General features: G+C 56.4%; 108 protein-coding genes and 1 pseudogene (1 of these 109 running past the window's edge). 61 read left to right on the top strand and 48 right to left on the bottom strand.

Going from position 1 to position 115,343, the window contains the following annotated elements; all coding sequences use genetic code 11:
• Positions 1-145, bottom strand: the start of a protein-coding gene (locus tag BLV41_RS19990) for a hypothetical protein (RefSeq protein ID WP_074713547.1). It extends 182 nt beyond the left edge of the window; only the first 145 of its 327 coding nucleotides appear in the window; its start codon is at positions 143-145; its stop codon lies beyond the left edge, outside the window.
• A 140-nt stretch (positions 146-285) separates the two neighbouring features.
• Here BLV41_RS19990 and BLV41_RS19985 point away from each other — a divergent pair, with 140 nt between their 5' ends.
• From BLV41_RS19985 to BLV41_RS19970, 4 genes are all read left to right on the top strand, one after another.
• A complete protein-coding gene (locus BLV41_RS19985; protein WP_074713546.1) occupies positions 286-1,401 on the top strand; it encodes a tyrosine-type recombinase/integrase in 1,116 nt (371 codons plus the stop codon).
• Positions 1,388-1,741, top strand: a complete 354-nt coding sequence (locus tag BLV41_RS19980; RefSeq protein ID WP_074713545.1) for a helix-turn-helix domain-containing protein — start codon at positions 1,388-1,390, stop codon at positions 1,739-1,741. Before BLV41_RS19985 ends, BLV41_RS19980 begins: the two co-directional genes overlap by 14 nt.
• Positions 1,742-2,226: 485 nt before the next feature.
• On the top strand, positions 2,227-3,168 hold the full coding sequence (locus tag BLV41_RS19975; RefSeq protein WP_139244510.1) for a hypothetical protein: 942 nt from the start codon (positions 2,227-2,229) through the stop codon (positions 3,166-3,168).
• A gap of 67 nt (positions 3,169-3,235) precedes the next feature.
• Positions 3,236-3,511 (top strand): SOS response-associated peptidase family protein, encoded by a 276-nt coding sequence (locus BLV41_RS19970; RefSeq protein WP_244517065.1) that lies wholly within the window; start codon positions 3,236-3,238, stop codon positions 3,509-3,511.
• Positions 3,512-3,563: 52 nt separating this feature from the next.
• Here BLV41_RS19970 and BLV41_RS19965 read toward each other — a convergent pair whose 3' ends face one another.
• Both BLV41_RS19965 and BLV41_RS19960 read right to left on the bottom strand, forming a co-directional pair.
• On the bottom strand, positions 3,564-4,829 hold the full coding sequence (locus BLV41_RS19965) for an MFS transporter (protein ID WP_074713851.1): 1,266 nt from the start codon (positions 4,827-4,829) through the stop codon (positions 3,564-3,566).
• A 2-nt stretch (positions 4,830-4,831) separates the two neighbouring features.
• Positions 4,832-5,437 carry a Chromate resistance protein ChrB gene (locus BLV41_RS19960; RefSeq protein ID WP_211481676.1) on the bottom strand — a complete coding sequence of 202 codons (606 nt, stop codon included), beginning with the start codon at positions 5,435-5,437 and terminating at the stop codon, positions 4,832-4,834.
• Between the two features lie 38 nt (positions 5,438-5,475).
• On the opposite strand from BLV41_RS19960, the gene BLV41_RS19955 reads away from it, so the two are divergent.
• From BLV41_RS19955 to BLV41_RS19905, 11 genes are all read left to right on the top strand, one after another.
• Positions 5,476-6,021: a DUF2127 domain-containing protein gene (locus BLV41_RS19955; protein ID WP_074713542.1), complete on the top strand. Its 546-nt coding sequence runs from the start codon at positions 5,476-5,478 to the stop codon at positions 6,019-6,021.
• The gene (locus tag BLV41_RS19950; protein WP_074713541.1) at positions 6,021-6,287 is read left to right on the top strand and encodes a hypothetical protein; all 267 of its coding nucleotides are present in this window, start codon (positions 6,021-6,023) and stop codon (positions 6,285-6,287) included. The genes BLV41_RS19955 and BLV41_RS19950 overlap by 1 nt, the downstream gene beginning before the upstream one ends.
• 105 nt (positions 6,288-6,392) lie before the next feature.
• Positions 6,393-6,755 carry an ArsR/SmtB family transcription factor gene (locus BLV41_RS19945; RefSeq protein ID WP_074713540.1) on the top strand — a complete coding sequence of 121 codons (363 nt, stop codon included), beginning with the start codon at positions 6,393-6,395 and terminating at the stop codon, positions 6,753-6,755.
• Entirely contained in the window at positions 6,752-7,834 is a 1,083-nt protein-coding gene (locus tag BLV41_RS19940) for a cation diffusion facilitator family transporter (protein ID WP_074713539.1), read from the top strand. The genes BLV41_RS19945 and BLV41_RS19940 overlap by 4 nt, the downstream gene beginning before the upstream one ends.
• Positions 7,824-8,312, top strand: coding sequence for a peptidase (locus tag BLV41_RS19935; protein ID WP_244517047.1), 489 nt, complete (start codon positions 7,824-7,826; stop codon positions 8,310-8,312). The genes BLV41_RS19940 and BLV41_RS19935 overlap by 11 nt, the downstream gene beginning before the upstream one ends.
• 223 nt (positions 8,313-8,535) lie before the next feature.
• Positions 8,536-8,850 (top strand): heavy-metal-associated domain-containing protein, encoded by a 315-nt coding sequence (locus BLV41_RS19930; protein WP_074713538.1) that lies wholly within the window; start codon positions 8,536-8,538, stop codon positions 8,848-8,850.
• 33 nt (positions 8,851-8,883) lie between these two features.
• Positions 8,884-11,004, top strand: coding sequence for a copper-translocating P-type ATPase (locus BLV41_RS19925; RefSeq protein WP_074713537.1), 2,121 nt, complete (start codon positions 8,884-8,886; stop codon positions 11,002-11,004).
• Between the two features lie 93 nt (positions 11,005-11,097).
• Positions 11,098-11,571, top strand: coding sequence for a DUF6153 family protein (locus tag BLV41_RS19920; RefSeq protein WP_139244508.1), 474 nt, complete (start codon positions 11,098-11,100; stop codon positions 11,569-11,571).
• A gap of 106 nt (positions 11,572-11,677) precedes the next feature.
• Complete coding sequence (locus BLV41_RS19915) at positions 11,678-12,280, top strand: DUF305 domain-containing protein (protein WP_074713535.1); 603 nt, start codon at positions 11,678-11,680, stop codon at positions 12,278-12,280.
• Between the two features lie 92 nt (positions 12,281-12,372).
• On the top strand, positions 12,373-13,251 hold the full coding sequence (locus BLV41_RS19910; RefSeq protein ID WP_083361017.1) for a F510_1955 family glycosylhydrolase: 879 nt from the start codon (positions 12,373-12,375) through the stop codon (positions 13,249-13,251).
• A 296-nt stretch (positions 13,252-13,547) separates the two neighbouring features.
• Positions 13,548-14,204 carry an SOS response-associated peptidase gene (locus tag BLV41_RS19905; protein WP_074713847.1) on the top strand — a complete coding sequence of 219 codons (657 nt, stop codon included), beginning with the start codon at positions 13,548-13,550 and terminating at the stop codon, positions 14,202-14,204.
• A gap of 27 nt (positions 14,205-14,231) precedes the next feature.
• On the opposite strand, the gene BLV41_RS19900 is transcribed toward BLV41_RS19905, so the two are convergent.
• Both BLV41_RS19900 and BLV41_RS19890 read right to left on the bottom strand, forming a co-directional pair.
• Positions 14,232-14,765, bottom strand: coding sequence for a hypothetical protein (locus BLV41_RS19900; RefSeq protein ID WP_074713534.1), 534 nt, complete (start codon positions 14,763-14,765; stop codon positions 14,232-14,234).
• A gap of 1,083 nt (positions 14,766-15,848) precedes the next feature.
• A pseudogene (locus BLV41_RS19890) lies at positions 15,849-16,007 on the bottom strand (DUF4113 domain-containing protein); the annotation flags it as partial.
• Between the two features lie 528 nt (positions 16,008-16,535).
• Here BLV41_RS19890 and BLV41_RS19885 point away from each other — a divergent pair.
• Entirely contained in the window at positions 16,536-16,820 is a 285-nt protein-coding gene (locus tag BLV41_RS19885) for a hypothetical protein (RefSeq protein ID WP_074713532.1), read from the top strand.
• A gap of 635 nt (positions 16,821-17,455) precedes the next feature.
• Positions 17,456-17,848, top strand: coding sequence for a DUF6355 family natural product biosynthesis protein (locus tag BLV41_RS23110; RefSeq protein ID WP_425284298.1), 393 nt, complete (start codon positions 17,456-17,458; stop codon positions 17,846-17,848).
• Positions 17,849-18,166: 318 nt separating this feature from the next.
• Here the strand turns inward: BLV41_RS23110 and BLV41_RS19875 are convergent, their stop codons facing one another.
• The 7 genes from BLV41_RS19875 to BLV41_RS19845 all read right to left on the bottom strand — a co-directional run bounded on the left by BLV41_RS19875 (position 18,167) and on the right by BLV41_RS19845 (position 27,167).
• On the bottom strand, positions 18,167-19,258 hold the full coding sequence (locus tag BLV41_RS19875; RefSeq protein ID WP_074713530.1) for an IS110 family RNA-guided transposase: 1,092 nt from the start codon (positions 19,256-19,258) through the stop codon (positions 18,167-18,169).
• A gap of 1,232 nt (positions 19,259-20,490) precedes the next feature.
• Complete coding sequence (locus BLV41_RS19870) at positions 20,491-21,762, bottom strand: Y-family DNA polymerase (protein ID WP_074713529.1); 1,272 nt, start codon at positions 21,760-21,762, stop codon at positions 20,491-20,493.
• Between the two features lie 18 nt (positions 21,763-21,780).
• Positions 21,781-22,170, bottom strand: coding sequence for a LexA family protein (locus tag BLV41_RS19865; protein WP_244517046.1), 390 nt, complete (start codon positions 22,168-22,170; stop codon positions 21,781-21,783).
• A gap of 187 nt (positions 22,171-22,357) precedes the next feature.
• On the bottom strand, positions 22,358-22,606 hold the full coding sequence (locus BLV41_RS19860) for a hypothetical protein (RefSeq protein ID WP_074713527.1): 249 nt from the start codon (positions 22,604-22,606) through the stop codon (positions 22,358-22,360).
• Between the two features lie 234 nt (positions 22,607-22,840).
• Positions 22,841-23,842, bottom strand: a complete 1,002-nt coding sequence (locus tag BLV41_RS19855) for a hypothetical protein (RefSeq protein WP_074713846.1) — start codon at positions 23,840-23,842, stop codon at positions 22,841-22,843.
• A 75-nt stretch (positions 23,843-23,917) separates the two neighbouring features.
• Positions 23,918-24,454, bottom strand: a complete 537-nt coding sequence (locus BLV41_RS19850; RefSeq protein ID WP_074713526.1) for a WxL domain-containing protein — start codon at positions 24,452-24,454, stop codon at positions 23,918-23,920.
• 1,468 nt (positions 24,455-25,922) lie between these two features.
• Complete coding sequence (locus BLV41_RS19845) at positions 25,923-27,167, bottom strand: hypothetical protein (RefSeq protein ID WP_139244506.1); 1,245 nt, start codon at positions 27,165-27,167, stop codon at positions 25,923-25,925.
• 895 nt (positions 27,168-28,062) lie between these two features.
• On the opposite strand from BLV41_RS19845, the gene BLV41_RS19840 reads away from it, so the two are divergent.
• Positions 28,063-29,310, top strand: a complete 1,248-nt coding sequence (locus BLV41_RS19840) for a hypothetical protein (RefSeq protein ID WP_139244505.1) — start codon at positions 28,063-28,065, stop codon at positions 29,308-29,310.
• Between the two features lie 828 nt (positions 29,311-30,138).
• Positions 30,139-31,427 (top strand): IS3 family transposase gene (locus BLV41_RS19830; RefSeq protein ID WP_139244504.1). Its coding sequence is split into 2 segments (ribosomal slippage): positions 30,139-30,412 and positions 30,412-31,427, totalling 1,290 coding nucleotides; the frame shifts between segments, so codons are not numbered across the junction.
• Positions 31,428-31,568: 141 nt separating this feature from the next.
• Here BLV41_RS19830 and BLV41_RS19825 read toward each other — a convergent pair.
• The 5 genes from BLV41_RS19825 to BLV41_RS19800 all read right to left on the bottom strand — a co-directional run bounded on the left by BLV41_RS19825 (position 31,569) and on the right by BLV41_RS19800 (position 40,113).
• Positions 31,569-32,432, bottom strand: coding sequence for a hypothetical protein (locus BLV41_RS19825; protein ID WP_074713521.1), 864 nt, complete (start codon positions 32,430-32,432; stop codon positions 31,569-31,571).
• A gap of 1,351 nt (positions 32,433-33,783) precedes the next feature.
• Positions 33,784-35,037 carry an SAM-dependent methyltransferase gene (locus tag BLV41_RS19815; RefSeq protein ID WP_139244503.1) on the bottom strand — a complete coding sequence of 418 codons (1,254 nt, stop codon included), beginning with the start codon at positions 35,035-35,037 and terminating at the stop codon, positions 33,784-33,786.
• A gap of 238 nt (positions 35,038-35,275) precedes the next feature.
• Positions 35,276-36,475, bottom strand: coding sequence for an IS110 family RNA-guided transposase (locus BLV41_RS19810; RefSeq protein WP_244517045.1), 1,200 nt, complete (start codon positions 36,473-36,475; stop codon positions 35,276-35,278).
• A 621-nt stretch (positions 36,476-37,096) separates the two neighbouring features.
• On the bottom strand, positions 37,097-37,987 hold the full coding sequence (locus tag BLV41_RS19805) for a hypothetical protein (RefSeq protein WP_074713517.1): 891 nt from the start codon (positions 37,985-37,987) through the stop codon (positions 37,097-37,099).
• Between the two features lie 101 nt (positions 37,988-38,088).
• Positions 38,089-40,113 (bottom strand): ATP-binding protein, encoded by a 2,025-nt coding sequence (locus BLV41_RS19800; protein WP_074713516.1) that lies wholly within the window; start codon positions 40,111-40,113, stop codon positions 38,089-38,091.
• A gap of 533 nt (positions 40,114-40,646) precedes the next feature.
• Here BLV41_RS19800 and BLV41_RS19795 point away from each other — a divergent pair.
• Together BLV41_RS19795 and BLV41_RS19790 are read left to right on the top strand one after the other, a co-directional pair.
• Entirely contained in the window at positions 40,647-41,279 is a 633-nt protein-coding gene (locus tag BLV41_RS19795) for a recombinase family protein (protein WP_074713515.1), read from the top strand.
• 392 nt (positions 41,280-41,671) lie between these two features.
• Entirely contained in the window at positions 41,672-42,298 is a 627-nt protein-coding gene (locus BLV41_RS19790; protein ID WP_074713514.1) for a hypothetical protein, read from the top strand.
• A 93-nt stretch (positions 42,299-42,391) separates the two neighbouring features.
• Here BLV41_RS19790 and BLV41_RS19785 read toward each other — a convergent pair whose 3' ends face one another.
• Positions 42,392-42,922, bottom strand: a complete 531-nt coding sequence (locus BLV41_RS19785) for an adenylyl-sulfate kinase (RefSeq protein ID WP_074713513.1) — start codon at positions 42,920-42,922, stop codon at positions 42,392-42,394.
• 112 nt (positions 42,923-43,034) lie between these two features.
• The gene (locus tag BLV41_RS22675) at positions 43,035-43,223 is read right to left on the bottom strand and encodes a hypothetical protein (RefSeq protein WP_244517044.1); all 189 of its coding nucleotides are present in this window, start codon (positions 43,221-43,223) and stop codon (positions 43,035-43,037) included.
• Between the two features lie 531 nt (positions 43,224-43,754).
• Here BLV41_RS22675 and BLV41_RS19775 point away from each other — a divergent pair.
• From BLV41_RS19775 to BLV41_RS19735, 9 genes are all read left to right on the top strand, one after another.
• Entirely contained in the window at positions 43,755-44,090 is a 336-nt protein-coding gene (locus tag BLV41_RS19775) for a PadR family transcriptional regulator (RefSeq protein ID WP_139244502.1), read from the top strand.
• Entirely contained in the window at positions 44,087-44,311 is a 225-nt protein-coding gene (locus BLV41_RS19770) for a hypothetical protein (protein WP_074713510.1), read from the top strand. Before BLV41_RS19775 ends, BLV41_RS19770 begins: the two co-directional genes overlap by 4 nt.
• A 2-nt stretch (positions 44,312-44,313) precedes the next feature.
• Entirely contained in the window at positions 44,314-44,709 is a 396-nt protein-coding gene (locus BLV41_RS19765; protein WP_074713509.1) for a hypothetical protein, read from the top strand.
• 615 nt (positions 44,710-45,324) lie between these two features.
• Positions 45,325-45,513, top strand: coding sequence for a hypothetical protein (locus BLV41_RS19760; RefSeq protein ID WP_074713508.1), 189 nt, complete (start codon positions 45,325-45,327; stop codon positions 45,511-45,513).
• A 645-nt stretch (positions 45,514-46,158) separates the two neighbouring features.
• Positions 46,159-46,578, top strand: a complete 420-nt coding sequence (locus BLV41_RS19755; protein WP_074713507.1) for a hypothetical protein — start codon at positions 46,159-46,161, stop codon at positions 46,576-46,578.
• A 77-nt stretch (positions 46,579-46,655) separates the two neighbouring features.
• Entirely contained in the window at positions 46,656-47,180 is a 525-nt protein-coding gene (locus BLV41_RS19750) for an AAA family ATPase (protein WP_074713506.1), read from the top strand.
• 249 nt (positions 47,181-47,429) lie between these two features.
• Entirely contained in the window at positions 47,430-47,765 is a 336-nt protein-coding gene (locus tag BLV41_RS19745) for a hypothetical protein (protein WP_074713505.1), read from the top strand.
• A gap of 157 nt (positions 47,766-47,922) precedes the next feature.
• Positions 47,923-48,129 (top strand): hypothetical protein, encoded by a 207-nt coding sequence (locus tag BLV41_RS19740; RefSeq protein ID WP_074713504.1) that lies wholly within the window; start codon positions 47,923-47,925, stop codon positions 48,127-48,129.
• A 443-nt stretch (positions 48,130-48,572) separates the two neighbouring features.
• Positions 48,573-49,271, top strand: a complete 699-nt coding sequence (locus tag BLV41_RS19735) for a TY-Chap domain-containing protein (protein ID WP_139244501.1) — start codon at positions 48,573-48,575, stop codon at positions 49,269-49,271.
• A gap of 64 nt (positions 49,272-49,335) precedes the next feature.
• Here BLV41_RS19735 and BLV41_RS19730 read toward each other — a convergent pair whose 3' ends face one another.
• From BLV41_RS19730 to BLV41_RS22670, 3 genes are all read right to left on the bottom strand, one after another.
• On the bottom strand, positions 49,336-49,569 hold the full coding sequence (locus tag BLV41_RS19730; RefSeq protein ID WP_139244500.1) for a hypothetical protein: 234 nt from the start codon (positions 49,567-49,569) through the stop codon (positions 49,336-49,338).
• A 287-nt stretch (positions 49,570-49,856) separates the two neighbouring features.
• Complete coding sequence (locus BLV41_RS21770) at positions 49,857-50,411, bottom strand: hypothetical protein (protein WP_139244499.1); 555 nt, start codon at positions 50,409-50,411, stop codon at positions 49,857-49,859.
• Positions 50,412-51,158: 747 nt separating this feature from the next.
• Complete coding sequence (locus BLV41_RS22670) at positions 51,159-51,341, bottom strand: hypothetical protein (protein WP_244517043.1); 183 nt, start codon at positions 51,339-51,341, stop codon at positions 51,159-51,161.
• A 95-nt stretch (positions 51,342-51,436) separates the two neighbouring features.
• Between BLV41_RS22670 and BLV41_RS22665 the strand changes: the two genes are divergently transcribed.
• Positions 51,437-52,006 carry an arginase family protein gene (locus BLV41_RS22665; RefSeq protein WP_244517042.1) on the top strand — a complete coding sequence of 190 codons (570 nt, stop codon included), beginning with the start codon at positions 51,437-51,439 and terminating at the stop codon, positions 52,004-52,006.
• 215 nt (positions 52,007-52,221) lie between these two features.
• On the opposite strand, the gene BLV41_RS21765 is transcribed toward BLV41_RS22665, so the two are convergent.
• Complete coding sequence (locus BLV41_RS21765; protein ID WP_139244499.1) at positions 52,222-52,776, bottom strand: hypothetical protein; 555 nt, start codon at positions 52,774-52,776, stop codon at positions 52,222-52,224.
• A gap of 979 nt (positions 52,777-53,755) precedes the next feature.
• Here BLV41_RS21765 and BLV41_RS19705 point away from each other — a divergent pair.
• From BLV41_RS19705 to BLV41_RS19695, 3 genes are all read left to right on the top strand, one after another.
• The gene (locus BLV41_RS19705; RefSeq protein WP_074713499.1) at positions 53,756-54,382 is read left to right on the top strand and encodes a hypothetical protein; all 627 of its coding nucleotides are present in this window, start codon (positions 53,756-53,758) and stop codon (positions 54,380-54,382) included.
• Positions 54,383-55,148: 766 nt separating this feature from the next.
• The gene (locus BLV41_RS19700) at positions 55,149-55,658 is read left to right on the top strand and encodes a hypothetical protein (protein WP_083361015.1); all 510 of its coding nucleotides are present in this window, start codon (positions 55,149-55,151) and stop codon (positions 55,656-55,658) included.
• Positions 55,659-56,017: 359 nt separating this feature from the next.
• Entirely contained in the window at positions 56,018-56,560 is a 543-nt protein-coding gene (locus BLV41_RS19695) for a Type 1 glutamine amidotransferase-like domain-containing protein (protein WP_170835539.1), read from the top strand.
• A 129-nt stretch (positions 56,561-56,689) separates the two neighbouring features.
• On the opposite strand, the gene BLV41_RS19690 is transcribed toward BLV41_RS19695, so the two are convergent.
• Positions 56,690-57,199, bottom strand: a complete 510-nt coding sequence (locus tag BLV41_RS19690) for a GtrA family protein (protein ID WP_074713497.1) — start codon at positions 57,197-57,199, stop codon at positions 56,690-56,692.
• Between the two features lie 298 nt (positions 57,200-57,497).
• On the opposite strand from BLV41_RS19690, the gene BLV41_RS21760 reads away from it, so the two are divergent.
• From BLV41_RS21760 to BLV41_RS19675, 3 genes are all read left to right on the top strand, one after another.
• Positions 57,498-57,971 (top strand): hypothetical protein, encoded by a 474-nt coding sequence (locus BLV41_RS21760; protein WP_074713496.1) that lies wholly within the window; start codon positions 57,498-57,500, stop codon positions 57,969-57,971.
• Between the two features lie 77 nt (positions 57,972-58,048).
• Positions 58,049-58,558 carry a GNAT family N-acetyltransferase gene (locus tag BLV41_RS19680; RefSeq protein WP_074713495.1) on the top strand — a complete coding sequence of 170 codons (510 nt, stop codon included), beginning with the start codon at positions 58,049-58,051 and terminating at the stop codon, positions 58,556-58,558.
• Positions 58,559-58,729: 171 nt separating this feature from the next.
• Entirely contained in the window at positions 58,730-59,152 is a 423-nt protein-coding gene (locus tag BLV41_RS19675; protein ID WP_074713494.1) for a group-specific protein, read from the top strand.
• Between the two features lie 107 nt (positions 59,153-59,259).
• Here BLV41_RS19675 and BLV41_RS23105 read toward each other — a convergent pair whose 3' ends face one another.
• Entirely contained in the window at positions 59,260-59,568 is a 309-nt protein-coding gene (locus BLV41_RS23105; protein WP_074713493.1) for a GNAT family N-acetyltransferase, read from the bottom strand.
• Between the two features lie 290 nt (positions 59,569-59,858).
• On the opposite strand from BLV41_RS23105, the gene BLV41_RS19665 reads away from it, so the two are divergent.
• Positions 59,859-60,167 (top strand): hypothetical protein, encoded by a 309-nt coding sequence (locus BLV41_RS19665; protein WP_074713492.1) that lies wholly within the window; start codon positions 59,859-59,861, stop codon positions 60,165-60,167.
• A 104-nt stretch (positions 60,168-60,271) separates the two neighbouring features.
• Entirely contained in the window at positions 60,272-60,778 is a 507-nt protein-coding gene (locus BLV41_RS19660; RefSeq protein ID WP_244517041.1) for a GNAT family N-acetyltransferase, read from the top strand.
• A gap of 55 nt (positions 60,779-60,833) precedes the next feature.
• Here BLV41_RS19660 and BLV41_RS19655 read toward each other — a convergent pair whose 3' ends face one another.
• Entirely contained in the window at positions 60,834-61,646 is an 813-nt protein-coding gene (locus BLV41_RS19655) for a MerR family transcriptional regulator (protein WP_074713491.1), read from the bottom strand.
• 213 nt (positions 61,647-61,859) lie between these two features.
• Between BLV41_RS19655 and BLV41_RS19650 the strand changes: the two genes are divergently transcribed.
• The 3 genes from BLV41_RS19650 to BLV41_RS19640 all read left to right on the top strand — a co-directional run bounded on the left by BLV41_RS19650 (position 61,860) and on the right by BLV41_RS19640 (position 64,688).
• Complete coding sequence (locus BLV41_RS19650; protein ID WP_139244497.1) at positions 61,860-62,795, top strand: phosphotransferase; 936 nt, start codon at positions 61,860-61,862, stop codon at positions 62,793-62,795.
• Positions 62,796-62,956: 161 nt separating this feature from the next.
• On the top strand, positions 62,957-63,328 hold the full coding sequence (locus BLV41_RS19645) for a DUF6984 family protein (RefSeq protein WP_074713490.1): 372 nt from the start codon (positions 62,957-62,959) through the stop codon (positions 63,326-63,328).
• A gap of 217 nt (positions 63,329-63,545) precedes the next feature.
• Positions 63,546-64,688, top strand: a complete 1,143-nt coding sequence (locus tag BLV41_RS19640; protein ID WP_425284302.1) for an IS30 family transposase — start codon at positions 63,546-63,548, stop codon at positions 64,686-64,688.
• A gap of 74 nt (positions 64,689-64,762) precedes the next feature.
• Here BLV41_RS19640 and BLV41_RS19635 read toward each other — a convergent pair whose 3' ends face one another.
• Positions 64,763-65,014 (bottom strand): hypothetical protein, encoded by a 252-nt coding sequence (locus BLV41_RS19635; RefSeq protein WP_083361012.1) that lies wholly within the window; start codon positions 65,012-65,014, stop codon positions 64,763-64,765.
• A gap of 429 nt (positions 65,015-65,443) precedes the next feature.
• On the opposite strand from BLV41_RS19635, the gene BLV41_RS19630 reads away from it, so the two are divergent.
• The 4 genes from BLV41_RS19630 (at position 65,444) to BLV41_RS19615 (ending at position 70,031) form a co-directional block, all read left to right on the top strand.
• Positions 65,444-66,691 carry a hypothetical protein gene (locus tag BLV41_RS19630; RefSeq protein WP_074713487.1) on the top strand — a complete coding sequence of 416 codons (1,248 nt, stop codon included), beginning with the start codon at positions 65,444-65,446 and terminating at the stop codon, positions 66,689-66,691.
• 186 nt (positions 66,692-66,877) lie between these two features.
• Positions 66,878-67,681: an SRPBCC family protein gene (locus BLV41_RS19625; protein ID WP_074713486.1), complete on the top strand. Its 804-nt coding sequence runs from the start codon at positions 66,878-66,880 to the stop codon at positions 67,679-67,681.
• A gap of 2 nt (positions 67,682-67,683) precedes the next feature.
• Positions 67,684-68,367, top strand: a complete 684-nt coding sequence (locus BLV41_RS19620) for a DUF4166 domain-containing protein (protein WP_074713485.1) — start codon at positions 67,684-67,686, stop codon at positions 68,365-68,367.
• Between the two features lie 683 nt (positions 68,368-69,050).
• Positions 69,051-70,031: a GNAT family N-acetyltransferase gene (locus tag BLV41_RS19615; RefSeq protein ID WP_074713484.1), complete on the top strand. Its 981-nt coding sequence runs from the start codon at positions 69,051-69,053 to the stop codon at positions 70,029-70,031.
• A gap of 200 nt (positions 70,032-70,231) precedes the next feature.
• Here the strand turns inward: BLV41_RS19615 and BLV41_RS19610 are convergent, their stop codons facing one another.
• From BLV41_RS19610 to pdhA, 3 genes are read right to left on the bottom strand one after another with little or no spacing between them, the layout of a single operon-like run.
• Positions 70,232-71,527 (bottom strand): dihydrolipoamide acetyltransferase family protein, encoded by a 1,296-nt coding sequence (locus BLV41_RS19610; RefSeq protein ID WP_083361011.1) that lies wholly within the window; start codon positions 71,525-71,527, stop codon positions 70,232-70,234.
• Positions 71,528-71,542: 15 nt separating this feature from the next.
• A complete protein-coding gene (locus BLV41_RS19605; protein WP_074713482.1) occupies positions 71,543-72,538 on the bottom strand; it encodes an alpha-ketoacid dehydrogenase subunit beta in 996 nt (331 codons plus the stop codon).
• Positions 72,535-73,635 (bottom strand): pyruvate dehydrogenase (acetyl-transferring) E1 component subunit alpha, encoded by a 1,101-nt coding sequence (gene pdhA, locus BLV41_RS19600; RefSeq protein ID WP_083361010.1) that lies wholly within the window; start codon positions 73,633-73,635, stop codon positions 72,535-72,537. The genes BLV41_RS19605 and pdhA overlap by 4 nt, the downstream gene beginning before the upstream one ends.
• Before the next feature lie 142 nt (positions 73,636-73,777).
• Here pdhA and BLV41_RS19595 point away from each other — a divergent pair, with 142 nt between their 5' ends.
• From BLV41_RS19595 to BLV41_RS19585, 3 genes are all read left to right on the top strand, one after another.
• On the top strand, positions 73,778-74,386 hold the full coding sequence (locus tag BLV41_RS19595) for a TetR/AcrR family transcriptional regulator (RefSeq protein WP_074713481.1): 609 nt from the start codon (positions 73,778-73,780) through the stop codon (positions 74,384-74,386).
• 121 nt (positions 74,387-74,507) lie between these two features.
• Positions 74,508-75,254, top strand: a complete 747-nt coding sequence (locus BLV41_RS19590; protein ID WP_074713480.1) for a formylglycine-generating enzyme family protein — start codon at positions 74,508-74,510, stop codon at positions 75,252-75,254.
• 97 nt (positions 75,255-75,351) lie between these two features.
• Positions 75,352-75,861 (top strand): GNAT family N-acetyltransferase, encoded by a 510-nt coding sequence (locus BLV41_RS19585; RefSeq protein ID WP_074713479.1) that lies wholly within the window; start codon positions 75,352-75,354, stop codon positions 75,859-75,861.
• A 169-nt stretch (positions 75,862-76,030) separates the two neighbouring features.
• Here BLV41_RS19585 and BLV41_RS19580 read toward each other — a convergent pair whose 3' ends face one another.
• Entirely contained in the window at positions 76,031-76,573 is a 543-nt protein-coding gene (locus BLV41_RS19580) for a GNAT family N-acetyltransferase (RefSeq protein WP_074713478.1), read from the bottom strand.
• Positions 76,574-76,830: 257 nt separating this feature from the next.
• Complete coding sequence (locus BLV41_RS19575; RefSeq protein WP_074713477.1) at positions 76,831-77,847, bottom strand: DMT family transporter; 1,017 nt, start codon at positions 77,845-77,847, stop codon at positions 76,831-76,833.
• 33 nt (positions 77,848-77,880) lie between these two features.
• Between BLV41_RS19575 and BLV41_RS19570 the strand changes: the two genes are divergently transcribed.
• The 4 genes from BLV41_RS19570 (at position 77,881) to BLV41_RS19555 (ending at position 80,994) form a co-directional block, all read left to right on the top strand.
• Complete coding sequence (locus BLV41_RS19570) at positions 77,881-78,498, top strand: TetR/AcrR family transcriptional regulator (protein WP_074713476.1); 618 nt, start codon at positions 77,881-77,883, stop codon at positions 78,496-78,498.
• A gap of 102 nt (positions 78,499-78,600) precedes the next feature.
• The gene (locus BLV41_RS19565; RefSeq protein ID WP_074713475.1) at positions 78,601-78,897 is read left to right on the top strand and encodes a helix-turn-helix transcriptional regulator; all 297 of its coding nucleotides are present in this window, start codon (positions 78,601-78,603) and stop codon (positions 78,895-78,897) included.
• A 199-nt stretch (positions 78,898-79,096) separates the two neighbouring features.
• Positions 79,097-80,314, top strand: a complete 1,218-nt coding sequence (locus BLV41_RS19560) for a low temperature requirement protein A (RefSeq protein ID WP_211481675.1) — start codon at positions 79,097-79,099, stop codon at positions 80,312-80,314.
• A gap of 431 nt (positions 80,315-80,745) precedes the next feature.
• On the top strand, positions 80,746-80,994 hold the full coding sequence (locus tag BLV41_RS19555; RefSeq protein WP_074713473.1) for a hypothetical protein: 249 nt from the start codon (positions 80,746-80,748) through the stop codon (positions 80,992-80,994).
• Positions 80,995-81,104: 110 nt separating this feature from the next.
• Here the strand turns inward: BLV41_RS19555 and BLV41_RS19550 are convergent, their stop codons facing one another.
• The 5 genes from BLV41_RS19550 to BLV41_RS19530 form a co-directional block, all read right to left on the bottom strand.
• On the bottom strand, positions 81,105-89,819 hold the full coding sequence (locus BLV41_RS19550) for a DEAD/DEAH box helicase family protein (RefSeq protein ID WP_139244496.1): 8,715 nt from the start codon (positions 89,817-89,819) through the stop codon (positions 81,105-81,107).
• 77 nt (positions 89,820-89,896) lie between these two features.
• Entirely contained in the window at positions 89,897-90,322 is a 426-nt protein-coding gene (locus BLV41_RS19545; protein WP_139244495.1) for a hypothetical protein, read from the bottom strand.
• Positions 90,323-90,516: 194 nt separating this feature from the next.
• Entirely contained in the window at positions 90,517-90,978 is a 462-nt protein-coding gene (locus BLV41_RS19540) for a single-stranded DNA-binding protein (RefSeq protein WP_074713470.1), read from the bottom strand.
• Positions 90,979-91,158: 180 nt separating this feature from the next.
• Positions 91,159-92,652, bottom strand: a complete 1,494-nt coding sequence (locus BLV41_RS19535) for a hypothetical protein (RefSeq protein WP_139244494.1) — start codon at positions 92,650-92,652, stop codon at positions 91,159-91,161.
• A 14-nt stretch (positions 92,653-92,666) separates the two neighbouring features.
• Complete coding sequence (locus BLV41_RS19530; protein ID WP_074713468.1) at positions 92,667-93,578, bottom strand: hypothetical protein; 912 nt, start codon at positions 93,576-93,578, stop codon at positions 92,667-92,669.
• 29 nt (positions 93,579-93,607) lie between these two features.
• On the opposite strand from BLV41_RS19530, the gene BLV41_RS22195 reads away from it, so the two are divergent.
• Positions 93,608-93,910 (top strand): hypothetical protein, encoded by a 303-nt coding sequence (locus BLV41_RS22195; RefSeq protein ID WP_170835538.1) that lies wholly within the window; start codon positions 93,608-93,610, stop codon positions 93,908-93,910.
• Between the two features lie 406 nt (positions 93,911-94,316).
• On the opposite strand, the gene BLV41_RS19520 is transcribed toward BLV41_RS22195, so the two are convergent.
• From BLV41_RS19520 to BLV41_RS21750, 10 genes are all read right to left on the bottom strand, one after another.
• On the bottom strand, positions 94,317-96,131 hold the full coding sequence (locus tag BLV41_RS19520; protein ID WP_074713466.1) for a type IV secretory system conjugative DNA transfer family protein: 1,815 nt from the start codon (positions 96,129-96,131) through the stop codon (positions 94,317-94,319).
• Between the two features lie 316 nt (positions 96,132-96,447).
• A complete protein-coding gene (locus BLV41_RS21755) occupies positions 96,448-97,323 on the bottom strand; it encodes a hypothetical protein (RefSeq protein ID WP_139244493.1) in 876 nt (291 codons plus the stop codon).
• A 620-nt stretch (positions 97,324-97,943) separates the two neighbouring features.
• A complete protein-coding gene (locus BLV41_RS19505; RefSeq protein WP_074713464.1) occupies positions 97,944-99,524 on the bottom strand; it encodes an SCO6880 family protein in 1,581 nt (526 codons plus the stop codon).
• Between the two features lie 2 nt (positions 99,525-99,526).
• On the bottom strand, positions 99,527-100,537 hold the full coding sequence (locus BLV41_RS19500; protein ID WP_139244492.1) for a hypothetical protein: 1,011 nt from the start codon (positions 100,535-100,537) through the stop codon (positions 99,527-99,529).
• A gap of 13 nt (positions 100,538-100,550) precedes the next feature.
• The gene (locus BLV41_RS19495; RefSeq protein ID WP_044571280.1) at positions 100,551-100,874 is read right to left on the bottom strand and encodes a hypothetical protein; all 324 of its coding nucleotides are present in this window, start codon (positions 100,872-100,874) and stop codon (positions 100,551-100,553) included.
• A 147-nt stretch (positions 100,875-101,021) separates the two neighbouring features.
• Positions 101,022-102,206 carry a CHAP domain-containing protein gene (locus tag BLV41_RS19490; RefSeq protein ID WP_074713462.1) on the bottom strand — a complete coding sequence of 395 codons (1,185 nt, stop codon included), beginning with the start codon at positions 102,204-102,206 and terminating at the stop codon, positions 101,022-101,024.
• Complete coding sequence (locus tag BLV41_RS19485; protein ID WP_074713461.1) at positions 102,203-103,234, bottom strand: hypothetical protein; 1,032 nt, start codon at positions 103,232-103,234, stop codon at positions 102,203-102,205. Before BLV41_RS19485 ends, BLV41_RS19490 begins: the two co-directional genes overlap by 4 nt.
• A 46-nt stretch (positions 103,235-103,280) precedes the next feature.
• Positions 103,281-104,144: a sigma factor gene (locus BLV41_RS19480; RefSeq protein ID WP_074713460.1), complete on the bottom strand. Its 864-nt coding sequence runs from the start codon at positions 104,142-104,144 to the stop codon at positions 103,281-103,283.
• A gap of 15 nt (positions 104,145-104,159) precedes the next feature.
• Positions 104,160-105,113, bottom strand: a complete 954-nt coding sequence (locus tag BLV41_RS19475) for a DUF2637 domain-containing protein (RefSeq protein ID WP_074713459.1) — start codon at positions 105,111-105,113, stop codon at positions 104,160-104,162.
• A 35-nt stretch (positions 105,114-105,148) separates the two neighbouring features.
• Positions 105,149-106,036 carry a helix-turn-helix domain-containing protein gene (locus tag BLV41_RS21750; RefSeq protein ID WP_139244490.1) on the bottom strand — a complete coding sequence of 296 codons (888 nt, stop codon included), beginning with the start codon at positions 106,034-106,036 and terminating at the stop codon, positions 105,149-105,151.
• A gap of 379 nt (positions 106,037-106,415) precedes the next feature.
• Between BLV41_RS21750 and BLV41_RS19465 the strand changes: the two genes are divergently transcribed.
• Complete coding sequence (locus BLV41_RS19465) at positions 106,416-106,739, top strand: helix-turn-helix transcriptional regulator (protein WP_139244489.1); 324 nt, start codon at positions 106,416-106,418, stop codon at positions 106,737-106,739.
• On the opposite strand, the gene BLV41_RS19460 is transcribed toward BLV41_RS19465, so the two are convergent.
• The gene (locus BLV41_RS19460) at positions 106,726-107,466 is read right to left on the bottom strand and encodes a hypothetical protein (protein WP_170835537.1); all 741 of its coding nucleotides are present in this window, start codon (positions 107,464-107,466) and stop codon (positions 106,726-106,728) included. The genes BLV41_RS19465 and BLV41_RS19460 overlap by 14 nt on opposite strands.
• Positions 107,467-108,177: 711 nt before the next feature.
• Between BLV41_RS19460 and BLV41_RS19455 the strand changes: the two genes are divergently transcribed.
• From BLV41_RS19455 to BLV41_RS19430, 6 genes are all read left to right on the top strand, one after another.
• The gene (locus tag BLV41_RS19455; protein ID WP_139244487.1) at positions 108,178-108,582 is read left to right on the top strand and encodes a hypothetical protein; all 405 of its coding nucleotides are present in this window, start codon (positions 108,178-108,180) and stop codon (positions 108,580-108,582) included.
• Positions 108,579-109,301, top strand: coding sequence for an MBL fold metallo-hydrolase (locus tag BLV41_RS23100; RefSeq protein ID WP_170835536.1), 723 nt, complete (start codon positions 108,579-108,581; stop codon positions 109,299-109,301). The genes BLV41_RS19455 and BLV41_RS23100 overlap by 4 nt, the downstream gene beginning before the upstream one ends.
• 213 nt (positions 109,302-109,514) lie before the next feature.
• Complete coding sequence (locus tag BLV41_RS21745; protein ID WP_139244486.1) at positions 109,515-109,742, top strand: hypothetical protein; 228 nt, start codon at positions 109,515-109,517, stop codon at positions 109,740-109,742.
• A gap of 189 nt (positions 109,743-109,931) precedes the next feature.
• Entirely contained in the window at positions 109,932-111,755 is a 1,824-nt protein-coding gene (locus BLV41_RS19440) for a LexA family transcriptional regulator (RefSeq protein ID WP_244517040.1), read from the top strand.
• A 69-nt stretch (positions 111,756-111,824) separates the two neighbouring features.
• The gene (locus tag BLV41_RS19435; RefSeq protein ID WP_074713454.1) at positions 111,825-112,682 is read left to right on the top strand and encodes a helicase associated domain-containing protein; all 858 of its coding nucleotides are present in this window, start codon (positions 111,825-111,827) and stop codon (positions 112,680-112,682) included.
• A gap of 2,371 nt (positions 112,683-115,053) precedes the next feature.
• The coding region (locus BLV41_RS19430) for a ParA family protein (RefSeq protein WP_170835535.1) at positions 115,054-115,343 on the top strand (290 nt) is incomplete at its 3' end.

Genomic DNA, 115,343 nt, shown 5'->3' with positions numbered 1-115,343 from the left:
AGGTTTCCGCCTCCTCGTCGGTGTTGATTTCCCGGATACTCAGGGTTACGGGGCCACTAACTTCTAGCTCCAGGGCCTGAGTAAACAACTCCTGAGCAGATACGGCGTGCGGGCACCCGGCAATAAGCCGTAATTCAAAGTTCATACCCCCATTCTCCTCCACCGAAGATGCTTCGGCTGAATGGAACTGACGCTATGGCTCATCTCCCCACCGGCAGAGACTGCCTCAGCACTTTGAGTGTGAAATAGTTGCATCAATGATGCATTTAATGCAACTATGAGCGCATGGTTGATGGCACTCGCCCGGCTAGTCCCCTATTGCATTTACTGGACAACGTTCACCCTCTTCACGAGGATGAGTTTGTCTTCGCCGCGATGCTCTCCGGTTGGCGCGACCAGCAAGTCAGCAGGGGGTTGGCAGCCAGTACCGTGACGTCGAGGATTCTATTCATTCGCCGTTTTGCAGACTACTGTGACAAATTGCCCTGGCAATGGATCCCCGGGGACGTAGAGGACTTCACCGTACACTGCAGTTCCGGGGAAGGAAGGCTGGCGAAATCGACAATTCGCGCCTACCAGGCAAGAATCCGGGTCTTCTGCGATTTCATCACCGACACCCGATATGACTGGATAGAACAGTGCCAGAAACGCTTCGGATATATCCCGCAACAGATCTGCCATGAATGGAACACTACGGCGCACATTGCCGATTACGAGGGCCGACCAGAACGACGAGCTCTCACGTACGACGAACTTGATGAATTCTTTGGCACTGCCGATGCACGCGTGGAGACCATCATCCAGTCAGGCAAGAAAGGAGCACTGGCTGCCCTAAGAGACACACCGATTTTCAAGACAGTTTACGCGTTTGGCCTCCGAAGAGCTGAAGCCGTAGGCCTCGATATTGCCGACCTTCGCCCGAACCCATCTGCATCCCGCTTCGGAAACTATGGATCCGTGGATGTTAGATGGGGCAAGGGGTCTAACGGCTCCGGACCACGCCGACGAACCATTCTGGCCCTGCCCGAGTTCGACTGGGCTATTGATGGATTGCGGCAGTGGGTCGAGCTGGGGAGAATGCGCGTGACCAATGAACGCCGCGGCGCACTGTGGCCCACCGAACGAGGAACCCGCGTCTCCCTCAGATACCTTGATGACCGGTTTGCCGAGATCCGTGACGGTGCCGGACTGCCCAAAGAACTCAGCTTGCACTCCCTGCGCCACAGCTATGTGACAAATTTGATCGAGTGGGGCTACTCGGAAAAATTCGTCCAAGACCAAGTCGGCCACCTATACGCCTCAACCACCGCGATCTACACTTCGGTGGGCAGCGACTATAAAAACCGGGTGATCGCCCGAGCCCTTTCCCGAGTGTATGGAGACCACAATGCGCACCTCTGACGATCAATCACCAATTGCCTGGCGCTTGCGTGAGCTCATGGCGGCAGCGGGCATGTTTCACACCACCGATCTCGTCGGCCCTCTTCAAGATGTCGGCATTCAGCTTTCACGGGAGCAAGTCTTTCGCCTCGTCACCAAAACCCCAGCACGTTTGAATGTCGAGGTCCTTGCCGGCCTCTGCCAGATCCTCAGCTGCACTCCCAACGACTTGATCCAGATCAATCCGGCAGCAGCCACTACGGACGCGCTCCGAACTGGAACGACGGACACCACCGCCCCGGAAAGTCGTTCAATCGGAGACCTCCGTCCCGTACCGGCTCGGATTCGCCGCCCTACATGAGCCCGGATGCCTTGGAGTGTCATCTCTGCAGCCGGGCCATCACCAGCGGGTACGAACTCTTGGGAGGCACAATCTGCAACCCTTGCTACTCGCGGATCCGGCGATCGGCGACGGCATGTCCCCGCTGCCAAGAAACCAAAGTTCTCGCATTCCATGACGATGCGGGTCTAGTGGTTTGCGCAGGATGCGCCGGAGAACCAGCCCGATTCGAGTGCAAGAACTGCGGAAGTGAAGTGCAGCTCACCGGATCACAATGCGGCCGATGCCGTATGAAAGATCGAGCCACAGCACTTCTTTCTCAGGACGATGGCACGATGCATCCCGGTTTCAACGGTCTCTATCAACACTTTCTTGCCACCCCGGATCCACGAACCGTGACCCGATGGATAAGACACTCGCCCATTAGGGAAACACTGCACGCCATGGCCCGAGGGCAACTGCCTATCAGCCATCTGAGTCTGGATCAACTCACCCAGACACATCGTGTGCGCTATCTCCGGCAGGTGCTCATCAGTGCAGGGACACTCCCAGCTCAGGACATGCATCTGCATGCCTACGAGGTCTACAGCTCCAAGTTCATCAGCGCGATCCCACCTCACCAAGCCTCAATTCTCACTAGGTACCAGCGCTGGTACGTCTTGAGAGTCATGCGTCGCGCTTCGGCCAAAGCGCCTACCAGCGTCAACACAGTCAATCGCCGGCGTGCTGAACTACGAGCGATCGCCGCCTTTCTCACCTGGCTGGACAACCAGGGCCATTGCCTAGAGACGGCAACCCAAGCTCACCTCGACCGATACTTGGCAATGACGGCTGGCACCGCAACAGCCCTCAGCACATTCATCAAGTGGGCCCATGAACAACACCTTGCCTCAGAGATTACTCTCCCCCGGAAACCCTCCATGCCCGGAACAGCCGCCGGCCATGAAGAGCTCTGGGACAAAGTTGAGCTTCTACTCCGCGACGAATCAATCTCACGCGACGTACGCATCATCGGGCTCTTCCTGCTTCTCTTCGGACAAAGAGTCGCCAATACAGTCCGCCTGAAACGCTCCGACGTTGCGGTAACGGGCACCAAAGTGTCAGTAATCTTTGGAGCAGACGCAATTGAGTTACCTCCAGCCCTGGCAAGCCTGGTTCTCGCTCAACTTCAGTCGCCGACGAACCGGTACATCTACCACCGGACAGAAATCAACTGGCTCTTCAACGGTTTTGTCCCCGGACAACACGTAACTCCCAACCACATATCAATGCGCCTCTTCGAGGCTGGCATCAAGGTAAGGCCATTTCGCCAGGCTGCAATGCTTCAACTTGCCGCGGCCGTGCCCGTCAGGGTCATCGCAGACACCCTCGGATTGAGTGTTTACACCGCATCCCAATGGGCTCAACGGTCTGGCCACATTTGGAACGACTACCCCGCTATTCGATAGAGCATTATTATCCTTACAGCAGGATGAATACCCGCATGCCCCCGACACAGTGGGCGATCTGGTGAGCATGTTCGACGTCATGGCGGCAGGTGACAACCTGCCGGAGCCGGCATGGAACATCAAGCCCACGAACCGCGTCCCGGTCGTGTTGGAGTCTGCCAAGGGTGAGGATGAGCCGGTGCGCCGGCTGGAAGCTGGCCGCTGGTCGTTGACGCCCTCCTACTCCAAAGAGTTGAAAACGAAGTTCGCCACTTTCAACGCCCGCTCGGAAACTGCGGCCGAGAAGGCCACTTTTCGAGGATCGGTTAGGAGCAAGCGGGCAATCCTGCCGGCTTATCTGTAGTTGAGGGCTGGCATTAGCTGTTCGTGCAGGCCAATCCTTTGATGACGCGTCTTTATGAGTTGGACTTTGGGGATGCGGGAGTCTCAGTTTCTCGATGTGACGAAAGAGCGTCGCTGGTGCGTGGCAGCAGCAGCGCTGAAAGGACTGATGTGACGGCTATGAGGAGCGCGAGGGTTCCGAGGCCGGCCGCGATGCTGACGGTTGTTGCGATGGCCCCGACAATGAGCGGCCCGGCCGCGTCGCCAACCTCTCTGCCGATTTCTGCCGATCCCATCGTTCTCCCCATTCGTTCTGGCGGGGTCGTTGAAGCGAGATGCGCGAATCCAAGGGGTGTGGAGATCCCGATGCCGCACCCGATGACTAGCGCGGCCAGGTAGAGAGTTAGGGGTTGCGGGACGACAGCAAGTAGGACGATACCTGCTGCGATGAGGGCCAGACCCAAGCTCATTCCGCCCCGTGCTGAGATGCATCCTTGGTCTCGCCAGCGACCTACTAGGGGTTGGGTGAGGGTGGAGGAGAGCGCTAGGACTGCGACCACGGCCATGCTTGCGACCAGGGGAAGGTGGAGCGTGGTGCCTAGAAGTGGCAGGAATCCGACGGCGACACCGAGGGCGCCGGTAGCGCCGGCCAACACCATGGTGGGAATAAGGAAGGAGCGTTGGGTGCTTTGGTGCACCAGGTCGCTGAAGGTGTAGCGGGGGCGCGGGAGGACCGGCAGTGCGGGCATGGAGATTCCGACCCAGAGGGCGGCCGCAGCAGAAATGATGGCCATGGCCAGGAAGAGGGCAGGGAACCCACCGACCCAGATCAAGCCGGCTCCCAATAGTGGGCCGAGAACGTAGCCCAGTCCCTTCCATGAGCCGTATTTGCCGAAGTACCTGCCTGCGGTGCCCGGTCCGGACAGCCTCGCCACGGCCGCGGAGGATGCGGGAGAAAAAGCTGAGGCTGCAGCTCCTTGGCCCAGTCGGGCTATGCCGATGATGAGCGGGGCGGTCCCGAGCGTGCCGATGAGGGAGGCGAGGGCGAATCCGACCAGGCCGGCAATGATGACGGGTTTCGCACCGATCCGGTCACTGAGGGACCCGAATACGGGTTTGAGGATGACTTCGGCCACATCGTAGAGCGCCAAGAGCACGCCAAAGGTGAGCAATCCGAGCCCGATATGGCCGCTTTCCGCGCCCAGGCCTGCCGCGATGCTGTGAGCACCGAACGCGGTGGTGAATCCCGCTGCATAGAGCGGAGCCAGCACCCGTGCAGAGGGTCCAGTCTGAGATGGGCTCGCCGAAGATTCGGCCGGGGTCTTGCGGCGGCCTGGCAGTCTCACGTATCCGGTCCGTCTAGGACTGGGGGTGTTGTGGCCGTGGCGCCACTGTCGGGCGCGTCCGTTCTTCCGTGGACGGCCTGGTAAACCCGTTCGGCATAGCCGTCCAAAATTGTTGCGCAGGCCCGCAGCCGCTTCTCGGCGGCCTTGGCCTCGGGTAGTTCCAGAACGTCGCGTTTCTTCAGGTCCCGGTACCAGCGCCGTAGCCGGTCCAGGCTTTGTTCCTCTTCCTCTAGCTCGGCGAACGTGAACTTCTGCTTCTGAATTTCCTTGGCAATCTCCACCTCGAACTTGCCGCAGTCCGCCGTGAACTCGGCCCATTCATCCACACGAACGGCCATGAATGCGTCCCGGATCATGGAGGCTGAGGTCTCGTCGCGTGGGGACGCGTCGATGATGACCAGGCTCCCGCCGCCGTTGCGACAGAGCTCCCCGGCCCGGTCCAAATCGGCTTGGAAGGCCGGTCCGGCGGGGAGTGCCCAGACGCCGGTCGAGACGGGGACAGCACCTGCCTTGCGCAGCTGGCGCCACACGGCCACCCGGTGGCGGGATGGTTCGGACGGAATTTGCGGAAGAATCAGCACCCATTCAATATTTTGTGTCACACTTGGAATTGTAACAGTTGTTACGTCACGGAGGAACGATGGTTAAGTCGGCTACCGGCAGCTCCTTGTTGGGCAAGACATTCAAGATCAGTCTGGTCCTCAAGGGCCTGGATGGAGTGCTGGAACTAGTCGGAGGAATCCTGCTCCTGCTGGTCTCACCCGCGCAGGTGGGCTCCTTGGTTCAGAATCTGACCCAGCATGAGCTTTCCGAAGATCCCCATGACCTCATCGCTACGACCCTGGTGCACCTGGCCGCGACGATGACCGTCTCAGCGACCCTGTTCGGTGCGATCTATTTGTTGTTGCACGGGCTCGTGAAGATCGTCCTGGTTTGGGCGGTACTGAAGGACAAACTCTGGGCCTATCCGTGGATGATTGCCTTCCTGGGTGTTTTTATCCTTTACCAAAGCTACGAGCTGGTGGTTTCCTTTACCTGGGGCATGGTCTTCCTGACTGCCTTTGACATCTTCATCGTTTGGCTCACGGCGCACGAATACATGGCCCACCGTTCAAAGATGAAAGGCGCCAACCTGCAGGAGCAACCAGCCCCTGAGGGTGTGGAACAGCCCCGGAAGGAAAGATAGTGGTTCAAGGAGTAGTGGCCGGCGGGTGGGATGATTGGTCGAACATCAAGGCGATGGGGCTTCCCGGGGTGGTTGCCGTCTCGGTAACCCTGGCAGTGTTCATCGCCGCGGTGATGATCGGCTTTACTCTCCTTACCCTGCGCCGCGCCCGACGCCGTGGCGCCCTACCGGCAAAGGTCTCACCGCTACGGAACCGAAGGACCGGGCCGCAAACACGCCGCCCACCGAAGGGTGATGGCGAAGAACCCGAGCAATCCCTTGGCTAGGCGCCGCTGAGGGTCCGCGACGAGTCCAGTCGGCAGATGGTCCCAAAAGCCTGACCGGTCATGGTCAATGCGACATAAGCAGCAGCTTAATGAGACTATGTGCGTATGAATGCAGATAAGAAGTCTTGCACATTGGATGTAGACAGCCAATACGTGGAACTGGCGGTGGAGATCTTTGCCATGCTGGCAGATGCCACCAGGGTGCGAATCATCCTAGCCCTGCGCGAGGGCGAGATGGCCGTGGGCGCGCTGGCCGAATTAGTAGAAAAATCCCCTGCCGCTGTTTCTCAGCACCTGGCCAAGATGCGTCTGGCCCGCATCGTCTCTACCCGCCAGGACGGGACCAAGGTCATGTACCGGCTGGCGAATGAACACGCCCGCCAACTGGTGGCAGACGCCATTTACCAGGCCGAGCACGCTCTCGGCGGGATGCCCGCGCACCACCGCGCAGACCAGACCGCGACATGAGCCTCACCGGACAGGCGGGCCACCGCCACCACGATGACGAGCACCCGCACGGTCACGCGCACGAAGACGGCCACACCCATGAGCATGAGCATGAGCATGAGGGACATTCCCACAAGCACCACACTGGGTTCAAGGGCTGGCTATTTGAATTATTTGTCCCGCACACCCACGACTCTGCAGACTCCATCGATGACGCCTTGGAATCCAGCGTCCAGGGCGTCCGCGCCCTGAAGATTAGCCTCTTCATCCTGCTGGGCACCACGGTCCTGCAGTTCCTGGTGGTGCTCATCAGCGGCTCGGTGGCCTTGCTGGCGGACACCATCCACAACTTCTCCGACGCCCTGACCGCGGTCCCGTTGTGGATTGCCTTCATCTTGGGCCGCCGCGCCGCCACCCGCCGCTACACCTACGGCTATGGACGCGCCGAAGACCTGGCAGGCCTGTTCATCGTCGCCGTCGTGGCACTTTCCGCCGTCGTTGCGGCTTGGCAGTCCATCGACCGACTCTTCCACCCACAGCCCCTGCACAACCTTTGGTGGGTACTTGCCGCCGGCGTGATCGGCTTTGCCGGCAACGAGGCCGTGGCCATCTACCGGATCAGGGTGGGCCGGCAGATCGGCTCCGCCGCACTCGTGGCCGACGGCGTTCATGCCCGGATTGACGGATTCACCTCACTGGCCGTCGTTCTCGGCGCTGGCGGGGTCATGCTCGGCTTCCCGCTAGCGGACCCGATTGTGGGGCTGCTGATCTCGGCCGCCATCATCGTCTTGCTGTGGGGCACGGTGAAGAGCATCGGCCGCCGACTGATGGACGGGATCGAACCCGACCTTGTCGCCCGTGCACAAACAGCCCTTGAAGAAACTCCCGGCATCCTGGCCGTGGAACGGCTACAACTGCGCTGGGTCGGCCACCGACTCCAGGGCGCGGCCACCGTCACAACCGTGGACGCACCACTGTCCACCGTGGATCAGACGCTGGAGGAGGCCAGACATCGACTGGGGCACGCCCTCCCCAAGCTGGATGACATGGTCATTCAAGTCTCCACCGCACGCGCAACGGAGACTGGACATGGTTCCTAAGCCGGTGCGCCGGGTAGAGTCCGCGCCAGCCGGGCAAGGCATGTTGGCCCGAATTCCCGGTCACGGCAGCTTCACCCTGACCGGAGAGGCCGTGGCCATGATCGGGATCTTTGGCGGGCTTCTGCACTGCTATCTGGGTCCCAGCGGCTGCCGCAAACAAGGACTGTACTTCTCCCGAACGGAACCAAAAAAGCCCCTGCGCTGCCTGCTCAGCGCACTGGGCGATGCCGGGAGCGAAGGGGCCGGTGGGCTGGAGGAGATTGTGGTCAGCGTCAGCCACGATCTGGCACCGAAACTCAACGGCGCCGTCCTGGACTTTGACACCTACAACAAGATGCAGCGCTTCGCCTGGCAAACGATGCCGGCCGTCAAGGGGCCGGCCTGCACGTGCCTGCGCTCCATCGGGCCAGCCGCGGGGAAGCACTCACCCTGCCTCGATGACCAGGGAATAGGACTCAGCGACTTCCCGGGCAAGTGAAATACTCCGGTATCAACGGCCCTGTACCGGCAAATTCACCTGAGAACATCCTTGCCGATGACGCGTGCATCACGAGAGTCAAAGCTTGACGGTAATACCCCATGGGGGTATGTTTGGGGTGTTGTCAGTGAAGTAGTTTGTCGCGGCCGTCGATTCTTCCAGCCGCCACTGCCGTTCAACCCCAACGCACACCATCCAACCCCTTTTCAAAGGAACTTCCCAAATGTGCGGAACTGAAACTCCAAAAGACCTCAAACTGACGCAGACAACCGAGAGCTCATGCAGCTGCTGCTCGACCGAGACAACAGAGGCCAAGGCAACCGGCGAGTCTGGAACCGCGTACTCCTTGGAAGGACTGACCTGCGGGCACTGCGTCCAAAGCGTCGAGATCGCCGTTGCGGCAATTGAGGGCGTGGAATCCGCCACCGTTGATCTTGTCGCAGGAGGCATCTCGACACTGATGGTCTCTGGACCTGTACTCCCTGAAGACATTCGCTCTGCCGTGGCCACTGCCGGCTATACCGTCACAAAGAGCTAGAAACCACTTCTATCAACCCGAACGGGGAGAGACATGGAAGAGAACCATAATGGGCACGACCACCAGGCACAGGCTGCCGACCCCGGTGAGACGTTGACTTCTGAGATGGATCACGCGGCCATGGGTCACGGCGGCATGGATCACGACGACCATGCCATCCACACCGCCGGCCAGCATGCCGGGCACAGCACCGCCATGTTTAAGAATCGATTCTGGCTGACCCTGGTACTTTCCATCCCGGTGGTGTTCTTCAGCCCCATGTTCGGGCACCTTCTCAGTTACACTCCTCCCGATTTCCCGGGGGCTGTCTGGATCCCACCGGTGTTGGGCACCTTCATTTTCTTCTACGGCGGCCAGCCATTCCTCAAGGGTGGCTGGCAAGAGATCAACTCCCGGCAACCGGGCATGATGCTGCTGATTTCCATGGCCATCACCGTCGCATTCATTGCCTCCTGGGTCACCAGCCTGGGTATCGGCGGCTTTGACCTGGATTTCTGGTGGGAGCTGGCCCTGCTGGTGGCCATCATGCTGCTGGGGCATTGGATTGAAATGCGGGCCCTGGGCTCGGCCCGCGGGGCCCTCGACGCCCTGGCCGCCCTGCTGCCGGATGAGGCCGAACGGGTCATCGAGGGCGGCACCGAGACCATCAGCGTCACCGAGCTACAAGCCGGCGACCTTGTCCTGGTCCGTTCCGGGGCTCGGATGCCAGCGGACGGCGTGATTACCGACGGATCCGCCGAGGTGGACGAATCAATGATCACCGGCGAATCCAAAACCGTTCCCCGCTCGGTCGGGGACCCCGTGGTGGCCGGAACCGTTGCCACCGACAACTCCCTGCGGATGAAAGTTACGGCAGTCGGTGACGATACCGCCTTGGCCGGGATCCAAAGGCTGGTTGCCGAGGCACAGGCCTCCACCTCCCGTGCCCAGGCCCTGGCCGACAGGGCAGCGGCGTTCCTGTTCTACTTTGCCGCCGGCGCCGGTGTCATCACGTTCATTGTCTGGTCCCTGCTGGGCAGTGTCCCGGACGCGGTGACCCGCACCGTGACGGTGTTGGTTATTGCTTGCCCGCACGCCTTGGGTTTGGCCATTCCACTGGTCATCGCCATCTCCACCGAACGGGCCGCGCGGGCCGGGGTGCTGATTAAGAACCGGATGGCTTTGGAGAGGATGCGCACCATCGACGTCGTCCTGTTCGACAAGACCGGAACCCTGACCAAGGGCGAACCCGCTGTCACAGGTGTCGTTGCGGTCGAAGGCGTCACAACAGAGGAGCTGTTGGCCCTCGCCGCCGCTGTTGAATCGGACAGCGAACACCCGGTCGCCAGGGCGATCATCGCTGCCGCCAAACAGACCGGCAATCCGGCTTTGACTGCCTCGAATTTTCAGTCCCTGACCGGACGCGGCGTCCAGGCCACCGTCAACGGAACCAACACTGCAGTAGGCGGACCAGCCCTACTCGCGGAGTTCGGAGCCTCTGAACCCGCGGACATCGCAGACACAACCGCAGAGTGGATGGACCGGGGTGCGTCGATCTTGCATGTGATCAGGGATGGAGCCGTCGTTGGTGCTGTCGCTTTGGAGGATGAAGTCCGCGAGGAATCCCGCCAAGCCATCCAGGCCCTGCAAAAACGTGGCATCAAGGTCGCCATGATTACCGGCGATGCCCACCAAGTTGCCGCTTCGGTGGCTTCCGAGCTTCACATCGACGAGGTTTTCGCCGAGGTCTTGCCCCAGGACAAGGACCTGAAGGTCGCCGAATTGCAGGCCCGCGGGTTGAAGGTGGCCATGGTCGGTGACGGTGTCAACGACGCCCCCGCCTTGGCCCGGGCCGAGGTTGGCATTGCCATCGGCGCAGGCACTGATGTCGCCATGGAATCGGCCGGAGTGGTGTTGGCCGGCAATGACCCACGGGCAGTGCTGTCCATGGTGGACCTTTCCCATGCCAGCTACCGCAAAATGTGGCAAAACCTGATCTGGGCCACCGGGTACAACATCATCTCCGTTCCCCTGGCCGCAGGTGTCTTGGCTTTTGCTGGCATCGTCCTCTCACCGGCCGCAGGTGCAGTTTTGATGTCGCTATCGACCATCGTGGTGGCACTGAACGCCCAACTGCTGCGCCGCCTCAAACTCAACCCCGCCGACGTCCGATAGGAACGCTCGAAGCTCTCGCCCAGTTTGGGTCGGTACAATTCACAACGACCAGCTAGATTCCAGGGGCACCACAGAAAGGATTTCACGATGCGCATGCCAAGTAGTACGCCCACGGTGGGATCCTTCCTGCGCTGGGGCGCGATGGTCGCTCTTGCCTTCGCTGTCATCGGGGGCATATTCGGCATGCATGTCATGGGCGGAGCAGACGTCACGTCCATGGCATCTCCCAGCATGATGAACGCCTCCACCGAAACAGTCAGTGTCAAGCCCATTCCTGTCTCGGAGCACCCAGTCTCCGAAGGCAACGCAATGCTTGACAGCGCCGCTCATGCACCCTCGATCGCACCGGCGGCCTGCGGCTGTTCCTCCACTGGATGTGAATCATCCATGGACAGGCACCAAAGCTGCATTCCAAGCCTCGCAACAGCAGTCGTGACCTTGCCCCTTCCGGATGCGTTCACGCTTCCTTCGAGCAAATCGGCGTTTCTGGTTGTTGCAGGACACAAGTCCTCGGGTCGTGTTCCTGACCCGCCGTCACTGAATCAACTCTCGATCAGCAGAACGTAAACCCATGAGTCGTCCCGTGTATCTCGCACGGGTCCTCATTAGCGCACCCTCAAAGTCAGGGCAACTGCAAAGTATTCGAGAAGTTCAAGTGAAGGACTGTTTTATTATGAAGAAATCATTGACCGTTTCAGCCACCATTGTTGCCGCCATGCTCGCGTTGGCAGGATGCTCCACCGAAACCGACGGCGGATCCATGCCAGGGATGAACCATAGTGGTCCGACGGCCTCCTCCATGGAAGCTACAGTCGCCGGTGGGGAGCATAATGCTGCGGACACGATGTTTGCCCAAATGATGATCCCCCACCATGTCCAGGCAGTGGAGATGAGCAACATTATGCTCGCCAAGACCGACCTCGACCCCGCGATCATGACGCTGGCCACAGACATCAAGGCCGCCCAAGACCCGGAAATCAAGAAGATGACCACCTGGCTCACCGGCTGGTCCGAACCAACCTCCATGGCCGGAAACCACTCCATGAACGGAATGATGACTGGCGATGATCTTGACAAGCTCAAGGCTGCCGAGGGCACCGAGGCCAGCAAGCTTTTTCTGACCCAGATGATTGCCCACCACGAGGGTGCCGTAGAGATGGCCAAAACCGAGGTCACCGACGGTCAAAATGCCGAGGCTGTGGCCTTGGCAGAGAGCATCGTTGCCTCCCAGGAATCCGAGATCAAGGACATGAAGGAACTGCTCGCTACCCTCTAACAGGCTGGCTCAATCCGTCCTCGGTGGTGGATCCAAAACTTCTTGGATCCACCACCGACTCTCCTTGCCAATCTTCTTCTTTGGAGTCCCTTTTGTATCCCTGTACTTCGTTTTTCCCTGCCCGCCGAGCTGTGGTTGCGGCCGCACTAACCCTTCCGCTCGTTCTGGCAGGTTGTTCAGTACCGACCCCCGTCATCAATTCCGCTCCGGCAGCCAACGCATTTGGACATGTTCATGGCATATCGGTTGACCCGGCATCCACAAGGATCCTACTGGCCACCCATGATGGCCTCTACGACGCCACTAAGAAAACCGCCGTCAGGGTCAGTGACACCATCGATTTGATGGGGTTCACCGTCACTGACGATCCAAAGATCTTCTACGCGTCAGGACACCCCGGAGCGGGATCTTCCTTGCCGAATCCGGTCGGTCTAATCCGCTCCACCGACGCCGGAAAAACCTGGCAGGAGCTCTCCCTCGGTGGAGAATCCGATTTCCATGCCCTCACTGCCAGCGGCGGTGGCCTAGTCGCATTCGATGGCCAGCTTCGTACCAGTCACGACGGGGTTACATGGGAAAACTCCACGACTACGTTTACCCCAGCTGTGTTGGCCGGCAGCCCTGCCAGCACCGTCGTCCTTGCCACGACTGAGAGCGGCGTGCAGCGCTCCACGAACGCCGGCAAGACCTGGCAGCTCGTTCCCAATTCCCCGATTATCCAGTTTGCCGCCTTTGCCACGTCCCTGGAGAAGGCCCCGACGGAGACTGTTGGGGTATCCCCGGATGGCAGCGTCCATGTTTCAACCGATGCCGGTCTGAGTTGGGCTATGGCCGGGAAGGTCGCAGGCCAGGTCGAAGCCATCGCCGCCTTGGAAGGAAGCCACGGAAAGCCGCGGATTTGGGTGGCCACCACCACCGGCATCTCGGTCTCCGATGACGGTGGGGAGACTTTCCACACCGCTGCTTCCTAGACCCATCAATCTGGCATCAGCGTGAGGCATGGGAACCTCCGGTCAGTGAAGCAATAGACAGCTCCATAAAGCCCGGCGGGCCTCCAATTGATCAAACCCCGATGTCACGAACCACATGGCCGAGTACACCTAACTGTTTGGCAGACCCATTCGGAGTGAGAATGTCCACCGCTGACACATAGGCTCAACGGTCCGGCTGGCCCGGAACAACTACCCAGATATTCGATAGAGCATTATTGCCCTTACTGCAGAACGAATACTTACATGACCCCGACACAGTGGGCGACCTGGTGAGCATGTTCGACGTCATGGCGGCAGGTGACAACCTGCCGGAACCGGCATGGAACATCAAACCCACGAACAGGGTCCCGGTGGTGTTGGAGTCGGCCAAGGGCGAGGATGAATCTGTGCGCCGGCTTGAGGCTGGCCGGTGGTCGCTCACCCCGTCGTACTCCAAGGAATTGAAAACGAAATTCGCCACCTTCAACGCCCGTTCCGAGACAGCGGCGGAGAAGGCCACGTTTCGCGGATCAGTCAAGAGAAAGCGGGCAATCCTGCCGGCCGACGCCTATTTTGAGTGGAAGACGGAAGGGAAGACGAAAACCCCGTATGCGATCCACTCCCCCAATGACGAGATCCTGGCCTTCGCTGGACTATATACCTGGTGGCCGGACAAGTCCCTGCCAGAGGACCATGAGGACTACTGGACATTGACGGCCACGATCCTGACCCGCGCAGCGGTCGGGGATGTAAGCCAGCTCCATGACCGCACACCGGTGACCTTGCCGCCGAGTTTTTGGGATGAATGGTTGGACGCTGACCAGGACGGCGACCAGACGTTGGTGGACGCTGCTGTTGCCGCGGCTACACCCGTCGCTGAGGCTTTGGAGTTCTACAAGGTTGGACCGCTCAAGGGTGACGGGCCCGAGCTGGTGGAACCACTCAACTCATGAAATCAGCGTCCGGGCACTGATGTGGTGCTATCGAAGGCGCTCGTCTGCACGCACAAACGGGAAGATTTTACCCACCAACAATTTCTTGGTTCTAAACCGCTGCTTTCCCGTGAGCTCGTCCTTGTTCCGCTTATTGAACATATTCACCATGAAGCTGTACCCACCGTCCTGGCTATAATCATCCGGTGTGAAGGCACCCCTTGCATTGAGGTCCGCAAGGAGGGTGCGGCTAAAGTACGCGGAGGTAAGTTCAGCTTCCCCTTCGTTGATGGCATTGCGAAGTTTATAGAGGTCACCCAGGAGGGCCGCGTCTAGTTTGAGGTCCTTGCGTTCGAATTTCTTGACACATTCATTGCCAATCGGGTGCAAGGTCCTTCCGTTGAGGACATTCCTGATAGTAAACATCTGGACCAAATGGGGATGTCCACAGACGCAAACGCCTTGCCCTCTCGGGTCCTCTTCAAGGTTGTAAATCGTCCATTCAAGAACGGCGTCGCTCCACGTCGAGGCCTCCGACGCGTCGATCACCGTTCGGATAAGTGTGTCAATGTAGTCAGGCATAGGTATCTCCTTTTTGGCTTGACTGTACACAGAGATTCCCGCTGGGTTGCAACACCCAAAGGTCAATAGCAAGAGCTCGCAGAAACGGTCAACTCATGGGCGTTGTACCCTCACGCTGATTAGGCGGTATACCTCGGGGATAATTGTGCTTATCTGTTGGAAGCCGACCGCGTAGTCCCGGAATTCCACATAGGTGATGGTGCAACCCCTACTAGGCACGCATGAAAACAGCGCCGGGCATGAGAAAGGCCCCACCAGCTTCATCTTGTTAAAGGGGTGAAGCACCTAAGGGGGCGCTCTGGTGGGGCCCTCTCGAAAAGTATATGAAGGAGCCACCCCGCGCGCTAGCCTTTTCTGCCTCGCTTTTGGGGAGTTAATTGGGCATGAAAAAGCCCTGGCGTGCGCCATAGCGGGGCACACGCCAGGGCTCCCAGAATTTATCTTACGACAGGGAGAATAAGTGAGTTAGCTCAGGTGCCGAGGTGATAGTGACGTTATCGGCGGCGCAGAACATTTGCCGAACTCCGCCCTCGGCGAGGTCGATCCAGACGGCGCTACCGTCCATTGCGACATCTGATACCCGCCCCTGCATGGTGTAGCCATTAGCAAGGGCAAGGGTCACACCTTCTCCCCTGGCTAGGCTGATCCATTGAGCACTATCTGTGGTCTCGATTGCCGGGCCGTCTTCCGGTGCGCCCCGCCGCCTTATCTTCCTCATAGGTCAAATCTACGATGAGCTCCCCGTAGGTGGCCGATATGAAAGACGTGAAATAGCCGACAACAGAGCAAACCATTGCAAGCAAGCGCCAATCCATCAACTCCCCATTTCTAAGGAACCAGGACACTCGCCCGGTTTGGATGCTCCTATAACTGTCAAGAGTTGACCGGGTCACGCCTTGGGGAACTTGTCCGATAGCCGGCTACTGTTCACGGCTGTTAAATGGCGAAGTGGCCAACCTCTTGGGGACGGTTGGCCACTCCAAAATAGAACACTACAGAGACACTCTGACCGTTTGCCTTGCACCACCTCGGAGACAGCGGGGGCCACTCCCTGCTGATACGGCTGCCATGATCCACTCACCCCTATGAGGCCTTAGCGATAGGCAGTTCATCCCAGTGAGCCATGTAGCGGGCGCTGAGCATGTCGCGTTTCATGGACCAGTCGAGGCCACCTTTGATGCCTGCTGACCCGAGTCCGATACTCCCCCGCCCATACTTCTTAGAAGCAGCCTCTAGGAGTTCGTCGGCATCGCCTTCCTCCCTTCACTCGAGACCCACCCCCGACCATGCTGGCGAAGCCCAAGAGGCGATCAACCACAGCACGAGTGTCAGTGCTAGACACATGGCAGGGCTGCCTGGACTTGCCCCTCTCCCTACAACTTGGAGAACATTGCCCTGCTCGGGTCACCTATCGAAATATTTGCTGCAATAACTCAAAGAATTACGCATCAAATGTAGCCGATTCACTGGAATCCCTCAGGAAATGTTAGTAAATACTACACCAGAGGGTCTCGTGGGGTTGTATGGTGATATTAGTGCAATAAATCCTAAGCATATTATCCAGATTCACGATATTCTTTAATGAGGATCGACCGATGCATTCTGTGCCGCCCATTCGACTGCCTCACCTCTCGTGCCGCTTAGTCTAGTGCGCAGCAAAAACCGAACAAGATGGCGTTCTTAAATTCAAGCACAAAAGTGACCGTTTCATTAAATTGTAATGTATACTTGGAGAAATTAAATCAATAAACAAACTCAAGGAACTGTGAATTGAAAATATTTATCATCCTGCTGTTGGCCGCGGCACTGCTAGTTGTTGCCGTTTTTCTTATATATCAGGGTGTCCGGCTTGTTAATCACGTAAGCAAAAGGGTTGATGATCTCGAGCAAGTCGAACACTCACCATGGTTAGCGAACTTCGAAGAATACTGTCGCCATGCTGAGGAAGAAGGGTATGACCAGATCAAAGATGGGCAGCTCAGAGACTTCTATATACGCGACATAGAGAGGAGCCGAGCAAAAAAAATTCGAGCCCAAAAGAATCTTGGAAAGTAGCTAGGTTTCCAGAATAGATGAACGCATTTGTACCGAAAATGGACCAGATAATTCTAGCTATTTAAACCCGAACGCTTCTTATGGGTGACATTCCAAGAAGATAGAAATTCGGTAATTTCCGCCATGGGCTGGACCGAAATTGTACGGCTTCACGCCATTAAGCAAGTGAATTGCTCTCAAGATGCAAGATCTAGTTCCGAGCAATCATCAAGGACAGAGAGTCAGGAAACTCGATGCCGGCCGTATCCACGCCTGCGCTGTAGGAAAGCAGCAAATGTCGGCAGACCAAAGATATTTAATTTCTGTAGGCTATTTTTTGAAATGAATTTTTTGCGCATGAAACGCATAGCCATGCAATTGAAAGAAAATAATAAACGAAATCTATTCTCTGAAAGGCTACTATCCGATCGGACAGTGGGCTTTCATCATTTAGTTGCCCAATTGGATAGGATATTGCTGTTCAGTTCCTTGATATGTCACGTAAATTTCCCAAAAATCACTTCTAGCCCCCTACTCGCAGCCCACATCCCTCGCAGTTCGAGACGAGATTTGGCAGGCTGATTGTTTGACAAGAATTTTATTTCACCATAGGCTGCAGTTGTTGTTGTTAGCAATCAAAATTTGGGGGACTAACCATGTCGTTAAAAAGAAAAAGCTTTTCAATTTTTGGAGCCATCTTCGCACTAGCTATTGGATCATTGAGCTTAGCCCAGCCGGTGGTGGCTTCCCCCTCGGATGTATCCGCCGTCACATCACCACAGATCGCCCAAGGGCCCACAACCCCCATGGCTTCCCCCGAACTGCAGGCCATGGCTGCAGGATGTGGCTTCAATTTCGCTGGGCAGACCTACAATCACTGCACATCTACCGGGGGCCGCGTCTGGTTGTCAATTGCCTGGAACGACAGTGTTACTTTAAATAGCTATGTTGGCGAGTACTGCGTCGGTCCCGGAACCACCACGATGATTAGCCTCATCGGGCCATTCAATTGGGTCTATGTTGCAAACTCCAAGGGAGCTGCTTGCTAGAATTGTCACTTAAAGCTGACAACCAAAGAAAAAATTTGGTTGTCAGCTTTATTTTCTCTCTTTTATGTTTACGGGCGTTCAACAAGCAGGTCTACAAAATTGTTTGCAGGCCCTTCAATTTCAGGGTGCATGCCCGGCTTAGTCCATAGTTCGTAACGCGGTGCATACCTGCAGGGGTTCCACTTCCAAAGAAGCGGAACGGCCCCGATGGGACACCTTTGCCCTATGAAATTCAGTGACAAATGTGAGTGGGGGCGATGATGCCCGCTGATGCATGGAGTCGGCACTCAACCACCACACGCTTGCCCCGCCATTGTCCTAAGCTGGCGAAGTGGCCCGAGCAGGTACGAGGGTAGGCAGTGAACCTGCCGTTTTGAGTGTTCGAAAGAGCTGGCGGGTTATGTAGCGTTTGAGGCTCCGGATGATCTCCTTCTTCGTTCGGCCTTGGCTTGTCCGTTTGGCGACGTAGACCTTGGTTGCTTGATCCCAGTGGATCCTGCTCAGAGCGATGGTGTACATCGCTTTATTGAGCTGGCGGTCTCCACCATGATTGAGCCGGTACCGGGTCGTACTGCCGGAGGATGCCGGAACCGGACAGGTTCCTGCCAGGGCCGCGAACGCCGCCTCTGATCTAACCCTCCCCGGATGCGACCACGCGGTAAGAATGATCGCCGCGTTGACAGGACCAACACCAAACACTTCCAACGGTTCAGGATGGTCAGCACATATCAGACGTTCTAGTTCGGTATGATTTTGCCTCAATTGTTCGGCCAACTCGATGATTCGCCCAGCCAACCGCACTGCTTCGCGTCGGCTGATTTGCAGACTAAGGTCCTCATCTCGTTCCCGCCATGCCCCCACCACCCTGATCTGGGTGACCGACAGCGCCTTTCGAGCATCTAATCCCAGCTCAACTGTCCGCAGCAAAGCGTTCAATGAATTGATCGCTGCTGTCCGTTCACGAGACATTGATGTCCTAGCAGTCGTCAACACCCGCAACGCCAAATGAACCCTGCCCGCCCGTGGATCCCTGACTTTCTCAAGGGAGATACCCATCGTGGTGCGAGCAGCCCGCGCCGCATCGATGGCATCTGATTTACCTCTGAGCCTCCCTAACCTGCGCTCCGGGAAGGGAGCTTCAGTGACCTGAAACCCGGCATCGGTGGCCTGCTGCCGGAATTTCGCGCCATAGGATCCAGTGCCCTCCATCGTCAGCAGGATCTTCTCCGTGGACCCCTGGCATCGCCGTTGTATCCAAGACAGAGCTCGTCTGCCTCCTGGAACAGTGACAGGGAAAGTCTCGTTCGCGATTTCCTCACCAGTGATGCTGTTGATGATCGCGAACGTATTGGTCTTTGCGTGGGTATCAATTCCTACGACGAAACTGAACTTTTCGGCAACGATGCTCATGTTTCCTCCAATATCGACGATTGCTATCAGTCGTGTGAAGCATCGAAAGGGGTTACCGCTTGGCAGGTCTGTCATGAGCCACGCCAATGTTCTTGGCGGACATGCTTCTAATCAAGCCAGGGCAGTAGACAGAACCGATGCTGAACCCGGCCCGGGCGGACATATCCAAGACAGCGCACCCACACCAACCGGCAGAGGCAATTCCATGGGCGAGCCACGAACGAACCAAGTCACAGCACCAGACTGCCAGTCACTCACAGAGCAACCAACAAAATACTTACAGACCATGGGAAACTTGCCCGATAGCCGGCTACTACTCACGGCTACTAAATGGTGAAGTGGCCAACAAAATAGGGGCACTGTTGACCACTCCGTTCTAAACACTACGCCGACGCTCGGGCAATGGGCATAGCTTCTCTCCTGGCCACAACCAGGTAACCCCGGCGCACGGTTCCCTAACCGCGTGACACCACCAAGTGACCCGGCCCGGCACCCGGTGAACCAAATATCTCCCCATAGAAACCACCGCAAACTAGAGGTGCACACAGAAAGTTGCACAAGATCCCGAGCAACTTCCTAAGCGCTCCATGTCCGGCCCGCAGCGGTAGCGCGCCGACCAAACTCAGCCCGTCCGAAGTCGACTTGACGAGATTTCAAAGAGTAGTTATATTTTCTGTCGTAAGAAAAAGAGAACGGAAGTTCCCCCGATCAAAGTAGTTGTAGTTGCTTGTCTAGGGGGGAAGCACCGTTGCAGTAAAACTGGCCGTCAAGTAGTAGGAGACGGACACAAGTAACACCAGCAGTACGTGGTTGTCGACAGCTTGAGACGACCATGGCAGGACCCGGAAGGTGTGGTCGTCGGAGAGCTTGGACGACCACAGCAGTACCAGTAGTACCGGACCGTCAAGCAGTAGGAGACGGACACAGCAGGACCCGGAAGGCGTGGTCGTCGGACAGCTTGAGACGACCACAGCAACACAAGTAATAGCAGTACCAGCAGTACCAGCAGTATGAGTAGTACCCGTAGTACCTGGCCGTCAAGCAGTAGGAGACGGATACAGCAACACCAGTAACAGCAGTAGGTGGTTGTCGACAGCTTGAGACGACCGCTGCAACATCAGCAACACCAGCAGTAGGTGATCGTCGACAGCTTGAGACGGTCACAGCAACGCACCCTATGGGGCGGGCAAGGCAAATGCATCTGTATGCATCCCTTGCCCGCCCCGCACCATTTATGAGGCTTTGGCGATAGGTAGTTCGTCCCAGTGGGTGGTGTAGCGGGGACTGAGCATGTCGCGTTTCATGGACCAATCGGGGCCACCTTTGATACCTGCTGAGCCGAGGCCGATACTCCCCCGCCCATACTTCTTTGAAACATCCTCTAGCAGTTGGCCGATGTGGCGTTCCTCGTGCGGGTTTTCGAAGAGTTCTAGTGGTGATTGGTTGCCGGTGGGGCGTAGGTCGGTGACCATGATCCCGGCACGAACGTACTTGACGCCTTCCACAATGCGCGGCGGTAGCGCGTAAGCTGCGCGGGCTAACAGCATGGGGTCTGCTGTGGGCATCGGCAGCGGCACGCACACGGAGGGATAGGACGTGTCGCCGGGGTTGTAATAGGACGTGGCCGCAAAGGCCGTCAATACCTTGGCTTGGAGGTTGTGTTTGGCCAGGCGGGCGCTGGCTTGCTGGGCGTACAAGCTCATGACCTGGCGCATGTCGGCCCGGGTAGTGATCGGGGTTGAAAATGACCGGCTGAAAATTAGTTGGTCACGCCCGATCCTCTCTTCCTCCATCGGGATGCAGGGTTTGCCCTGCAGCTCTAGGACGGTGCGCATCATGACGACAGAAAAGCGGTCCCGGATCATGACGGGATTGGCCCGGGCCAGGTCCAGAATGGTCTTGATCCCCAGGGCGTAGAGGCGCTTGGTTAGCCTGGTGGCCACGCCCCAGATTTCAATCACGGACAGACTGGCCATGAGGTGTTCGCGTTGTGCCAGGGGTACGGAATCCCAGTGACACACCCCGCCAAAATCCGGATTATTTTTTGCCCACCGGTTGCAGAGCTTCGCCAGGGTTTTCGTGGACGCGATGCCTACGCATACGGGTACGCCGCAATTGCGGCGTACGGCGTCTTTCATGGCACGTCCGAGCTGCAGCAGCTCGGGGCCGGTGCCCTTGACGGTGCAAAATGCTTCGTCAATGCTGTAAATCTCGATTTCGTGGCTGAACCGGCCCAACAGTTCCATGACGCGGGCGCTCACGTCCCCGTACAGCTCGTAGTTGCTGGACTTGGCGATCAACCCCCATTCCTTCGCGCGGGGCGCGAGCTTGAACCATGGCTCCCCCATCGGGATACCGAGCGCCTTCGCCTCGGCGCTGCGGGTGACGGCGCAACCATCATTATTCGAGAGCACGATCAACGGCTTGCCCTCCAAGGATGGATCAAAGGCCCGTTCCGCACTGGCATAGAAACTGTTGACGTCCACGTGGGCGATGGCCTGCATACGTTCCACGGCTACGGCCTACAAGAGATGATGCAGAGCAACGGAAGCCGTCCCCCAAATTTCGAGCGACGCAAGCTCAGGGACACGAATATCCGGGTAATCAGGATTCTCGGCCTGCAACACGACACCCGTAGGGGTGATGCGCAGCCGCTTGACCGTCAACTCACCATCAAGGACAGCAACGACAATAGAGCCATCCTTAGGCTCCAAGGCCCGGTTGACGATCAACTCATCACCATCGCTAATGCCGGCACCCTCCATGGAGTGACCCGAAACCCGGATGATGTAGGTGCTGGTGACGTCCTTAATCAAGTGATCGTTGAGGTTAATCCGACCGTCAAAATAATCCTGGGCAGGAGAAGGGTAACCAGCGGCCACGGTGACTACGGCAAGTAGTGGGTGCGACACAGGGGGCGCGAAGTCTACAAGACAAATATTCGATACATGATCCATGACACACCAACTACTAGAAATAAAGTTCTACTAATTGAGTGTAGGCCCACCCACCGACAAGGACCATCCCAGGGCCTGGCAAAAATACTTCCTGCAAGCTCCCTGTAGCTCGGCCTCTTTGAGCCCAGCTGGTCCGCCGGCCTTAGAACTGTGCGATTAGCTTGTCATTCATGGCGAAAGCCGTTCGCATTACCCTCTCTGATTCAACGTAATCCTTCCGTAGGCCACTCATGAGCCGGAATTGGTGCCGGGCTTCCTCAATATCGTTGGCGTCCATGGCAGCCATGTACTTCACTGTCGTCTTTGCGAGGGCTAGGGCGGCGCTGTCCCTGTCGATTGTGGCCGTGCGGCACGCCTGGATAATCGCCTGAGCTTCTTCGTTGGTGTACATAGCTCCCGCCTTCCTTCATCACTGGTGTGTAAGCGTTCCCTGCTTTTGTGCTGGCGGGACGTGAGACTGAGCTTACTTCCGCAGAGCAGAACAACGGCCCCCCAAAAAAGAAGAAGTGGCCAACCAATCAAGGCGGTTGGCCACTTCTTAGGAAAAGACAATACCTGAACGCTCTGGTGCTCGACAGCTCGCCACATGAGCTGCAACAAGCGATGGGTAGAGGAGCTTGTTCATCTACTGCACTGGGGTACGCCGTTTTTTGGCCAGTAGGAAGATGATGATTCCTGCGGCCAAGAGTAGAAGTGCCGCACTGGAACCGAGAATGATAACGATCATCGGCCAGTTGCTTCCGTCGCCTGTCTCGTGAGCCGGTGCCGCGGGAGCTATACCAGGTTGCGAGGGGAAAGTGATTTCTGCTTGGCTGCTCTCTTTAAGCAGTCCGCTTTGGAGCTCAAGGACAGCGGTCCAGGGCCCGTCTGCGAGGTCATCGTCGGGTTCGATGGTGACGGTCTCTGATTTTCCAGGCGCTACCGTTGTCCCAAGTTTCGCCTCATAGGGCCCCGCAGCAAGTGCTCCCTTAACGGCGGTGAGGCCGAGGGTGCCCTTGAGGTCCAATGCGCGGCCACCGGTATTGTGCACCTGTGCGCGAACGACAGGATTCCCCTCCGCACCACGTTCAGCGGTCATCGAATCAACGGTAAAGCTACTCACTGCCGGATTGTCACCGCGAACATCCAGATAAATACGAATCCCGACACGGTTCACAAGTTTCACACCACTTCCACCACTAGTGCTCACCTCGGCCCAAACGATGGCATACGTCTCCCCCGGGGCGGCATCCTTAGGCACCGCGATCGTGACAGTGTCCTCAGCGGTTGCCTGACCCGGCAAGTCAAGAACACCGTCACTCAAAGTCGTCCACGTCGATAACTCATTCGCGGTTCGTTCTCTAGCCCCGACAAAGGAGCCCTTCTCGATACTCGCGGCAGCCGCGTAGGTCGAAACCTTCACAGACTCCGTTGTCGTATTGGAAATCTCGATTCGACGTTGGATCGTTGTTCCTGGCATCAGCGAGTCAACGATGTACTGGTGGGCGCGTGGGTCATCGGCCGTATCGGCTGGAATATCGACCAAGCGCACGCCCACGCTTCCGAGATCGGTAGCATCGAGTGTTGTCGCCCAAGCGGTGGTGGGGTCATAAAGCACAGGCACGGCGGCCGTGACGAAAATCGTCACAGCCACCGTGATTTGGACTAGGCGCGAACGCTTCGTGAACACTAGATGGATCTCAGTCTGTCCCTGTATAGATCTCTAGGAGACTGAGTGCGTCAGGACGCTGGAATACGTTCCAGCCAACGCGTCCGCCGGAATGGTCACCGAAATACTCGGATGCCACGTCGCGGAATTCACCCCGGTCACAGCTGTCGCAGTCTCCACAACCCCACCTGGATAGAGTGCATCCAGATTAGTGCCGGTCACGGTGGCTACGCCGATCACCGAAGCACTGGAAGGCGTGTAGCTGCTCAGACCCGGTTCCGAGACCGAGATGTTTTGCGGGCCAGTGAAGTCCACAGCACTGGCCGTGACCACCCAACCAGCGGTTCCAGCACGAACATCAGTGACACCCACAATTCCCAAATCGGCCGTAACCGTTTGAGCATTAAGGGAAGCTCCAACTGAGCCCAGTGAGACCGGGCCCGCCGGAACACTAATGTTCAAAGGCCCACCGGTCACCTGAATCGTGATCGGGGTTCCCCCGATGGTGTCTGCCTGTGCTGGTCCTGCGATGGCCAAACCACCGACCACCCACCCCGCCGCGATGACCATGACTATTGCTTTTTTGCGCATTGAATCCCCCTTGACTGACTGCCCCTGAGACCATGCAAACGCGGAAGTCGAGACACACTCCCCCAAACGTCACTATGACACCCGCGCCGATTCCGGCATAGGGCCTAAGGACCCTACAGAACGCAGAAAGATTGCGACAATCTGTTTCAGCTCCGTCGACGCCGGCAACCGCCACCCCCCCTGACCATTCCGGACAAGAAACAACCGCTACACCTACGTCTCCTGAAACCCCCTTCAAACGCGGCTAGATGCAACGGATGGCTGGACCTACTGGGTGTCCCAGTTCCAAGGAACCGGGACACTCCCCAGTGAGACACTGCCGGTCATGAAACATGCCGGGATTCCGCGTAACCTGGCCGTCCCAAAAGCTAATGTCAAAAGTCGCTGAGGAAGTCCGCGTGCAGGGCTAGATTTCGGTACGGTGCAAACTTGGATATTGGATCCATGCCAGGGTAGCTACCACGAAACAGGACCTAGGGCGCCAGCTGGCCGCTCCAAAGAACGTAGGACTACCGGCGGGCAGATCCAAGTTGATAAGGAATCCGGGCCGCCACGGCCCACCCGGGGCTTACTGCGGCACTGGCTCATGCCAGGGCCGGCAATGTTCATCGTGGTGCACGCACGAGCAATCCAGACCGACTGCCACTCCGCCCGTGGGTGGAGGATTGCCTCAGACTTTCACACTGCGGTCCGATGATCACCGACGTCTTATACTTCAGGATTGAAGCATGGCATCATCTTTTCTAAATGAAGGCCCCCTTCTCAAACTCAACGATTCAGGGCCCTCGGCACTTCAAGTACCCCACCGACCTGGAGAATCTGAAAACAACCCCACTGATACAGAGTGGTCAGAAGCCCTTCCCGGTTCCGGAGGCCCTCGAAGCTGCCTCCTATTCCGCTATCCAACACCAGCCCTCTCCAAGACCTCATTGGTCCCTGCACATGACTGACATGTCCAAAGATAGTCGTATAGATCGTGGTCCAGGTAGATCACTCGGGTGCAACAACAATGACTGCACCAACGGCTGGTCTTGGGACATCGCCGACTCTTTTCCAGAGCCATGCCCCAACTGTTGGGAAGAAGAGCAGCCAACAGTGAACTTGAGTCTGATGGAACGTGCTCAGCGCAATGTTCAATCCAAGCGGACGACCCACGACTAGCCCCTTGACGAACATTGGAACAGTATCCGTCGCCAAGGCCGCTCCAGTAAGTCCGGGCCGAGAAGGTGGACTACGCTGCCGGTTGCTTGGTCTTGCAAGCCATGGGATTCAAGACAACTTGGTTATGAGACACTTTCTGGCTCGGCAGTTTTTCAAAAGTTGCCGGCTCAGTTCTTCCACATCCACTTCGAAAAGAACTGACTCCATCGTCAACTCATCGCGAACCGGTGTACACCTAGCCCTTCAATGCCCGGCCCCTCGGTGACCAAAGCGATAGTTTGATATCGCGACCTCAACTCGAACTGACTCAATTGCGTGGACGATCCCGCAGTCTCGGGAGGATAGCATCCTCGAACGCTCGATCCAGCAGGGCATTCTCTGGAATCTCAAATCCTTCAGGGAGTACGTCCCTCAAACCGAGAGTTACTATGTAAGTCTCGGATTCGCGGTCTACGAGTGAGCATAGAGCATCTCCCAGCATCTCTGGAGACAGAACAGCCAGGGTCTCAAGATCGCGTAGGGAGATTGTCAGGATAGGTATCTGCGCTTTCGGCAGCATTTCCCGAACCTCGGCGCTGTTGGCCACGTAGAGCGGTTCAGCAGTGACTACCAGCCCAATTAGTTGCCGGTCTGTAGGGAGATGATTGAACTGAACATTCCCGGTTCGTAACTGCAACGCATTTTCGTTTATCTGCTCAAACGCTCTCTCCAGCTTCGCGGCTGTAGCAATGAGGCCCTCCTGAGTTCCACTTCGCATGCCTGGATTTGTCCGCACAGATTTGCACTCAATTAGTATGGTCGCGCTAGGAGTCACGACAAACCAGTCAGACGAATCGATACCGCCAACCCTATTCCTCGTCCACCTAAATTCCGGCCTTACATCCAAACGGCCCGTATGGCAGAGTTGACGGCCTACGTAGTCCTGAACACGCAACCCAACAGACTTACCAAATTGATTAGGTTCCCACACCTGAATGCCTCTGTAATACAGGTTTTCAGCAGTCATGGCGGTTTGGATGAAGTAGGGCTGAGGCGCGAATCGTGGACCGGGGCCGAAGTCCACGATGGGTGTCCTCACTAGCGGGTTGTAAGCGTACCTAGGGTACGCAAAGGGGTCCCTAATAACGGTCTGTGCGTCAATCTTTGCCTGCTCTACGGTGGAGGAAAGACAATCTAACACTGCAGCTGCAACTGCTCTAGGCACAACCATTTCAAGATCATCCGCCCAGATCGTGTCCAGCCATGCAGGATCAATAATTCCGTGATTTTGATGGGCCCCGATAGCGAAAACAAACGAGGCGCTCAAGGCTTCTGATATCGTTCCCCCCAGAACTGGCGCCCAGTCATTTGGCCTTGGGAATAATGGTCGACCTCCATCGTAGAGTTCTCCAGCAAACAGGAGGTAGGAGCGCGCTAGCTCCTGCTTGACATTGGTCTGATACGGGAATTGCTCGTAGGAGATGCCCTGTAGTAAACGAGCAACGATATTCTCCCCCTCAGAGTTCTCTATGCCCACAGGCGCATCCATAAAGAGATTGCGGAGTTCAACCATGTCACGGTCGGATAATCTACGAGAACGAAACTCGTTCCCATACAGAATCGACTCCCGAGCGAGTGCAGAATAGAACCACGGCGCGTAGCCTCGCGTCCATTGCCCTGGAGATCCACCGTTGAAGGGATCCAAGTGTCTTGCAGCGTGCGCTGAAGCGAAAACTATGAGTTCTGAGGGTGCGTAGCGCCTGACTGCCTGACGAAACGTCGAATAACTGGACATTTCTTCACTCCTCCACATCTCATCATGTCTCTTCCGCCCAGCATAAGCTGAGCGGACAGACCCTGAGACCATGTGCCTCAAAGTCGAATCGCAGTGTGCAGACGCGGATGAACAACTCGTAATCAACAATCACCTGCCCAGCCCTGAAAAGAAGCTGGGCTCACCAAAAAAGTCGCATTGATTCATGACTTGTATATGAGTATCGAAATCGGCGAAAGTCCCCTACGAACGAGGAACTTCGACTGGCGTTGATCGTCGAGTCGAACTCTTCAAGTACCCAAGGATACCTGCGCGCGATCCTTTCAAGTATCAAGCTACCCGAGCCCTCGCCTAGGCGTACGTAAGTGCAGATAGGCTGTCAGTCAGTTCCTCAACTGGGGGCCTGTTTGCCAGATCGGAGACAAGAATGCCCAAGCAGCGTGATAGGCCAATAGCCCCATCAGTGTCCATGACGATCCCTTCGTGGATGGCCGGAGAGAATCCCGCAGGGTTGGGGGAAATGTGTTCGTGGGAAATGACGCAAATTGGGGAGAGCCCGACAGATTATCTCGTTCGGACGAAAGAAGGAGTCCACGGTACTAAACCTAAGTTCCTGGTTTCCCAAAAGATGTCCGATGCTAAGAGTCACGGCGGCCCAGGCGCCTACATTAGCAGGACGAATAGGCTTCGCTCGATGGACAAGCTCGTTCCCCCACAAACTTGGGAATTGGCAAAGAAGTTCCATGACAAGGTCCTAGAAAACAATCCGGATGAACCGAGCGCATTTCTGGCGGCGGTATCAATGCTCATTGCTGCCGCCCCCACGTCCGAAATTCTAGCCGACGTGATTCAGAAGGTTTTCTCCGAAGTGATCATACCTACTGCACCGGGTGCTTCATGCCACATCATCGAAGTCTCGACACGTTTGTCATACAGGTTTACTGCCAATCGTGCTCTGCTCGATACTCGTAGACCAATGTTGGACCTCGAAGATGACCAGGCGGGGCTCATCTTTCAAACAGCCTCACATTTGACTTCAGATACAACTCTTGGTCTCAGCTCATATCTAGACTGCATGGGTTCAAGTTTGAGCCCCTACGTTTGGGCATTCACAGTTGGCCGGCCAGGAGCAGTGGTGCTTTTCGTCTTCGGCAAGGCGCTTACTGGCCAGTACGACCTTCCGCGTGACGTTATCCAGTTGCTAGCACCCTCGATGCACCTGAAACAAGAAAGAGGTTCGGATAATCGTCCGCAGATCGAGTCCAAGGTCTATGAACAGGCCGCTAACTGGTGGGTCAGACAGCTAGACATTCTTTTCTCTGTGGCCACTGAACCAGCAAACTATGTCCACGAAGGCGCCTACGATCCAATGATGGCAGTCCAGAAGCTGTTGACACTGGAACAAACTTTTCGCGACTGCCAATCAATTGCCACGAACACCCGTGACCAGCACGCAAAGATCTCCCTAGCATTTCAGGCGCTGACTAGAATGGAAGGTCTAGTCAGCCACTGGAACTTGAACAAAATGCTCTCCCTAACTGAGGCGCAGGAACTGCTTGAAGCCGTAAAGAAAGAAATCCCTGAGCAGATACACACCGTCTACCTTCCCAGAGCAGAAAAAGCACTAGCTGCCCTGCAATTCATACAAAAAGGGTTCTTCCTGGCTGACCGACATGGCGAGGAGAATGTGACCCTGCCGAGAAAAAACGGGGACGATGAGTCAGTGCCCCGAGCAAAAGCGTCAAAAGAATGGCTACTACTTTATCGGAACAGCCTCCACGGATTCGACCAAAAATCGACGGCAAGGCAAGCCGCTCTACTGGCCGCCCACAATGGTCAAATCCCAGGCGAAATCGCGGATCTGGCGTGGCTCCATCTCTTAGCCATTATGGCGAATCCGAAGCTCCTGATCAGGTTCAAGATCAGCTCCTCAGATACCTAGCCGCCTCAGGACCATTCTGATCTAGCACTGCAGCGGTCGGATTCAAGTGTGACTTTCATTTGCAATGAAAGACTCCCTGTTTTCTGGCTAGCGACCCAGACCGAGGCATACAGAACGCCTGCGGGGAGTGTTGAAACTTTCGCGCTTGAAATGATTGGACTGGCAAGAATCAGTTCATCCTCAAACTGTCGATGGTAACTTTCCAGGGACTCGCGTGCCCCATACGGAAACTCCTCCAACCGCAACCAATGGACTCTAAGCGTATCGAAACCCTAGGCTTACGAGACGTCATCTAGTCGTTCTTCGTGAGTCGAACCTACAACCATTGCAAACACTTGCCCGCATGCTCTTAGTTGCAAGCATCCTAATTTTGCTGTGCTTGCTTTCGACAGGTTCAGAGTTGAGCCTCTTGATTGCCGCGGCGGGTGAAATGTACTGAGGAATGGTCAGGCTTCGAGGCTGGTTTTTGGGTGAGGCTCTCAGCCTCAGCTTGCCACAATGACAGATTAAGGGTGTTGTGGGTGACGGTCCTAGATAGCCACAGCTCATCGGAGGCATGGCGTGCGATATTGCGGTCGAGATCACTACCTTGACGCAGACGTTGGGGCAAGTACGGTACCCACCACCCACCTAGCTAAGAATAGCTTCCAGTGGTGCAGCGTAGTCCGTCGAGGAGGGACCTTCAATGAAGAACAACTCTTCACCCGATTCGTTCCCTTGGGGTTCACTTTTAGTGAGGCGCCTTAATCACCAGCCAGTGTGGAGGTGTATGCATTTTGAACCGTCCCGGGTTTGATGCCGCTATCTTTTTTGAGAAGGATAGTGAGTATGCCCAAGAATTTTCCCCCTGAAGTCCGTGACCGTGCAGTGCGCATGGTGCTGGATCGATTGCCGGACTACCCATCGGTGAATGCTGCTTGCAAAGTGGTGGCTCCGAAGCTCGGCGTTGGCACCGAGTCCCTGCGCCGCTGGGTCATCCAAGCCCAAATTGATGCTGGTGCGAAAGAGGGCCCGAGCAGTAACGAGCTGGAGGAGATCAAGCGGCTGCGGGCCGAGGTGCGGGACTTGAAGGAGTCCAACGAGATCCTCAAACAGGCCTCGATTTTCTTCGCGAGGGAACTCGACCCTCGCCGCCGCTGATCTGCCGATTCATCGATGAAATGCGCGCCGCTGGTTACGCGGTCGAGTCGATCTGCACCGTCCTGCGAGGTCAGGGCGTGCAGGTCGCCGCACGAACCTACCGGGCTTGGAAGAAACGCCTCCCCGCGCTGCGCACCATTGAAGACGCACGGATCACCGACGCACTCCGAGCGCTGAACGTCACCGATGCGAGGGGTCGTCCCCGGCCCGAGATTATCTATGGGCGCCGCAAGATGACGGCATGGCTACGACGGAACGGCTTCCCGGAAGCCTCCAAACACACGGTGGATCGTCTCATGCGTGATGAGCGCATGAACGGTCTGGTTCGCGGAAGGAAGACCCGCACGACGATCCCTGGCAAGGACGGCCGCCGCGCCGGTGACCTGCTCAACCGGGACTTCAGCGCACCGGCGCCGAACCAGGTCTGGGTCACGGACTTCACCTATGTCCCGGTATATACGGGCTTTGTCTACGTGGCCCTGGTCATCGACCTGTACTCACGGGCGATCGTTGGATGGGAAACCTCCACGATCAAAGACACCGCCTTCGTGGAGCATTGCCTGCGCATGGCGTTATGGCGCCGCCAGCACACCGGCCGGCCCGTCCCGGAGGGGCTGATTCATCATTCCGATGCGGGAAGTCAGTACACTTCGATCCGATATACCGACACCCTGGCGTTGGAAGGATTACAACCATCCATCGGCAGCGTGGGCGACGCGTACGACAACGCCGCCGCGGAAACCGTCATGGGGTTGTTCAAGAACGAAGCCGTCGCCAAGGACTCACCGTTTCGCACCGGAGCATTGAAGACCGAAAGTGACGTCATCGAGATCGTCTTCGAATGGGTGCACTGGTACAACAACGACCGCTTGCACTCCGCCCTGGACCACCAAACACCAGATGAATACGAGCAGTCCTACTATGATTTACAAATCGGCTCGTTACCCGACGACGCCGCCCACAAAACGGCGGCATGATTCCCAGGACGGTTCATTTTTCCAAATGCTACGACCATCGTTGTATCCATTGCTGGACGCAGTAAGGCCCAAATGTACCTGTTGACGATCATTAGACATCTGTGTTGCTTCTCGTCCAAACCCGAATTTTCTTGGAACAAGCTATTTCATAGGGAGGCTCTCAAGCCACATTCCGGGTACTTCCGACAGTCCTTGTTCGATAGTCCCTGCAACTTCGAATCCCCTTTCGGGGTCGGCGATACCATTGGCCCACACATCGCCGTAGCCGTGTCCCTGCAAGAAGAGTTGAACACCTTGGATGGTGGTACTCATGATGATCATGTCACCAAGATCAGGCAAGACATACTGCCCATACGGGTGGCCCGTCAGGTGGCTTGCGCTTCCATGTGTCAAGGCCTCAATGAGACCCTCCCGCTGGAGCGAATACAAGGCATCCAGACACCGCCTCATTGCTTCTTGCGGTTCGCCAAGGTCCAATATAGGTAGAAGATCGATATATCGCACCACGATATGCTTGCGGCACCAGTCGGCCATCACTTCTATTTCCACTCCGCGCATTTCTCGTCGCATAATCGAGTAAATGATGTAATGGATTTTCAGTGAGTCTGATGACAACCGGTTGACGAGAGCGGTCCAGGAGACACCGCGGTCATCTAGCCCCTCCGGTGTTCTGGCAGATGCGAGGACACCGCTCAGGTACTCAGCGACGAACTCATCGTCCGTGTATTGCGAAGATTCCAGGATCGCCGCCGCCACTCGCGGGGGAACTCTTCCGGCTTTGGTGCTGTCCACCTTCTGCGCTGCAAGTTCGAGAACCTTCTTGGTCTGCCGACTCTGCGACCACATCTCCACCTTTTGCCCGAGGTGTAGGCCGTAGGCGTCCGCAGGCGGTCCCAGGACCTTCTTCAGCAATGACGTGCGGAGTTCCGTGTTGGAATCCGAATCGGGTGCTAGTGCATTGGCTATGCTGGCTATGACTGGTGCTGCAGTTATCGGATCCATCATTCCTGATTCTATTCGGCGGTAGTCATTACATTTCAACATGTGAATGTGCCCTTTAGGGCGGGCAGACCGCGGGGATTCGGTCTCTGTGAGACCTTATCCGGGAGCATCGATTCGCAATGAATCATTGCCGGGTTTCTACCGCAGCTGCACCGGACTCATTAATCCCGCAAAGATTGTCTCAAAAGCAATTGTCGGGACTGTATTTTCACATCGCTGGACCTGGCATGGTGTAGATGGGATTAGGTGCGTTGATTGTTGGAGCGCATCACTAGGCACAAGCACCAAACTCCAACGATTGCCCAAGCTGCAACGGAGCTATCCAGCCTGATCTTGGTGAATAATACCAAAGGTCATTTCCAGCCGGCTCGCTGCAACTTGTCGGCAATGTGGTCCTTCCCGGTGCGTCGTAGGTAGGCAAACAGTTGTGGGGCCGGCGGCCAGTTACTCCGGTAAGGATTAGGGCAACTGCCAGTGAATAGCCCACCCCCAGGGCTTGTTGACAGCCCACCGCCTGTGCTTGTCGAGAGCCCACCGCCTGAGCTCGTTGACAGCCCACCGCCAGAGCTGGTCGACATGCCACCGCCTGAGCTCGTTGACAGCCCGCCGCCAGAGCTGGTCGACATGCCACCGCCTGAGCTCGTCGAGAGCCCACCGCCAGAGCTGGTGGAAGCGCCGCCACCCGAAGATTTGGAGAGCCCCCCTCCGGATGATGTGGAAAGGCCTCCACCATTGGATGTCGAATTGTCTCGGGGCCACGTAGTCATGATTGAAACCTATCTCATGGCACCGACAATCTCTGCGACTGAACATTTGAGACGGAACCTTCTTGGGCATGATAGCTATATGAGTCGAGGGCTTCCGAATGAAGAAAGCCTTAAAGTGTCCCGGTGGAGGTCCCCTGGCGGGCACGTGCCGTTGGTGATAAAGACTGTCGAATCTAAATTCGTCTCTCGGGGTGGAGCAGAAATGACCTTCGACCGTCTCATAACCTAAGTGTCTCGGATCCCATGAGTTACGAGGCACTTTAGTTACGAGACACTGCAATTGCTTGGGGAAAGGGCTTGACTGGCTACTAGCGGGCCCCTTCACCAGACTCGTGGAGGTGCTAAGTAGCAGGTCAGCCTAGAGAAGTGCTAACAGCGTGCAGGTACTCTGATCCGAAAATGGTCAATGTGGGACTGAGCAGTCGGCATGCCCACTTTCTGCGTTCGACGCGAGCGTCGCTGCCATTTCTCCTGGAGAGTAATGCAATAATTCAAGAATTCGCCCAGCATTTCGGCGCACCAACAGCTTTCGTTCGTCACTATATCGCTGCAGCTCCATCGATTCCTGGCATCACGTCGTAGTTGATCTACCCCGCATTCCTGACGATGGTTTCATCATTCAAAAAGTGCGACGGCCCGTACATTGACAGAGTCCAGCATCCAGGTTCCCATTCGCTTCTAGTGCTTCCTGCTTCATCAGTGCGAACCCAGCGAAGATCAGCACGGTAGATACTGCCGTTCACATGCAATTCAACATTTGCATGTGCAACGGCGGCGGCAATGTGGCGCACACGCAAAATCGTCCAAGTAGAAAGCTGAAGATTCTCGTAAAGATCCTTTGCCTGGACAGCGAGCTGTCCAACAGATGAGCGTGTGTTACCAAGTTCCATGAAGTGAGCGCCAACTAATGCCCATTGTCTCTTCCTCCACTTCTCAAGAAAGTCCGTGCAAACCTGCGCGACCTCTAGCGGTTTCTCTGCGTTGAGGTCGGGTGCGTAATCGTGGGGTTGCCACTTTTCAAGCCGGGCTTTCTGGTCCTGGGTTCCCTTCCACCGCATCACAGATTCCTTCAGCGAGGGAATGGATTCAGGGGGCTTTAGCTGTCGTTTCCTGGAATCAGCCCAGTCCGCAACGGCAAATAGGCGGTTCCAAGCCTTGGTGGCGACAATTTCGTTGTCGAAATTTACCAACATACCGTGAACAATGCCATTGCGGAACAGTTCGGTAACCTCGGTTGTCTTGGTCTGTCGGAAGCCCTTGATGAACGACTGGTGGGCATGACCCAAACCGAGGTGATGCCCTGCAACGCTGTCCCATGCCACCAAGTCTTGGGCTTCGCGGGCGTGAAGGCCTTGGCGGGCGCTGGTTTCTAGGTCATTTACGAATCCGTCCATCACTGACAGCAGCACGAGAACAGTGCTGTAGTAGCGGCCAGCTTCGTAATCAGCGAGTGCCTTCTGGAGCAACTCCATGCGGGGCCGCATTGCCTCGAAGCGGTGAAGGCGAAGAAGGGGGAAAGCGATTCGACCGTCGGTTTTGTAGTAATCAATTAGACGCTTCTCAGCAGTCCCCGTATCCTCAGCAGCGATGACATCCTCGATCGCGGCGAGATTAATGTCGTCGGTGAACACCCAGTTCCGCTCTCCAAGGAGTGCGTAAAACCGGTCAACAGTTTCGGTGAGGCGATGGTGATCCTTTTCCAGCTTTTTGAGTTGCTTTCGTTGATCTTTGGGCAGTATGAAACCTAGCAGCCTAAACGCTGCTATCTGCTGTGCCATCTTTTTGAAAGAGGGAAGATCACGCGCCGACCCATATGGAACCACCTGAGGTCTATCCACCATAGCAACGACCGTACCAGTGACCGCCTAACTTTTCGTGCCATTTGTGAAACTGCACCTCGGCTAGCGCTGGCAAGTACGACAGCGTCGAAAGCAATACTCATGTGGACGGGAGGGGGGGTGTCCCTATGTTTTTCGTCAAGGGGTTGGACGGATTTTCTTCAAGGTTTCTTGTTGCAATGATTTTGGGCAGGAGTCGATGACTGGCGGTCTGGGTCCGCCAGCGGCTGCTTGGTGGTGATCAGGTTGTTTTCGGGGTTGGTGCTTCGTAGAAGGTGCCGTCGCGGAGCATCGCGAAGAGGACGTCGCAGCGCCTGCGTGCGAGGGCGATGAGGGCTTGGTTGTGTCGTTTTCCCGCGGCGCGTTTTCTGTCGTAGTAGGCCCGTGAGAGCGGGTCCTTCAACGCTGCGAAGGCGGAGAGGAAGAAGGCCCGTTTGAGGGACTTGTTGCCCTTCTTGGAGGGGTGATCGCCGCGGATCGAGGTCCCGGAGCGCCAGGTCACCGGGGCGAGGCCAGCATAGGACGCGAGGTGGCCGGCACTTTGGAATTCTTTGCGGGCGACTTCGGTGATGATGCGGGCTTCGGTCCTGACCCCGACTGCTGGCATGGAGGTCAGGACCTCGTGAAGAGGGTGGGCCTCCACGAGGGATTCGACTTTGGTGAGGATCTCTTGGCGGGAGGTGCGTAGCTGTTTGAGCATGGTGGCGAGTTGAGGCAAGACGATGCCTGCGGCGTGGGTGCCGGCAACGACCACGGTCTGCTCATCGAGGGCGGTGAAGATCTCGGTAGCCCAACCTTTCCCGGCCCGCGGCGCATGTTTTGTCAGCAGGGTCGTGACACGGCTCAAGCCGGCTTTGCGGAGCCTGTCCGGGGACGGGTACTTGATCAGTAATTCGGCCATGGCCGGGTGATCCAAGTGCTTGCCGATGACCCGTTCTAGGGCTGGGTGGATCTGAGTCAGCAGCCCCCGGATCCGGTTCGAGGTGGCGGTGGCCTGCTTTGCTAGGTCGTCATCGAAACCGCACAACATCGACAGCTCTGCGGCTTGCTCATCGGCGACCACGATCGAACGAAGGGTGTGCGGCAGGGATCTTGCTGCTTCAGCAATGATGGCCGCGTCGCGGGCGTCAGTCTTGGCCTCGCCCGGGTGCAGGTCAGCTATGCGGCGCATCGCTAGCCCGGGAATATAGCCGACCATGATGCCCTCAGCCTGGGCCACGGCCACCGGCAAGGCACCAATGGTCGAGGGCTGATCAACGACCAACAACACGGAGCCTTTGCCTGCCACTGCCTTGATAATGGCGCGGAGTTTAGTCTCGTCCTGAGGCAGTGCCCGGTCGAGAAGTTTTTTACCCGTACGGTCGATAGCGACCGCGTGGTGATCGCTCTTGCCGACGTCAACACCGATGAATATATCGATGTCCTCGTGGTTCTTGATCAATGCAAACCTCCCAGAATTTGTGAGTCTGAAATTCAGTGTTGGCATGTCCTGCGGCGGCAAGGCTCGGCATCCACATTACGGCTGACCTGCACGTTGGTCCTCGTGCTGGTCCGGTCCCCATTAGCGATCCCCTGGCGCCTATCGAATCTCGGTGACAACACCCCCCGGATTATTGATAACTGGGGGACTTAATCATGCCGGGACCGACAGGCCAACAACCCCAATTCTTACTCTTTAAGGGGCTGCTAAAAAGGTAACGGGGATCTGGATCAACGGTTTTTCGTGTAACTTCCGTAGATTTCTGTTCGAAGTGGCTCGCTTCGGTGAATGCATGATGGTGGCAAGCTCACGCACGGTTGGCGAATGTGAAGGCATGCGTGCGAGATTCGGCGCCGCTATGCGAGTTGAGGTGCCTCCAGTGGTGCGGGCATGAGAGAAAGAACCCTGTGAACCGGACCTCAACACTTGGTTCAACCTGTATCAGAATCTCATAGGATTCGAGACACTTGGGTTGTGAGACACCCAGTTACATTAGTCGTCGATTCCAGGTGTGAGGCAGAGCTCAGCATTCGCCCACAACGGTAAGTCAGCTGGCGCACAGTCGCACGGGATGATTTCAGCCTACGCTTCCCGGTAATGGAGTTGCCGAAGTTGGGAAGACCAGTCAATTCGATTTGGGATCGCAGTCCCGAATCTCGCCCAATGGTCCGTGCAGACATGAAATCCTTCAACAATATCCCCATTCCCGTACTTGTATATAAGCCAGACGTGAATGTCAGCCAATGGCGGATTCAATTGCGGCGGCATCAGATCGTGCGAATTCGACGGGGGCACACAGCTATTGAACTCTGCTGTCAGGTTCCCGGGTGGACCGAACGGGTACATCACCAGGTGCTTGTTCGGGTACCCGTTCAACTTCTCGGCCAGAGCCTGCACCCCACCTCGCTGCTCCTTGTCGACGATGTGCAGCGATTGCCGAACCAAATCCCACGGATTACGAGATGATGGTTCGTGCGCGACAGACCACTCGATTTCATGAGACTCATTGGCCAAATGCTGACAGCGTTGAACGCACAGCACTTTGACCCCGTCGGCGTAAGCACGAAGGCCGAGGACTGGGTAGGGATCGAGCCCAGGTTGCAAGGATCGTTCGTCGCGCGATGACCAGTGATTTTTACACCCGGGCTTCGCCGTCCACCGCAGGATATCTGCCTTGATCTTGTTGCGCACGGCCTTGCTGGCGCCTCCCACGATCCTGTACGGCATCATCACCCACACACAGTGGGGCAGTGTCGCATGTGGGATCGGGGCTAGGCTTTGTTGCGCCTCACGGACTGCATACGGAGCGGTAGTAATCACTTCCGCCACGTGGTTCCCATCGAGAGATAGAAGATCGGGCATTTTCGGCTTAGATCCGTTGTCGTGATGTTGAAATTCCACTTCAAGCTCGCCTTCGAGCACGATTTTCGCGTGCTCTTCTTCCGCCCTAAACGCCATGCTCTGCTCTCCCATGTGAACCTCCTGCCCAGCCCTCTCCCAAAGAGGGATGCATTACCGGCCAGGCTACTGAGACGAGCGTTGACGCCCCCGAAAGCTCATGTCGCCCGTAAGAGCTAGGCGCTCTTCAAATTTTTTTCAGATTCGTCAATTTTTTCTTCCGAAGTCGTGTCCTTCACATTAGAGGACACATCCTGCAAAAGAACTTTTGGCAAATACTCCTCGTGTTTTTTGCGTAGGTAGTCGATTCCCGCATCGTGTTCGGGTACTAAATTAAGAGCATTTCGGAGAAATTTATGCCGGTGGTTTGCACTGTTTAGGACCTCAGCCCAGGTCTTGACCCATATTGTAAATTTTGCATTCTTCGTGACAACCCCGAAAGGGAAATTAATCTGCTCGCGCTGCAAGTCGACTCCTTCATTGGTGCTGTTGCCAACCAGCCAAAAGTGCCAATTAATGTTCGGTTGAGCAAACCGCTCATCACTGACCATTGCCGTGGCGTAGGAGCGCAATTGATCTACATCGTCAGACTTTAGCTTATGTGAGGGGCGCTTAAGTTCGACGATCAGCATCTCATGCATATCTTGGTCGGTCTCCAAGCTTCGAGCTAGCACTAGATCAGGAATCCCATCCCGGCCATCCTCACGCTTGATGGGGTCACCGGCGCCCAGTTCGACGTCCTCGCCCAGATAGCTCAGGTGTTTCTTAGCGACGTCCACAAGACGCTCATCGTCTCCGGTCTTGGCCCATTCCTCACCGAAGATCCAGGTCTCAACCGCAAGAATCCGGTGAAGTTGAGTCCGCTCGAGCGTTGTCTTCCGAGGTTCCTTATCGAAAAGAAGGCTGTCGAGGCCTTTGAGGAAGTCAAGCCGATCCGCAATCTGCTTCGAAGACGATATCATGCTCGCTAAAGGAGTCCTTTCCAGCAACAACTGAAGCTCTTGCACCCTATCGTCTGGAAGATTCAACACTTCCTCTAGAACCCTGTGTAATGAACCAGGGCTTGCCTCCAGGGCCTCTTTGATTAGACGAAGGCTAAGCTTCTTGGCCTTAACTGATTTAGTATCGTTGACGACGCGGGCCGCAGTCAGTGCAACGATATTGAAAGCTTGCCTTTCGGCTTTCTCCACTGCATTAGTGGGAGCACCCTTATAGGGGTAAACCTCATCAGTTTGCCATTCAGAAACTATACGGCGCTCCTGCTCAAGAGTTCGTCTCGCCAGGTGTTTCTTCAATCCAACCTTAGCGGCAGATATTATTGTTGCCGCATCTGATTCTCCATCTTCATCGATCAACGCATCTTGTAAGTTATCTCGAAACCCATCCCATTTAATATATGCAGTAAATTCGGCGCCAGGTGCGTGAAAGCGCGCAGGGATGTCCGCGATAACGGATCCATCAGCGTCGCACAGAAAAATTTGACGAGGAACATTTTTCAAGTCCCACTCGATGCAGGTGACGCTCACGGCTCCGACAAGATCTTCTGGCAGGTTTAGCTCAATATCCGAGCAGTCAAGTTGCGCATCTTCCGGAGTGAGCTTCGCGCCTTTCCAGGACAAGTGGATCGAAGGGTATGTTTGAAGGTGCATGGCGAAGGTGATGAGAAGCTTGTTTCTCATTTCCTCGTCTTTAAGGAGGTCGCGCTCAGCCTCTTTTGTCAGGTTGAAAACCTCGACCTTCGTTCCCGTTTCGTCCGTACTTGGGACGGAGTCATCTATGTCGAAGTGACGCAAATCAGAAGACCGACCCGTGATTGCCGTTTTCTCCCGGCGCCCTGTGACTCCGTCTGCGACCGAAGACCAAACGACGTGCTCGCCTAAGCCGAACGCCGCATACCTTCCACGGCCCTGCTCCCCATGAACGGATCGCTTGTGTTTCTCAGTCCTTGCTCCAGGCCGCCTTTTCCACGACTCGCCGACGTGCTTGAAGGCACTGATCGCTCCGTCAGCCGACATCCCTAGTCCGTCGTCTTCGACGATCACTCCGGAGAATCCACCGATATCATTCTCCACAAGATGCACTCGGACCGTGTCGGCATCAGCATCCAGGGCGTTCCAAATCAGTTCTGTCAGCCCTTTCACTGGTTTACCGATGAAATTCTCGAGAAGGTGTTCCCCGGCAACGACCTCAAATTTTCCCATTTTTGTATTCTGTCATTAATCACACCGGAGAACGGGAGCACATCTAAACGTCCGGCCGTGTTTCAATTTTGAAAATTCCTGGGCGGCTTCACGGCCGTCAATTTACGCAATAGGGAAAACTCATGCAACGAGATCCATATGGGGCGTATCGTATACCTAGCCTGCACGGACTTCCTCGACCGGACAGGCCGAAGTGGATTTGGGGCAACTCGCGTAAGCCGGTGGTCGTGTATGGAGCCAGGCAAGATTCCTCCCGCGTCGCCGTTGCCAGCCTGCCTACCTGCCTACGCACGTTTATCCCGCACGATGATATTTGCGGTGAGGGGGCTAATCTGTTGCAGTCCTGCTTGTCTCGTATCCCTAGGGTTTTGAGACGTCTCACCGATTGCCCCCAGCTCCCCTAGGCGCATGCTTCAAATCCTGCAAGATCACAGGGAATTACCTTCAACCATTTTTTCTCGTAACTATGTCTCGAAACTATCTGGTTGAATTAAGGTGTTCACTATTAGTTATGAGACACATTGGAGTGCCCTGTGGGGAAACTGATCGGTTACGCGCGCGTATCGACGAAGCAGCAATCGACCGACCGGCAACAAGCTGGCCTCCTCGCCGCCGGCGTCCGGGCAGATGACCTCTACATTGACCAGGGCGTTTCTGGAGCGCGAGCATCGCGGCCTCAATTCGACCGGGCACTCGACGCTCTAATTACTGGTGACACCTTGGTAATCACGACGCTGGACCGGCTCGGGAGATCCACCCAGAACATGCTCAACTTCGCGCAAGAGCTCACCAAGCGTGGCGCGGGCCTACGCGTCCTCAACCTCGGCGGCGGCGATGTAGACACATCAACACCCATGGGATCGATGCTGTTCACCATCATGGCCGCCCTGGCACAAATGGAACACGATATTAAAAGCGAACGCATCACCGACTCCATCAATAAGCGCAGAGCAGCAGGCAAAGACCTAGGTGGCCGGCCTCGCCGCATCACCGACAGCCAAATCCAGAATGCCATCCGCCTCATAGAAAGCGGAGAACCCACAGCCCAAGTCACCCGCGACCTTGGAATGTCACGCGCCACCTTCTACCGACGCGCACAAACACTCCCCCTCCCAGACCCAACGCGGAACACTCAGAAAGACCAGCCCACTCCCCCACACAACTGAACGACTCTAAACGAATTCGCCCGTACCGTATGACGCCCCGTCACCGGACAAGTCACCGGACACCCTAAACGGACACTGCATGGCCCACCATTTGCAAAGCAGCAGGTCAGCGGCAGTTGTGTTCGGTGAAGGACCGGCTTGCGGGACGGTTTGGCAACGTCTATATGGGACACCCCTTTCGGGATGCAGCTCACTTACTAAAGTCCCTGGCAACCTTCCAGCTGCAGAAAAGTACCAGTTCCTGAGCCCAGAAAGTAGAGTCTTTTTGCAGTCGAACAACCCTGCACTCACGAGGCATTGGCTTGCGGCTTGGGATGGGACAGGATGTAGCTAGCAGGCACAGGGCGTAGAAAGCCTGGCATTCGCGTGGCTGGATTTCTGGGAGGAAGACGATGAGCCGGATTGATGATCTCCTTGCAGAGTCCAACGACCGTTGGTCGCTGGCCATGGGAAATGCTCAAGGAGCCGAGGATCTCGGGCTAGGTCCTGCTGTGAAGACTTATTACACACGATACGTTCCTGGTGGAGTCCTTGTGTTGCTGGTGTCCGGCATATGGGTAGGAAATCTGGTTTTCGGAGCTGCTCCGTCCGGATGGGCATCTTTGAGTTTCGGTTTCGTGTTCGCAATGGGTGGTGCCGCCATCGGGGGACTTATTTACAACTCCAAGAAGGTCGCGCCCGCTGCACGGCTCAACACCGTCAACGTTCTGTACCCTTTAGCGGCCGACGAGCGAAAGAGCATAAACCGCCAGATTGCGGGCAAGGCACCAGTAGATGAGCAACATTTACCCGTTGCCCGTGCGGGCGCGGTTCAGCAAAGAAAAAGCCTAGCCATGCAACTTGTCGTGTTGCCCGCGTATCTGTTCCTCTTCGCTTCTCAGTTCTCAAGCTGGGTCGAGCGGGGACACCCATTCATTTGGATCATGGCAGTGTTAGCCGCTGGCGCGACAGTCGTTATCGTATTCATAGGGCGTGACTTTAGGCGGACAACACGGTTCTTGACGGGCCCGGGAAGGTAATGCGACTTGGCGAGATTTCGTTCGACGACGTGTCCGTCGCCCAGACGTTCCCGCAGGAGGTTCCCCTGTGGAATGCCAAGGGAGAAGAATTCCTTATCGCTCCTGATTAACAGCCCATCCGGTGAGAGACAGGATTTCGGCGGCGATGCCCTGAACACTGCGGTTGTCCGTGGAACATCGATGAACCCACTGTGGCGTTGCCAGCTCAAGTTTCCTGGCAGCGATGCTGCTGCGGTCAAGATGTTCTTGGAGGTCACTGCCCTGGCTGCGCCTGCGTAGACGGGCTGAACTTGTCTCGTCGTTGGCTGTCAATAGTACGGCGTTGATTCTCGGGTTACCTCCCATGGCCGTCGCTAATTCTTGAGTGAATCGGACGCTAACCGTGTTCGTGTAGATCATCCTCCGGTAGCCAAGTTCGCGGTAGTTAGCCCAAATTGCGGCCAGGTTCCGTTCGGCCAAATGGTGCTCTGACGGGTGGGGAAAAGCAAGGTCTAAGGTGTCACCTTCGATGACGCAATGCTTGATCTCCAGTCTGGTGAGCTGGGCATGGAGTTCAAACGCGACGGAACTCTTCCCGACGCCCGATCTGCCACCTAAAAAGAGAACGTCACTGTACCTGTCCATCCTTCGAGTATTGTGCAGAACTGCCCACAAGAGTCCCAAGCAGCAAAGCGATTCGTGCGTCCCACAGGAGATTCCGGTTACGGGCTGGGAAGCTGGCTATGGGATATGACAATCAGTTCGTGGCTTTGTGCGGAACAACGACAACCTGCACCTCATCTTCGTAGATGACCTGGCCGGGGTCATCACTGACGAGTCTCACAACCTGCACGTCGTGTCTCATGAGCATTTCCAAGTACGGTTCTATGCGTTCAAGTAAATGCTTTGCAGTGTCCTTGAACCAAGCCGCCGCCTGCGGGTTCACCTGAGGATCATAAACACCGGAATTCGACTTGGATGGATCAGGGTAGGCCAGATTGAACCAGTCATTTCCAGCCCTCCACACATCCCGTTCTGTATCGCTGAGCTTTCCTTCGAGGGCGAGCCCATTGGCAAGCCCAAACACTCCGGTGTGAATCCCCCGGCGGTTGGGAACGCGCGCTTGGTACCGAATAAACACCTGTTACCTCTGTTTTTCATACTCGACTACGTTTGGCACTCTCAGTCAATCAGTTTCATGATTCGAAGCGCTGCAGTGGAGCGCAACTGCTGACCCAGTTTCAGTTAAGAGCAACAACCAAGCCTCGCCGTCCCAGTGAGCGTTCCCTACAGGAACAAGTCAATGACGGAGTGCCTCCGGGGCTGCATGGTGACCTGTCCGTTCTGGGCTAGGGGTTGTTTCTCACTGGAATGAGGGATGCGCCGCTTTGCCTCCCCCGAAACACAGACAAGTTGATGGCCAAGAATCCTCGGCCCGGAACTTGACTTCTAAATCTACATAGGTAGATTAGTGGGCATGGAGAATTTGGGCCGCGTAACACCCGCAACTGCCTTGGTGCTTGAAGCTTTGCTATCTGCAGATCGAATTTGGGGGCTGCAGATCGTCAAAGATACGGGCAAGAAACCGGGAACCATTTATCCAATCTTGGATCGCCTGGAGGCGGCGGGGTGGATTGTTGGTGACTGGGACACGGAGGAATCAAGAAAGGGTCCGCGCCGCCGCTACTACAAGCTGGTTACTCAGGCCCGACCCTCTGCGTTGGCGTACGTTGAGACGCAGCGCACCAAAGACCAGCCAGCATACGCACAACTCTCACCTGTGAGGTATCAGAATTCAGGGTGCACGGCGTGAAGTTTGAGAAGTTGATCCTCGCCATTTGTCTCGCCCTCAGTCCGGCACAATCACGGGCAATTCACAAAGAGCAGTGGGCGGCAGACCTGCGCGACTGTGCAGAACTGGAAATTTCGCGGTCCTCGCTGCTGATCGGCGCCCTCTGCTCATCGACCAGGGCCAGGCTCCACAACGTCATTGATCGCAGCAGCGAAACGCTATCGCACATAACCAGGGGATAAACATGAGATCAGGAATCGTTACACTTGCGGTGGGATTGACCATCGTCGGCAGTGCCGCCGTGGGCATCCACGAAGTCCTGCCTCAGGGACAAAACGATCCCCCGACAGCGCAATCGGCGACGGACACCGTGACACGGGTAGACAGTGCCCCTAGTGAACAGGATTCACTGCAATTGCCGCCAGAAACCGTCACTGTGGATACGACCAGCGGCAATGTCCTCGACGCTTTTGACCGGGCAAGGGCCACTGGGATGCAAGTTACTTTGATTTCAGACAAGCGCTATAGCGTGACCGTTGACCCGTCCATGCCGATGGATTCAGTGACCATCGTTGACGCCAGATCAGGCAATGTTCTCGACAGCCTTCCGATGAACAACAACGGCCGGATACCACGCTAAATACGTCAGCCCGTCTAGTTCGACAAGGGACACTCTGGCCAAAAACCCGGGTAACCTCGGACGATTCATTCCCCAACGGCTACCTCATCTTGGGACAAGGCAAAGCATGAACTACGTCAGTGTCCCGCAGACCGTTCCCCTGCGAGATATGGAATCTCTGATATTCCTCGTCTAGGTCCCACAGCCCAGCGGCCCGAAATCTGACCGGCTTACTGGACACTTCGCCGGTTTCCTCACCGTTCCTTCGTGGCGTCCTTTTGTCTTACAGGACCAATTTCTTGCCGACTTCTGAGTTCCATCCACGCCCGAAGTGCCTGAAAAACGCAGAAGCCACAAAGGGCAAGCGCGGCGACAGCTACCCACGTTTTGAAAGAAGCGACCCATTCAAAGAGCACAAGGAAGGAGAGTAAGGTACTTGCCGCCAGCAAGAGACGACTATTCCTGAACGACCTCAACTGAACAGTTGATGCCTGCCGCAACTTAAATCCGTTCATAGCTAAAGGTAACAAGCTGACGACGGGATATACAGGTCCTTGCAACGTCCCGCAGAGCGTTCCCAAACAAAACGGCTGACCTTCGAGGTCTGGATTTCCGGATAAGAATTGTGGCCCTGCCATGATCGCCTCAAGCTACGGACTGCATCCTGACTACTTTTTCCTGTTTCTCAATGAACCCCACAAACCAATTGAGCACAGCACGGCCGCGCAGATCAGGATCAGTATCGGTAGCGTTGAAGGACCCTCCAAGAAAAGAAAGATGGCGAAGGCCCCGAATAAAAGCGCCACGATGATCATCGAAGCATAGGTTTTTCTTTCTCTGTTCATAATTCCTCCGACCTATGAGGCACCGACGACACAGAAAAGTTCGTGGGTGGCGAGATTCATGATTCCGCCACGCATTGGCCTACCGCGTGCTTCAGCATATGGCCATCGTGCAGCAAATAGTAGCGAAGCTACACCCCCACAGGCGACTGTCCGGATAGGGTTCCCCTGCGGACATCCCCATCGGCCACGCTGCCGTGGATGCTTTGAGCGATCCGAGAGCCCGTTGCCGGACCGGCTTATGGGACTCCTTGGCATGGCTTCTAGGGAACACCCCTTTCGGGCGCCATCCAAGCACTTCCAATCCATAAAGGTCCCTTTCGACGCAAAGCGATGCTTAAAGAAACCTCGGAATGCTGACTCAACGGCTGTATGGTTCACATACGACGGCGTCGCCTTAGACCCGAGCCAAGGCCATTAGAAATGGGTGCAATCGATGCTCAGTAGACCAGCCCGAATAGTGTTGTTCGTTGTATATGCCGCAAGCCTAGTTCTTTCGATCGTGGCCCTCGGACTTGGCAGACCGGAACTCGTCTGGGTCCCTGCCGTCATATTGATCGGGACCGGAGCCCTGCTACTCTCTAGTTCCCACAAATCGAGACACTGAGACTTGGAAAGTGGTCTGAGTATGCTGTCAGAAATTGAACCAGCCCTTTCCATTGGTGCCATACTTGGTGACTCGGATTCTGAGAGTATGGCCTGGAGTCGTCAGATCAACGCCTTAAGCCAAAAAGTTCAGAATGCCCGGCAGGACATCACCAGTCCCCTTCGAGTCAATGTGGTGTTTCATGTTGACGGGAAACTTGTCCCTAATGAGTTTGTTGGCATACGGACAGGAAGTTTCTCGAGGAAACGATCAATGTTAATGATTCAAGCCGCAATCACGCTTGACCACGTTGACGACATCCCAAGGTACTTGCGCCGACTCCTTGAAGCGTCGATCGTTGAGGCGGAGATTTTTGCCAGAAAGAGAAAGCTCGCAGCTGGTCTTCCTGAACTACTAACGCTCGTCAAAGACCTGGCTCAAAACCCTGTGATTGATGACTGACACTCCACGAACAGAAGTTCGCTGTCCTGTTCAAGGTTCCCCACCGGGCACAGCGGCAGGTCCGTTAGTATGAGCCGATGATCGTTTGGCTAAACGGCACTCATGGCGTCGGAAAAACGACGACGGCTGCCCTCGTGCAGCAGCTGATCCCTGATTCACGTGTGTTCGACGCCGAGAAGGTCGGCGAGACGCTGATGGATGTCAACCCGGGACTACCGGAGACCGACAACTTCCAGAATTGGCCACCGTGGAGGTCACTCGTCGTCGAGACGGCTCATCGCATCCTCGATTACACCGGAGGCACACTTGTTATGCCGATGACCGTTTTGATCGAGCCCTATTGGCGGGAGATCAGCCAAGGCCTAGCTTCCTACGGCATTCCGGTGCGCCACTTCGTGCTTCACGCCGATCAGGAAACCCTCAGGAAACGGATCCAGGATGACACTGTGATGGGTCCCTCGGTATTTCGATACAACTACCTCACTCCCTATGACGAAGCCTTCCACGGCTGGTTGGGGAGGGAAGCACATGTCATCGATACCAGTGCACTCACGCCTGGACGGGCCGCATCCGAAGTCGTAAATTCCCTCAGCGCCGCGTAAGTCACTACCGCCCTTTGCTTCCGCCGCAGCTACAGCAACGTCCGTTGAGAGATCGGGTTCAGCGCTGTCTCAGAATTCCCGCAATGGGTTCCCCTGCGGGCTCCTTCCATCTTCCATGAGTTACGGCCTACTCGGTGGCTAAGTGCAGTAGGTCGATCATTCCTTCCGCGCATCACATCAAGGCCCGGGCACGACTCCGGTACGGCAAATTCCCTTGTGATCGACGCCGATACAGGATTGAATCAGGCCATGAGCATTATTATTGGGGTGGCGGCCATGGTCATCGGGGGCATTGGATTCTGGCAGCGGGAAAAGATTTCCCAACTAAATCGCAGCCAGAATAAGCGTCTCGGCAAGTATGGTGACCTGATGACAGGAGTCGGAACGGCTAAGTACTTTGGCATAGGCGCCCTTTTTATGATTCTGGCGGGAGCGGCCATTGTTATTTATTCGCTCGTCACGGGGCAAATGGGTACGTCAAACGACCCAGCTACCGCACTCATGGTCATCATCATTGCCGCAGTAGGATTCGTTGTGCTTGGTGTGGTTTTCGCAGTGATGTTATTCAAGCGACGGTCGAAGTAGGTCAAACGCCAAGAGACCAAGCGATACCAACCAACCCGAAGTACCACTCGGGACTGCCCGGGTTTGGTTGGCTCCTTGGCCCAAGTCGCCAGATGCCAAAGCGCCCGTTAGGGGTTCCGCGTACGGGCGGGCTCCGTTCGTGCCGAAGGGTCTGAGTATGTCTATCAGTTCGGTGACTCTCTACTCCGCTCTCTATCACTGGTCCCTGCTGTATGATGCGGGCATGTCGGAGTTAGAGGGTAAAAAGCGTCTTCAGCCGAAAATGACGCGCGGCAGTTGGCGCCTCTCGATCTGGTTATCAGGACTCCAGGTTCTCTGTTTCTCGGTCTTGGCATTTAGCAAGCTCAATACCGGCAATGGATAGGACGTCGCAGCATTGTCGATCTATTCGTTGGTCGTCCTGATCAACGTTCTCTGGTTCCTATACCTACTCCGAGTTCGTCGCAATGACGCCCCCTTCTGGCATGAGGATGAAGTGCGGAGTGCCGAATGGGAGCGTCGGGGCAGGCAACTGTAATGGGGAGGACGATTGAGGCACGCAAGCAAACGAGCGTCCCGCAGACCCTTCCCCTGGGGCACATTGTAAATACCACTGACGGCTGCGGACATGCATTCTGTTCATCTCAAGAGAAGTGAGTGAACGCTAGAATTTGCAGCCGCTACTTGGTAGCGTGACCGTAGCCATCGCTACCAGGGGGACAATTGGGCAATTTCGAGACATCCGTTTTCGTGTCAGGATCATGGAAGAACGGAGAAGGAACCGATTGGAGACTTCGAATTTCCGTTCACGATAGCGACTTTGCCACCGTGGACTACCGCCCCGTTGCCGGCTCATCCGGTCGCTTCTATTTAGGATTCCAACCCTGCGACTACTTCGAGGACCCGACGACAAGCGACCCCGTCGATCTGCAGGCCGAATCGTCCGGACTCTCCCAATGGGCTGCAGCCGTCCTCGGTATCAATGTCACTTCCACAGAATTGCTCGCTCTCATGGCACCTGAGGGCGTTGAAGACCCCCTGGACGATTTTGTCGAGGACACTTTGGTTCGACTACTCAATCGGCTAGGCATGCCCTTGCCAACATGGTTGGCAACCGAGACCCCCTTCACAGAAACGGAACTGAATACGCAGGAACCTAGTCGAGACTGGCCTGTCATAGCTCTGGATGTAGCTCGCGAACTTGGGGGAATGACTAGTCGCGAGTACTTGCTCGTTACGTACGACATCGGACATCGTGATTACTCGGTCTACGGCCAGTTCGCCATCAACGAGGGAAATTTTCAATGCGAGGTCGTCTCCGAGAAGTTCTTACCAGCCGACGTTTGGACTATTAATGACGGCTACCTTCGTCAAAGCGGATGGTCGGCACCGGAAAATGGAAGCCCCAACTGGACTATGTGCCAGGAGCAAGCCGAAATTGCTGCCGGTTCAGTACTGAACGCCATGCGATCCGGGCTTGGATGCACCGACCCACAATTGATCGATGTGAGCCTTGGCCGTTTTTAGTCCGTAGAGGGTTCCCGTTGAGCGACGATGTTGATCCTTGTACGACCACAACGTTTCCGCAGTCTCAATCTTTCTTTCCGCGCTTCTGATTACTTATCCATTCTTCGCGGCTAGCGTCGAGTTCTCTCTTTTGATCTAGGCCTCGCTCGGCTGCCCATTCGATGACAACATAGATCAGTACCATCCCGAAGGCGAGAGGCCAATTGACCAACAAACCGGTCAATATACCGATCACCACTCCAGCAGCGATTTTGAGGAACCACTGACCGGCTGTTCGTTGACGCTTGTTGTTGGCCATGACCACACGGTACTCCGCATCTGTGCATCGGTGCAGTGTTTAAGCGAGCATCGTGTGGAGAAGGCAATCCTCTTCAGCAGCGATCCAAAATGGATCACTCAAGAGAACTATCACCACTTGTTCCTGATGCTGTCCCGCTCAGCGTTCCCTCGTGCGACGTCATAAACGGTCCTGATATGCCAGCGCGTCACGGAATTTATTCGATCGTTTGCCATGGCTTCGACGACTTTTCACTCGCCTCATCGAGCCAAGACGATCATGGCGGGCTTCTGCACTGGATGAAAAAGTCAGAGACTCATTGGATGGTTCGGTGACGATTTCGTTGCGAAGTCAATACTGTCCTCTAGCGCAAGGGCGCTAATGACGCGTTGCACTGGCTCCACCTTTAGGAGGTGCCAGGAAAGCTCGATCGTAAAGGACTCAATACCCGGGACAGGAACTGGATACTTTAACAGCTGCAAACCGCGCCACACCTTATCCTCAGGTCCACCACTCCATGATCCAGAAGTATGGGGACCGGCATGATGCTCGGGAAAGACGTCGGTATCGTCAAAGTCTTCGAGGCTACCTTTCAAACGCCATCTGCATCGCACCGTCAATGCATCAGGATCTGGAGTTCTAAACGGCATATTGAAGGGCCTACCAGCACTAAGGGCCTCGCCTTGGTCCCTCCAGTCCTCACCGCTGCTAGCAACGACTACTTCCACTTGGAAGCTAATCTCATCAAGCGTTGCAGCCACACCCCTTAAGGCAATCCTCACATGATCCTCATCGACAAGGATAGGATCGGAAACCCCCACTGGGTATGGAATGCTAAATCTTTCTACGAAAAGAGCGTTCAAAGCAACTTCCCCTCTGCATCATCTGAAGTGAGAGCCCCAGCCGAAGGCGAGTCCACTAAACCAGACTCTACAGGCACCATCTCACCGCCCAGTGGCCAACCCCACGACGGAACACAGCCACCACCTAACATCGGCAGAGAAGCAATCTGATAGATCTGCAGTGTCCCGCAGACCGTCCCCGAACTGGCAATGGAGGCGCGTCTGCAGAACTTATGGAACTGAAGTTGTGACTTTGGTTCGGTTAAACCGGATAACTGCTTGGTCAGCCAAAATCGATAGCAACAGCCCAGGACTCACAATGAGGAACGCTGCAAGAAGTCCACACATTGAGCCAAACGTGCCTGATTTACGAACCTCTTCGAAAGCCGTTGGGGACACCTCGGCTGTGAAATTTGCCCAAAGCACTGACCAAATGATCCACCCGACACCCAGGCCAAGGCAACCTGCAGCGAACCTGACCCATCCCCTGATCGCCAACTCACTCGTTTTCCGCATTTTTCCGCCGTCTCTGTTGGTTCAAAGATTACCCGGCGTACCGAGGTCCAAATGCAACGCTCAAGTCGAACGTCCCATAGACCGTTCCCCTGCGGGACGGGCAGCCATCGACATCCATATCGTTCAGGTCCTACGGCTTAATGTCCCGCGATCCGACCGGCCTACGGGCATGACTAACGCCGACGAATCCGTCAGAATGTAAAGATGATCGCTCTCATCTCAGCTCCCACCAACCTCGGACTGCGTCCGCCCCTACGTGGGAGCGTTCCAGGCGCGGACAAGGCTCCCGAGGCATTGCGAGAAGTGGGCCTGTTCCGGGAACTGATCAGCCAAGGAGCCCGGGACGCGGGTATCGTCCTCAGCGGCCGGTACGTCGACGACGACGATACCCGTGCCGACGGACACGTGCGGAATGAGCCAGCGATGGTGAATCATGCGCAACGCCTTGCCTCCCGTCTGACGAGCGTTCTTGACGCGGGCGACTCCCCCTGGTCATCGGAGGTGACTGTAGCGTACTCCTCGGGATCGGTATGGCACTGTCGAGACGCGGCGGGACGGGCTTGGTGCATGTCGACGGTCATACGGATTTCAGGCACCCCGGTAATAGCGATAAATGTGCGAGCGTTGCGGGTGAAGACCTCGCAGCCGCTGTCGGCCTGCACTGGCCAGCAGTCGCGGACATTGACGGTCTCGGCCCGTACTTCGACCGGCAGCGCGTTGTGCACATTGGCCACCGCGAGGACGATGAAGAAGCGACCGAAGCGCGCGCCACCCTAGGCCTCGTGATTTCCGCCGCAAGCGCTATCGAGAAAACGCCGGATGAAGTGGGATCTGCCACGCGCGACGTGGCCAGTGCCGGTTACTGGTTGCAAATCGATGTCGATGTGCTCGATGCAAGCATCATGCCGGCGGTTGACAGTCCCGATCCCGGCGGACTCAACACTTCACAGCTGACGGCATTGCTGGCCCAGCTTGCTCCGGGCGCGATAGGTGCATCGGTAACGGTATTCGATCCTGACCTGGATCCTGATGGACGCTATGCCCGCTTAGTTACCGACGTCCTCCTGAGAGGGCTCAGCGAACTCGGCAAGGATCTCTAGTCCGGGAGCTATACCTACTGAGGCCCGGCAGTGCACGCCGACATGTCGTGAACGATCAACGCCCGGATAGGGTTCCCTCGTGCGACGTCATAAACGGTCCTGATATGCCAGCGCGTCACGGAATTTATTCGATCGTTTGCCATGGCTTCGACGACTTTTCACTCGCCTCATCGAGCCAAGACGATCATGGCGGGCTTCTGCACTGGATGAAAAAGTCAGAGACTCATTGGATGGTTCGGTGACGATTTCGTTGCGAAGTCAATACTGTCCTCTAGCGCAAGGGCGCTAATGACGCGTTGCACTGGCTCCACCTTTAGGAGGTGCCAGGAAAGCTCGATCGTAAAGGACTCAATACCCGGGACAGGAACTGGATACTTTAACAGCTGCAATCCGCGCCACACCTTATCCTCAGGTCCACCACTCCATGATCCAGAAGTATGGGGACCGGCATGATGCTCGGGAAAGACGTCGGTATCGTCAAAGTCTTCGAGGCTACCTTTCAAACGCCATCTGCATCGCACCGTCAATGCATCAGGATCTGGAGTTCTAAACGGCATATTGAAGGGCCTACCAGCACTAAGGGCCTCGCCTTGGTCCCTCCAGTCCTCACCGCTGCTAGCAACGACTACTTCCACTTGGAAGCTAATCTCATCAAGCGTTGCAGCCACACCCCTTAAGGCAATCCTCACATGATCCTCATCGACAAGGATAGGATCGGAAACCCCCACTGGGTATGGAATGCTAAATCTTTCTACGAAAAGAGCGTTCAAAGCAACTTCCCCTCTGCGTCATCTGAAGTGAGAGCCCCAGCCGAAGGCGAGTCCACTAAACCAGACTCTACAGGCACCATCTCACCGCCCAGTGGCCCACCCCACGACGGAACACAGCCACCACCTAACATCGGCAGAGAAGCAATCTGAAAGATCTGCAGTGTCCCGCAGACCGTTCCGGTTACGGACTGCCCTGCTCCAAACGGCAGCCTTTGTGCAGCATAATGGGGTACTTATCGTGTCAGCACCAACCAACCCACATCAGCCGGTACGGTGAAGCCATGAAGGAACCTGCCCCTGCACCCGAGTCCCGTCCCATTTGGCACAGAACTGTGGGAGCGGCAGTCGTCTCCGGTGCATCTCTGTGGCTCACTTGGTCATACCAACCAGTACCCGCAATGTGCCCGGCCATCTACCCTGCACCGGTCAACTGCAGCCTGGATGCCCCTTTCAGTCCCGCAGGTTGGGGAACCGTTGTCATCGTTAGTCTTTTCTCTGCATTACTAGCAGCCAGTGCCGTGAATCGTTCAGAACGAAAAGAAATCGTCCTGCGATGGCTCATGGCAGCACTGGGTGTCACTGCCATTGTTGTCCCCCTGTGGACTCTGGGTTCGTCTGGATTCAGCCTGTAAGCAATCAGAATTCCCGCTGAAGGTTCCCCGGCGAAACAGGGTGAACCGAGAGTCATTGCGTTAGGAGTTACGACATTTAGCTATGCAAAAAATGCGACATTTAACGTTGAAAACCACAATACGGGACACCCCTTTCGGGATGCAGCTCACTTACTAAAGACCCTGGCAACCTTCCAGCTGCAGAAAAGTACCAGTTCCTGAGCCCAAAAGAACAGTCTTTTTGCAGTCGAACAACCCTGCACTCACGAGGCATTGGCTTGCGGCTTGGGATGGGACAGGATGTAGCTAACAGGCACAGAGCGTAGAAAGCCTGGCATTCGCGTGGCTGGATTTCTGGGAGGAAGACGATGAGCCGGATTGATGATCTCCTTGCAGAGTCCAACGACCGTTGGTCGCTGGCCATGGGAAATGCTCAAGGAGCCGAAGATCTCGGGCTAGGTCCTGCTGTGAAGACTTATTACACACGATACGTTCCTGGTGGAGTCCTTGTGTTGCTGGTGTCCGGCATATGGGTAGGAAATCTGGTTTTCGGAGCTGCTCCGTCCGGATGGGCATCTTTGAGTTTCGGTTTCGTGTTCGCAATGGGTGGCGCCGCCATCGGGGGACTTATTTACAACTCCAAGAAGGTCGCGCCCGCTGCACGGCTCAACACCGTCAACGTTCTGTACCCTTTAGCGGCCGACGAGCGAAAGAGCATAAACCGCCAGATTGCGGGCAAGGCACCAGTAGATGAGCAACATTTACCCGTTGCCCGTGCGGGCGCGGTTCAGCAAAGAAAAAGCCTAGCCATGCAACTTGTCGTCTTGCCCGCGTATCTGTTCCTCTTCGCTTCTCAGTTCTCAAGCTGGGTCGAGCGGGGACACCCATTCATTTGGATCATGGCAGTGTTAGCCGCTGCCGCGACAGTCGTTATCGTATTCATAGGGCGTGACTTTAGGCGGACAACACGGTTCTTGACGGGCCCAGGAAGGTAATGCGACTTGGCGAGATTTCGTTCGACGACGTGTCCGCCGCCCAGACGTTCCCGCAGGAGGTTCCGCTCCCGACCGTCAGAACCTTCTCCCGGCAATGTCCCACACCCTGTGGGACATTTGTCCAACAGGGTGTTGGGCAATCCCGCTGATCAGCAGACAGGACGTTCCCGTAGAGGGTTCCCCTGCGGATCGCGAAGGTAGCCAATCGCAACTCATGGATCTACTTTTTGCGTCGATTGAACATAAACATTACGATCAGAGCGCATAAAATACCGACAATTCCGGCCAATACTATTGCTGTAGACAATTTGAGTCTCCTGAGAGGTTTTCAGCTAGCCAGCTGGATAAATGTATCGGCTACGACCCCGGAATCCGCTCCTCCGACAAGACCACATGAAAGTCCAAGGACGGCGGCCCATCGTACTTTGCGCATGATTGCTTCACACCCCTTTACGCATTGTCCGGTGGCAAGAATTTGACCTAAAGCGAACCCTACGCAGGCTTATGGAACGTGTCTATGGCTTCCAGAAGAAAGTGCAATAATGCAACCGGGCCACCGAGAGTGCCGGCCCCTCGAAGCGAGTGCAGGTGGTGTCCCGCAGGAGGTTCGGCTGGCGGACACTAGGGGGTGACATTCAGCGTTGCGAAAAAGCCGCCATTTATCGCTGCGATCCACACCGAACGCGTGAGCGACCGTCATCCTTCAGTTCAACATGTCGATGAAGGTCATAGACTCGAACTACTACCGTTGATGAAAGGTGAGCGTATGTCCGAGTGGGTTCGCATAGAGGCCAGTTCAAAACGCAATTACGTGTGGCTCGGCGTCTGCGGGCAAGGTAAGCCGAAGATCACCGGAGAACCCTGGTACATGCCCGACGGTGTCACCAGTGTCTACCCGTTCATCGAGGACTGGCGTCCTGAAGAACTTCCCTTCCCGGTATGGCTTGCTCCCTACAACGGAGGCAAGAAGTACGGTGACCTGCTGTGGACCGGTGGGATCGCGTTGAAGATTGCCTCCACTCGTTTCATCGAGGCACTTCGCGCCGCTGAGGTCACCGGTTACCGAACCTTCGACGTCGAGGTTCGAGACCACGCGGGCTCGCCTGTCGAGGGATATACCGGCTTCGCGACCGATCCGTTCCCGGGCTCTGACATTCAGAACCTCTACGGCCAGCCATATCAGAACTATACTTTCATCGCCACACAACGTGTCGTCAAGGCATTGCACGATCACGGAGCTGACCAGCTGGAGATCAGCCCCTACACCCCCGACTGACGTCGAAGCCCTGGCGCAGGGAACGAATCGCGCGACCACAAGAGTACGAGACAATCGAAGCCATTGGAGACTTGTGCCGATCGGCGCGAAATTAGCTATGCGGGATCTTGAAAGATTTGCCGTGACAACGAGTAGTGTTCGGGTGCTTTAGTCGGTTCGAACCCATTCTGTCGAAGGTTTTCCCACTAGAGGTTCCCCATCGGGCAGATGCGGACGCTCATAGTTCATTGGAAAATGACTCTCTGCGTTTAAGTAGGGACAATGGCACCATGCGCCTCTATCTGTCTTCTTACCAGCTTGGTGACCGTCCCGAATCCTTCACGAGCCTAGTTCGGGGTAAAAGGAACGGGTGGATCATCATGAACGCTTTTGATGGTGCTGACCCTGATGCGCGGCGAATAGAAACTGAACGCCAGCTCACGAATCTCGCGGGCATTGGACTCACTGCACATGAGCTCGACCTTCGGTTGTACGATCCCGAGAGCCTTTCCGTGAAGTTTGGTCAACCGGACTTTGTCTGGGTCCGGGGCGGCAACGTCTTCACGCTCCGGGCTGCGATGGCCCGATCAGGAGCCGACGCGATCATTGTGGATCGCCTCAAGGTCGATGCCTTGGTCTACGCCGGTTTCAGTGCTGGGGGTTGCGTCCTCGCCCCGAGCCTGTTGGGTCTCGAAGAGTGCGATTCAACGGACGATGCTTTGCTGCAATATGGAGCAGTCAAGTACGACGGCCTCAATATTCTCGACCGGCCCTTTGTGCCGCATCTCGGAACCTCGGATCACCCGGAACGCGAGATCCTGACTCAGGTGGCTGCCGCTTACGCTCAAGATGGCAAACAGTACTGGGCGCTTCGAGACGGCCAGGCGTTGGTGGTTGATGGCAGCAGCGTTGCGCTGCTTTGAGAGAACGCCGGATTGAGTTTTCCGGTCAAGGTTCCATCTACGGGAGGAAGTGCGGAGCTGACTTGCTGGGTCTGGATAAATCATGAGAGCGACTCATAATGGCCTTGACTTGCCATTGAGCAGGGAGGCTTAGCGGGAACCGGTGGTTGCGGTTCCACTGGGCGTGAGGGGTCTTTCCGGAATCGGTTCAAATTCTGAGCTGAGTTCTTCGGTGAAGACGAAGTAGCGGTAGGCCAAGAATCTGAAAATGGTGCCAAGGACGAGGCCTATGACACCACCAGCAATGAAGTCCGCTGTAAAGCTGGTGAAGCCTAGGACGTAGCGTGAGATGACTTGGCAGACCAGGACAATGCCTAGGCCTAATCCGTTCATGAGTAAGAACAGGCTGAATTCTTTCCACACTTGTTCTGAGCGGCGGTGTCTGAAGGTCCAGTATCTGTTGGCGAACCAGGCGAACAAGGTGGCAATCGCTGTAGAGACCACGCGGGCTTTGATGGTGCTGTCGGACATGGGCCCGTGCCATAAGAGCGTGTAAATACCGTTATCTATGACCCAACCCAGTCCACCTACAGTCCCGAATTTGAGGACTTCTCGCCACAGCAATACGACAAGCGCTCTAATTTTATTGGCGAGGTTCATGCGGCCTTTCCGAAAAGTGCAATTCCTTGTCCAAGGATAACAAGCTCAATAGTCGGGGCTGCTACCGCATCTTCGAATCACTCCCAAATGAGGCCACGCCTCACGGCCACTCCTAGCTTTTGCACACGCGGCCAAGAGGACACCGAGCAAAACAGCGGCAATTCCACCCAACGAATCCAACAGCCACACCCCAAGTTCCAGCTAACCCGTACCGTCCGAAGGACAATCCCAAATGGAATTGACGAGTTGAGGAGCGTGTGGGCCTGCAGTCTCTAGATTCGTGGGACATGATGGACTCATGGATCTTCGACAGGGCAAGAAACCGGTTCAGTCCCGAGGTAAATGGGTTTTTCCAACAGTGATGTTGCTCCTCGGAGCTTCGGTCACAGGGTGCGGGCAAGATTCTGGTTACCAAGAGTCGTTAATAGATGTCGCTGATAATTTACAGGGCACCTTCTCGCTTCCACGAGGAACAGGCGTCGGCGCTCCTATCCCCTTGTGGGATACGGTCCTGATTGTCTGCCCTTACAGTGACACGAGTCTGATTCCAGAAAGGTTCGCCAACGAAGTGCAGAATCTCGACACGACGTCGACGGATTCCGTGCAGTGGCTACTCTTTTCTGAGCAGAATAACGTCAGCCGCATTTCTATCGAAAGAACAGCAGTTGACTTTTGCCAAGGCGAGTCACACCCTATCGAATATGAAAGCAACCAGTCCTGGAACGCAGAGAAACGTGACGGTACATGGTCCATGACACCAGTCACGGACTAGTTCCACTTGTCGAAGCCCACTGCCCCGTAGAAGGTTCGGCTTGCGTGCAGTCCAGACCGATCTGTCATGATCGACTCATGACCTGGCCAAAGATTGAATCCATCACGTCGGAGCGTCTACGCCTGGAGCCGCTCTCGGTGGAACATGCGCCAGAAATGGTCGAAGTCTTGGCAGACGCTTCTTTGTACGAATACACCGGAGGCGAAGCCCCCTCGCTTGAACAGCTGCAACGCCGCTACACGTTGCAGGCATTCGGACAATCCGAGGACCGGTCCCAGGGTTGGTTCAACTGGATTGTGAAACCAATAGGTGGCAGCGCGCCAGTAGGGTTCGTTCAAGCAACTTTAGAGCGGAAAGCGTCCGAGGTGGTCGCCAACATTGCCTGGGTAATTTCACCCACCCACCAGGGCCAAGGGATAGCATCCGAAGGCGTCAGGGCGATGGCCAATTGGTTGCATTCTAAAGGCGTGACTGGTCTCGAGGCATACGTACATCCTGAGCATCACGCCTCCATGGGCGTCGCACGAAACCAAGGGCTTCATCCGACAGGCTTGACGGACGGTATCGAGCTCCGCTGGGAATCTTAGAAAGCATCACGTGACCGCAGAGCGTTCGGCATACGGATATGGGTGAGCATCGTAAGCGGTTGCCCGCAGCGCTTTTGGCCGCTGCAACTATTTCTAGGAAATGTTCGCGTTCGAACGGCGTTGTCGCCCGTAAGGAATAATGAGCACAGTTCCAATCAGGAGGCAGAAACTTTGAAGAGGTTCTATGTTGCGTCGAGCTTCAGGAATATCGTCAACGTCCGGTACGTCGCGCAAAACTTGGAAAGCAAGGGCTACGTCAACACGTACGACTGGACCCAGAACGCGTCGGCGCACGATGCGGGTACAGTCACCCTCGGTGATCTGCGCTCCATCGGTCAGCAGGAGAGAGATGCAGTACTAGGCGCCGACGTCGTCGTGATCCTGCTTCCAGGTGGGAAAGGCACGCATGTTGAGCTTGGCATCGCGATCGGTCAAGGCAGAAGAACAATCCTGCATTCGCCGGACGAAGTCATCAACAACCTTGAGTCCACCAGCACGTTCTACCACCTACCCGAGTTGGAGAAGTGCCACGGAACTCTAGATGATCTCCTAGCTATGATCGTCGGCCGAGACGTGACCGTTGCCACTGTCTGACTCGATTCGTGTCACAGCAAGGGTTCGGCATACGGACTATGGATCCAATCGGCAGCACCGTACTCGGCTCTGCCGTGTCGGGCCGTACACGCCGGCGATCGAACCAGTTACATTGAGTTCGGGGCTGGGATGGGATATTCCCATAAGGTCACCGTGCTGGAAACGGGTCCATCAACATGGGGTTTCGATTCTCCCGTCCGTGCGAATCCGAGGGATTGCCAGAACGGCACAGCCACCTCGGCATTGGACGCCACGATACCAAGACGAACGACGGATACACCATGCCACCTACGAATCTCCCCCAATACGAATTTGAATATTTCCCGTCCCAGTCCACGACGCGATTGACCTCCGGCCGTCATCAGCAATCCGATATAGGCCACATTCGGACTCGGGTATCCACGGATCACATCCACAAACCCCAGGCATGTTTAGCGTCCGTGTTGATGCCAGGAGGCAACGCCGTGAGTATTGCGTGGCCGTCAGCCCGTTGAGGATCTCGACCCCAGACCCGGCGAGAATACCCAGAATTTGATTCCGACAAGGTCTGCAGTGATGCCACGTCACGCAAGTCCAACTTTCTATACTCCATGCCCATCCCAACAGCCTATGTTGATCACCTGCAGCCGGACCCGCGATGCGCGCGGGATGTGAGCAACGGAAGGAAGTTGTAACCATCCGCCCCCTAGAGGCTTAGGCTTCGGTCATGGCAGAGAAATCCGTCCGTCGCGTCATCCGCCTGTTTCCTGACTACGGCCATCGGTGGCCACTGTGGGAGAACGGCACTGTTGAGCGACCGACGAAATACACAATGGAGCCCGCGGACTTTGGGCTGTCGCAGGGCCTCACACTCAGACTTCGCACATGGTACGACGCCTGGGATGCCGAGAACGTGTACGACGGCGGTTGGAGCTCGCCTGCAAACAAAACAGCTTGGAACGTGGAGGGTGCCAGTATCGCCGAGCAACTTCGTGAAGAAGTCAGAGCCTTCGCTGACGTGGAATACGACGAGTAGAACCCGCACCTGTAAACGACATTGTCAGCGCCCGGCCAACGTTCGGCTACGGGACACGATAAGCGCCGCGCGGTCATGGACAGGCGCGGTGGGATGCTTATTCTGTGGACCTGAAAACAAACACCAATGTGCCAGTAGTCGCCATTCGTCCGTACCGTCTCTCGGACGCTGCAGACACCATGGCGATCTTCCTTGGCGCAGTGACCGAAACCGCTGCCGCCGATTACTCGCCCGAGCAGATTCAGGCGTGGGCACGGCCAGAAGCGCGCGAACTGTCCACCTGGCACGCCGCGATGAACGCGCGGAACAGTTACCTGGCGACCGTGGATGGAAAGCCAGCAGGCTTCTCCGACGTAGACCCGAAAGGGTATATAGACATGATGTTCGTTTCCCCGCGGTACCTACGACTCGGGGTAGCACGCCTCCTGCTTGCCCACGTGGAGGCTCACGCGCGCGCAGAGCGTCTGGCAGAACTGACCGCCGATGTCAGCATCACGGCCCGACCGTTCTTCGAGCGCTACGGGTTCGTCGTCAAGGCAAAACAACATCCCGTGATGGTCGGCGTGCAGCTAACCAACTACGCAATGACGAAGAACCTGCTCGGCAACTGATCCGCACAGGGAATCAGACTTCTCCCAGCAGCAAGAGTCCCGCTTAAGGTTCGTTCTACGGGCTGCTAAGCGCTTTCAAGGTGGTGGCTACTTCAACACCGCCATCGGGTTTGTTGATCTGCCGGACATTGTCCAGCTTCGTGCTCAGCCCGCTTCTTTCGAGCTCTTCAAAGATTTTCATTACCGCTGGGTGCAGGACAGCCTCGACAAGTTCTGATTGATCACCCAGCCAGGCCGTGACAATCTCGCGCCGGTGCGGAAGCTCGCCGAGCTCGTAAACAGAATCAATAGAATCAACAGAATCTTTGCCTAGCGGTCCACCGATGGCCAGACACAACACCATATCAATCGACTCGCGTTCACCGGATCGGAGGGTCGTCCACAATTCACCAGTCGGCTGCACGCCTAGCTCGTTTGCCGCGGCATACAGCGCACCGAACTCATCGTTCATTTCGGAGTCGCCATTCTCATCGGAATCGTCGATTCGTATGACTGCACCAATAAATGGTTGTGCCCATGCCTCACGGACCTGCACTTGTGCCTTCGCTCCATGCGTCCGGATAACGGCGCTTGCCCGCTCGTGTGCGCGGTCTTGGGCCTCATGCATTGCTTGTTGATTGGCGTGGTGTCGTTCGAGCGCGACAGTGGCAGTCTCTTCATCCACGACGTCTGCCAGTTCTTTTAGTGGAACGTCTACATCACGAAGTGCTCGAATCAGCAGTGCAGGTCTTAGCTGAGCGGCTGCATAACTTCGATACCGGCTGGGAGGGTCGATTTCTGCGGGCCGAAGCAATCCCACCTCGTCATAGTGGTGGAGGGCTTTGACCGTGATGTTAGTTAGCTGGGCGAACTCGCCGATGGTGAACATACTTCGATCATTGCCCCTCCTCCAACCGGAGGATCAAAGCTCAGCTGCCACCTCACCCGAACGATGATTCTCCGGACCGTCGAGACGCGGGCTGGCCCGGCTTTTGTGGTGCCCGCAGGACGTTCCGCTTGCGGAGCGGTAGAGAATGCGACACCAGAGAGTCCTGGCCGATGGTGGAACTAGCCGCAGGTTCCCTGTTTGTAGAATCGAACGATGGTGTTGAGATCAATGTTCGTCGAAGTTGAGGCGTGGTGTTTTCGCGTGCTCGGCCACGGCACTCTCACGTCGTTGCGTGCCGAAGCTGGCGGTCAAATGTCTCATCAGTTCCGCTACGACTCCGACGAGCAAGGCACTGTTGCCGTCAAGGTCCGGCCTGATTCCACCGACAGGATCAGTCGATGCCTTCAAATTCAGCGAATTGCTGCCGATGCTGGCTTCCCATGCGCCCGGCCACTGACCAGAGCTGACCTACTCGAACCGGGTGTGGTGGTCAGTGCTGAGACATGGCTTGCTGGCGGTGAAATGCACTCCGGTGGCGAGGTTTCCTTTGCCGCTCGGTCAGCCAGACTCTTGGCGGGTCTGATGGAGATTCTTGAATCACAGTCCCCCACCGGGCTTGGCGCACCGCCTCCGTGGATGCACTGGAATCCCCCAACGGGTGGCTTGTGGCCAACAAATCCAGTGGTAGACGCCATGAACCAAGACCTCGTACCTGGACACGTGCATGACATTGCCCGTTCCGTATCGCGGCGACTGGCACAAGGAGTCTTACCCCTAGTTGTTGGGCACGGCGACTGGGAAAGCCAAAATCTTCGCTGGCAAGGAGACCTCCCATGGGCGGTCCACGATTGGGATAGCCTCGTCGCCCTCCCGGAAGCGGCTATCGTCGGTGCAGCATCCGGCGCCTTTGCCAGCACCGCCACCCCAACACTGTCAACCATCGAAAGCTCGGGAAATTTCATTGACGCCTACCAGCAGGCGCGTGATAGACGGTTTACCGACGAAGAGCAGGAGGTTGCCTGGGCCGCGAGCTTGTGGCCTGCACTGCATAACGCCCGCGGTGAAAGTCTCTTCCAATCCCCGCCGGTCGCACTGGATGCGCTCACCTGTCAGGCACCGGAACGACTCCAACGCGCCGGTGTCCCGTAGAGCGTTCCCCGTGGGAATAGATTTACAGCAAAAGACCTGCCCAGGGGCCGACCTGCCTGCCGAGTTCGTTGGAGTGTCTCCGGATTGACTGCTTCCGAAGGCTACCTTGATCTACTCTGGTTGAATCGCAAGAAAACCAGAAGTGTATGGAGAATCGACCTATGAACCGTCCTCTGAATGAGGGTGAGATCCTGCTTGTCAACGCACTATTGGCGAATGTCTCAGATGGCTGGCGGACTTTGACTCCGCTGGAGGAACTGAATGTGCGTGACATGGACGACGGCGGGATGGGAAGCTTGCGGTTCGAACCAGCGAACACAGACCGCCATTTCGGCAGGCAGCTGGTCGAAGGCTGGTATCTGGATGCCGACGAGATACCAATTTCTGTGTCGATAAACATCGATCAGTTCGGTGAGCTGTACGAACTAGACAGCTGGAAAGTCGACTTCGCAAAAAGAATCAGCCTGCCTGATCGAATTAGCGACGTCCAGCACGGTTGGATGGAGCCAGGAATTGGGCCGCGCCCAGCATGACCTTGTTGGTTGCATATAGCGGAACCCGACAGATTTGATCTACCGAAAGCAGAACAGCGTCTACTTCATCTTGGCCAACTCACGGGCCATGAGTCTGCATGTCCCCTAGCCCGTTGGCGAATTCAATCGGTCGTTGCACCACCCCCTTTGTTGCGAGGTGTTGTGCATGCATTCGAAGACGGAACGGATTGCTAAGGAAGCCCAGTTTTGGGTGTTGATGGCCCAGGGGTCGACGTCGATTGCGGCGTGCAACGCTGTAGGAGTGGATCGAAGAACCGGGCGACGTTGGCGGCAAGCAACTGGCGGGCTGATCCCGCGGAAGAAACCGGAGCTCTCGGGCCGATACCTGTCGTTGGATGAGCGGCTGAGGATCGCTGATCTGCACCTTGCTGGGGGCAGCGCACGTTCAATCGGGCTGCAGCTGAACCGCTCTGCCTCGACTATTAGCAGGGAGCTACGCCGCAACGGCACCGAGAGGGGTAGGCGGGGCTGTGGGACGTATGCGCCGCATGCGGCCCAGAAGAAGGCCGAGTTGCGTGGCTGCCGGCCTAAAGGCAGTAAGTTCGACGACGTGGAACTGGCAGATCTGGTGCAGGCCAAACTATGTGTGAAGTGGAGTCCCCGGCAGATCAGCGACCACCTCACCGCAATGTTCCCGGACCGGGCCGAGATGCGAGTATGTCCCGAAACGATCTACCAAGCACTTTATGCGCGGGGGCGCGGATATTTGAGTTCTGACCTGCATCAACACCTCAGGACCGGCCGTGGCGTCAGGAGACCTAGGCGATCTGCTGGTAATCGACCTGGCAAGATTCCGGACATGGTCTTGATCCGTGAACGACCTGTAGAGGTCGATGACCGGGCTGTGCCGGGACACTGGGAGGGGGACTTGGTGCTGGGGTCAAACTGTCGTTCGGCGATCGCCACATTGGTGGAGCGGCAAAGTAGGTACACGGTGTTGGTCCATCTGCCCCACGATCACGGTGCCATCGCCGTTCGGGAAGGGCTGGTGAAGGCCATCAACGCTTTGCCGGAGCGCCTGCGTAAGTCGCTGACCTGGGACCAAGGAACCGAATTGGCACAGCATCGGCGAATTACCCTGGCGACGAAAATGGGTATCTATTTCTGCGACCCGCATTCACCCTGGCAGCGTGGAACCAACGAGAACACCAATGGACTCCTGCGCCAGTACTTTCCCAAGGGCACGGATTTATCTGTGCATTCACCGAAGCGGCTGCTGGAAGTCGCCACCGAGCTCAACGACCGGCCCCGCAGGATCCTCGGCGGCAGGACCCCGGCGCAGGCCATGGAACAGCTACTATCGGAAGCAGAGAAACCCTCTGGTGCGACGACCGATTGAATTCGCCGTTCCTTGAACGGACCACCTCAGCGTCCGGAATCTTGGCCCCTAGTAAGAACGACACACCATCGGCGTCATAGTGCCCGTCCGCGTCGTTCCCAATCATCCTGCTCGGCAGCTTCCTCATCCCAGAAGTGGCTGTCGCGATGACGAACATATAAGAGGTATGTCAGGCTCACGATGCCCAAAAGTAGCCCCGCGATGGACGAATAGTCACCCAGATCCCACACAGTAAGGGTGGCTAAGCGCAACACCACAAGAATCAGCTGCAATACAGTCCATGCGGTCCACACAACAACCTGGACGCGGAAACTGCCGCGCGTCATCCTAGGTTGAAGTCTCTTAGAACGCCGAGCCTGGCTCATGTGTTGAAGGCTACAAGCGTATTAGCGAATTGGGAACATCACCGCTCATGCTGCATGTTTTGAGCTAGCACCCTCTTTGGTGGATCTCGCCGTCCCGCAGAGCGTTCCCCTGCGGAACGCGACTGACGGAGTCGTCGCGATGGCGCTGAGCTGGTTTCGATGACCCATGTGCCTACCGGCTTTGGGACACCTCGTCCACCCCAGTTGGGGCTACGACGCCGCTTTGAGCGTCCTAGTGCTCGGGTTTTGATGTGGCAGTGACTACATCTAGCCTGTTGTCATGTCGTATGACCTTGCCGTGTACATGCCGGAAGCCCTTAGCCCTGAAGCCTTGACCGCTGTGGCGATGAGTCCCCGGGGCTGCAACTAGACGAAAGTGTCGACACGGACTTGTCCGGACCCCAGTTCCTGCGCCTGCTCCGCGGTAAAAAAGCGGCCTACTGTTCCACCCTCGAAGGCCCCTACGACGTCGAAGCGGATGACATTCCGGATGAGGTCACCGCCTCGGTCCTTGGCGTAGGAACCACGTACAGCATTCTGGTCGAAGGTAGCGATCCGGTCGCCATCCCCCATGCCGTCCGGTTCGCAAAACGCCTAGCCAAAGCAGGGCAAGGTGTGGTCATGGATCTCCAGACGGATGAGCTCTGGCCCAAAACCAGCACTCGCCGAGCCGCCAAACCCGAGAAAGACACCATCGTCGACTTGGTGGACGTGCGCTGGTACCACCTCATGGACGAAGTCCCGGACGACTTCCCGCAGCGATACCTAGACCTAGCCCGGCAAATCCTTCCCGAGGCGGTACCTACGCGCTTCGGCTCCTTTGAACCGTTGCAGGGGAATCTGGCCAGGGATGGCGACTCAGCCTTCACTGCTGCTTTCGCAGGCGAATACGGCAACAGCCTATTTGCGAGGGGCACGTTCCCTGTCTCCAGCACCAGCTTCAGCGGTGTGTTCGGCGGCAACACAAATCAGGACGACTACTTCCGCCAAGGTGACGTACAGACCGTCTCCCTCAACATTCACCGGACCGTCCTGGAGGAACCCGCGTGGCGCAAAGCCTTCGAACGATTCATCGTTGCCGTGTCCACCGAACTGCGCAGCTTCTATACCACCGTGGAGGTGGACCCCGGCTGGCACTGGAACGGACGCTCACTATGGACTTATGCCTCGCATCCCACCCGGTACCACCAAAAAACAAACACGGGCCGCTGGCAGGGACTCACCACCCACCCAACATGGATGTCCTGGTTCTCGCCGCTGTACGCCAACCTCGTCCGGCCACACCTGCAAGGCACCATTCAGGAATACCCGGAAGGATTGCTGCACAGCTTCGGGGACGGGCCGCTGGACAGCCCAGAGATCATCGAACGTTGGCCCGATGCGACCCAGTGGCTACCCGCAGAGCTCACGGCCGTTGCAGACCCCAGCGGCAAGGAGCAATTCGCAGACTTCATGCCAGAAAGACTCACTCAGATGCTCATAGCACCTCCCACCAAGCCGAAGTTCATCTACGAGGTGTATCGACCAGGCGAACGACCCCTATGCGAAGCAACAGTACAGAGCGATTCTGGGCATAGTTCCTCAAAATCTCGCAAGCTGGACACATCCAAGGTGCAACCTACCAACCAATCGCTCTGAGTAGGGAAAGAACGCCGCTAGGAGCCCAGGTGATCACAACGACGGCCAACCAAGTCAAACCTGTCCCGCAGGAGGTTCCCATGTGGACAGCCGTATCTAGCTCCTCGTCACCGATACTTGGGACGATACAACTCGGCGGTGTCGGACCGGCAAAGGAGATTCCTGTCCCAGGTTTAGGATGATCTGATGGGGAATAGATTGGGGCGAAGCGTATCTGCTCACAAGCCGCTATACATTGAGATTCGCATTAATGCCTCTTTAGACCGGGTGTGGGAGCTGAGCCAGGATCCGCAGGCGCACCCCCGCTGGGATCTCCGGTTCTCACGCATCATTCCTATCGACGTAGACGAGCAGCGCCAGGTCCGCTTTTGCTATGAATTTCTCCTTCCTCTGCACACTATTAAGGGAACCGGGACCTCGTTGGGACACCGCCAACGAGCCGATGGCCAAGCAACTTCGGTACTCAAATTTGATACGGCAGACCCTCTCTCGCCCATTGGCCCAGGGGCGGGATACTGGAGGTATATCCCCACGGAGGACGGGCTCCGGTTCATCACTGGGTACAACTATGAGCCGGGCATGGGTCTGGCGGGGAAGGTCTTCGACAGCCCGATCATCCGCCCGGCGCTTGGCTGGGCAACGGCACTAAGTTTTGACCGCCTTCGCTTGTGGGCCGAATCTGATCTGGAACCCCAAACCTCTCGGAACCGCTGGTTCCTGGACGCCGGAGCAAGGATAGGCGGCGTACTGGTGGCAGTTGGGCTCTTTCGCCGGGCACTCTCTATGCGCAGTGTAGCGATGGCAGCATTGGGCACGGCAGCAGTCGCGATTGCCTGCGTATCCGAGCCTCATTGGTCGGTCCCACGGGCCGGGCGATGCCTACGCAAAGCACCGGATGAACGATCAGGACATGCACCCTCGACACTCGCAGGCCTACGGGAGCCCGACAACGCAGGAATTGCTACCAAGCAACCGAAGGACAAGAAATAGGTATGCCCTCCATTTTTGAAATTGAACTGGGAGAAGACTTTCATCGCCTGCATCCGATGATGCAGAAACGCTTCGGTGTTGATGTGGAGGCCGGCTATGCCTGCGTGGGGACAGGCGTTTTTTCCGAGGTCCGCCGCGGAGCTTGGTGGACGGCGCCTTTTCTGCGCTTTGGTGCCTTCCGCAACATCCTGTTTCCAGATCATGGAACCAACATTCCGTTCACGATCGAGAATTATCCCTACATTGACGGTTTTGGGCGCCCTACCGTCACCTTTATCAGGACACTGCAAATGCCGGGCGCCAAAAAACGCCGATTTGACGCGACCATGGTGCACAGCATGAAACGCGGCGCCATTGTGGACTACCTTGGCACCCACCAGCACCTTGCCACGGACCTACTTCTGGAAGTCCTCCCTGATGGTTCCTTGCACCTGCAAACGAGCGGGCAGCGGTTTTATGAGGGGCCCGTGGCATTCGACTTTCCTGCCATTGGCACCGGCACGGCCGATGTCTACGAAAGCTACGACGAGAGCCGCGGTGTTTACACAATTCAGGTACAGGTGCGGAACCCGCTTTTTGGTTTCCTCTTCGGATACAAGGGCGAATTTACATGCCAATTCCCGGCCACTGTCGGCGAGGCAACACCTATTGGCCTCAAACCTGTCCGAGAGGAAATACGGGAGTAGAGACAACATCTGCAACTGACGCTGCCATCAATAGCGAGGCAACAGCCATGGATGCTGGCTACCTTCGACGGCTACATCGAGGATCCGCTGAGCAGCACTCGCCGTCCCGCTGAGCGTTCCGGTTGCGAGTCGGCCCACGTCTCAAGCACTTGCTTGACAGTTCTCTAGTCTCCGTCTGACCGTCGTTTGCGTTCACGAGCGGCCGCCCTACCTAGGGGTATGGTCACCAACAACAGAATAAGTACCGGAACCCCCATTGTGATGAATGGACTGAGGCGTAGAGGTATCGCTACTAGCCCACCAATGAAGATGGACGCCACGGCCCCAATCCAGACGATTCTGGTGTAACGCTTGGCCGCGGGTCCAACGTTGTGTGCTTCCATGGGTCAACTCTAGTGACGGAATTGGAAGAACGATGGGCTGAATCTCAGAAGTAACTGCCCGTTTAGGGCTCCTCTCCCGACGGTCAGAACTCGCTCCCGGCAATGTCCCACACCCCGTGGGACATTTCCAACAGTCCGTTGGACAGTCCCGCTGATCAGCAGACAGGACGTTCCCGTAGAGGGTTCCCCTGCGGGACCTCGTCGTGACTGTTTCGCTGGTCGACCAGCTTGGCTTCAAGGCGTAGTTGGGTATTGGCGTGGCAGACACGGCTGATCAGGAGCGAACCATAGGCTGACAGCATGAGCATCTACCCCCTGGACATATCCGATGACGGAGCACTGTCCAATGCCTACCTCATTGAGTGCGCAGCCAACGAACAAGCACGTCCGGGTTGGCTCGGCATTGGCGCGGAGGCACGGGCACTTGGGTGGCGTGCCAACGATGGATGGACCAATCACCTGATCGGAGCATGGGATCACACCACGCTTCTGGGATTTGCGGCATCCATGACATCAGACGATGTTCCCGACACGACCTGGATCTTTACTTGGGTACATCCCGAACATCAGGGCCGTGGATTGGGCACAGCTCTTGTGCGGGCAGCCGAAAAGGAAAGCCCACAACAAACGACCCGATTCGTGACCAGCGCCTACCGGAGAACACTCGATGAGATTGCGGCTCTCGAAAATCACTTCGTCGGGCCTCTAGGATATACGGCTGCGACTACCGAAACGGTCGTAGAACTGGATCTGCAGTCCTCAAGGCTGGTCCATCCGGCAGCCATTGACGGCTACACGGTATCCACCTATATCAATGGCGTGCCAGAACGGTTCCGCGAGCAGGTAGGTCAGCTCAAGGGACTGGTGGATGCGGAGGCTCCCAACGGCGAGCTGGGCTGGAGCGAAACAACCGTCTCACCTGCCGAATACGCGAGTGAAATTGACCTGTGGGTGGCGCAAAGATCCACTGTCATCGAGTCAATTGCCGTGGATTCAGATGGCGATGTGGCTGCCTGGACGTGTCTCGTCACCGCGAATACCGCGAATAAGCCGGCGCATATCGAGGGGACTCTTGTACTTAATCAGCATCGTGGGCATGGTCTGGGTGCCGCGGTAAAGTTGGCCAGCCTAGATTCCGCTCGTGCTCTGGGCAATATTCAGTTCGTGAGAACAAGCAGCGATGACCAGAACACGTGGATGCGCTCGATCAACGCTGCGATCGGTTTCGTACCTGTGGAAACCGAAGTGCTCTTCCAGAAAATACGTACAGCTGCCGAGTAGACGTGGCAAGGACCTTGATTGAGAGAACGGGCCGGACTTCCCGGATCAGTCACCTTCTTTGCATTATTGCCCTGACTCTTTTGACGAAAACCCGTCCCGCAAGAGGTTGGGCTTACGGAAATGGAATCACAGCGCGAAAGCCCCCTGGCATTTAGTTCCCACGCCTTCAGGAAATGACATGTGAGCGGGTCTGGTAAGGGTCACGAGACGATGTTTAGGGGTTGGCCCAAGAGCGTAACGAGTGTTTGCAGGAATGCAGCGCCGTCGGCACCGTCGATGATGCGGTGGTCGGCGGACAATGTTAGGCGTAGTTGATGTCGGATGACGATCTTGCCGGCCCGGATTACCGCTTCGGGAGCTGATCGACCGATAGCCAGGATCGCACCTTCGGGGGCGTTGATGATGGCTGTGAATGACTCCACTCCGTACATGCCTAGGTTACTCACGGTAAAGGTGCCGCCGCTTAGTTGGGCCGGGCTCAATTTGCGTTCCTGGGCTGCAGCGGCCAAGGATTTTGTTTCTGTTCCGAGCTGTGATGCGGGCTTGTGCGCTGCGTCCAATAGCACCGGAACCACGAGACCGGCTTCGACTGCCATGGCTACCCCAATGTTGATGCGTCCGTGGAGGAGTTTCTGGCCACCGTTCTCTGGTGAGTACGAGGCGTTAATGCCCGGGTGTTCCAGCAAGGCAAGGGCGCTGGCTCGCACGATAAAGTCGTTCATGCTGATTTTCGACCGCCCCATGGCCTGACGCTGGGCATTGATCTTCTCTCGGAGCTGTACCAGTTCCTCGACATCGGCCACTGATGTCAGCGAAAAGTGCGGGATAGTGCGGCTGCTTTCGCTCAATCGGGAGCTAATGACTTTCCTGACGCTAGTGAAGGGGGTAATGGCGGATGCTCTCAGCATGTCCGAACCGGCTTTCGAGTCCCCGGCCGAGGTCTTGACGGCATCGTGCGTTGCTTCATCTCCGTCGCTTGGAGCGGCTGGGGGCTGGATCTGCGCTGCCGAGATCACGTCGGAACGTACAATTCTTCCGCCAGGGCCTGTGCCCGTGAGGAGTCCAATCGAGATTCGTCGTTCTTTGGCTTCTCTTCTCGCCAATGGTGAGGAGAACGCTCGAGCAGCTAATACCGGGGTCTCTTTGAGCCCGGGTGTTGGCTCTTCGTTTCGTGCTGGCGTGGCCGAGGTGGCCAGCTCAAGCCCCGAGACTGCCTTTGGTGTAGACGGGACAGCCTGCACCGGTGCCGGCGCGTTGTCTTTGCCATCATCCAGGAGCGCGATTGCCGCCCCGATTGGCGCGGATTTCCCTTCCTGAACAAGTACGGCATGGAAAATTCCGGCTTCATATGCCTCTTGTTCCATGACGGCCTTGTCGGTTTCAATCTCGACCAGAATGTCACCAATTTTGACGAGTTCACCTGGCTTCTTGAGCCAAGCGTTGATTACTCCCTCCTCCATGGTGTCGGAGAGTCGAGGCATCTGAATTTCAATCATGGAAGACCTTCTCTCTTAAGAGCGCCGGGCCACAGCGGCAAGTGTTTGACGGATAGCCTCTTTTGCGTCCTGCGCCGATGGCATGGCAGCGGTCTCGAGGGATTTTGCGTAGGGCATGGGCACCTCGGCCATCGCGACCCTGCGAACCGGGGCGTCCAGCCAGTCGAATGCGCCGTCCGAAATGGTCGCTGCGATCTCGGCACCAATGCCGTAGGTCAGCCAGTCGTCTTCCAGAACGACGGCACAGTGGGTCTTTTTGACCGAGGCAATGATTGTTTCCCGGTCAAGGGGACGCAAGCTGCGCAGGTCCACCACTTCGACGTCGATTCCGTCGCTTTCCGCGAGCTGCTTTGCCACGTCAAGGGCGACGGCGGCCATCCTCGAGTAAGAGACAACGGTGATGTCAGCTCCTTGCCTGGTGACGGCGGCCCGTCCAATCTCCGCGGTCGTGTTATCGTCTGGGACCTCGCCCTTGGTGTTGTACAGCGCAAGGTTTTCCAAGAAAAGCACCGGATCATCGTCACGGATCGCGGCCAACAACAGAGCCTTGGCATCGGCCGGACTACTGGGAGCCACCACTTTCATGCCAGGAATGAAGGCGTAGAAGAGCTCAATGTTTTGGGAATGCGTCGCCCCCAATTGCTGACCGCCTCCACCGGGTGTCCGGATCACCAAGGGCACCTTGGCCTGTCCGCCGAACATGCCGTAGATCTTGGCAGCATGATTGACGATCTGGTCAAGTGCGATGAGGGAGAAATTGATGGTCATGATCTCCACCACCGGACGCAACCCCAGCATGGCTGCCCCAATGGCTGCTCCGGTGAATCCTTCTTCGGCGATGGGAGCATCCCGCACTCTCTTCTCGCCAAACTCTGCCAGCATCCCTTGAGTGATCTTGTATGCGCCTTCAAACACCCCAATTTCCTCTCCGATCAGGAATACGTCGCTATCACGGCGCATTTCTGCCGCCAACGTGTCATGCAACGCCTGCCGGTACGTCATGATTGTCATGCTTGTTGTCCTGTCTGAGGGTAAGCGGACGACCCAAACAAGGGTTCGCCGGGTAGCCGCCGGGAGTCGTTGGGTACGGGTGAGGCGTAGGTGTAGTCGAAAAGAGTCTGCACTGAGGGGTGTGGGCTCGCCTCGGCAAAGTCCACCGCCTCTTGGACCAACAGGATTGCTTGCGCATCAATGCGGGCGATGTCGTCCTCTCCCAACAGCCCGCTGGCACCGAGCTTGGCAGCGAATCCAGCAATAGGGTCAGCATCCTTTAAAGCCGCGGCCTCTGCTGGAGTCCTGTATTTCGCCGGGTCGACGACGGAGTGTCCGCGCAAGCGTTTACTCATAGTTTCCAGCAAGAAAGGTTTTCCGGCGCGAGCACTGGCGAGTGCAGCTCGTGCAGCCTCCCGCACGGCGAGGGGATCGTTGCCATCCACCCGGGTCGAAGCCATGCGGTACGAGGCGGCCCGCTTGTAGATCTCAGGCTCTGCCGACGATTTCTCCACTGTGGTGCCCATGCCAAGACCGTTGTTAATGACGACATACACAATGGGCAGCCCCCACAATGCGGCGATATTCAGGGATTCGTGGAAGGCGCCAATATTTGTGGTGCCTTCCCCCATGATGCACATGACCGCTTCCGACCCGCCAGCATAGTCAATGGCCAATGCAGCTCCGGTTGCCAGTGGAATCTGCCCACCAACAATGCCGTAACCGCCCAACAGCCGTGATTCCATGTCGAAGAGGTGCATAGAACCGCCCCAACCTTTGGAGACGCCGTCGGACCTCCCATACAGCTCGGCCATGATCCGGCCCGGAGCGATACCCCGGCCAAGCGCGTACCCATGCTCGCGGTAATTCGTAAACAAATAGTCACTTGATTCCAGTGCGGACATCAAACCCACCACCGTCGCCTCCTCGCCAAGGTTCAGATGGCAGTAGCCACCTATTTCGGCCTGCGTGTAGGCTCTGGCCGCTCTTTCCTCGAAGCGTCGAATCTCCACCATCTGACGATAGAAATCCAGCAATCTCTTAGGTTCCAGGGAATCGATCTGGACTGCTGGTGATGTTGTGGTACTAGGTCGATTCTTCACACGGGGGGAACTCATGGAGGTCTCCTTCCTTCGCTCTCTTGGAGCCAATGAATCCTGATTATCTATGGATGGCAACAATCGCTGAATGAAACTAGATCGTATCATTATAGAATGGGAGTAGCAGCACCTCGCAGCCAGCTCCGTCACAAAGGACACCATGCACGAAAAACACACCACCGGCAGCCGAAAAAAGGGCCGACCCAGTGAGGATGAACGGGAAGAACGCAAAACGGCCATCCTCGACGCCGCGACTGAACTGTTCATCCGCAACGGCTACGGACAAACCACTGTCGACCAGCTGGCAACCGCAGCCCAGGTCACCAAACGCACTATCTATTCGTATTTCGGTGACAAGGCAGTGGTTTTCACGGCCGTCATTGAACGATTCCGCCGCGACACTGTAACCCGCAGCAAATCATCGGGGGAATCCTTGGAAGATATCTGTACCAAAATCGTCCATGCCCTCCACTCTGACCAAGCCGTGGGATTGCACAGGCTGATGATCGCCGAAGCTGTGCACTTTCCGGCTCTCTCCGCAGCATTTTATGCCAGTGGACCCCTTGGCTACATGGAGTCCATAGCCGCGAGCCTGCCGCGATCAGTGCCGCAAACCGAAATGCCTTTCATGTCAGAGACCGTGTTCAGCCTGCTTCTTGGCGAAAAGCATCGTCAGCGCCTCCTCGGGCTAGCCCCCGCTCCTGACAGAGAAACAGCCAGCAAGCATGCTGCGGAAGCGCTCCGGGCACTCGGATTGTCAACTGCCTAAGCCGTCCCGCAGGAGGTTCCCCTGCGGACAACCCCCAACGACCTCGTTGCCGTCCATGCTTTGAGCGACCCGACCGGCCGTTGCCGGACCGCCTTGCGGGACGGCATGGGAGCATTGTGGAATGCCTACCTTTGACCTTCGTCCGCTGCCGGCCGGACAAGTGGAATTGCACGATGCACGACGGAAACACCGTTGGACCGTCCATCTGGAACCATTCGAGATCGGGGCCACCTCCGTCACCACGGCGCAGTACGCGCAACTGATGGGTAATAGCGAAACAGGCTCCCAAGCACCTCTGGTAGATATCAATTGGTTGGAAGCCATCAAGTTTTGCAATGCAGCGTCAATGAATGAAGGTCTTGCCCCTGCATACATCTTCGAGGCAGGCGAGGTGACTTGGCAGACCAACGCCTCCGGGTACCGCCTCCCCACCGAAGCCGAATGGGAATACGCGTGCCGCGCTGGCACAGTGGGGCCACATTATGGCCCCCTCGATGCCATTGGGTGGACAGCGAATGACAAGCTAGAGAACCCGAAAGAAGTTGGTCAAAAACTACCCAATGCATTCGGACTCCACGACACCCTTGGAAACGTCTGGGAATGGTGCTGGGATTTACTCGATCCGGCCCGCTACGACGATTACCGAGTCTTCCGCGGGGGAGGTTTTGCTGATAAGTCGTGGAGCGTGCGGGCTTCGACGCGCCGCGGTGGTGCGCCTGGGATGAGCCACCCAGATCTTGGCCTGCGCATGGCACGGGGTGCCTTCGATGATGCACAGGCAGCGCAAGGTTGGTCAGCCGAGGCTGATTCTGAACGGGGAAAGATCACTGGCATGCTGCCATCCGGGTGGACGCCCCGGCGATACTGAGGCTGACCAATGCAGGCCAGCCCATATACACGGCGGCGGGTGTCCCACAGGAGGTTCGGCTTGCGTACAGTCCAGACCGATCTGTCATGATCGACACATGACCTGGCCAAAGATTGAATCCATCACCTCTGAGCGTCTACGCCTGGAGCCGCTCTCGGTGGAACATGCGCCAGAAATGGTCGAAGTCTTGGCCGACATTTCCCTGTACGAATACACCGGAGGCGAAGCCCCCTCGCTTGAACAGCTCCACCGCCGCTACACGTTGCAGACATTCGGACAATCCGAGGACCGGTCCCAGGGTTGGTTCAACTGGATTGTGAAACCAATAGGTGGCAGCGCGCCAGTAGGGTTCGTTCAAGCAACTTTAGAGCGGAAAGCGTCCGAGGTGGTCGCCAACATTGCCTGGGTAATTTCACCCACCCACCAGGGCCAAGGGATAGCATCCGAAGGCGTCAGGGCGATGGCCAATTGGTTGCATTCTAAAGGCGTGACTGGTCTCGAGGCATACGTACATCCTGAGCATCACGCCTCCATGGGCGTCGCACGAAACCAAGGGCTTCATCCGACAGGCTTGACGGACGGTATAGAGATCCGCTGGAAATCCTAGCAAGCACCAAGCGACCGAAGGAGGTCCCCCTGTGGAACGTTTTGCGGCTATCTGGAGAGTTCCAATTTTCAAAGGTCCTGTGCCCTGCCCCCATTTGCATGTTGAACGCTGCTTCCGCGGATCGCCTACACCGGTACCTATCTATACGGACGGGGTTATGCGTGGTTCGTTATTGCATGACCTCTGACAGTTCTTCTGCGCTCAAGGGGCGATCAGCGTAGGCAAGCCGAATAGCAGTGGGGTCAGGATTGCCAGCATCAATGCTTTGATGAACGAGGGCGAGGGCCACTTTTTCTGCCACACGAGCAGAAGCCAAATTGTGTGCGAGCAGGTACGCGACGATTGGAAGATCCGGGCGGCTAGCCTTGGCCTGTCTCACGGCCTCGAGAGAGAGCTCGGTGGCAAAGCCCTGGCCCTGTGAGTCGTAGGCGAAGCGGTATCCCAGATTCCAAAATGTGTCTTGTTTGATTGAGCATCCACCGTAGCCAATGATCGTCTGGCTTCCGGGTTGCCTCACCACCCAGGTGCCGAGTTCATCACGATCCCACGAGAGAATCCATTGATCTAGCATCACGCGTGTTTGTTCAGTGTCCGTATGTCGAAGGCTGGGGAAATGAGCCCAAACCCGCGGATCGCTACAAATCAAATGCAAGCCGGCGACGTCTTCACTCGTCGGGCGATCTAGGAGCAAGCGCTTCGTTTCAGTGATCATTTGAGGATTCTAGTGAGGAACCTTGGACAATCCCAGTCAGCATTCCGTATACGGGACCGCGGAGACCTCCGACCGAGGATGTGGGTTAGTCGCCTATGGGAGATTGGTGGTCGCAATCGGCACTCTGAGTGCCTTGACCGTTCCTGTACTTACCCCAGAGTTGGCCGTTTTGATCGCTGATGGAACTGGCTCCCGTTACCGTTCAGGCACGGGGCTGGAAATGCACGCGGCCTATCCACAAGAGAAGACCCAGGGCATCAGCTAGCCACCTTATCCTCGTCGATATCCCTGCCGCACGAAGTGACCGCCGGCACGCTCACGGGTACAGCCACCGATTGTGCCGACCCTGTTGGGAGCGAATTCGACGAACGTGTGCGTGGGGGTGCGATGACCAGGGTCACTGCCGCTGCACCAAGCACCAGGCCAGTAAGGGTTGCGAGCGTAAAAGGTTCATCAAAGAGGACAGCCCCAATGACAGCGGTGGTGGGGGCCACCAGGAAAAGCAGGGCGTTCAGTGCTGCAATACCGAGACGATCTAAGAGGTACCAATAGAGTGCGTAGGCAATGAGCGTTGGAACGAGGGCGATCAGGAATGTCGAGAGCCAGAAAACAGGTGTGTTGGGTGGGCTGAGCGTTCCGGTGAGGAACGCAAGAAGTGTCAAGGCGAGTAGCGTGATGGCCGCGTGCGTGGAGAGCATCGCGAAGACGCTCAAGTGCGCCGAGGTGCGGCGCTCTTGGAAGGTGGCAGCAACGAGACTCGCCAGTGCGGCCAGCGGCAGGAAGTAAGCAAGAGTCGGGGAGGTAGCAGCCGAGAGGTCGGCAGCAACGATCAGTGCAACACCGACCGCCCCGAGCACGAGTCCCAGCCATTGCAGCGCTCGGACATGGATTCCCAGCAAAGGACCAACAAGTGTCGCCACCAGCAAAGGCTGAATAGCGTCGATCAGGGCAGTCGTCCCCGACGAGACCCCCGCACCAACTGCCAGGTAAATGGGAAGGACATAACCGAACTGGGCGAACAGGCCAATGGATAAGTGCGGGCGGATATCGCGCCAGGCTGGGAACACCAGCGCACCACGGCAGAACCTCCGAGCCGCGATCGCAAGCAACAAGGTGGCTCCGACGATGTAATAGCGCCAAACCAACACGGTCAGGGCAGGCGCTTCGCCCGTGCCAATCTTGGCGATGATGAAGCCAGAACTCCAACTCAGGACGAACGCAGCAGATGCTCCAACAAGAAAAGCCCACGCAGGTATACCGATCTGTTTACTCATGTGATTGAGTATACAGAACGGTATAGTTGCCTCATGACTGATGTGACACCACTCGATGCACAACCGCACTACACGCCGGGGGCCGCGAAATTGCTCGCGGCCGCCTCGGACCTCTTTTACCGTGAGGGAATTCATGCAGTGGGTGTTGATGCGATTGCATCTGCCGCAGGGGTAACGAAGAAGACGCTGTACGACAGGTTCGGATCCAAGGACGCACTGATCGTCGCTTACCTGCGCGAGCGGGATGCCCGCTGGCGGCAGTACCTGGAAGCGGAACTCGCCCATCAGCCCAAAGGCAGCATCGAACGCATCTTGGCGGTCTTTGACGCTTCCGGGCGGTGGGCGGTCGACAACTGCGAGAAGGGCTGTAGCGCCATCAATGCTCACGCTGAGATGAACGACCCCGTACACCCGGTCGCAGTCGAGACAACGCGCCAGAAGAAGTGGTTACGCGACCTGCTCGAGCAACTCTGCACTGAGGCCTCCATCGCTGACGCCAAAAAAGCTGCTAACACTATGATGCTGCTTTACGAAGGAGCCCTCGTTACTACCGGAATGGGAACATTCAGCGGGCCTTTTACCACCGCCCGCGAGTCGGCAGCTCATATACTCACTGCCCTGAATGCCAAATGCGATCTAGAAGTTCAATGACCGAAACCTAAGCACCATAGGATCCGAGAAACCGGTACGGGCGTTCATCGCATGCTAGATGAAACCTCCCCTCCGCCTTGGATACCGCAGCCGTCAGGACAAGTGAAACACCCCGAGGATTTCCACAAGCCCTACCTAGCCTGGAGCCGCCACTCCACGCCAGAGACCATCCGTCGCAACCTAGTGACAGAAACACAACTGCACGGCGACCTCTATTCCAGAAGCCCTGCACTGACCGCGGTATCCGTCGCGGGGGCCTTGCATGTGTCGCCCAGAACACTTCAGAAAGTTTTCGAAGCCGAGGAGCACACCCTGAATCACATCATTCTCGTGAGCAGACTGACGCGGGCCAGAACTCTCATGGAGCGCGACCGCACGAGCATTTATTCCATCACCTGATCGGAGTCCGATCCGGTTACTCCTCCGCCTCGGCGTTCAGCCGAGCCTTCCGTTCTCGTTTCGGGCTAGCACCCCGCGACTGGCGGTACGGGTACCTTCACCCCATCGCAGAATGACCGCAAGGAGTCCACGGCATCCAGAATGAATCTTTTCCGGTGGTGCTCTGACCGTCGACTCATGCGATCCGTATGCTATGTGGATGACATCTGACACTGAACGGTTCCACAGTCGATTGCGCGTGCGGATGCGTGCCCGTGCGACCGATGAGCCTAACCGCGCTTCTAGCCAGTTAGAGCTTCTGTTCGATCTCACCTTCGTTGTTGCAATCGCGAGCATCACAGCGCAGCTAGCTCACGGCATTGAGCAAGGGCAGGGCATTCAGACGATTGCGCCGTTTCTGCAGGTGTTTTTCGCGATCTGGTGGGCGTGGATGAATTTCACTTGGTTCGCGTCGTCGTTTGATACCGACGATGCGCCCTATCGGTTGCTAACGATGTTGCAAATGGGCGGGGTGCTTGTTCTGGCTGCCGGCGTTCCTGCCGCGTTCAACGATGGCGACTTTCTGGTCGTGACGCTGGGGTATCTCCTCATGCGGCTTGGCCTGATCGCCCAATGGATTCGTGCGGCCGTGGAAGATCCGACTAGTAGGAGAACTGCGTTACGATATGCGACTGGCATCGCAGTCGTTCAGCTCGGGTGGATCTTGCGATTGTTGTTGCAACAGGCCAATCTCCTGCCCGCTCAGATTCAACTGGCCTCGTTCGTCACACTCGCGGTTGCCGAACTCTTCGTTCCAATGTGGGCTGAACGCCATCGCCGCACGAGCTGGCACCCTCATCACATGGCAGAACGCTACGGACTCTTCGTGATCATTCTGCTAGGTGAGAGCGTTCTTGCCGCTTCAACAGGGGTGGCGGCGTCGCTGAACGCTGGAGGAGTCAGCGGAGCATTGATTACTATCTCTGTCTCAGGACTGGTGATACTTTTTGCGCTCTGGTGGATCTACTTTCTGGAACCCATCGGTGAAGGGCTCTCCGCGAATCGGGACAAATCCTATTTCTGGGGATACTGCCACTACGCCATTTTCGCGGTGCTCGCCGCACTCGGTGCAGGACTCGAAGTCGCGGTCGAACAGACCGGCCACCATCTCGAAGTCTCGGCCGCGACCGCGGCGTACGGTGTCGCTATACCGGCTGGCCTGTTTCTACTCTTATTCTGGGCTGTCCACCGGCCAGTCATCACACACCAGGTCGTTCACCCATCAGTAATAATCCCCGCAGGGGTAATAGTCCTGGCCCTGCCACTGAGTGTCTCTCTCATCGGAGTTGTCGGCGTCGTTGCCACGATCGCCGCCGTATGTGCACTGGTGGTCGGGGTGACAACTATCAGGCGCACAAACGTGCACGAGTCGAACTAGCCAAAAACAACAATTAAGGTCTTCGCAATTAGCGCGAACCAGAACTACAACTAACCACGAAGCCGCGAACAGTCCCATATGACGTTCCCCTGCGGTCATGGATATGTTCAAACTAAGGACGATCTGACCTGTGCACAATTCTTGAGCGTGAATTTCCGTACCGATCATCTGCAGACCCATATAGCTGAGCATGAGCAGCCGGTGCTCGGCAACGACTAGTTATCTGCGCTTGCCTCCAACACTTCAAACAAGCTGCAGTTTGGCCTCACTTCACCGGTATCCACCTTTCAACGTCAGGATTTCAAAGTGACTCCAAAAAACTCATTGACCCCTCCCACGCACCAGCCGGTGTTCCTCTCCCACTCTTGAAGTTTCACGGTGATCTGAGCGTCCCAATCCGAATTGGCGGATCGAAGTGCCAGCGTTATCCCGTGGAAGTTTGGGAGCTTGCGGCAAGCGACAAATATGCGATTGCCTCTGAGGTTTTCGGCAATACCTCGCTCATGAACGATTCCGAGAAATTCGCATCTGCGATCCGTTCCCAGTGGGATATGGAGGGTGTCATTGAACATTGGTTAGACGGGTTTCGCGGAGAAACATTCGTTCAGGGCGCCGAAGTTGAAGGTCATGGTTCTTTGGACTTCGCAGACTTTAAACGCCGAGGATTGGTCTTTCTTTAGAATCATTGTTGAGGGATCGGACGGTATTGTGTCGGTCGAATGGTTGGACTCCTAAAAACATTGTGGCCAGTCGAGCCTTTGGATCGACTGGCCACAATGTTTTTAGCTGGTTAGTTGAGCCCAATCCTTGGATCGGTCGCTTCGGTGATCGGATCGACCGTATGATCTACCGAGGGCGCTTGTCCAACACCCTGCTCCGTTTCTGGTTCCGGCTCTTCAACCCGGAATCGCTGATTGGTTGGCACGGTGATTCTTTGAGGATCTTGGCTGGAGTCGAGGCGCCTGATGCCTAGGCTGACCTCATATCCATCTCGTTCCAAGGCCAGTACCTCTACCCTGATGCCGGCATTGTTGACCAGAATGTCGCCTGTCCTCACTCCCAAGACCGGGCGAATATTGGTTTTCCGGTTCACAGCTACTTCAATTGGTGCATTTGGCTGGGCCTCCTCGACGGCCACCGGTTCCTCTTCAACGACGTTGGGCATTCCCGTGGTCTCCGTGGACATGCTCTCTTCCTCTTGGGTAGGCCCGGCTGTCGCCCTGGCCTGCACCGGTTCAGGATTCTGCGCCGGGACAGCCGCCACCGTTGGTGTGGGCTCGATTTCCGGCTTAATAATCCTGATGACGTCTATGTCCGGCAGGTCCCCGTTTGCATAGACGCTCTGGAGCTCTTGGTCCGTGCTGACGGTGATCTCGACCCTTCCGTCGCGGGCATCTTCTGCACTGACTAGCGTGCCGTTCAGGATCAGGTGCCGGGAGAGCCGGCTGCCCACGGTGTGTGGCGCTGCTCCCTCGACACTGACGTAGTCACCATTGAGGACTGTGTCCATCGTCGTTTTGAGAACGGTGGGCGCCTTGTCAGTGATTGCTGCAAAGTCATCGTCACCCCAGGAATGGATCACGGCGTTGCCGTCGTGGAACTCTCCCACCTGCAGTATCACCGGTGCTGGATCAACTTCACCCTGAACCGTCCACAGCGTCAGGTCTCCACCCTCCCCTGGATGGGTGGAGAGGACAGTGACGCGCTGGAAAGACTCAGAAACAATATCCCGCAGTGTTTCCAAGTCGAAAGTTCTCGCCGTCAGGGATACGACAGATCCAGCCGTCACCTCCTCTATGGGGACACCCACGTTCCTGTCCAACCACACCCCGAGCTGCGCACGATCAGTGGAAGACCGCTCACCCCACTGGATAGCCTGGTCGGCACTGAGAACTTCAACGGTGCGCTCCTCCCCCGTCTTTCCACGGAAACGAAGGCTGTACTCTCGTTCGTCATTGCTCACGACGATTTCGACAGCACCACCGTAGCGGGCCGGAGTAGATGCCACGCGACCAATGACTTCGCCATATCCGGTCAGAGGGCGTCCGGTGTTCAGGCCCGTGTCGGAGATGATCAGATGCTGCTCGTCAGCAATCCTCACCAGGTCCCCAGCAGTCAGCGTGCTGATAAGGCGCTCACCAACGGCCGGCTCAAAGGCGAACGCACGGCCCTGAGCTGCCAACCCCATGGCCAGCCCCCGTACCCGACTATCGCGCGTTTCAGTCTTCCACCCCCGATTGAGGTACCAGGAACTGATCCGTGCAGACCACTTGAACCCCTGTTCCTTGAGCAAGGAAACCGTGGCGGTGTCGGCCTTGTCGGTGTTGGTGACCAACGACCCGTTCTTGGTGTGGGCGATCTTCACGATTCGGGCATCCGTTAGTGGTTCAGCAGGAACCTGAGGTTCCGGCGTCAGGACATCAACTGGTTCTTCACCACTGCTGGTGATAGCGCGGGGTGCAATCACCGGGTCGACTGTGGCTGCGGCTCCGGTCAGTTCTGGACCCTTCTCGGACGTTGGGGCAGGCAGCTCCACCGTTGTCACGCTGAGGTGCGAGTCAAGAAACTCCTGGCCCGCAGCTGCAGAGTCCAGACTGCGCTCAGGCGGGAACACATCTGGGTACTTGCTACTCCGTGCCTGGGCGAGCGTGACTGGTTCCCAGTGGAGATCCCTCTCAATCACTCCCAGTCCGCGCCTGAATTGCTCCAGTTCTTCAAGGGAGAAATCCCCGTACTCTCCATTGGGGGCATCCCCATTGAGCACCGTAAACCCGGTAGTAATCTTTGATTCTTGATCGTATTCGGTGACCCACCAGTCATTCCCGCCCAGGAAGAAGTGCTCCCGCACGAGCTGCTGACGATCAGAGAGACCTTCCTGTTCAGTGAAGCTGCTGGCTGGGTAGAAGGCGTGGCCACGCATCACCTGGTTGACCTCGTTCCCACTGCTGGCCGTGACCGCGGGTAGTGATTCGAGCGCGGCGGCCGCAGCCAACGTGGATGGTTCAGCTGTCGCGGAGGGCTCCGGAGCTGGCAGCTCAAGTGAAGATTGAGTTACCGTCTCGGGCTCTAGGGTCATACCGATGCGGTCAATGGGCCTTTCGGGAAGGTCACCGTCCCAAAGGACTGTCTGAACGTGCGGACCGTAAAAGCCCACCCGCTTCCTGGAGCCGTCCGTTGTCTCAACGGTGGCCTCCCACGTGAAGTCGCCTCGCGGCCCCATCGTGGGTCGTTCCTTGACTTCAATGAGTTGCCCGATATGGAAACGATTGGAGCCGTAGGACTTGTCCATGTTCAGGTAGCCCTCGAACCCGACCCATGACCCATAGACTTCTGGGCTGAGGTCCCGCAGGCGCAGCTCAGTCACTTTTCCGGGAGCGCGCAGCTTGGCGCGCTCTACGTTGTCCAGAGCGCCGTATCGACGCGACAGCACCGTGACATCTGCGCCGGACTTTCGCTTGCACGAAGTGCTTTCTGCCCGGGGTTCATCCACGGGCCGGTACCTAATCCCGACCAGTCCCCCACGATTGACGGAGGTGATCACGACGTCATTCTTGATGGTGGCCTTACGATCAATTTCCGTAGACACCACGACGTCACCGACGCGAAGCTCATTGACATCGAACGTCAGCCCATTTTCATACAGAGCTGCGATTTCATGTTCGGCGAGCTTGCGACCTTCCTGCACCTTGACCCGTTGAGGTTTGTAGTGACCAAGCTTGCGTTCCATCCCACTGTGCGGATCGACCAAGGAATAGGAGCCGTAGCGGTGGAAAGAAATTACGTCCCCCCGGTGACCAAGTTCCGGAACATCCTCCAGCAAAGTGTCTCCGGGGAGCAGATCACTCTTGCGCAAAGTCGCTGCGTCTTCTGCCTCCCTCACGGCCCGGGCGACGGCCTCCAAGGCTTCTGCTTCGGGGTCGCGGACATTGTGGAGAATCACGGGGGTAGCCAGTTGCCCGTATCCGCGAACTTCCACCCGGCTCTGCTTGCCGTGGGAGTCGGTAACGATCCAGAGAGGTTCGTCCCTGACAAGCTCACCTGTGAGCAACTCTGGTTCTGCATCGTGGGTAGTGATCCAATGCTGGCGTTCATAGCGCATGGGCCGGCCCCACATACTCACCTGGTGCCCGTCTGCCGGCACCCTGCGATCCCACACCACCAGATCAGTCTCTGGAACGTTCAGGAGCATGCATTCCATCTCATTGAGAGCGGAATGATCCCGAGTAATCAAAACCACCTCATCGTTTCCCCGCAAACTCAAAGTCGATTCGTCCGTACTGTCGCTGGCCCCAGCTTTTGCCAGTTCGACGTCCCATTGGCCGCTGGCGGTTACTCGCCAGGTCCCCGCCTTTCCCACCCCTGAGACCACATCCCCGACCCGCAGATCACGGCCCCTGACGGATGCTGTGTCCTTATACAACTGGGTCAGTTCAGCACCGTCGAGAGTCGTGACTTCGGTGGCCTGTTCAAGGTTGAGGGCATCGTCAGGAGCGGTGGCCATATTCAGCCCCAGATCATCGCCCAAAGCCTCCATCTTGGCCTTGGCCTCGTCCAAGTCTTTCTGTCGCGGGAACTCATGCTTCAAGGCGACCGCTATCTGATCCACCCGCACTCTGGATTCAGTGGTTCTTGTCTGGGACCGGCCAATATGTTCTTCCAGGCTGCCCAATACGTTTTCCATCCGGCGAATCAACCCGGCTGAATCGACGCCCTCGCTGAGCGAGCTGTCACTAACAAAGACAGAGATTTCCGGAAGTCCAACAAACTCGATGCGAGTGCCGTTGAATTCCCGGCGCAGCATGACACCGGTACCTCCTAGCTGTCCTGCCGGGACGACCTTGGCGTCACCACCACGGAAAGCCACGAGCACATTGCCGATCTGGTGTTTGAGAGCATTTCCCGCTTCGACCCTGGCAGTCAAGGTTTTCCCGGCCACGACCATGGAAAAATTCTCTCCGCTGGTATCTTTCAATGTCGGCAGAACATCTGCCCAGATCCGCTGATGTTCGTTGGCTGTCTTCTCGAAAGCCTCCAACTGATGCTGTTCACGAGTCAGTGCTTTCCGGGTATCCCAGAATGAGCGTTGCAGGGACTCCAGGGTCGCCACATCGTTGGCGAGGTTCGCGTACTGGATCATGCGCTCATCCCCGGATGCTAGCGCCTGCATTTCACCGGCCATGAGCACAAAGTCACTGGAGACATCATCGACTTCACGGGCGTCGAGCTTGCCGTTTTTGACCTGTCCGATGAACGCAGCCTTGCGTGCCACCACGGACCACATGCGCTGATCGAAGGTGCCTTCTGTGATGTAGTTGACGATTTCAACCTCGGAGTTCTGATTGCCTTGACGAATCGCCCGGCCTTCTCGCTGCTCAATATCGGCAGGCCTCCAGGGAATATCCATGTGGTGAATGGCCGTGCACCGGAGTTGAACGTTGGTTCCGGTGCCCATGCGTTCGGTGGAACCGATCAGCACACTGACCTGTCCTGCCCTGGCGCGAGCAAAGAGACGATCCTTCGCGGCGTCGTCCTCAGCATCGTGAATGAACGAAATCTTTTCCCGCTCCATCCCGGCTTCGACGAGTTCTGCAGCAACGGCTTCATACATGGAGAAGCTGCCATCGGCGCGCGGGATTGACCTGTCACAGAAGACCAGTTGCAGCCCCCCAGGTATAGGGGAGGTGTCCCCCAACTTGTCCGTGTAGACACGATCCTTGGTGAGGTTGTGCACCCTGATAATTTCGGCGGCCACCATCGTGGCCCTGCCTCCATCTTCATCACCATCAAGATCCTTGAGCCGTCCATCCAGTGCTGCGGCACGACCGTCATTCATGATCTTGAGCAGGTTATCTTCACTGGGGTCAGTGGGCAGGTTGTTAGCCCGGTGCGCCAGCTCCTTCATGTAGTCGACCACCTGGTCACTGGCGGGGCGGCTGATAGCTCGACGGGCTCCCCCAGCAATGCTCGGCAATGCCGCCGTGATGTCATCACTGGTAACCGTGGAGGTGAACTGTTGATTCAGTTTCAGCAATTCATGAACATTGACGAACTTCACCAAGCGGTTGACTGGCTTATAGCTGTCCCCGGCAGGGGTGAGCTCCATGCGTGTCTGAGCGCGGGTGAACTGGTTCCCCCAGGCATCTACGCTGTGCAGCTTGGCGGCCGCCAAAAGGTCAGGACGCAGGTAGCGCTGCATAACCCACATTTCTGCCATGGAGTTCGCCACGGGAGTTCCCGTGGCGAACGTGGCCACCGCGGGCTGGTAGGTCAGAGGGTTAACACCGGAGCGAACCGCAACCTCCGTTTTCAACTCGCGCAAACTTCTGAGCTTGTAGTCAATATCCGAAGCTCGCTGCGAACCAACATGACCCAGTTCCTGGAAGTCACTGCTGCGGCGCAGGTTCTTGAAGTTGTGGGCCTCATCGACAAACAAGTAGTCGGCCCCTGTCTCTTCAAAGGTCGTTCCAATGTCTTTGTTGGAGATGAGCTTTTCATGCCGGACCTCCAAACGTTTGATTGCTGCTTCGAGCTTCTTGGTACGGACCCGATCCTTCTCACCATCGCTGGGCAGGTCCTTCGCGGCCCTTAACTCGGAGATCTCCTCTTCAAGCCAGACCTTGGACTTGTTAGGGTCAACCTCGATCTTCCCGAAAACCGAATACGGGGCAATGACAGCATCCCAATCACTGGCAGCACTGGCCGCTACCCACTTCCTGCGTGCGTCCGGCCCTTCGCCGGCAGGAATCGGCAGGACATTGGCCATCGGATACCACTCGTTGAACTCACGGGCTACTTGGGACACCAGATGGTTGGGGACGACAATCCACGGTTTCCTGGCAATGCCGGTTCGACGCAGTTCCATCGTGGCCATGATCATGGTGCCGGTCTTGCCGGCACCAACTACATGGTCCAACAGGCAAGAGGGCTCATTGAGGATCCTGGCCACGGCAGTGCGTTGATAAGCGTGAGGGTTGAATTGGGTGCCCAGGCCCGGAAACGCCATGGCTTCGCCCATGGCTGTGTAGTCAGGCTGGACGTAGGAGTTGAAGGCCTCATTGTAGGAGGCCACAATCCTGGCGGCCCGATCCGGATCCGCCAACGCCCACACTGCGAAGGCATCAGAAATGGTGTTGGCTTTCTCCCTGGCCTCCATCGTGGCTTTCACGTCCTCGACCTGGCGTTTGTTGCCCTCGAGGTCTTCAATGGTGCGCTTGACGCTCACCGAGCGATTGTTCATCACCAAGGTCAAGAGCTGGGTTGGTGAGCGATCGTCCGTTCCGTATTGGAATTGCACCACCGCATCGAACTTTGACTTGGGAGGACCCTTGACCTCCCACGCCTGGTCCACCGGGTCTGCGCTGACTGTGGGAGTGACTTGGAAGACTTCTTCGCAGAACGCTACGTAGTCACCTTCGGATATGTAGCGGACCCCGGGGCGGATATTGATTTCATGGCCCTCAATATCCTCAGGCATAACAGAGGAGAGTAGATCCACGTTGACTCCGAAGCGGGTATCTACTTCATAGTGCTGCCGTGCGATGGCAAGTTTCGTGCGTACATTGCCCGATAGATACGTCACCCCAGCCACGAGGTTGCCCGTTCCTGGTTCATCGAACACCAGCGTTCCAAGACGCTCACGGGCAGTGTCCTCATCGACTCCGAGTAGCTCGGCAATTCGATCAAGACGGACGACCCGATGCTCGTCCAAGCAGATAGCCAACGCATCGGCTGGTGATTCTGCCGAGTCTCGTTGTGGAGTGACGGCTACGACGTCCTGGCTGAAAACAGCTGTCTTTTTCGCTTTTTGGGTATCGTCGTCGAACGATTCCAAGGCCAGCAAAACACCAAGGTCAGCGTCGCCACCCAAGAACACTAAATGCTCCTGAACCTTCGTCCCGGGGATAGGTTCACTGGCGTCCTGAATCCACTGTGCCTGAACATACTCAGGGACGTCATGCCGTGATCTCTCCCTGGCGCTGAGGTCTGCCGGCAGGGATTCACGCCAGCTGGATTCAGCTTCCTTCAACCGCTTCCCGATGTGGGCTTTGCTTGCCTGACGCTCAGGACCCAGTGTGAAGCGATTGATGGGTCCGAAGTGGAAGGAATAGTTGTCGTAGGCGACGTTCAGTGCTTGCCGGGCACTGTCGCGGTCTTCAAGGGGAGCACCGTGACGCTGTGATTCAATCACGGCCCTGGCATGTGATTTCAGGTCCACCAGTGCCTTGATTTCAGTCAAGGTCACCTTATTGCCGCGGGGACGTACCCACGCTTCCCACAACCCATCAGCGGTGCGGCGTTCCACGCCGTCGCCAACACCATTGATCCGCATGGATCCGACACGGACTTTCCCGACCGCGGCCCTCACTGTCAGCCCCGGCGCAAAGACCTCTTGGCTTTGTTGGGCAGTAATGGCCGGAACTGGGGCGTATTCAAGGGCAGTATTCTTTGCAGCATCCACGATCGCGGAAAGGCGGGATTCGACGGCGGCCGCCAAATCGACTCCTGCTCGTTCGCGCACGGACACGGTGAGCTCGTTGTACTGACCCTGTCCAACAATGACCTCGCCAAGCACATTCTCCGGATGATCCGCGAAGTATTTATTGATCGAGACATCAACGATTTCGCCCGTAGTCTTGTGCGTTGCACCGGTGGTGGCGGTCTCCACCCAGGCGTTGATGGCATGTTCATCCGGAACGCTCTCGTCAGGACGCCGACGAAGAATCAGAACGTCAGCGACAACTTCCGTTCCAGAGACGCGCGAGAAGGCCTTAGCCGGCAAACGTACCGCACCCACCAGATCGCCATAGCGGGCAATCTCTCGCCGCGCTTTCGTTCCTGCAGCGTCCATGGTGAACGCACTGGTGACCACGGCGACGTATCCGCCCGGGGCTGTCAGACGCAGGGATTTAGCAATGAAGTAGTTGTGGATGTTCAGCCCATTGGGATTGTGCCGGGCATCAAAAACTGAGAAGTTCCCAAAGGGAACATTGCCGATGGTGGCGTGGAACGAATTCTCCGGTAGGGCAGCCTTTTCTAAACCCTCCGCCCGTACCTGAGAATTGGGGTAAAGGTAGGAGGCGATCCTTGCTGTCACCGGGTCCAGCTCGACACCGACCATGCGTGCAGATGAGGGGGCTAGGCCAATGAAGTTTCCTGATCCGCAGCCTGGTTCCAATACGGGCCCGCCGGTGAAGCCGGCCCTGCCTAGTGCGGTCCACATCGCCGTCGCAATGGCAGGGTCAGTGTAGTGAGCGTTCACCGTGGTCGCAGCGGCGGCTCCACGCTCACTCTCGCTGAGAAGTGATTCCAGCCTGGATCGTTCTGGGGACCATTCCTCACGCCACGATTCAAATATTTCTGGAACGGCTCCCCAGGATGACCACTGGGCCAATACCTCTTGCTCGGCAGCTGTCGCATACCTGCCAGCAACATCAAGGGCCTGCATGAGCTCAATGGCCGCCATGTTCGCCTGGGCGCGAGCCTTCTTCCCCGACGGGACAAGCACTTGGCCACTGGGAGCGAAAACGACGGGAAGACCGCCCTTTGCAGGACGGTCTTCCAGAGAAAGTGACTGAGGCGGGGTTACTTCTCGATCAAGGGTTGCCCTGTTCTCTGCATCCAGGTCCCCACTGTCTGCATCAAGTACTGCCAGGCTGCTTGGTTGCTGGCGTAGTCCGTTTCGCTCAACGCCACTGCTTCGTCCAGATCGGCTGTTATCGGTGCTCGCGGATCCGTGTCCTGCTTCCAGACCACGAACAGGCGTTTGATGTAGGTCGTCATTGTCGGTGAGATTGCCACTCCTTCGCGGGTCTTCTCCAAGGACATGAAGGTCTTCACTCTCACGTGTTCCGACTCGAAGATGTTCTCCAGGGGTGTCCTTGTTGGCGGGTCCTGCTCCAGGAGCTGCCAACGATCCTTGTTCTGGTCCCAGGTCTTCTCGTACTCGCTCCAGTCCGGGACCATTACTGGTCCTGTTTCCTGTGCTGCCCAGTGATCCGCTCGGTTCATGGTTCTCTTCGCCTACCAATCCAAATAGAAGTTCAAGGCTCAATGAGCTTTGATCGGGGTTGTTGTTTTTCCTGCTAGCCAATTTAGTGCCCTCCACAGACAGTCTTTTGAATGAAGAAAAGTAGTCCGCGGGGATCCCTGGAACCGGGGCCACCGCGAACTACTGATGGGTTCGCTCAGGGGCGAACACTGGCCTAGAGAACGTTGCCTCGTTCATCCATTTCATCGGCAGCCATGTCCGTTGAGTCGTAGTAGTGCGGGGATTCGTCGTAGACCATCGGGTCCGGTGTTGGGCGGTTGATGTCAACATTTACGAATGTCAGATCGACTGCAGCTGTATCGGCATTGATGCGGTGCCCCAGGGCGGCCTGCCCCTCCTTGGTCAGGTAGGCGACTGGTTCGTAGGCCCCGGAGACGGTGATGCGGTCCCCTGACTTCAAGGATGCAAAGGCATTCTTGATCAAGTTGGGCTTGTTGATGGCTACGTCGTAGCCGACGATCCCGTCATCGACCCACTTGTTGGTGTCCCGATCAAAGCGCTGGTGGTCCTCGATGAGGCGCATCGTGAGGAACTTTCCCTTGGCCCCCTCACGCAGCACCGGGTCATCTCGCAGGTTTCCTGTCACCGTGATCTTGTTCAGTTTCGGCTTGGCCATGAGAGGCACGCTCCAATTCATTGATCCGTCACTAGCTGATCTGCCAGCACCTGGTGATTCGGATAATCGTGCTCCCGCATATATGACACACACGAAGCAGGCCTGGTGGTCCTTAAAAAGGGAAGGCCTGCCCCGCACCTCTCCTAAGAGGTGCGGGGCAGGCCTTGGGTGTAGCGATTCCTAGTGCAAGGTGGTGTGCTCGGCGGTACTGATTTCTAGTGTGTCGACGATGTGGTGGGCTTGCGCATCGAGGGTGTTCTCGCGAAGCGGGGTGCGTGGTTGATTCGTGGGCGAGGTGCCTTGCTGGTGGAGTTCTCCGGCAAGCTCACTGCGGCCCACGACCGTGACAGCGGCCTTGCCTGGTTCAGCGAGGGAGCTGTTTTCGCTGACGATGACATCCGCTTTTTCAATGGATTGAAGGATGCTTCCCCGTAGGTAGACAGGCCCGGTCTCTGATCGGGGGTAGTCGAAGTCGCTGACGTGATCGATGACGGTCCACCCACTGGCTCCAAGCCACTCCAAAGCACTCTCATCACTGATTTCTTGTGAGGTATTGATCTGGAAGGCTTCGGTGGCAGTCTTGCCTAGAAGCCAACGATCGGTCCCGACACGGTACAGCGTTTCCTCCCTGTCTCTAGGAGAGTTGGGTTCATTCTCGCCCTTGGCCCGGGCAAGAGTTGTGATTTCTTTCCCATTCCCCAAGTCGACGTATCCGACAGTGTTCCCGTCCTTGTGAACTTCGCTCAGATGCTTCCACTCTGACTTGTTCGCAGGAGCGTAGTCACGAGGCTTAATCGACTCCCACGGCAGGCCGCCCTCGACGCTGAGTGACTGAGTGTTCTCGGCCCCAAACATCACCGCAAAGGGGGAGGCTGCGAACGTCCGATTAGCAGCGACTTGGTACAGTGCTTCGACCTTTCTCGCAAGAGTGAATTCTGCAGTTTCACACTCTGCGGCAAGATCAAGAAGGTTGGGATCGTCGGCAGCAGCCGCCGTCCAGGCAGCCTTTTTCGCAACATAATTCGCCCTCAGATATGTGACGGCTTCCACTTCATCGGGTGTTAGTTCAGGTAGTCGAAGGACCCCAGCTGCAAAGGTTTCAACCTCATCGAGAACGACGTCTTCAAGCAATATGTCCCTGATTTCCTCAGTCATATTCTCCAGTGCGTTGGCACTGCCTATGGCTCGGATCGTTTCGTTGCGTAGGAAGGCTTTCTCAAGATCCGCACGCAGCACCTCCGGAAGAACGGTCTCCCCGAAGTTGTCCTTCAGATAGGCTTCGAAGGCTCCCGGCACTGACGCAGGGGTGAGGGCAACGTCGTTTGCCTTGCGTATCAATTTTTCTGGGTCGTAGCCTGCCCATATTTCATGGCCAACATCGTCGACAACAGGCCAGGCGTGTCCTGCCGGCAGTACGGTGCCATCTGCTGCCATGTCTTCAACACTTCGGACCTCGACCCATGCACCCAGGGATTCGAGTACTTCAATCGTCTTACGAGTATCCTCATTGTGTTCACCGGGGCCGGGGTAAACCATGTAGGGATTCCCGGGCCATAAGGTGCCCGTCATCTCCTTATCCTCCAGCACCTCGTAGCGAGGGTCATGAAGGTCAATGCCGTATTTCTCTTTGGCTTCATCCGGGGTCATGCTGCCTGGAAGGCTTGATCGTGCCATCAGTATCGCCTCTCTTAAGAGTCTTGATTTCTGTCTAGAAGACCAGAGCTTGGTCTCTTGTATCGGATCTTCGTTGTTGCCATCTCAGACCACGTGTCGGAACCAGGGAGCTGACTCTCCCACCAGGTGGTTTTGGGAATTTCTCCCATGACGGCCACCCGAAGTTCAACTTCTCCGACCTGCCCCGTCTGGATTTTCTTGATGGGGGATATTTCGCTCGTGCTTTCTCGCGGAAGTCCTGAAACGGCAACTGGTTCACTGAACAAGGTGCCGTCAGCTTCAGTTTCAACGGCGAAGCGAAAACCAATGGTGTCTTGGGGAATAGGGACAAGCTGCACTTCAACCAGGCTATTGATGTGGTGGTGCCACTGATCCTCGTCATGGGTGAGGGTAAACGGCTCTTTGCCATTGCTGGCTTCATCGGGAGTGTGTTTTTTGTTGCGGTTGCACCTATCTGCCAAACCCTTGATGCGTCCTCGCATGGCTACCAGGTGTGGATGCCATGTTGTTAGAGGCGAAAGCCCGGGGGCGCCTTCTTCCCAGACTTTGTATTCGGCGCACTGTCCCGCGTACAGCTCGGCCGTAATGTCGGTGTGGAGGTACCAGCAATTGGGGATCTCTCCATCAACGATTTTGTACTCAACCTTGAGCCAATCGACCCATTGGCGAAGATGCTTCCAGGCTTCCTGCTTCTCTGTCGTGTCGGTAATTTCTCGCCATCGACGCCCAAACCACACCGGTGGGGCGTCATCGTCCGCTGCCTCAACATCCTGATCAATATAGGGAGGCAACTGGGACTCGGATCCTTCCACAGCAGGGGTGTTCCGCACGCCGTCACCATCGTCGTCAGCTCCTGTGATACTGGCGTCCCAAGGAAAATCCGTCTCCGCATTGTCCGCAGGATCCGCTGTTGATTTGGCGCTCATGAGGTTCCTCCCGCTTTCAGGTGCAGTCCGTGCTGAATTCTGGCCATCAGTCGGTTGACGGCTTCGGCCGCGGCCGCCTCGACGTTGTGGCAGGGCTGGCTTTCCATGCAGTCATGAACGGAACTATGGCAGCCTGGGCAAAGAAGGACACTGGCCACGCAGGGGTCTTGGATACCGGCACCGCATTTGGTCCGGTCAAAGACGCTCCCCGCCACAATGTGAGGAGCAAGGAAGCCTTCTTGGGTGCAGATGTAGCACACCGAGGAGGTCTGGTCAGTGGTGGAAGTCAAGGCTTCTCTTTCCGTGCTGGTGATCCTGCACTAGATATGTGATTCGGTGAGGGTTTGAGTTGTTGATGTTTTCTGCGTAAATGGGACAGCACCACCACGGTGGCTCTCCGTCGGTCCCAACCCCAGTAGTCACGGCGATTCTCATCAAGAATGCGGTGAAGTGATTCATGGTCGTCCCGACACAGTGGGAGTAGCTCTTCGTCAGTCTCGGTCGAGAGCCAGATACCTGTTTGTGGCCTTTGCTGGACACCCTGGTAACTCAGATGGTGAAGATCCAAGGTGCCCAACTCGGTCAAGGTCTGTCCGCAGACCTGGCAAGCTGGTTCGAAACCTCGCTTCCAGCAGTCCTCGAACCACCGCCTACGCCTCGCCCGCCATGCTGGTGATTGCGTATAGGCGGAGTAGGAGTTTCGTTGCGAACCGGTCTTTCGGCCTAGGGACATGCCCATCAGTCCACCAGAACCGCTGAAGGTATCGGTTCATCCGTCATTGAAGTCAGTTCCGCCAACAGTTCTTCGCTGAAGGCAGCAATGCCGGCTTTGATCTGAGCGGCATCCGGTCGGTCTATCCACCGGACCATGCTCATAAGCATCGGTCGGCCATTGCGGCCCATGAACAACGCCGTCCCAGCAGGAAGCCTGCGTAGTTCAGCAACCGTGATGACTTCCTTCTCCTTGCGGGATTCACTCACCGTCCGGTTCCCCTCGCTCCAGGACCGGTTGCGCTCAATGACTTCCCTGGTACCCATCAGGTCAGCGAATTGCTTGAGGTCAGTGGTGTTGCCTGCTCCACCTAGCTGGATCTTGATGATGGCCGCGTCAAAGATTGCTTGCGCTTCCTGTTCACCCCACCCACCACGGGCTTGGGCGACGGACTGAAGGACCACCACGGTACTAATGCCCACGCCCCCACCATCGGACATGATCTGCGGCAGAGAGGGCCAGACCGCCAGGTTGGCGATTTCATCCAAGATCAATGACATGGGAGGGTCAAGTCGTCCGCCCGGAGACCTAAACGCGATCTGACGAGCGGTTTCCACGATTTCATCCAACAAAGCGATCAGGAACGGGGCAATGGCACCGCCGCCACTCTTGGTACCAATCAAGTACAAGGTGCCCTTGTTCTTGATGAAGTCCTCAGGGACCAGCATTTCGCGCTCACTCCGCGGGGAGAGCGTTTCAGCCACCTCAGGAAGAAGGAGTGCCTGGAGCGCACCGGTAACGCCCATCCATTTCGAGGGCAACATCCGAGGATCCGTCTCCAGTTCACTGCGCAGGTTCATCCCCCATCCCATGGAAGCGTCGGGATGCTCCTCCAAGATACGAACCGCTTCCTTGGCCATCTCAGGGGATGATCCCCAAGTCCCCAGGTCGTGCGCGCTCTTCTTCCCCAACGCACCGGCATGAAGCAAGTACGCCAGAAGGGTCTCGGCAACCTGTGCCCATTCCTGATTGGACGATGACTGTCCCATGCCTGAGGAAGCGACCAAAACCTTGGCTCGGCGCATGGCCACCATCGTTTTTTCGCACCCCTGCAGGGGGGACCACTTCAAGGTGCTCGGCAAACCAGAGAGGCCTTGAGGATCAAAAAGGGTCACGGTTGAACCGTTTGCTGCACGAACACTGGCAGTCGCAGCGTAGTTATCTGCCCTTGTCGAAGTCGTAATGACCGCACCAGGGGAATCAAGAATCGCGTTGATAATGAGGTAGAAGCCCTTGCCAGACCGGGGAGGGCCAACCAAAATGATGGAATCTTCGGAAGATACCGCCACTTTCTGCCCTTGGCAGGTACCAAGGACCATGCCACAGTCGGTGTACTTGGGCTTGTGAAGGCCAGGACGAATGGACTCTGCCTTCGCCATCAATGCCTTCACTCCTGCGATTTCGCGAACCTCTTTGGCCTGGGCGACTCCCTCACGGCGGGCTATGTCTTTCATCAGCCACTTTGTTGATTGAAGGTATGAGCACCACTTCCACCAGATGATGCCAGCCATGATCAACACAATGGCGATGAAGGCACCCAGTGTTCCCCAGATGGAGAAAGCCGAAGGTACGCAGCCGGCCGCGGAGGATCCGAAGTCTCCTGCATTGCCGGAGACGATGAACCTCAGACCACTGATGATGCTGGATCCTGCAAGCCACTCACCGCAGGAGGCCCGCCCGGCCAACTGAGCAGCGGCAACTAAAAGGATGCTGAATCCCATAACAATGACGACGAGAGCGCCCATTACCTTTTCAAGGCTTGTGGTCGTTTTCCCGTTCATTTGGACTCCATCCGTGCATCAGTGTCGAATACGGGGCGTTCGGCAGCGCTGAAAATTAGCCCCACTTGCCGGTGCCCCCGAAACTTTGATTCCATCCACAAAGCCAGGTCAACGGGCTTCTCCCGCTGGTGACTGCCCTGCGCATTGGATGATGCGTGGAACCTTGTCTTGCCTTGTAGTAAGAATTCAACGATCTGCTGCTTAGCGACCCAACCCTTTCCGTATCTCATACGGCCAACGATCACATGCGCGCCGTGGGGTTGGACCGCATGTGTCTTACATGGCAGGGACCCCTGGATCAACTCGATTCCCATTTTCACTTTGATTCCATCCTTGCGTCAGTATCGAAGACGGGGCGTTCGGCAGCGGTCATTTTGTTGTCGACGATGAAGGAGCGTGGTCCAACTTTCCAGAGTCCTTGGCCTTTTTTGAGTTTGCTCACCTTTTCTGCCTCGGCAGTGGTCAGCCCCAAGTTCTTTTTCGTGGTTGGAAGGGCTCCTGGTGCTTGCCTGTAGACGATGCGAATCTCAGCATCGGTCAGCAATGACTCGGCCAAAGCGCGAGGCTTCGATCCTGAATCGCCTGCCATATCGAGGTCTGCCAACTTATGCAGGATCAAGAGATTGGTAATTCCGTACTCACGAGCCAATTTCCATTGCACGACCATCCTTTCCAACGCTGCGGGGTCAGAGAGAGTGTCCCAGCCCTCTTCATAGACCACGACACGTTGCCCAGATTCTTTGTTGGTGACAACAGCCTCTACCCAGGCAGAGGTGCAGGCGCTGGTAATACTGACGGCCTCGCTGGACGCGCCGGTCAGCCCTGAGGTGTCAATGACCATGATGGGTGCATCCGGGTTGAAGGACACTGTTGATTCGCCGTCGAACATACCGGCAATGTCACCGGTGACGCAGCGGGTGAGAGCATGGCCCAGATTGGCGCCTTGGTCTTGGATTTCTGCTCGAACTTCTTCACTGGGGTTCTTCAACGCAGAGATCACGTGAGGGATCGTCGGAACTTTGTTGTATTCGGCGGCGTGGGAAACAGCCCGCGTCAGCGCTACGTGCTCGGCCGGTTCCAACATGCGCCCGCCCAGGAGGATGGAGACCAAAGTTCCCAACAAGGCCAGCCGGCGTGAGCTGACGATTGCGGCCCACTCGAAGTCGCTGAGCGGTTTGTCTTCAGAATTCAAGAGAGGACGACTTCCCTCGTCCAAGGGATTGATCCGCGACGACCGCCCAGGGCCTACCGATATGACTTCGCCGCCCAGCCATCGTGCGACCCTGACCCATTCGCCCTTCTTATCGGTACACACGGCAGCTTTTCTGCCCGCAATAACCAACCGGCAAACCAGGGTTTTGGCACACGTAGACTTTCCCGTACCCACTCCCCCGATAAGCACTATTGAAGTCCCTGAAACAAATCCCTTCTCGTACCAAGCCCACGGATCAGCACAGAACGCCCCACCGCCGGCAGTGTCCTGCCCCATGTACACGCCTTCAGCGCCCAGTCCTCCTTCGGATACGAATGGGTAAGCTGCGGCATAGGTGAGGGTGGAGGAACCGTGAACCTGTGGGGTGACCGTGGAAGGGCCTCGGAGATTGGCAGGAACCTTCGCACCACCCTTGGGGAAAGTCGTGAAAGGCAACCGGTTGATGGGAAGCACAGTCCCGGATTCCGTCCGCGTACGGCGGATCTCCGCAGCTTGAGCTCGACGTTCCTTTCGCCCCTGCGCTGACTCGGTTGAAGGAATGAAATCAAAGACTTGTGCTTGGTCGTCCTGGTTGGATTTGGTGAACCTGTCCAGCAACTTCATTTCTTGATCCCTCTTCCCAACGGCAGTGCTGATGCAATGAACCCTTCGGCCTGTTGACCGACCAGGTTCCGAATTTCTAAGAATGATTGGGCAGCTGCATGTCGCAATTTCGATGCCGCCGCTGCCAGCTCTTCCTCATCGGGAGCTGTAATGGTCACGTACCCGGAGAAATCAACATCGCCGTGACCTGCGACCAGTTCATCCTCTCGGCGTTCCAGGTCATCGAATTCTGCTTGCTGTGCCTTCGTTTTGATCTGACCCCAGCCAGCTCTGATCCGATCGGCGGCTACCTGATCATTCAACGCTCCTTCAACCTTGGCCAACGCCCGTGCCGCAGATTTTGGGCGGGCAACCAACGTGACTGTGTGGCGAAAGTCGCCAGCAAAGATCAGTGGCGAAATGAACCCCGGCATGACATTTCGCCGCGGCCACTCACTGATCCAATAGGTTTTGTGAACAGCACTGTCTGTGTGGAGCTTGTCCCAGCTTCGCCGCACACCCATTGGCCCAGCCGATTCGGGTGCGACACCGGCAAATGCATCTCGTCGATCGGCGACATCAGAGGCTGACTCGGGATCGTAGGCTTCACGGATTACTCGTGCGAGCTCACGAGGGCCCAGCCACCGCTCAACTTCAGCGCCACCGTCTGCCAGGTCAGTGCTCAAAGACCGCATTTCGTTCACTGCCAACACCATCAGTCCATCGAGACCGCCGCCCAAAGCTTTGATCTCACGGCGCAGCGCATTGGCATCCAAAACAATGGAAACGTACTGTTCGTGGCGAGTCATTGTCGCGGCCGCGTCTACAAGGTCCAGGTAGCTTTGGTGCGCTAGGGCATTGATCGTGGGGCCGGCCCCAGATGCTTCCACAGAATCGACGTAGTGTTCCCGGATTTCTGATGCTGGAGCGATCAGCGTTTGCACCGTCACTTGTACTTTGGCAACTCCGGCATGGGCGCCCAGTCCGGCAAGGATTTCCGACCACACCTGAACCCGGTCTGCTTTGACCCCATCATCAGCAAGATCGAACGCCTCACTGCGGACACGGCAAACAATGGTGGCTGATCTTTCTCGTGGGTCGTAGACCATGGCTTCGCCCCCAGGCATTTCATAGACCAGCAGTTCGGAACCTTCTCCTGGGAGAGAGAGACGGTTGGGGGTGAGTTTCTTCTTGCCCTCTCGCCCTTCTTTCGCGGCTCTACGGGTGGCTTCCATAAATGCTTTATCCTCTATCTCTGTTGCACGGACTTGCGCCGTGGGCGCGGTGTCAGGCTTGATGGTGAAGGTGTTCTCTCCTTGAAGTTCAGCCAGGGAGAAGCGCCAAACCAGTTTGATCCAGTCGACAAAGGACCTTCCTCCTGCTTCTCCAAATCCCAGAAGAAGGCCGAACGCTGCCACGGGCAGTGCGGCCAGGAGTCCCTGGGGGAATCCGATAACGACCATCAAGATTGTGCAAAGCAGCCCCATCGTTACGAGAACGGTGATTTGCGGTCCTGAGCGCCCAAGGAATAGCCCGCGGTTTTCCCGACGAGCGAACTTCACTGCCGTCAATGGTGATTCGTACTGTTCAACGCTCATGGTCAGCGTCCCCTTCGCACGATTCGGCTACCGAAGCGAGCCACTGATGATGCTGCGCGGCCTGTTCCCTGGCTTGCCTGTTTGCTTCCCGAATCCACGTCTCCGATAGCTCCTGTGGGGGTGAATGTGAAGAATTTGATCACGACCAAGGGCATGGCCGAGGCCATGATCATGCCCAACAATCCCGCGATGGTTTGACTAACGTCAGGTGAGCTGGTGAACAGACTCACGGAGAGAACCAGGACAAAGGCCGATAATGGTTTGGCCATCAGGAGCCCTGCGACAAGAGAACCCCATTTGCCGATCCACGCTTTGGTCACCTCAAGGGGCATCATCATGACCGCTACAGGGGCCGCGGCCGCCAGAATCAAGATGCCTAGGTCTCGAAAGATCATCATGGCGCTAAGGATCAATGAAAATACCCAGGCAATGGCCATGATCAGCAACGCAGAGATCCACGTCGATGTTGCCCCGTTGAAGCCGCTCTTCCAGAGCCAGGTGTCAGGATCAACAGTGAATTCCATGGGAGAGCTACCTTCAACAGGAAGGTACCCGAAGATTTTCATGAACGGGGCCATTCCTCCCTTGGCTCCAAGGGAACCGAGGAAGTACTGGGTCACTCCTTCAAAAGCGAAGGACAGTTTCTCCACGAACCACACCACGATCAACGAGGCAGGGATACCGACGACGGCTCCAACGCCGGCACGGACCACGCCAGCACCTGAGCGTTTGAAGACACTAATGGTCACCTGCACGGCTACGACGGCCACAAGTATGGGGGCCATCACTAACAGCCAGGTACCGACGTACCCACCCCCGCCGCTGGTCCCGCCAACGATGTCCCAGGAGCTATCGGTGATTCCGGTGTTGGCGTAAGCGCCGCTGATCATGTCCCACACGCCGGAGGCCATGCCACCGATGATGCCTTTCATGATCCCGGCCACTGCATTTACGGCCAGGTCCTCCATCAGCGAGGCAGGTGCGACCCCCCGCAGCGCTACCATGGCACTCATATCCATCGTTGTCTCAGCTCAATGTGAAGCCGGAGCCCCACATGACCAGGCCGGAGGCTGAACCGATAATGGCCGCACCCAAAAGACACCAGCCAACGATCGGCAGACCTACTTCCTGGCCACGGGAGTTGTGGGTGATCTTGGAGAACACCAGCAAAACGGTGCCCACAATCAAGGCAATGACCACCAAGATGATGCTGGCTACCAAAATGATTCCGGCGATACTCTTCAGCTGCGCCAAAAATGGTGCATTGGTGTTTGCTGTAACTCCCGGATCAATGACTGTTACTAGGGCTGCTACTGGTCCGATTACTTGATATCCGATGGTTGACATCATCCGAAAAATCTCCCTCTCACGTACGGTTCCTGGCTGGTTCCGACTCGCAAGATTCTTCTCACCACAGCACCCGTTTGTGTGTCATCGAGACCGTGCTGAAACATCGAAGACCCCCACACTTTGTGTGGGGGTCTTCGATACAGAGTCTTAGCCCTTGGGTGGCGGGTACAAGAACATATTTACTTCACTGGGATCTACCGGCTCTGGCCGGATACTGTACATGTGACCAGCTGGCGCATAGCCGGTGTGGTTGTATTCTTCGATGATGGCCTTGCCGTCCTGAGTTACGGACTGGACATAGGCGACGTGTCCGGCGGCTCCGACTCCTCCCCCACCGTTAGAGCCCCACCATGCGACGGCGCCGGCCACCGGGACATTGCTGACCGTCCATCCACGGGCTATCCACTTATCCTTCCAACTGCGAGCATCACCATTGAGGAAATTGGCCCCGCCCCACTTCCATGGTGCTGACGTGCTGCCCGCGTCACGATTGATCCTCCAGGTAACAAAGCTGGTGCACTCCCCCAGCCCATACATCCACGGATCGTTGACATAAACCCCTGCAGGCGGGACATTATCGAACGGGTAGTCATCGTTAGCGTTCTTGGGATCCACGGGAGTTGAACCGCCATCGCATTGGCCTACCGTGTTGGGATTCTTGGGCTTCTCCCCGTCAGAACCGGCACGAGTAACATCGATCCCTGCTTCCTTGATGATCGAGTCAGCATCAGCGATGAACTTTGTGTAGTGGTCCCTTTCGCTGTTCTTTTGGACCTGATGAATGACCGATGAAACCCAACTCGTCGCTTCCCAATGAAGGATCGAAACCAGTCCACCTTGGCGGTCATGCTTGGCACCGATCAAGAACGATGTCGCAGCATAGCTGACGTCCATGACCTGTTCACGGGTACCCCATCCCAATGACCATTGCTGTTGCAGGATCCCCAGGGACGTGTTCATCGTTCCATCGGGATTCACGGCGTCATCGCCATGGTCAACATTGATCAGGCTGCTTTCACCCATGCCAGCAATGATCACAATCCGGGACGCCTGCCCAGAGAGCCCCAGGTCAGCTGCGGCCTTGTCCATGAGTTTGGCGTTTGCGATCTGTTGCTCGCGCACATCCTTGGGTGACTGATTCGTGCTCTCTCCTCCCACAGGACGGCAAACATTCCCAGCGTCATCAACGGAGCCGTTACCTGCAGCAACGGACAGGGCCACAATCCCCATCAGTGACAAACCAATCACAGCGAAGATGGCGATGACTGGCAGAGCCGGGACACCAATGAGCCTGAGTATCAGCAGGAGTGTCCCGCTCTTGTTTGGTTTCATGAGCGGAAGATCCACTCCTTTTCAAGATTGGTGTACCAAGCATCGGCGCTGGATGACTCATAAACGGCCTTGCAGGAAGAACCGGTGTACCCGGCGAATCCTGGGCACAGGACAACCATTTGAACGATCTTTTGCTGCCTGGCCGGCACGATCGGCATCGTGTCCTGAGGTGCCTGCTTTTCAGTGGAATAGGCTTGAATGTCCAAAGCAACAACAACCAAATGTGAACCCTTGCCCCCGGGCACTGATGCCCCAACAGGGAAAGGAAGCTGGCTGGCTCCAAGCCCGGCGATCTCATCGTCTATGTATGCGGTATCCACCACGACGTCATTGATCATGGAGCGCGACTTCAACATCTCATAAGCAGGCCTCTGCAATTCCTCAGACTGGCTTTGGGACAAAGCGTCGCGGTTCCATTTAGGGCGTGCCGGCTTGGTGTACGGGGTGTACCACTGCCAGAGATTATCGAAGTACTCGTCCGCACTTGCCGCAGTTGAATCGAACCCGTAAACAGCCATCGCGAAAGCTCCAGCGAACTCGATCGGGTCTGTAGTTTCGATGGGGAGGTGCAGCCCGTTGACGCCCTGGTTGATCCCCTTCCTGACCAGGGCCTGTCGCTTTCTAATATCCTCGGCCGAGCCAAGCGGGTCCCCTGCAGCTTGCTTGTCCAACCCAGCTTGAAGAGTAGGCGTCGCTGACGCGTCGGAAGCCGACGGAGTACTGGCAGTGGTGAGCGGGCCCGCAGCTACGTCGTCATCAGCCGTGGACTTGTCCTTGAAGAATCCACCGAGGATGAATGAAAAAGCCACCAAAGCAACCACAACTATCCCAGCGATCATCCCCCAGCCCCAACGCTTGTCTCTAATCGCGTCAACTGCCCACAAGCGTTTAGGGGTGGTCTTCACAGCTTCAGTAGCCAGTAGCGATGTGGACGCAACAACGGGGGTAACTTTGGCACCAGCATGAACTGCCGGATCAGGTTCCTGCCCATCACTTGGATTTTGACTGTTCGTGGATTCGTCATTCATTTTCGTGTCCTTGTTTCGGAGGGTGTCTAACGGAGTCATTTATTAGTCATACGGTGAAGGTGTGTGATTGCTGGCTGGTACTGGAAGGCTCGTGATCAACCCGGCCTGTTTCAATCACTGTTCTGGCGATTTCCAACAAGCGTCGGGTCTCGTTCAGATATTGACGACAGGTGTTGAAAGCCCACCCTGTGACCTCGACCAGCGACTCGGCATTCACATTTTGGAATCCTCCGCAACGGACCACAGCGATCGTTAGGTGTCTTGCCCAGGTTCCCGAGTCACCTTCATCGGAGGGTAAGCAGGCGAAGAGATTTCGCAGGTTCAACGATGCTTGCATCTCGTGCAGGGCCAAGGCCTTTTGAATGACCTGAGAGGCTCGGATGGTCTCCCGTCGAGAATCCCGGATGCAGTCCTCACTCACCCGCAGACCCAGCGCGGCCGCCCTGACGTCCTCGTCGTACACGGTCAGCAGCGCAACGGTGCGAGTGAATGCGGCTTCGTGGCCAATGACCTTACGAGTCATCATCAGAATATTTGATAGCAAGTCTCGGTCAGCGCTGCGGTTAACGATGTCCTCAGCCACATCAGCGGAAACCAAAGCGAGATCGGTCCCCAACCCATAGCCGGCAGCATGCTCGATAGTGCTTTGCAGACCAGAGACACTATTGGAAAGTTTGAGGTGATCGTAGGCTCGGCGTTGAGCAATTCGTGTCAGCCACTGCTCAAGTCGGCCCTTTTCTGGATCGAAGTTGGCCTGTGACCGATGAGCTGAAAGCCACACATCTTGCATCACGTCATCAAGGTCAGCGCCTAACGAGGCTTTCATGAGAATGTTCCTGACCACTGGTCTTACCTTGGCCAAGGCATCAACCAGCTCCGTGGAAGTCATGCTGAGTTTCTCAGTTTCCATTGCTCACTCCTGCTTTCAACGCGAACCTTGATTGACATAAATCTTGGATGGGGATCCATTGAACATTGCTGGTTTCGCGTCTTTTAGTTCCTTCAGCCGCTTCTGGCCCGTTCGATCTGAAACCCCCAAATATGCCCCTAACGACTTCCCCGTCACCGGCTCGCCTGCTGAGATCTGCCGAACAATCCAATTACTCACGTGATCCCTGGTGTTCTCCGCTGCTGGCGTGGGAACGATAGAAAGGGATGAGCGGTGAGGGCCAGTCATTGAAGGAGCTTCAAATACGGTGGTCGTTGTCGCGTCCACCGGTTTCTCAACCTGGAGTTGCTCAACCGGGAGATTCTGGGGCGACGGCTGTTCTGCCTCGTCGGCACATTCAGGTTCCACCTGCTGCACAAGTGGAAGAGACAGTTCATCTAGTGAGGCAGGGGTCTGCAAAGGAGCGGAAGAAAAGTCAGTGAGCTGGGGAGTTACTGAATCGCTTGAAGGTTTAGTGGGATCCGCACCAGGGGGTGAACCAATCACCAACCGGCCCAACTCTTCAGTGGAAGCGAAAACAGCGACAGGAGCTAGAGCGGCGATAGCTGCAGCAATCCAACCCTGCCAAACGTTCGCATGATCGAGCATGAACGTGTGCCCCGCATTCGCAAGCACGGATACCGTAGTGAATCCGGCGAGACTAACCCATGAAGCCCACGTTTTCTCCCCCCTGGCCCGGTGTATCAAAACAGCAAGCGAATAGGCCAAGATGGCGACATCAATGAAGACCGGGACGGCCCAACGCAGCCAGACTGGCAGACCTACCCATTTGGCAACCTCTTGAAGGCCGGCGAAAGAGACCATGAACGATGTGACGGCCAAGAAACCCACCAAAATAACCGTGAACCACAGAGCATGAATTGAATCAGGATTTATCCGATGTGATCGTCTGGACCGTTTGTCTACGGAATACTCCGGGCCCTCCTTCACCTCCCCACGTAAGGGATCAACAGGTTGTGCTGCCCTCACTGCGTTGCCACCGACATCAGGGGCAGCTCGTCCAGGCAACGTGCCAACAGGTCCAAGGAATCTTGCACATTCTGTCGAAAAACAGCCAACCCACGATCATCCAAAGCAAGCGTTTGGTAGTCCAATTTCGCCACAAGGTGAGAAGTTGAGAGAACGGCCCTGCCCGCAGTTTCCCCTAACTCCCGCGTAATTTCTCGCGACTGCGCATCAAACAGGCTTGCATTCGATGTGAGTAAGCCAATTGATGTGATGGCAGCTGACAGGGCGCCATCAATATCCTGGTGCTGAGGAGGCAGCTTCCTGGCTTTGGAAGTCGGGACGGCAATCTGTCCAATCCCAATATCATCCGCACTTTGATCCCACAATGAATCACTGTCAGCAGGAACCTCCATGTGTGGCCTCTGTTTTGCAGGGTAGTTTCTTCCATCCAAGCCCTTAATAGGATTTGCTACCCCAGGAGCTATCGGGGAGGTAGATGCCCTCCCAGCGTTCTCTCTACCAGGTGTTGCAGATGCAACACCTGGTAGTTCCGCCTTTCGAAGAGTCCTGGCCACGGTCGAGTAGTGAATATCAGTCGCAGAACCAATGGCTCGTGAGGACATCCCTGCCTCACGCATCGACAATATGACCTGTTCGCGTTGCTCCAGAGGTGGTTGGAGGTTCATGCCACTGAATTCGCCCTTGCAGTACATATCCCAGCTTTGGTAACCAAGGGCTTCCCACGCACGGGACTCAAACGCTTCGACAATCAGTGTGTAGGCGCTTTCTAGACTGATTCTGATTCGTCGAGTGAGCTGAACAGCAGCCTGTTCCTTAGCTGTTAGCGGTCGTGTTGGTGTTACGTCTGAGAACAAAGAAGTAGAGCCCACTGCCGGAGTCGTCATGAAGGTATGTCCTATCAAGGGTGTTGAGGTATCGACCGTGGAGGTATCTAGCGCACGCTGTCAGACGGGTGATCAATTTCGATCCTGTCCCGGCTGTAGCCTTCTTTGTCGGCGAGGGAACTTGTCGACTTTTATGCTCTCCGCGGGACGACTTGGCTGACACAAAGGCGTTGGAGTCGTGCCTTCCAGTCATGGTTATTTCACGCTTAAAGACCGCTACGGGTCCAAACTCGGGTTCAAACTGTCTTGGTGATGTTTTAAGTGTAGATTATGTTTAAGAAGTAAACAACATTTAAGACATTGAAATTCGATCGCACATGAGGTATCTGCAATGTGTTGTGTCGACCGCTTATACGCGAAAGGTCGTATGATGAACTACATGCCCCGAATTATCCGCACTGAAGATCCCGCCTGGTCTGATCTCGTTGAAGCTGCGGTGCAGGCACTGGGAAACAGTGTGCGAGCTGGGGTTGTCCGTTTTCTGCGATCGCGCCCTGAAGGCGCGACGAAGGCTGAGATCCGGGCTTCCCTGAACATTTTGAGCACCACCCTCAACGGGGCCCTCGACGTGCTCGAAAGCACGGGGGTCATTAAGCCTCGGCTACGTTCAGAACAGGGCAGACGGGCCATAGTGTTCACTCTTGATACCGCCCGTTGTGACGAGCTACAACAGGCTTGGCTGGACTACGTCAGCGGGAATTGACTTCCTGAACAAGCCGGCAAGCTATGTATCGACCCTTGTCCGTCTCGGTGGCAAAGGGCTCTGAAGCCATAGTCATAGGCACGTTGACCCCGGAAACTGTTTGGAAGTTGAATTTCCTTCTGGATGCTAGTGGTGCGGTTGCTGTCAGCTGTTTGGTCAGGTACACAAGACAATCTTGAAGATCCGCAGGGGCAATCATATTTGCCAGGAACCCGCCCTCGCCGACGGCCAGCCCATGACTTTCCAAGTTGGGCGAGGGCATGAAGATTTGCCAGGTTGTGGAATCAACAGCGAAGAAAATCATGTCATCACTGAGGTTCAACAGGGCTTGAAGAAGGCCTGAGGTGTCGACTTTCAGACCTTCCGGCATGATGCTTGATGCCATAGAGCCAATCTCCCGAGTGATGGCTCGCAACCATATTGATCCGTTGAGTGGGGATGTGGTGACTCGCCCCGATACTTGCAGGATCTTCACGCCACCGTCTTCTCCACCGGTTTTGATCCGGTAAGAAACGATGTACCGTTCCCCGTCATGAGCGGAGATAGAGGCGTCAATCGTCATCTTCATGATGGCTTGATCTTCGGGAGCAATGAACTGATTGACCCACTGCGTCATATCGCCAGTTGGGCTAGGTCCGGCGTCAGGGACGAGTTCGTAAAGTTCGTACATCCCAGCATTCCACTCGGATTCAATTGCACCCGTCTTTGGGTCGATCTTCCATTCCAAGGAACCGATGATTGGCTTAGGAGGCAACGCTGTATCCGGGGCAGCATAAATGCAATGCGCTGCCACCACTTGGCCCGTGGTTGGAGACCTAATAGGCTCCACGAGCACTCGCCATGTCGCCCCTTCATTGACCTCAATCTTGTCAACCAAGGATCCTTGCTGGATTGCAGTGCGCAGGTTCTCCATGAGCAGCAATCTGGCTCTCTGGTCCAGGTTCTTCCTAACTGATGAACCCGGAAAATGGGAACTACCAACAGAAAGTAGGCCCAGCGCCCCCGTCTCAAGGACATCAACCAGAATCCAAGCGGCTGCGCTCAACTCCACATTTTCCATCCGGCACCTCTCAATATCCTTTTACGGCCGTTAGGGCCCAACTGTCATGGGTCGGAAGAATCCTCATGCCCTACCTATAAAGAGTGCGATTCACCGATTTTGGTACGCGAATTCGAGCACTTTGGAGAGAGCGCAGGTAATACTGTCCAATCGGATGAAATATCTACGCACTTGAACGCAAAAACTGTCCAATCGGATGAATGTTCTAAGGTTCCATCCCTCATCACTTGCATTCAGGTCAGGATCTCCAAGGCTCCGTAAGCCTAAACGAACCGGAACGATTGCCCGGATTCGCGGGAGGAATTAGGGAGCGCGGGCTTCAAGAAGGGATACAAACCTACCGGAGAAACACTGGCATCCACGTTTGACAGCCTGAAAGTGACCAATTTGACTTATTTTCATGCAACCGCTGGAATTAATCTCGCTTCTGCAGTTGCAGAACTGATGCTCTCCTGGCGGATGCCCGGTTGGCTGTTTCCGATGACAGACCTCCCGGAGATATCCATGAGTGAAACCCAATACTGCCTCCCAAGTGATCCTGCAATGCCCCTCTTCAGTGAGGCTTGCACAATCGTTCTGAGGACGATCGGAAGATCAGCTAAGCCCCTATCTGCAAGGGACATAGAACAGGCAACTCAGCTCAAGGAAGGGTCGATTGTGGAGGCCCTCGAAGTGCTGCAATCTCACGGAGTAGTCATCATGGATACCGAAACCGCTCGCCTAAATCGTGGCGCCCTCGTTCGAGCAGTGGCTAAAGAATCAACAGGGAAGCTGCTGCCTTGAGTCTTGAAAACTGGGTAGCTGCTGAACGAGCCACAACCGTTGCTGACCAAATCCATCACTTTGAAGGTCCGGGTTCAAATTGGGTTGTCGCCACGGAGGGCAGAGATTTCACATTGATCGATTGTGGATACCCCGCAGATCTGGCCAATGTCGAGAAATCCATTTCGCATCTGGACCTGTCTTGGAGCGATTGCACTGCAATTTTGGTCACCCATGCTCACGTGGATCATGTAGGCCCCCTCCAGTTGCTGTCGAGCACGTACGGAATCCCTGTTCTTTGTAGCGACCAAGAGGCAGATGTTCTTCGGGGAGTAGTAGCTTCCCAGGTAACCCTTGATGACGTACTTGCTCTCCAGGGTGATCCACTTGTGTCCGTCTGGATGCACGATGCGATACAAGCTGGAGGCCTGACAAAGGTGTCCCTGGAACCGACTGGGGTCTTCCATAATCACGACAGGCTGGATCTGCCAGGGAGTCCTAGGGTGATCATGACGCCAGGGCATACCCCGGGCCATGCTGCCTTCAATCTCCAAGACGGAATGGCGATTGCGACTGGTGACGCTTGGGTAACCGGGCATGCAATCTCTTCGGAGAGTGGACCCCAAATGCTTCACGAAATTTTTCAGGGTGACAATGCTGCCGCCGGTCTTGCATTCAAGCACCTACAAGACCTAGAAGCTGCTGCCTGGTTGCCAGGGCATGGAGCACCCAAGTACTGATAAAGCGTAGAATTGCACTTTAGATGTATTCTTAGTGTTAGAGGCAAGCGACGAGCAGAGAGGGAAACCATGTCAACTGCGTCCCGTGCCAAGACTAGGACTCACTTCGTAGCGACCAATCTCGTCACGCCTGTCAGCGAGTCCAACCGGATGACACGCCCAACGGTTGCCAAATGCCCATTTTCATTTGATGAAACGCACATAATTGACCCTATGGCACCAGTGACGAAATCTCGTATTGGCCGACCCTCCAAGGGACAACGGCATTCGTTCACAGTCAAGCTCGACATGGAGCGGACTGCGAAGCTCTTTGAGCTGCTCGAAATTCTCGATACAAATGGTATCGACTACATGGCGCCCATCATCGAAGCCCACCTCGATGCCGTTGACCTCGAACAACTACGCACGCAGGGGGCTTTGCCTATCGCGCAGGCTTCTTAAAGCAGAAGGCCCGCACTAGGCGGGCCTTGACTGAAAAACTCTCTAGTTTGAAACCGTGAAACTTCCCGGAATCCGTTTCAAACTAGTTCGACAACAGCGGCTTTGTCATGCCCGCTCTTGCTAAGGAATAACTCCATCATACACGCACATGCTTTTTTGGGTACAACCAGCTCAGTTGACACACACGGAGTGTCAGTCGAGGCATCTGTCCATGCTCAGGCATGGGCCTCGTTGGCGTCCTTGATAGCCGGCGCTCCCGTCATGCGTTTTGCCACGAGGGCAGGAAAGTACCCTCGCCCCCGGTTGGTCCCGCCTCGCATTACACGATCGCTGCCAAACCGCGCGGCCGCCGTCATGGTTCACGGCTCGGATGGATCCGTGCAGACATTGTGTTTGGATCTTGATACTTCCAAAGCTCTGCAAGGCGTGGTGGATGCTGACGCGGCCGCCATCAGCGCACTAGTGACTTCGTGTGGGCTTCGGTTCGTGGCAGACCACTCTCCCAGCGGTGGCCGTCACATCTACATTCCCTTGGTAGAACGTTTGGCGGCCGAGGATGCCCGCGAGCTTGTGGAAGCTCTCGCGTCTCGTTTCCCGAGTCTTGACCCTGGACCACACCAGAACATCACCGATGGTTGTATCCGCCCTCCGGGTTCTTGGCATAAGTCCATGACGGGCCACCAGGTCCTCGACACTCCCCTGCACGAGGCGTACGACATCATGCGCCTACGCAACCCTGCCACCGCCGTGGCTGCCCTGCGTCGCGCACTGGCTGCATCTATCCGCCAGGTGCGGACACGCAAAGATGCCCGCACCACAGCGGGTCTGACCGTGGCCACCACACCCAGAACTACCGGCCTTCTGTCGGCTCGCGGCACATCGGTGTTGCGTAAGGTTGCCCGCACCGGGATCTACGACACTGCCCGCTACAAGAGCGCCTCGGAAGCTCGTATGGCTGTCCTGTCCCACCTCTCTAACTTCTCGATCACTCTTCCCCAAGTTCAGGAACGCCTGACAACTGACTTCGCTGGTCTCGCTGCCCTCTACCAAGACATGGCACACCTAGGCCGGCTGTTGCCCCTCGAATGGGACAAAGCCCAAGCGTGGGTAGCCCAGAAACAGGGAGTCCCTAATGCTGGGAAAGAATATAGCAATAAATGCGACACAGGCCATCCCTTAACCCACGGCGGGGGCACTGCTGAGGTTCGTTCCCCCGCGTCGGTGATGGCTGAAATCAATGATCTTGAAAATGTGCTCTACGCGATCCTTGACCAACGTCTAGCTGAAACTGGGCGTGAAGGTATCACCCTGCGGTTCCTTCTGCGCGCTGTGATTGGTTTCGCTAGGGCTAAAGGAACTCTATTGGTTGATGTGGGGTGCCGGTCTTTTGCTAGGGAGATGGGTAAGCACCATGGCACTATTGCCCGCCTTCTTCCCCGCCTGGTTAGGCACTCCGGTGGAATGCTCTCCAAGCTTCAGGACGCCCAGGGCCGCCACGCTGATAGCTACCTGTTGGGGTTGCCAGAGCAGTGGAAGGACGTTGCGAAAGCTCATGCCTGGCGTAAGGGCAAGATCTACGGGATTCGCCCCGTGTTCAGGGCACTGGGTGCCCCAGCCGCACTTGTTTATGAAGCCATCGAACGTGGCCGCCACTCCCCCACCACAGCGGATATTGTGCGGGCAACCGGTCTTAGCCGGCCCACCGTCCATAAGGAACTGATGACGCTGGCGGAGGTGTCCATGATCGAGCGACACCACGGGGCTTGGCAGATCCTCCACGCCACCAACTTGCGGCATATTGCGGAGTGGTTGGGTGTTCAAGAAGACTATGAATACCAGTGCTCCCTGATACGGGCCCAACGACAGGCTTGGCACGCCTATCTCGAACGCTTCCTTGAGCCGGTGATCCGGGAGGAAGACATCTACGACCAGGAAATTTCCGAATGGGATTCTTGGGTCCCCGACGACTACGGCGAACTCAGCGCCTGGGACCGGCACCTACTCGCCGCCTAACCGCAGCTCGTCGGAAACGAGTTCTGAGGAGTTGCGTGATAATTAGTCCGCAGTTGCCTCCTAAGAAGTATGACTACTCTGATTAATCTCCCACTGAAGACCGCTACCGTCCGTGATCTGGTGTGGGATGAAATGTTCTTGCTCTTAGAGGACTATCGAGATGTTCATGGGACTGTGGAGGTGAAGAACACCCTCATTTTTCGTGGCATGAGTCTTGGTCGGTGGGTTAAAACCCAACGAGAATCTCAAGCAAAAGGAAAGCTGCCCGCGGATCGTGCCGCGCGGCTGGCTGACCTTGGCATGGAGTGGATGCCTCATCATCAAAGCCTGTGGGCGAAGCGATACGATCTGTTGCTGCTCTATCGGGATCAGCACGGCAATGTAGAGGTGCCCCAGTCTTTTGTGACCGATGGTGTCCCGTTGGGTGTCTGGGTAGGCAAACAACGGATGAAGTACAGGCGTGGACAGCTGAGCCCCGAACGGGTGGCGTCGTTAGAGAAGGCTGGAATCTCATGGGAGAACCAGAAACGATCATGGAAGGACGCCTTCTCGATATTAGAATCCTACCGAGAAGAGTATGGCCACGTGAATGCTCCAGATGGATGCACCTACCAAGGCCTTCACCTTGGGACCTGGTTGCAGACCCAGCGCAGGGCGTACCGCGTGGGTACCATCAGCTCCGAGCGCATTGTGGCCTTGGAAAACCTCGGCGTGGTGTGGAGCCTCAACGATGCCAGCTGGGAACACCACTTTGCTCTAGTCACTACGTACAAGGAGAAGCACAAGACAGCGAATGTCCCTACACGATTTATCGAGGGTGACGTGAAGCTAGGTACCTGGATCAAGAACCAACGCATCGCGTTCAAAAAAGGAACCTTACTCCCTGAACGGCAGGCACGTCTGGAATCATTAGGAGTCCGCCTCTAGCGACCCCTACTGAGCCCCAGAGGGAAGATTTTGAACACCATGTAAGTGATGAACAGTCCTACCAGGGCCATGCCTCTTCAGGGGGCTACTATTCTGGGGTTGAGTAGGAACTGAAGAAAGTTTAGCGCCAACCGCTGGTCCCAAGCCGGGACCAGACACCTTAAGGGTTCGTCGGTGGAGGACCGACAATGGATCACGGTTGCTAAAAGGCAAGATGGTCCACCCTCGGAACTACGGCGAGGCTATCCATGCACAGTGACGGAGAATTTCCACACAGCTTTCCCGGTGTCGGTCATGATGAAGCACTGACTCGCGCGGGTCCAGGAAGAGTTCATCGTGAGGCGTTTCGTGTTGCATGCGGACTGCGTGCTGAAGCCCGCCGGGTACAGGTATGAGTAGCCCGCGGCCCGCGCGGGCGCAAGCAACAGTGAGGCCTCCGGCAGCAAGTGCAATAGCGGCCGTAATACCGGCCATGGTATTCAGAGGCTTCAAAGGCATGTGATCCAACTCCTATACGCGAGTAATGCGGTCACTGTAAGCACGTTAGGCGGGTAACCGCCAGTCAGGACTCCGCGAGTCTAACCGCACTGCCCCTACGCTGGAACGGGGGTCTTCGTTCCAGCGTCTCTGTCCGGGCGGAGGGCAATGATCTTGAAAACGTTCTGTACTCGTTCCTTGACCACCGTCTCGCACATACTGGCTGTGAAGGTATAATCCTGAGGTTTGCTTTTTCGAGCGATCCTTGGTTTTGCCGGGGAAAGGGACACACACCACAGCACTATCGGGAGCCGGCTCCCTTCCTGGTCAAACACTCTGGTGGATGCTGTCTAAACTCGATGAAGCCCGCGGAAAGCGATCCGATAGTTACTTGTTAGTCCGGCCGGAGCAATTGGAGGATGATGCAAAAGCCACTGCTTGACGCAAAGGTAGGAATCCACGATCCGGACAGCATTCAGAGCCCCTGGGGCATCCTCAGCCCTCATCTAGGAGTCCGTGGAACGGGGGCGCCGCTCCCCACAATGGCAGACATTGTCCGGGGCACCGGGTTGATCCGCCCCACGCCTCCAAAGAACCCACCATCCCGGCAGAAGTGTCTATGGTGGAACGCCCGCACGGAGTTCGGCTGATCATTCACATCGCCAACCTGGCAAGAATCGCAGAGGGGTTAGTTGTCCAGGAAGACTACGAACTCCAAAGTGCTCTCATCCGGGCACAACGCAGGCAGTGTCACGCCCATCGTGAACGGTTCCCTGAGCAAGTGATCCAAGAAGAAGATATTTACGATCAAGAAAGCAACAAGGGCGACCCTGGATCCCTACGACGACGAGAAATCAGCCCTACAACGGCACCGCCAAGCCGCTTACGCGGCTACTTCATGAGGATGACTCTCTCGCTCCCAAACACAGATCGTGACGAAAAATGACAGCGGACCTGTACATCATCGATTCTTACGCGGATGACGGCCACTGACTTACTGGCGTGGAACTGACAAACTTCAATGCCTATCCCCCATCTTCCGTTCTCGTATACAGCACGAAGTATGACTCGAGAATAAACACGAATGAAAAATGATAGAGCACGGATTGAAATTAAATACGTCATGACAGATTGTTTGATTTGTGGCCACTTAGCGGATCAGCCAGTTGGACACTCGTTTGTCCGAGAGTAGGTACTGCAGCGGAATAGGTGTATGTGATCGGAGCGGCAAGGTACTCGCCCTTCAGGCCCACTTCCGGTCAGGTTACAAACCGCCTCTAATGATAAGCGCATCTGAATATTAAATAATTATGTCATGACAGATTGATAGACATATATTAGCGACCGTCTGGTCAGGCGGAGACCGTGTCAAGGTGAGGGTCGCGTCGTGGGCAAAGTTTGCCTCGACACCTACGTTTCGCTGTTCCTTGGTGTAGTTCTCAAGAAAAAGCAGGATTGTTTGGATTTAAATAATTATGTCATGACGGATTGGTGGATTGATAGACATATATTAGCGATCGTCTGGTCAGGCGGAGACCGTGTCAAGGTGAGGGTCGCGTCGTGGGCAAAGTTTGCCTCGACACTTATGTGTCGTTGTTCCTTGGTGTAGTTCTCGAGAAAAAGCAGGATTGTTTGGATTTAAATAATTATGTCATGATGGATTGGTGGATTGATAGACATATATTAGCGATCGTCTGGTCAGGCGGAGACCGTGTCAAGGTGAGGGTCGCGTCGTGGGCAAAGTTTGCCTCGACACTTATGTGTCGTTGTTCCTTGGTGTAGTTCTCGAGAAAAAGCAGGATTGTTTGGATTTAAATAATTATGTCATGACAGATTGATTGACGTACGTCTAACATTCTGTCATGATGGCTTGACGCTATAAAAGGAGAACTAGATGACACCGACAGTGACAGCAATAGGCAATCGAAAAGGTGGCGTCGGAAAGACATCTGTCACCCTGGGACTGGCAATGGGTCTAGCGCTAATCGGGAGACGAGTCCTGGTTGTAGATCTTGATCCGCAATCCAACGCAACCACGGCGCTGGAAGCAGAGGGGGAGTTTGACATATTCGACGTCCTTTACGGCGGTGAAGCGGGAACTCTCGGCCAAGCCATAGTCTCAACATCCTGGGCAGGGGTTGATGCCGTATCGGGATCAGAATCCCTTTCACGGATTGAATCTGA

This window comes from Arthrobacter alpinus (assembly GCF_900105965.1).
GTDB classification, from domain to species: domain Bacteria; phylum Actinomycetota; class Actinomycetes; order Actinomycetales; family Micrococcaceae; genus Specibacter; species Specibacter alpinus.
The sequence above is the reverse complement of the archived record's forward strand: the minus strand, read 5'-3'. Positions and strand labels throughout refer to the sequence as shown.

Coding starts and splice junctions, on each gene's coding strand:
- BLV41_RS19695 (WP_170835539.1), top strand. CDS start 56,018: ATGAACGCTTTTGATGGTGCTGACCCTGATGCGCGGCGAATAGAAACT.
- BLV41_RS22665 (WP_244517042.1), top strand. CDS start 51,437: ATGGCACTGTCGAGACGCGGCGGGACGGGCTTGGTGCATGTCGACGGT.
- BLV41_RS19760 (WP_074713508.1), top strand. CDS start 45,325: ATGATCGCCTCAAGCTACGGACTGCATCCTGACTACTTTTTCCTGTTT.
- BLV41_RS21745 (WP_139244486.1), top strand. CDS start 109,515: ATGGCACCAGTGACGAAATCTCGTATTGGCCGACCCTCCAAGGGACAA.
- BLV41_RS19825 (WP_074713521.1), bottom strand. CDS start 32,432: ATGATGGATCCGATAACTGCAGCACCAGTCATAGCCAGCATAGCCAAT.
- BLV41_RS19480 (WP_074713460.1), bottom strand. CDS start 104,144: ATGGAAACTGAGAAACTCAGCATGACTTCCACGGAGCTGGTTGATGCC.
- BLV41_RS19970 (WP_244517065.1), top strand. CDS start 3,236: ATGTTCGACGTCATGGCGGCAGGTGACAACCTGCCGGAGCCGGCATGG.
- BLV41_RS19700 (WP_083361015.1), top strand. CDS start 55,149: ATGTCCGAGTGGGTTCGCATAGAGGCCAGTTCAAAACGCAATTACGTG.
- BLV41_RS19545 (WP_139244495.1), bottom strand. CDS start 90,322: ATGAACCGAGCGGATCACTGGGCAGCACAGGAAACAGGACCAGTAATG.
- BLV41_RS19665 (WP_074713492.1), top strand. CDS start 59,859: ATGGCAGAGAAATCCGTCCGTCGCGTCATCCGCCTGTTTCCTGACTAC.
- BLV41_RS19465 (WP_139244489.1), top strand. CDS start 106,416: ATGCCCCGAATTATCCGCACTGAAGATCCCGCCTGGTCTGATCTCGTT.
- BLV41_RS21750 (WP_139244490.1), bottom strand. CDS start 106,036: ATGACGACTCCGGCAGTGGGCTCTACTTCTTTGTTCTCAGACGTAACA.
- BLV41_RS19620 (WP_074713485.1), top strand. CDS start 67,684: ATGCCCTCCATTTTTGAAATTGAACTGGGAGAAGACTTTCATCGCCTG.
- BLV41_RS19875 (WP_074713530.1), bottom strand. CDS start 19,258: ATGAGCATCGTTGCCGAAAAGTTCAGTTTCGTCGTAGGAATTGATACC.
- BLV41_RS19585 (WP_074713479.1), top strand. CDS start 75,352: ATGACCTGGCCAAAGATTGAATCCATCACCTCTGAGCGTCTACGCCTG.
- BLV41_RS19985 (WP_074713546.1), top strand. CDS start 286: ATGGTTGATGGCACTCGCCCGGCTAGTCCCCTATTGCATTTACTGGAC.
- BLV41_RS19870 (WP_074713529.1), bottom strand. CDS start 21,762: ATGCAGGCCATCGCCCACGTGGACGTCAACAGTTTCTATGCCAGTGCG.
- BLV41_RS19790 (WP_074713514.1), top strand. CDS start 41,672: ATGAGCCGGATTGATGATCTCCTTGCAGAGTCCAACGACCGTTGGTCG.
- BLV41_RS19765 (WP_074713509.1), top strand. CDS start 44,314: ATGAGATCAGGAATCGTTACACTTGCGGTGGGATTGACCATCGTCGGC.
- BLV41_RS19745 (WP_074713505.1), top strand. CDS start 47,430: ATGAGCATTATTATTGGGGTGGCGGCCATGGTCATCGGGGGCATTGGA.
- BLV41_RS19980 (WP_074713545.1), top strand. CDS start 1,388: ATGCGCACCTCTGACGATCAATCACCAATTGCCTGGCGCTTGCGTGAG.
- BLV41_RS19785 (WP_074713513.1), bottom strand. CDS start 42,922: ATGGACAGGTACAGTGACGTTCTCTTTTTAGGTGGCAGATCGGGCGTC.
- BLV41_RS19800 (WP_074713516.1), bottom strand. CDS start 40,113: ATGGGAAAATTTGAGGTCGTTGCCGGGGAACACCTTCTCGAGAATTTC.
- BLV41_RS19845 (WP_139244506.1), bottom strand. CDS start 27,167: ATGGTTGAACTCCGCAATCTCTTTATGGATGCGCCTGTGGGCATAGAG.
- BLV41_RS19805 (WP_074713517.1), bottom strand. CDS start 37,987: ATGGGAGAGCAGAGCATGGCGTTTAGGGCGGAAGAAGAGCACGCGAAA.
- BLV41_RS19680 (WP_074713495.1), top strand. CDS start 58,049: ATGACCTGGCCAAAGATTGAATCCATCACGTCGGAGCGTCTACGCCTG.
- BLV41_RS19495 (WP_044571280.1), bottom strand. CDS start 100,874: ATGATGTCAACCATCGGATATCAAGTAATCGGACCAGTAGCAGCCCTA.
- BLV41_RS19595 (WP_074713481.1), top strand. CDS start 73,778: ATGCACGAAAAACACACCACCGGCAGCCGAAAAAAGGGCCGACCCAGT.
- BLV41_RS19625 (WP_074713486.1), top strand. CDS start 66,878: ATGGGGAATAGATTGGGGCGAAGCGTATCTGCTCACAAGCCGCTATAC.
- BLV41_RS23110 (WP_425284298.1), top strand. CDS start 17,456: ATGTCGTTAAAAAGAAAAAGCTTTTCAATTTTTGGAGCCATCTTCGCA.
- BLV41_RS19590 (WP_074713480.1), top strand. CDS start 74,508: ATGCCTACCTTTGACCTTCGTCCGCTGCCGGCCGGACAAGTGGAATTG.
- BLV41_RS19500 (WP_139244492.1), bottom strand. CDS start 100,537: ATGAGTGCCATGGTAGCGCTGCGGGGGGTCGCACCTGCCTCGCTGATG.
- BLV41_RS19955 (WP_074713542.1), top strand. CDS start 5,476: ATGGTTAAGTCGGCTACCGGCAGCTCCTTGTTGGGCAAGACATTCAAG.
- BLV41_RS19940 (WP_074713539.1), top strand. CDS start 6,752: ATGAGCCTCACCGGACAGGCGGGCCACCGCCACCACGATGACGAGCAC.
- BLV41_RS19905 (WP_074713847.1), top strand. CDS start 13,548: ATGTTCGACGTCATGGCGGCAGGTGACAACCTGCCGGAACCGGCATGG.
- BLV41_RS19900 (WP_074713534.1), bottom strand. CDS start 14,765: ATGCCTGACTACATTGACACACTTATCCGAACGGTGATCGACGCGTCG.
- BLV41_RS19860 (WP_074713527.1), bottom strand. CDS start 22,606: ATGTACACCAACGAAGAAGCTCAGGCGATTATCCAGGCGTGCCGCACG.
- BLV41_RS19945 (WP_074713540.1), top strand. CDS start 6,393: ATGAATGCAGATAAGAAGTCTTGCACATTGGATGTAGACAGCCAATAC.
- BLV41_RS19840 (WP_139244505.1), top strand. CDS start 28,063: ATGGACAAGCTCGTTCCCCCACAAACTTGGGAATTGGCAAAGAAGTTC.
- BLV41_RS19610 (WP_083361011.1), bottom strand. CDS start 71,527: ATGATTGAAATTCAGATGCCTCGACTCTCCGACACCATGGAGGAGGGA.
- BLV41_RS19530 (WP_074713468.1), bottom strand. CDS start 93,578: ATGAGCGCCAAATCAACAGCGGATCCTGCGGACAATGCGGAGACGGAT.
- BLV41_RS19520 (WP_074713466.1), bottom strand. CDS start 96,131: ATGAACGGGAAAACGACCACAAGCCTTGAAAAGGTAATGGGCGCTCTC.
- BLV41_RS19505 (WP_074713464.1), bottom strand. CDS start 99,524: ATGAGCGTTGAACAGTACGAATCACCATTGACGGCAGTGAAGTTCGCT.
- BLV41_RS19615 (WP_074713484.1), top strand. CDS start 69,051: ATGAGCATCTACCCCCTGGACATATCCGATGACGGAGCACTGTCCAAT.
- BLV41_RS19705 (WP_074713499.1), top strand. CDS start 53,756: ATGAGCCGGATTGATGATCTCCTTGCAGAGTCCAACGACCGTTGGTCG.
- BLV41_RS19435 (WP_074713454.1), top strand. CDS start 111,825: ATGACTACTCTGATTAATCTCCCACTGAAGACCGCTACCGTCCGTGAT.
- BLV41_RS19690 (WP_074713497.1), bottom strand. CDS start 57,199: ATGAACCTCGCCAATAAAATTAGAGCGCTTGTCGTATTGCTGTGGCGA.
- BLV41_RS19730 (WP_139244500.1), bottom strand. CDS start 49,569: ATGGCCAACAACAAGCGTCAACGAACAGCCGGTCAGTGGTTCCTCAAA.
- BLV41_RS19750 (WP_074713506.1), top strand. CDS start 46,656: ATGATCGTTTGGCTAAACGGCACTCATGGCGTCGGAAAAACGACGACG.
- BLV41_RS19570 (WP_074713476.1), top strand. CDS start 77,881: ATGACTGATGTGACACCACTCGATGCACAACCGCACTACACGCCGGGG.
- BLV41_RS19575 (WP_074713477.1), bottom strand. CDS start 77,847: ATGAGTAAACAGATCGGTATACCTGCGTGGGCTTTTCTTGTTGGAGCA.
- BLV41_RS19645 (WP_074713490.1), top strand. CDS start 62,957: ATGAACCGTCCTCTGAATGAGGGTGAGATCCTGCTTGTCAACGCACTA.
- BLV41_RS19485 (WP_074713461.1), bottom strand. CDS start 103,234: ATGAATGACGAATCCACGAACAGTCAAAATCCAAGTGATGGGCAGGAA.
- BLV41_RS19740 (WP_074713504.1), top strand. CDS start 47,923: ATGTCTATCAGTTCGGTGACTCTCTACTCCGCTCTCTATCACTGGTCC.
- BLV41_RS21760 (WP_074713496.1), top strand. CDS start 57,498: ATGGATCTTCGACAGGGCAAGAAACCGGTTCAGTCCCGAGGTAAATGG.
- BLV41_RS19775 (WP_139244502.1), top strand. CDS start 43,755: ATGGAGAATTTGGGCCGCGTAACACCCGCAACTGCCTTGGTGCTTGAA.
- BLV41_RS19635 (WP_083361012.1), bottom strand. CDS start 65,014: ATGACGCGCGGCAGTTTCCGCGTCCAGGTTGTTGTGTGGACCGCATGG.
- BLV41_RS19815 (WP_139244503.1), bottom strand. CDS start 35,037: ATGGTGGATAGACCTCAGGTGGTTCCATATGGGTCGGCGCGTGATCTT.
- BLV41_RS19560 (WP_211481675.1), top strand. CDS start 79,097: ATGACATCTGACACTGAACGGTTCCACAGTCGATTGCGCGTGCGGATG.
- BLV41_RS19580 (WP_074713478.1), bottom strand. CDS start 76,573: ATGATCACTGAAACGAAGCGCTTGCTCCTAGATCGCCCGACGAGTGAA.
- BLV41_RS19920 (WP_139244508.1), top strand. CDS start 11,098: ATGCCAAGTAGTACGCCCACGGTGGGATCCTTCCTGCGCTGGGGCGCG.
- BLV41_RS19655 (WP_074713491.1), bottom strand. CDS start 61,646: ATGTTCACCATCGGCGAGTTCGCCCAGCTAACTAACATCACGGTCAAA.
- BLV41_RS19605 (WP_074713482.1), bottom strand. CDS start 72,538: ATGACAATCATGACGTACCGGCAGGCGTTGCATGACACGTTGGCGGCA.
- BLV41_RS19925 (WP_074713537.1), top strand. CDS start 8,884: ATGGAAGAGAACCATAATGGGCACGACCACCAGGCACAGGCTGCCGAC.
- BLV41_RS19650 (WP_139244497.1), top strand. CDS start 61,860: ATGGTGTTGAGATCAATGTTCGTCGAAGTTGAGGCGTGGTGTTTTCGC.
- BLV41_RS19930 (WP_074713538.1), top strand. CDS start 8,536: ATGTGCGGAACTGAAACTCCAAAAGACCTCAAACTGACGCAGACAACC.
- BLV41_RS19755 (WP_074713507.1), top strand. CDS start 46,159: ATGCTGTCAGAAATTGAACCAGCCCTTTCCATTGGTGCCATACTTGGT.
- BLV41_RS19850 (WP_074713526.1), bottom strand. CDS start 24,454: ATGCGCAAAAAAGCAATAGTCATGGTCATCGCGGCGGGGTGGGTGGTC.
- pdhA (WP_083361010.1), bottom strand. CDS start 73,635: ATGAGTTCCCCCCGTGTGAAGAATCGACCTAGTACCACAACATCACCA.
- BLV41_RS19490 (WP_074713462.1), bottom strand. CDS start 102,206: ATGAAACCAAACAAGAGCGGGACACTCCTGCTGATACTCAGGCTCATT.
- BLV41_RS19935 (WP_244517047.1), top strand. CDS start 7,824: ATGGTTCCTAAGCCGGTGCGCCGGGTAGAGTCCGCGCCAGCCGGGCAA.
- BLV41_RS19640 (WP_425284302.1), top strand. CDS start 63,546: ATGGCCCAGGGGTCGACGTCGATTGCGGCGTGCAACGCTGTAGGAGTG.
- BLV41_RS22670 (WP_244517043.1), bottom strand. CDS start 51,341: ATGATTCACCATCGCTGGCTCATTCCGCACGTGTCCGTCGGCACGGGT.
- BLV41_RS19535 (WP_139244494.1), bottom strand. CDS start 92,652: ATGGCACGATCAAGCCTTCCAGGCAGCATGACCCCGGATGAAGCCAAA.
- BLV41_RS19915 (WP_074713535.1), top strand. CDS start 11,678: ATGAAGAAATCATTGACCGTTTCAGCCACCATTGTTGCCGCCATGCTC.
- BLV41_RS19540 (WP_074713470.1), bottom strand. CDS start 90,978: ATGGCCAAGCCGAAACTGAACAAGATCACGGTGACAGGAAACCTGCGA.